Annotated in this window: 107 protein-coding genes, 9 pseudogenes and 2 riboswitches (1 of these 118 running past the window's edge); of the genes and pseudogenes, 29 read left to right on the top strand and 87 right to left on the bottom strand. The window is 42.1% G+C overall.

What is annotated here, in order from left to right; translation table 11 throughout:
* The coding region (locus CVD19_RS25140; RefSeq protein ID WP_219620083.1) for a hypothetical protein at nucleotides 1–197 on the top strand (197 nt) is incomplete at its 5' end.
* Here CVD19_RS25140 and CVD19_RS04770 read toward each other — a convergent pair.
* Nucleotides 190–393: pseudogene (locus tag CVD19_RS04770) on the bottom strand (STAS domain-containing protein); the annotation flags it as partial. The gene CVD19_RS25140 and the pseudogene CVD19_RS04770 overlap by 8 nt on opposite strands.
* 186 nt (nucleotides 394–579) lie before the next feature.
* Here CVD19_RS04770 and CVD19_RS04775 point away from each other — a divergent pair.
* Complete coding sequence (locus CVD19_RS04775) at nucleotides 580–1,434, top strand: manganese catalase family protein (protein ID WP_101580737.1); 855 nt, start codon at nucleotides 580–582, stop codon at nucleotides 1,432–1,434.
* 121 nt (nucleotides 1,435–1,555) lie between these two features.
* On the opposite strand, the gene CVD19_RS04780 is transcribed toward CVD19_RS04775, so the two are convergent.
* The 9 genes from CVD19_RS04780 to CVD19_RS04810 form a co-directional block, all read right to left on the bottom strand.
* On the bottom strand, nucleotides 1,556–1,735 hold the full coding sequence (locus tag CVD19_RS04780) for a hypothetical protein (protein WP_101580738.1): 180 nt from the start codon (nucleotides 1,733–1,735) through the stop codon (nucleotides 1,556–1,558).
* A gap of 158 nt (nucleotides 1,736–1,893) precedes the next feature.
* The gene (locus tag CVD19_RS24570) at nucleotides 1,894–2,040 is read right to left on the bottom strand and encodes a hypothetical protein (protein ID WP_180953520.1); all 147 of its coding nucleotides are present in this window, start codon (nucleotides 2,038–2,040) and stop codon (nucleotides 1,894–1,896) included.
* A gap of 214 nt (nucleotides 2,041–2,254) precedes the next feature.
* Nucleotides 2,255–4,987 (bottom strand): PAS domain S-box protein, encoded by a 2,733-nt coding sequence (locus tag CVD19_RS04785; protein ID WP_101580739.1) that lies wholly within the window; start codon nucleotides 4,985–4,987, stop codon nucleotides 2,255–2,257.
* 259 nt (nucleotides 4,988–5,246) lie between these two features.
* Complete coding sequence (locus CVD19_RS04790) at nucleotides 5,247–5,708, bottom strand: flavodoxin domain-containing protein (RefSeq protein ID WP_101580740.1); 462 nt, start codon at nucleotides 5,706–5,708, stop codon at nucleotides 5,247–5,249.
* Nucleotides 5,709–5,717: 9 nt separating this feature from the next.
* On the bottom strand, nucleotides 5,718–6,764 hold the full coding sequence (locus tag CVD19_RS04795; RefSeq protein ID WP_101580741.1) for a ribonucleotide-diphosphate reductase subunit beta: 1,047 nt from the start codon (nucleotides 6,762–6,764) through the stop codon (nucleotides 5,718–5,720).
* Between the two features lie 37 nt (nucleotides 6,765–6,801).
* Complete coding sequence (locus CVD19_RS04800) at nucleotides 6,802–9,090, bottom strand: ribonucleoside-diphosphate reductase subunit alpha (RefSeq protein ID WP_101580742.1); 2,289 nt, start codon at nucleotides 9,088–9,090, stop codon at nucleotides 6,802–6,804.
* A gap of 133 nt (nucleotides 9,091–9,223) precedes the next feature.
* Nucleotides 9,224–9,421: riboswitch (cobalamin riboswitch) on the bottom strand.
* A 214-nt stretch (nucleotides 9,422–9,635) separates the two neighbouring features.
* Nucleotides 9,636–9,809, bottom strand: coding sequence for a hypothetical protein (locus CVD19_RS24575; RefSeq protein WP_180953521.1), 174 nt, complete (start codon nucleotides 9,807–9,809; stop codon nucleotides 9,636–9,638).
* A gap of 201 nt (nucleotides 9,810–10,010) precedes the next feature.
* Nucleotides 10,011–11,057 (bottom strand): DUF4179 domain-containing protein, encoded by a 1,047-nt coding sequence (locus CVD19_RS04805; protein WP_101580743.1) that lies wholly within the window; start codon nucleotides 11,055–11,057, stop codon nucleotides 10,011–10,013.
* On the bottom strand, nucleotides 11,054–11,623 hold the full coding sequence (locus CVD19_RS04810) for an RNA polymerase sigma factor (RefSeq protein ID WP_101580744.1): 570 nt from the start codon (nucleotides 11,621–11,623) through the stop codon (nucleotides 11,054–11,056). The genes CVD19_RS04805 and CVD19_RS04810 overlap by 4 nt, the downstream gene beginning before the upstream one ends.
* Nucleotides 11,624–11,724: 101 nt before the next feature.
* Between CVD19_RS04810 and CVD19_RS04815 the strand changes: the two genes are divergently transcribed.
* The 3 genes from CVD19_RS04815 (at nucleotide 11,725) to CVD19_RS25145 (ending at nucleotide 12,386) form a co-directional block, all read left to right on the top strand.
* Entirely contained in the window at nucleotides 11,725–11,925 is a 201-nt protein-coding gene (locus CVD19_RS04815) for a hypothetical protein (RefSeq protein WP_101580745.1), read from the top strand.
* A 64-nt stretch (nucleotides 11,926–11,989) separates the two neighbouring features.
* Nucleotides 11,990–12,217: a hypothetical protein gene (locus CVD19_RS04820; protein ID WP_101580746.1), complete on the top strand. Its 228-nt coding sequence runs from the start codon at nucleotides 11,990–11,992 to the stop codon at nucleotides 12,215–12,217.
* Nucleotides 12,207–12,386: a hypothetical protein gene (locus CVD19_RS25145; protein ID WP_101580747.1), complete on the top strand. Its 180-nt coding sequence runs from the start codon at nucleotides 12,207–12,209 to the stop codon at nucleotides 12,384–12,386. The genes CVD19_RS04820 and CVD19_RS25145 overlap by 11 nt, the downstream gene beginning before the upstream one ends.
* Nucleotides 12,387–12,504: 118 nt before the next feature.
* Here CVD19_RS25145 and CVD19_RS04830 read toward each other — a convergent pair whose 3' ends face one another.
* Nucleotides 12,505–13,182, bottom strand: a complete 678-nt coding sequence (locus CVD19_RS04830) for a M50 family metallopeptidase (RefSeq protein WP_101580748.1) — start codon at nucleotides 13,180–13,182, stop codon at nucleotides 12,505–12,507.
* Between the two features lie 475 nt (nucleotides 13,183–13,657).
* Here CVD19_RS04830 and CVD19_RS04840 point away from each other — a divergent pair, with 475 nt between their 5' ends.
* Together CVD19_RS04840 and CVD19_RS04845 are read left to right on the top strand one after the other, a co-directional pair.
* Complete coding sequence (locus CVD19_RS04840; protein WP_180953522.1) at nucleotides 13,658–14,689, top strand: acyltransferase; 1,032 nt, start codon at nucleotides 13,658–13,660, stop codon at nucleotides 14,687–14,689.
* A 279-nt stretch (nucleotides 14,690–14,968) separates the two neighbouring features.
* Nucleotides 14,969–15,148: an H-type small acid-soluble spore protein gene (locus CVD19_RS04845; RefSeq protein ID WP_101580750.1), complete on the top strand. Its 180-nt coding sequence runs from the start codon at nucleotides 14,969–14,971 to the stop codon at nucleotides 15,146–15,148.
* A 143-nt stretch (nucleotides 15,149–15,291) separates the two neighbouring features.
* On the opposite strand, the gene CVD19_RS04850 is transcribed toward CVD19_RS04845, so the two are convergent.
* The 3 genes from CVD19_RS04850 to CVD19_RS04855 form a co-directional block, all read right to left on the bottom strand.
* Entirely contained in the window at nucleotides 15,292–16,059 is a 768-nt protein-coding gene (locus CVD19_RS04850) for an NAD-dependent protein deacylase (RefSeq protein WP_101580751.1), read from the bottom strand.
* Between the two features lie 523 nt (nucleotides 16,060–16,582).
* The gene (locus CVD19_RS24580) at nucleotides 16,583–16,747 is read right to left on the bottom strand and encodes a hypothetical protein (protein WP_180953523.1); all 165 of its coding nucleotides are present in this window, start codon (nucleotides 16,745–16,747) and stop codon (nucleotides 16,583–16,585) included.
* Between the two features lie 12 nt (nucleotides 16,748–16,759).
* Complete coding sequence (locus tag CVD19_RS04855) at nucleotides 16,760–17,983, bottom strand: YHYH domain-containing protein (RefSeq protein WP_101580752.1); 1,224 nt, start codon at nucleotides 17,981–17,983, stop codon at nucleotides 16,760–16,762.
* Between the two features lie 267 nt (nucleotides 17,984–18,250).
* Between CVD19_RS04855 and CVD19_RS04860 the strand changes: the two genes are divergently transcribed.
* The gene (locus tag CVD19_RS04860; protein ID WP_180953524.1) at nucleotides 18,251–19,006 is read left to right on the top strand and encodes an NERD domain-containing protein; all 756 of its coding nucleotides are present in this window, start codon (nucleotides 18,251–18,253) and stop codon (nucleotides 19,004–19,006) included.
* Nucleotides 19,007–19,305: 299 nt separating this feature from the next.
* Here CVD19_RS04860 and CVD19_RS04865 read toward each other — a convergent pair whose 3' ends face one another.
* From CVD19_RS04865 to CVD19_RS04920, 13 genes and pseudogenes are all read right to left on the bottom strand, one after another.
* A complete protein-coding gene (locus CVD19_RS04865) occupies nucleotides 19,306–19,629 on the bottom strand; it encodes an NAD-dependent epimerase/dehydratase family protein (protein ID WP_142383502.1) in 324 nt (107 codons plus the stop codon).
* A gap of 11 nt (nucleotides 19,630–19,640) precedes the next feature.
* Nucleotides 19,641–19,838 carry a hypothetical protein gene (locus CVD19_RS24195; RefSeq protein WP_142383503.1) on the bottom strand — a complete coding sequence of 66 codons (198 nt, stop codon included), beginning with the start codon at nucleotides 19,836–19,838 and terminating at the stop codon, nucleotides 19,641–19,643.
* A gap of 12 nt (nucleotides 19,839–19,850) precedes the next feature.
* The gene (locus tag CVD19_RS04870; RefSeq protein WP_101580755.1) at nucleotides 19,851–20,096 is read right to left on the bottom strand and encodes an NAD-dependent epimerase/dehydratase family protein; all 246 of its coding nucleotides are present in this window, start codon (nucleotides 20,094–20,096) and stop codon (nucleotides 19,851–19,853) included.
* A 271-nt stretch (nucleotides 20,097–20,367) separates the two neighbouring features.
* Entirely contained in the window at nucleotides 20,368–20,994 is a 627-nt protein-coding gene (gene kynB, locus CVD19_RS04875) for an arylformamidase (RefSeq protein WP_101580756.1), read from the bottom strand.
* Nucleotides 20,995–21,121: 127 nt separating this feature from the next.
* Nucleotides 21,122–21,979 (bottom strand): tryptophan 2,3-dioxygenase, encoded by an 858-nt coding sequence (gene kynA, locus CVD19_RS04880; protein ID WP_101580757.1) that lies wholly within the window; start codon nucleotides 21,977–21,979, stop codon nucleotides 21,122–21,124.
* Between the two features lie 30 nt (nucleotides 21,980–22,009).
* Nucleotides 22,010–23,427, bottom strand: a pseudogene (locus CVD19_RS04885) (amino acid permease).
* 70 nt (nucleotides 23,428–23,497) lie between these two features.
* A complete protein-coding gene (kynU, locus tag CVD19_RS04890) occupies nucleotides 23,498–24,784 on the bottom strand; it encodes a kynureninase (RefSeq protein WP_101580758.1) in 1,287 nt (428 codons plus the stop codon).
* A 209-nt stretch (nucleotides 24,785–24,993) separates the two neighbouring features.
* A complete protein-coding gene (locus CVD19_RS04895) occupies nucleotides 24,994–25,854 on the bottom strand; it encodes an AraC family transcriptional regulator (RefSeq protein ID WP_180953526.1) in 861 nt (286 codons plus the stop codon).
* A 155-nt stretch (nucleotides 25,855–26,009) separates the two neighbouring features.
* On the bottom strand, nucleotides 26,010–26,588 hold the full coding sequence (locus CVD19_RS04900; RefSeq protein ID WP_101580760.1) for a YdcF family protein: 579 nt from the start codon (nucleotides 26,586–26,588) through the stop codon (nucleotides 26,010–26,012).
* A 457-nt stretch (nucleotides 26,589–27,045) separates the two neighbouring features.
* The gene (locus tag CVD19_RS04905) at nucleotides 27,046–28,416 is read right to left on the bottom strand and encodes an MATE family efflux transporter (protein ID WP_101580761.1); all 1,371 of its coding nucleotides are present in this window, start codon (nucleotides 28,414–28,416) and stop codon (nucleotides 27,046–27,048) included.
* Between the two features lie 204 nt (nucleotides 28,417–28,620).
* The gene (locus CVD19_RS04910) at nucleotides 28,621–28,863 is read right to left on the bottom strand and encodes a glutaredoxin family protein (protein WP_101580762.1); all 243 of its coding nucleotides are present in this window, start codon (nucleotides 28,861–28,863) and stop codon (nucleotides 28,621–28,623) included.
* A 107-nt stretch (nucleotides 28,864–28,970) separates the two neighbouring features.
* Nucleotides 28,971–29,507: a histidine phosphatase family protein gene (locus tag CVD19_RS04915; protein ID WP_101580763.1), complete on the bottom strand. Its 537-nt coding sequence runs from the start codon at nucleotides 29,505–29,507 to the stop codon at nucleotides 28,971–28,973.
* Nucleotides 29,508–29,754: 247 nt separating this feature from the next.
* Nucleotides 29,755–30,384, bottom strand: coding sequence for a TetR/AcrR family transcriptional regulator (locus CVD19_RS04920; protein ID WP_101580764.1), 630 nt, complete (start codon nucleotides 30,382–30,384; stop codon nucleotides 29,755–29,757).
* A gap of 227 nt (nucleotides 30,385–30,611) precedes the next feature.
* Here CVD19_RS04920 and CVD19_RS24585 point away from each other — a divergent pair, with 227 nt between their 5' ends.
* Together CVD19_RS24585 and CVD19_RS24590 are read left to right on the top strand one after the other, a co-directional pair.
* Nucleotides 30,612–30,761: a hypothetical protein gene (locus tag CVD19_RS24585; protein WP_180953527.1), complete on the top strand. Its 150-nt coding sequence runs from the start codon at nucleotides 30,612–30,614 to the stop codon at nucleotides 30,759–30,761.
* A gap of 112 nt (nucleotides 30,762–30,873) precedes the next feature.
* Complete coding sequence (locus CVD19_RS24590) at nucleotides 30,874–31,032, top strand: hypothetical protein (RefSeq protein ID WP_180953528.1); 159 nt, start codon at nucleotides 30,874–30,876, stop codon at nucleotides 31,030–31,032.
* A 48-nt stretch (nucleotides 31,033–31,080) separates the two neighbouring features.
* Here the strand turns inward: CVD19_RS24590 and CVD19_RS04925 are convergent, their stop codons facing one another.
* From CVD19_RS04925 to CVD19_RS04945, 5 genes are read right to left on the bottom strand one after another with little or no spacing between them, the layout of a single operon-like run.
* Nucleotides 31,081–32,877, bottom strand: coding sequence for an ABC transporter ATP-binding protein (locus tag CVD19_RS04925; RefSeq protein WP_101580863.1), 1,797 nt, complete (start codon nucleotides 32,875–32,877; stop codon nucleotides 31,081–31,083).
* Nucleotides 32,878–32,912: 35 nt separating this feature from the next.
* Nucleotides 32,913–34,148 carry an MDR family MFS transporter gene (locus tag CVD19_RS04930; RefSeq protein ID WP_101580765.1) on the bottom strand — a complete coding sequence of 412 codons (1,236 nt, stop codon included), beginning with the start codon at nucleotides 34,146–34,148 and terminating at the stop codon, nucleotides 32,913–32,915.
* Between the two features lie 36 nt (nucleotides 34,149–34,184).
* Entirely contained in the window at nucleotides 34,185–35,357 is a 1,173-nt protein-coding gene (locus tag CVD19_RS04935; RefSeq protein ID WP_101580766.1) for an ABC transporter permease, read from the bottom strand.
* Nucleotides 35,357–36,028 carry an ABC transporter ATP-binding protein gene (locus CVD19_RS04940; RefSeq protein ID WP_180953538.1) on the bottom strand — a complete coding sequence of 224 codons (672 nt, stop codon included), beginning with the start codon at nucleotides 36,026–36,028 and terminating at the stop codon, nucleotides 35,357–35,359. Before CVD19_RS04940 ends, CVD19_RS04935 begins: the two co-directional genes overlap by 1 nt.
* Before the next feature lie 11 nt (nucleotides 36,029–36,039).
* Nucleotides 36,040–36,921 (bottom strand): efflux RND transporter periplasmic adaptor subunit, encoded by an 882-nt coding sequence (locus CVD19_RS04945; protein WP_180953529.1) that lies wholly within the window; start codon nucleotides 36,919–36,921, stop codon nucleotides 36,040–36,042.
* A gap of 369 nt (nucleotides 36,922–37,290) precedes the next feature.
* On the opposite strand from CVD19_RS04945, the gene CVD19_RS04950 reads away from it, so the two are divergent.
* Nucleotides 37,291–37,473, top strand: coding sequence for a YolD-like family protein (locus tag CVD19_RS04950; RefSeq protein WP_101580769.1), 183 nt, complete (start codon nucleotides 37,291–37,293; stop codon nucleotides 37,471–37,473).
* A 148-nt stretch (nucleotides 37,474–37,621) separates the two neighbouring features.
* Here the strand turns inward: CVD19_RS04950 and CVD19_RS04955 are convergent, their stop codons facing one another.
* The 8 genes and pseudogenes from CVD19_RS04955 to CVD19_RS04995 form a co-directional block, all read right to left on the bottom strand.
* On the bottom strand, nucleotides 37,622–37,867 hold the full coding sequence (locus CVD19_RS04955) for a hypothetical protein (protein ID WP_101580770.1): 246 nt from the start codon (nucleotides 37,865–37,867) through the stop codon (nucleotides 37,622–37,624).
* A 70-nt stretch (nucleotides 37,868–37,937) separates the two neighbouring features.
* Nucleotides 37,938–38,447, bottom strand: coding sequence for a GNAT family N-acetyltransferase (locus tag CVD19_RS04960; RefSeq protein ID WP_101580771.1), 510 nt, complete (start codon nucleotides 38,445–38,447; stop codon nucleotides 37,938–37,940).
* 40 nt (nucleotides 38,448–38,487) lie between these two features.
* Nucleotides 38,488–38,604 (bottom strand): annotated as a pseudogene (locus CVD19_RS25340) (Crp/Fnr family transcriptional regulator); the annotation flags it as partial.
* Nucleotides 38,605–38,791: 187 nt separating this feature from the next.
* Complete coding sequence (locus tag CVD19_RS04970) at nucleotides 38,792–39,730, bottom strand: ZinT/AdcA family metal-binding protein (protein WP_308314854.1); 939 nt, start codon at nucleotides 39,728–39,730, stop codon at nucleotides 38,792–38,794.
* Between the two features lie 678 nt (nucleotides 39,731–40,408).
* Nucleotides 40,409–40,642, bottom strand: a complete 234-nt coding sequence (locus tag CVD19_RS04975; RefSeq protein WP_101580773.1) for a sulfite exporter TauE/SafE family protein — start codon at nucleotides 40,640–40,642, stop codon at nucleotides 40,409–40,411.
* Between the two features lie 829 nt (nucleotides 40,643–41,471).
* A complete protein-coding gene (locus tag CVD19_RS04985; protein WP_101580774.1) occupies nucleotides 41,472–42,122 on the bottom strand; it encodes a response regulator transcription factor in 651 nt (216 codons plus the stop codon).
* A complete protein-coding gene (locus CVD19_RS04990) occupies nucleotides 42,119–43,597 on the bottom strand; it encodes a sensor histidine kinase (protein WP_101580775.1) in 1,479 nt (492 codons plus the stop codon). The genes CVD19_RS04985 and CVD19_RS04990 overlap by 4 nt, the downstream gene beginning before the upstream one ends.
* A 175-nt stretch (nucleotides 43,598–43,772) precedes the next feature.
* Entirely contained in the window at nucleotides 43,773–44,606 is an 834-nt protein-coding gene (locus CVD19_RS04995; protein WP_101580776.1) for an MBL fold metallo-hydrolase, read from the bottom strand.
* Nucleotides 44,607–44,823: 217 nt separating this feature from the next.
* On the opposite strand from CVD19_RS04995, the gene CVD19_RS05000 reads away from it, so the two are divergent.
* Nucleotides 44,824–45,883 (top strand): IS630 family transposase gene (locus CVD19_RS05000; RefSeq protein WP_257985030.1). Its coding sequence is split into 2 segments (ribosomal slippage): nucleotides 44,824–45,330 and nucleotides 45,332–45,883, totalling 1,059 coding nucleotides; the frame shifts between segments, so codons are not numbered across the junction.
* Between the two features lie 407 nt (nucleotides 45,884–46,290).
* Here CVD19_RS05000 and CVD19_RS05005 read toward each other — a convergent pair.
* From CVD19_RS05005 to CVD19_RS05035, 8 genes and pseudogenes are all read right to left on the bottom strand, one after another.
* The gene (locus CVD19_RS05005) at nucleotides 46,291–47,493 is read right to left on the bottom strand and encodes a YhgE/Pip domain-containing protein (RefSeq protein WP_101580777.1); all 1,203 of its coding nucleotides are present in this window, start codon (nucleotides 47,491–47,493) and stop codon (nucleotides 46,291–46,293) included.
* Nucleotides 47,494–47,740: 247 nt separating this feature from the next.
* Nucleotides 47,741–48,088 carry a heavy-metal-associated domain-containing protein gene (locus CVD19_RS05010; RefSeq protein ID WP_308314855.1) on the bottom strand — a complete coding sequence of 116 codons (348 nt, stop codon included), beginning with the start codon at nucleotides 48,086–48,088 and terminating at the stop codon, nucleotides 47,741–47,743.
* A gap of 30 nt (nucleotides 48,089–48,118) precedes the next feature.
* The gene (locus tag CVD19_RS24600; RefSeq protein ID WP_180953530.1) at nucleotides 48,119–48,268 is read right to left on the bottom strand and encodes a hypothetical protein; all 150 of its coding nucleotides are present in this window, start codon (nucleotides 48,266–48,268) and stop codon (nucleotides 48,119–48,121) included.
* Nucleotides 48,269–48,325: 57 nt separating this feature from the next.
* Nucleotides 48,326–48,532, bottom strand: coding sequence for a copper chaperone CopZ (gene copZ, locus CVD19_RS05015; protein WP_101580779.1), 207 nt, complete (start codon nucleotides 48,530–48,532; stop codon nucleotides 48,326–48,328).
* 232 nt (nucleotides 48,533–48,764) lie between these two features.
* The gene (locus CVD19_RS05020) at nucleotides 48,765–50,255 is read right to left on the bottom strand and encodes a PAS domain-containing sensor histidine kinase (protein ID WP_101580780.1); all 1,491 of its coding nucleotides are present in this window, start codon (nucleotides 50,253–50,255) and stop codon (nucleotides 48,765–48,767) included.
* A gap of 211 nt (nucleotides 50,256–50,466) precedes the next feature.
* Nucleotides 50,467–51,555, bottom strand: coding sequence for a serine hydrolase domain-containing protein (locus CVD19_RS05025; protein ID WP_101580781.1), 1,089 nt, complete (start codon nucleotides 51,553–51,555; stop codon nucleotides 50,467–50,469).
* Between the two features lie 1,063 nt (nucleotides 51,556–52,618).
* Nucleotides 52,619–55,030: pseudogene (locus CVD19_RS05030) on the bottom strand (heavy metal translocating P-type ATPase); the annotation flags it as partial.
* 691 nt (nucleotides 55,031–55,721) lie between these two features.
* Nucleotides 55,722–55,991, bottom strand: coding sequence for a hypothetical protein (locus CVD19_RS05035; RefSeq protein WP_101580783.1), 270 nt, complete (start codon nucleotides 55,989–55,991; stop codon nucleotides 55,722–55,724).
* Nucleotides 55,992–56,263: 272 nt separating this feature from the next.
* On the opposite strand from CVD19_RS05035, the gene pxpB reads away from it, so the two are divergent.
* The 5 genes from pxpB (at nucleotide 56,264) to CVD19_RS05060 (ending at nucleotide 60,839) form a co-directional block, all read left to right on the top strand.
* Complete coding sequence (pxpB, locus tag CVD19_RS05040) at nucleotides 56,264–56,974, top strand: 5-oxoprolinase subunit PxpB (protein ID WP_101580784.1); 711 nt, start codon at nucleotides 56,264–56,266, stop codon at nucleotides 56,972–56,974.
* Complete coding sequence (locus CVD19_RS05045; RefSeq protein ID WP_101580785.1) at nucleotides 56,974–57,975, top strand: biotin-dependent carboxyltransferase family protein; 1,002 nt, start codon at nucleotides 56,974–56,976, stop codon at nucleotides 57,973–57,975. The genes pxpB and CVD19_RS05045 overlap by 1 nt, the downstream gene beginning before the upstream one ends.
* 15 nt (nucleotides 57,976–57,990) lie before the next feature.
* Nucleotides 57,991–58,758 carry a LamB/YcsF family protein gene (locus CVD19_RS05050; protein ID WP_101580786.1) on the top strand — a complete coding sequence of 256 codons (768 nt, stop codon included), beginning with the start codon at nucleotides 57,991–57,993 and terminating at the stop codon, nucleotides 58,756–58,758.
* A gap of 79 nt (nucleotides 58,759–58,837) precedes the next feature.
* Complete coding sequence (locus CVD19_RS05055) at nucleotides 58,838–60,028, top strand: NRAMP family divalent metal transporter (protein WP_101580787.1); 1,191 nt, start codon at nucleotides 58,838–58,840, stop codon at nucleotides 60,026–60,028.
* A 19-nt stretch (nucleotides 60,029–60,047) separates the two neighbouring features.
* The gene (locus tag CVD19_RS05060) at nucleotides 60,048–60,839 is read left to right on the top strand and encodes a putative hydro-lyase (protein ID WP_101580788.1); all 792 of its coding nucleotides are present in this window, start codon (nucleotides 60,048–60,050) and stop codon (nucleotides 60,837–60,839) included.
* 205 nt (nucleotides 60,840–61,044) lie between these two features.
* Here the strand turns inward: CVD19_RS05060 and CVD19_RS05065 are convergent, their stop codons facing one another.
* The 3 genes from CVD19_RS05065 to CVD19_RS05075 all read right to left on the bottom strand — a co-directional run bounded on the left by CVD19_RS05065 (nucleotide 61,045) and on the right by CVD19_RS05075 (nucleotide 65,282).
* Nucleotides 61,045–63,405, bottom strand: coding sequence for an FdhF/YdeP family oxidoreductase (locus CVD19_RS05065; protein WP_101580789.1), 2,361 nt, complete (start codon nucleotides 63,403–63,405; stop codon nucleotides 61,045–61,047).
* A 176-nt stretch (nucleotides 63,406–63,581) separates the two neighbouring features.
* Entirely contained in the window at nucleotides 63,582–63,941 is a 360-nt protein-coding gene (locus tag CVD19_RS05070; protein ID WP_101580790.1) for a DUF2294 domain-containing protein, read from the bottom strand.
* A 75-nt stretch (nucleotides 63,942–64,016) separates the two neighbouring features.
* On the bottom strand, nucleotides 64,017–65,282 hold the full coding sequence (locus tag CVD19_RS05075) for an L-lactate MFS transporter (protein ID WP_101580791.1): 1,266 nt from the start codon (nucleotides 65,280–65,282) through the stop codon (nucleotides 64,017–64,019).
* 569 nt (nucleotides 65,283–65,851) lie between these two features.
* Here CVD19_RS05075 and fdhD point away from each other — a divergent pair.
* Nucleotides 65,852–66,640, top strand: coding sequence for a formate dehydrogenase accessory sulfurtransferase FdhD (fdhD, locus tag CVD19_RS05080; RefSeq protein WP_101580792.1), 789 nt, complete (start codon nucleotides 65,852–65,854; stop codon nucleotides 66,638–66,640).
* A 24-nt stretch (nucleotides 66,641–66,664) separates the two neighbouring features.
* Nucleotides 66,665–67,684, top strand: a complete 1,020-nt coding sequence (moaA, locus tag CVD19_RS05085; protein WP_101580793.1) for a GTP 3',8-cyclase MoaA — start codon at nucleotides 66,665–66,667, stop codon at nucleotides 67,682–67,684.
* A gap of 107 nt (nucleotides 67,685–67,791) precedes the next feature.
* Here moaA and CVD19_RS05090 read toward each other — a convergent pair whose 3' ends face one another.
* The gene (locus tag CVD19_RS05090; RefSeq protein WP_101580794.1) at nucleotides 67,792–68,583 is read right to left on the bottom strand and encodes an HAD family hydrolase; all 792 of its coding nucleotides are present in this window, start codon (nucleotides 68,581–68,583) and stop codon (nucleotides 67,792–67,794) included.
* Between the two features lie 370 nt (nucleotides 68,584–68,953).
* Between CVD19_RS05090 and CVD19_RS05100 the strand changes: the two genes are divergently transcribed.
* Nucleotides 68,954–70,330, top strand: coding sequence for a selenium-binding protein SBP56-related protein (locus tag CVD19_RS05100; RefSeq protein ID WP_101580796.1), 1,377 nt, complete (start codon nucleotides 68,954–68,956; stop codon nucleotides 70,328–70,330).
* A gap of 14 nt (nucleotides 70,331–70,344) precedes the next feature.
* On the top strand, nucleotides 70,345–70,980 hold the full coding sequence (locus CVD19_RS05105) for a hypothetical protein (protein ID WP_101580797.1): 636 nt from the start codon (nucleotides 70,345–70,347) through the stop codon (nucleotides 70,978–70,980).
* A gap of 708 nt (nucleotides 70,981–71,688) precedes the next feature.
* On the opposite strand, the gene queE is transcribed toward CVD19_RS05105, so the two are convergent.
* The 11 genes and pseudogenes from queE to CVD19_RS05165 form a co-directional block, all read right to left on the bottom strand.
* A complete protein-coding gene (gene queE / locus CVD19_RS05110; protein WP_101580798.1) occupies nucleotides 71,689–72,420 on the bottom strand; it encodes a 7-carboxy-7-deazaguanine synthase QueE in 732 nt (243 codons plus the stop codon).
* Nucleotides 72,413–72,889, bottom strand: coding sequence for a 6-carboxytetrahydropterin synthase QueD (queD, locus tag CVD19_RS05115; protein WP_142383504.1), 477 nt, complete (start codon nucleotides 72,887–72,889; stop codon nucleotides 72,413–72,415). The genes queE and queD overlap by 8 nt, the downstream gene beginning before the upstream one ends.
* The gene (queC, locus tag CVD19_RS05120; RefSeq protein WP_101580800.1) at nucleotides 72,867–73,553 is read right to left on the bottom strand and encodes a 7-cyano-7-deazaguanine synthase QueC; all 687 of its coding nucleotides are present in this window, start codon (nucleotides 73,551–73,553) and stop codon (nucleotides 72,867–72,869) included. Before queC ends, queD begins: the two co-directional genes overlap by 23 nt.
* A gap of 53 nt (nucleotides 73,554–73,606) precedes the next feature.
* A riboswitch (PreQ1 riboswitch) is annotated at nucleotides 73,607–73,649 on the bottom strand.
* Between the two features lie 111 nt (nucleotides 73,650–73,760).
* Nucleotides 73,761–75,209, bottom strand: coding sequence for a GNAT family N-acetyltransferase (locus CVD19_RS05125; protein ID WP_101580801.1), 1,449 nt, complete (start codon nucleotides 75,207–75,209; stop codon nucleotides 73,761–73,763).
* An 84-nt stretch (nucleotides 75,210–75,293) separates the two neighbouring features.
* Nucleotides 75,294–76,901, bottom strand: coding sequence for an ABC1 kinase family protein (locus CVD19_RS05130; protein ID WP_101580802.1), 1,608 nt, complete (start codon nucleotides 76,899–76,901; stop codon nucleotides 75,294–75,296).
* 29 nt (nucleotides 76,902–76,930) lie between these two features.
* The gene (locus tag CVD19_RS05135; protein ID WP_101580803.1) at nucleotides 76,931–77,527 is read right to left on the bottom strand and encodes a TetR/AcrR family transcriptional regulator; all 597 of its coding nucleotides are present in this window, start codon (nucleotides 77,525–77,527) and stop codon (nucleotides 76,931–76,933) included.
* A 219-nt stretch (nucleotides 77,528–77,746) separates the two neighbouring features.
* Nucleotides 77,747–78,691, bottom strand: coding sequence for an alpha/beta hydrolase (locus tag CVD19_RS05140; RefSeq protein ID WP_101580804.1), 945 nt, complete (start codon nucleotides 78,689–78,691; stop codon nucleotides 77,747–77,749).
* An 81-nt stretch (nucleotides 78,692–78,772) separates the two neighbouring features.
* Entirely contained in the window at nucleotides 78,773–80,407 is a 1,635-nt protein-coding gene (locus tag CVD19_RS05145; protein WP_257985031.1) for a flavin-containing monooxygenase, read from the bottom strand.
* A 1,127-nt stretch (nucleotides 80,408–81,534) separates the two neighbouring features.
* Complete coding sequence (locus tag CVD19_RS05155) at nucleotides 81,535–81,918, bottom strand: VOC family protein (RefSeq protein WP_101580806.1); 384 nt, start codon at nucleotides 81,916–81,918, stop codon at nucleotides 81,535–81,537.
* A gap of 111 nt (nucleotides 81,919–82,029) precedes the next feature.
* On the bottom strand, nucleotides 82,030–82,305 hold the full coding sequence (locus CVD19_RS05160) for an ArsR/SmtB family transcription factor (protein WP_101580807.1): 276 nt from the start codon (nucleotides 82,303–82,305) through the stop codon (nucleotides 82,030–82,032).
* Nucleotides 82,306–82,679: 374 nt separating this feature from the next.
* Nucleotides 82,680–82,830: pseudogene (locus tag CVD19_RS05165) on the bottom strand (ZinT/AdcA family metal-binding protein); the annotation flags it as partial.
* Between the two features lie 189 nt (nucleotides 82,831–83,019).
* Between CVD19_RS05165 and CVD19_RS05170 the strand changes: the two are divergent.
* Nucleotides 83,020–83,472, top strand: a complete 453-nt coding sequence (locus CVD19_RS05170) for a YfmQ family protein (protein WP_101580808.1) — start codon at nucleotides 83,020–83,022, stop codon at nucleotides 83,470–83,472.
* Between the two features lie 111 nt (nucleotides 83,473–83,583).
* Here CVD19_RS05170 and CVD19_RS05175 read toward each other — a convergent pair whose 3' ends face one another.
* Nucleotides 83,584–84,051, bottom strand: a complete 468-nt coding sequence (locus CVD19_RS05175; protein ID WP_101580809.1) for a hypothetical protein — start codon at nucleotides 84,049–84,051, stop codon at nucleotides 83,584–83,586.
* Nucleotides 84,052–84,718: 667 nt separating this feature from the next.
* Here CVD19_RS05175 and CVD19_RS05180 point away from each other — a divergent pair.
* The 3 genes and pseudogenes from CVD19_RS05180 to CVD19_RS05190 all read left to right on the top strand — a co-directional run bounded on the left by CVD19_RS05180 (nucleotide 84,719) and on the right by CVD19_RS05190 (nucleotide 88,586).
* On the top strand, nucleotides 84,719–84,934 hold the full coding sequence (locus tag CVD19_RS05180; RefSeq protein WP_101580810.1) for a hypothetical protein: 216 nt from the start codon (nucleotides 84,719–84,721) through the stop codon (nucleotides 84,932–84,934).
* 296 nt (nucleotides 84,935–85,230) lie between these two features.
* Nucleotides 85,231–87,270: a molybdopterin oxidoreductase family protein gene (locus CVD19_RS05185; RefSeq protein WP_101580811.1), complete on the top strand. Its 2,040-nt coding sequence runs from the start codon at nucleotides 85,231–85,233 to the stop codon at nucleotides 87,268–87,270.
* A gap of 287 nt (nucleotides 87,271–87,557) precedes the next feature.
* Nucleotides 87,558–88,586 (top strand): annotated as a pseudogene (locus CVD19_RS05190) (SDR family oxidoreductase).
* 196 nt (nucleotides 88,587–88,782) lie between these two features.
* Here CVD19_RS05190 and CVD19_RS05200 read toward each other — a convergent pair.
* The gene (locus tag CVD19_RS05200; RefSeq protein WP_101580812.1) at nucleotides 88,783–89,784 is read right to left on the bottom strand and encodes an LLM class flavin-dependent oxidoreductase; all 1,002 of its coding nucleotides are present in this window, start codon (nucleotides 89,782–89,784) and stop codon (nucleotides 88,783–88,785) included.
* A 388-nt stretch (nucleotides 89,785–90,172) separates the two neighbouring features.
* On the opposite strand from CVD19_RS05200, the gene CVD19_RS25350 reads away from it, so the two are divergent.
* Nucleotides 90,173–90,304, top strand: a complete 132-nt coding sequence (locus tag CVD19_RS25350; protein ID WP_257985032.1) for a hypothetical protein — start codon at nucleotides 90,173–90,175, stop codon at nucleotides 90,302–90,304.
* A 365-nt stretch (nucleotides 90,305–90,669) separates the two neighbouring features.
* Here the strand turns inward: CVD19_RS25350 and CVD19_RS05205 are convergent, their stop codons facing one another.
* From CVD19_RS05205 to CVD19_RS05295, 18 genes and pseudogenes are all read right to left on the bottom strand, one after another.
* Nucleotides 90,670–92,214, bottom strand: a complete 1,545-nt coding sequence (locus CVD19_RS05205; RefSeq protein WP_101580813.1) for a class I adenylate-forming enzyme family protein — start codon at nucleotides 92,212–92,214, stop codon at nucleotides 90,670–90,672.
* 6 nt (nucleotides 92,215–92,220) lie between these two features.
* Nucleotides 92,221–93,066 (bottom strand): enoyl-CoA hydratase-related protein, encoded by an 846-nt coding sequence (locus CVD19_RS05210; RefSeq protein WP_257985033.1) that lies wholly within the window; start codon nucleotides 93,064–93,066, stop codon nucleotides 92,221–92,223.
* Between the two features lie 111 nt (nucleotides 93,067–93,177).
* Nucleotides 93,178–93,516, bottom strand: a complete 339-nt coding sequence (locus tag CVD19_RS25355; protein ID WP_257985034.1) for a MerR family transcriptional regulator — start codon at nucleotides 93,514–93,516, stop codon at nucleotides 93,178–93,180.
* A gap of 181 nt (nucleotides 93,517–93,697) precedes the next feature.
* Complete coding sequence (locus CVD19_RS05225) at nucleotides 93,698–93,886, bottom strand: hypothetical protein (RefSeq protein WP_101580814.1); 189 nt, start codon at nucleotides 93,884–93,886, stop codon at nucleotides 93,698–93,700.
* A 231-nt stretch (nucleotides 93,887–94,117) separates the two neighbouring features.
* Nucleotides 94,118–94,985 (bottom strand): annotated as a pseudogene (locus CVD19_RS05230) (proline iminopeptidase-family hydrolase).
* 33 nt (nucleotides 94,986–95,018) lie between these two features.
* On the bottom strand, nucleotides 95,019–96,557 hold the full coding sequence (locus CVD19_RS05235) for a DUF4145 domain-containing protein (protein ID WP_257985035.1): 1,539 nt from the start codon (nucleotides 96,555–96,557) through the stop codon (nucleotides 95,019–95,021).
* A gap of 487 nt (nucleotides 96,558–97,044) precedes the next feature.
* On the bottom strand, nucleotides 97,045–97,437 hold the full coding sequence (locus CVD19_RS05240) for a hypothetical protein (RefSeq protein ID WP_101580815.1): 393 nt from the start codon (nucleotides 97,435–97,437) through the stop codon (nucleotides 97,045–97,047).
* A 473-nt stretch (nucleotides 97,438–97,910) separates the two neighbouring features.
* The gene (locus CVD19_RS05245) at nucleotides 97,911–98,315 is read right to left on the bottom strand and encodes a VOC family protein (protein ID WP_101580816.1); all 405 of its coding nucleotides are present in this window, start codon (nucleotides 98,313–98,315) and stop codon (nucleotides 97,911–97,913) included.
* Nucleotides 98,316–98,585: 270 nt separating this feature from the next.
* Entirely contained in the window at nucleotides 98,586–99,302 is a 717-nt protein-coding gene (locus CVD19_RS05250) for an NAD-dependent deacylase (RefSeq protein WP_101580817.1), read from the bottom strand.
* A gap of 68 nt (nucleotides 99,303–99,370) precedes the next feature.
* A complete protein-coding gene (locus tag CVD19_RS05255) occupies nucleotides 99,371–100,078 on the bottom strand; it encodes a DUF1643 domain-containing protein (protein WP_180953531.1) in 708 nt (235 codons plus the stop codon).
* Nucleotides 100,079–100,295: 217 nt separating this feature from the next.
* Nucleotides 100,296–101,603: an acetamidase/formamidase family protein gene (locus CVD19_RS05260; protein ID WP_101580819.1), complete on the bottom strand. Its 1,308-nt coding sequence runs from the start codon at nucleotides 101,601–101,603 to the stop codon at nucleotides 100,296–100,298.
* Nucleotides 101,604–102,036: 433 nt separating this feature from the next.
* Complete coding sequence (locus CVD19_RS05265; protein WP_101580820.1) at nucleotides 102,037–102,285, bottom strand: hypothetical protein; 249 nt, start codon at nucleotides 102,283–102,285, stop codon at nucleotides 102,037–102,039.
* 382 nt (nucleotides 102,286–102,667) lie between these two features.
* Nucleotides 102,668–103,783, bottom strand: coding sequence for a cysteine desulfurase family protein (locus CVD19_RS05270; protein WP_101580821.1), 1,116 nt, complete (start codon nucleotides 103,781–103,783; stop codon nucleotides 102,668–102,670).
* Between the two features lie 293 nt (nucleotides 103,784–104,076).
* The gene (locus CVD19_RS05275; RefSeq protein WP_101580822.1) at nucleotides 104,077–104,784 is read right to left on the bottom strand and encodes a type 1 glutamine amidotransferase; all 708 of its coding nucleotides are present in this window, start codon (nucleotides 104,782–104,784) and stop codon (nucleotides 104,077–104,079) included.
* Between the two features lie 311 nt (nucleotides 104,785–105,095).
* Nucleotides 105,096–105,296 (bottom strand): hypothetical protein, encoded by a 201-nt coding sequence (locus CVD19_RS05280; protein WP_101580823.1) that lies wholly within the window; start codon nucleotides 105,294–105,296, stop codon nucleotides 105,096–105,098.
* Nucleotides 105,297–105,494: 198 nt separating this feature from the next.
* Entirely contained in the window at nucleotides 105,495–107,024 is a 1,530-nt protein-coding gene (locus CVD19_RS05285; protein ID WP_101580824.1) for a malate:quinone oxidoreductase, read from the bottom strand.
* A gap of 471 nt (nucleotides 107,025–107,495) precedes the next feature.
* Entirely contained in the window at nucleotides 107,496–108,347 is an 852-nt protein-coding gene (locus tag CVD19_RS05290; RefSeq protein ID WP_101580825.1) for a DegV family protein, read from the bottom strand.
* A gap of 184 nt (nucleotides 108,348–108,531) precedes the next feature.
* Nucleotides 108,532–108,774: pseudogene (locus CVD19_RS05295) on the bottom strand (AMP-binding enzyme); the annotation flags it as partial.
* Nucleotides 108,775–109,220: 446 nt separating this feature from the next.
* Between CVD19_RS05295 and yedE the strand changes: the two are divergent.
* Together yedE and CVD19_RS05305 are read left to right on the top strand one after the other, a co-directional pair.
* Entirely contained in the window at nucleotides 109,221–110,450 is a 1,230-nt protein-coding gene (gene yedE / locus CVD19_RS05300) for a selenium metabolism membrane protein YedE/FdhT (RefSeq protein WP_101580827.1), read from the top strand.
* Between the two features lie 69 nt (nucleotides 110,451–110,519).
* Nucleotides 110,520–110,699 carry a sulfurtransferase TusA family protein gene (locus CVD19_RS05305; RefSeq protein ID WP_257985042.1) on the top strand — a complete coding sequence of 60 codons (180 nt, stop codon included), beginning with the start codon at nucleotides 110,520–110,522 and terminating at the stop codon, nucleotides 110,697–110,699.
* A gap of 107 nt (nucleotides 110,700–110,806) precedes the next feature.
* On the opposite strand, the gene mbcS is transcribed toward CVD19_RS05305, so the two are convergent.
* Nucleotides 110,807–112,408 (bottom strand): acyl-CoA synthetase MbcS, encoded by a 1,602-nt coding sequence (mbcS, locus tag CVD19_RS05310; RefSeq protein ID WP_101580828.1) that lies wholly within the window; start codon nucleotides 112,406–112,408, stop codon nucleotides 110,807–110,809.
* Nucleotides 112,409–112,802: 394 nt separating this feature from the next.
* On the opposite strand from mbcS, the gene CVD19_RS05315 reads away from it, so the two are divergent.
* Nucleotides 112,803–113,153 (top strand): hypothetical protein, encoded by a 351-nt coding sequence (locus tag CVD19_RS05315; RefSeq protein WP_101580829.1) that lies wholly within the window; start codon nucleotides 112,803–112,805, stop codon nucleotides 113,151–113,153.
* A 132-nt stretch (nucleotides 113,154–113,285) separates the two neighbouring features.
* Here CVD19_RS05315 and CVD19_RS05320 read toward each other — a convergent pair.
* The 3 genes and pseudogenes from CVD19_RS05320 to CVD19_RS05330 form a co-directional block, all read right to left on the bottom strand.
* A pseudogene (locus CVD19_RS05320) lies at nucleotides 113,286–113,642 on the bottom strand (PTS cellobiose transporter subunit IIC); the annotation flags it as partial.
* Between the two features lie 348 nt (nucleotides 113,643–113,990).
* Nucleotides 113,991–114,704: a FadR/GntR family transcriptional regulator gene (locus CVD19_RS05325; protein ID WP_257985036.1), complete on the bottom strand. Its 714-nt coding sequence runs from the start codon at nucleotides 114,702–114,704 to the stop codon at nucleotides 113,991–113,993.
* Between the two features lie 200 nt (nucleotides 114,705–114,904).
* Nucleotides 114,905–115,343 carry the 3' end of an Ldh family oxidoreductase gene (locus CVD19_RS05330; RefSeq protein WP_101580830.1) on the bottom strand. Its footprint extends 626 nt past the window's final position, so 439 of the gene's 1,065 nt are visible here — the last part of the coding sequence; its start codon lies beyond the right edge, outside the window; the stop codon is at nucleotides 114,905–114,907.

A 115,343-nucleotide genomic window follows, 5' to 3' on the forward strand; every position in this document is an offset into this window, starting at 1 on the left:
TTCGTAGTGAACATGAAACGAATTATCACGATAATGGGTCAATAATAACCCATTTTACCCACCCTCAAAACGTAAAATACGAAAAAAAGATTAGGGAAAGTTCAAACTCATCCCCTAATCTTTTTAATTTCATTGCAGTAAATTTAAAGGCTTATATTTTCAGCAGTCTCGGCAAAACACCGCTTTTTTTCATTTAAAATCATTCAAGGCCTGCCGCAAAATGGCGTAGGCTTTTATCGCATGAAAATCCAGTCCTAAAGCCACCATTGTTTGCGCAATTTCCGGACGTATCCCGGTTATAACGGCGTTCACTCCTAATAACTTGAGCGCCTTAATGACCTGAAAAATCTGTTTTGCAACTATAGTATCAACGATTGGTACTCCTGATAAATCCTGTCTTGATATTTGTTTTTATTTAATGACCGCAAATACTGTCTTTGCCCATAGATCCAACAGCTTAAACAAATTTCCATTTAAAAAACTGCTACATCGATTCGTTATTAATTACCATGAATTAAATTAATTCCTAATTCGAATTCTATCTATGTAAATAAAATCCAACCAATAGGAGTGCGACAAATGTATTTTTATAAAGAAGATTTAATCAACATTATTGTCCCGGATAATCCGGACCCCCAGGCTGCAAAGGTAATGCAGGAAATTCTGGGCGGACGCTTTGGTGAAATGAGGACAATGATGCAATATTTCTTTCAAAGCTCCAACTTCCGTGGTAAAGCAAAGCCTTTCCGGGATTTGCTGCGCGGGATATTCGTCGAAGAAATCGCTCATGTGGAACTTGTCCAAACTACCATCAATATGCTGTTGAATGGGTCTGGAGAGGAACAGGCTGGAAATGCTGGTGCGGACGGGGCACCTCTTGACGAGGCGGTCAAGCATGCGATACCACATCACTTCATTATTGGAGCCCAGGCTTCCCTTCCTGAAGATGCCAATGGTAATCCATGGCTCGGCAACTACGTGTACAGTCATGGAAATTTAATCAGTGACCTACTGGATAATATCGTCCTGGAATCAACAGGTGTCCTCCAGAAAACAAGAATTTATGAAATGAGCAGCAATAAAACCTTCAGGGAAACGCTCGCTTTCCTGATCGTAAGGGATAACGCCCATCAAAATGCCTTTGCAAAGGCCCTTGAAACCCTTGGTGTCGATTGGGGCAAGATCTTCCCAATCCCGAATTACGACATCAATAAATACCCTGAATGCAAGAAATATGTAGATATGGGCTTCCATCATGCTCAATTTAATTTCAGGCTTGATAATACACTTATTGGTGAAATTTTTAAGGGAGAGTCTCCAAGCAGAAGCAGCAATGAATTAGTCCTGACAGACCCTCCTGCCGGATACCCGGTCCCCTATCTTCCCGAGATGCCAAATGAGCACAGCCCTGGCTTAAATGACTTGACAAAATGAACCGTATCAGAAACGCCAAATCACTCACAGTACTGCCGGCTGGGTGGTTTGGCATTTTTGATACCGTTGGTAGATAGATACAAAAAATTTGAAAAGAGCAACCAAAGGGCTGCTCTTTCTGTTAACGCAGGAAGTTTTCACGATTGATTGCCAATAGATCATGGTTCAAACCAACAACATTCAAAAATGAATTAGCATCCATTCCCATCTGGAATCTATCTAATTCTTCATTGCTTAAAGTCAGCTCGCGATGAAAGGTTGTCCCCTCGATAGGTCTCAGTACACCATTCGCATCTGCCATGGCTACTCACCTCCTACTAATAAGGTGCCAAGTAAATTGGATAACATGACAGGGAGAATAAGGCAATGAAAAGGATTGCAACCTTTTGCATTATTATTTAATTTTAATGTGAAAAACTCAAAAAGAGCCCACCAATCCGCGACCCGGGCCTTACCGAATTATTGTCTTCCTCTCGGTACCCTGGCAGGTTTTTGCTGTATTGATACATGCTGTGGTCGTATTGGGAAACTGTTTTGTTCCTGTTCGGGGGGTCCAGTAATGTCCCCCCGCTGGTTCAATTGATCAGTCTCTCTTCGGTTTGACATTCGTTTCACCTCCTCATAATAGGATGGATGAAAATTGAAGAAAATATTATAAAAGCCGAATATCCATCATCAATCCAAATCTCATCACATTTGTTTGTTATTGAATCATTGATCAATGTTAGTTTTCCATGAATCAAATGACCAAAAAATAAGAGTTGCCTTTGCAACTCCAACAAATCTGCATTTATCCAGGTATCTAACACTGTGTGTAAGATTAGCGACACAGGAGGTTTGCATGTCCAGTAGGGTTTGTTTCCATTTCACCCACCCGCTGTGACTTATAGGCAAGGGGAAGAAAAATTGAAAAGGTTGTTCCTGCTCCAAGTTCGCTTTCTATTTCAATTTTGCCGTTATGTTCCTCAATAATCTTAAAACACACCATTAACCCCAATCCTGTGCCCTTCTCTTTGCTTGAGTAAAAAGGTTCACCCAATAATGGGATTTTCTCTTCAGGTATGCCACAGCCCTCATCTTTTATTTCGATTAGAACATGAGAATCGTCATGAATCTTTGTAGAGATCTCAATCTTTCCTCCATCCGGCATTGCCTCAATCGCATTCTTTAAGATATTTATCAGTACTTGTTTTATTTTATGTTCGTCACAGAATATCGCCGGGATGGCATGCTCAACTGACGAAAGAATATCAATTTTATTGTATATGGCCTGGGATTCAAGGATTGATAAAGTCTTGCTTATAATCGTTTCAATATCATGATCATTGAATGCATTAACCTGAGGTTTCGCCAGTGATAAAAATTCTGTGACAATGCCGTCAACACGTTGCAGTTCTGACAGCATTAGGTCTATGTATTCCTTCTTTATCCGGTTCTGGAAAAGCTGGATGAACCCCTTTATTGAAGTAAGCGGATTCCGGATTTCATGGGCGACTGCGGCCGCTAACTGGCCAATGACAGATAACTTGTCCGATCTTCGCAGGAGCTCATAAGTTTTCTTTCTCTCACTAATATCACTCGTGAAAATGGTCAGTCCTATTAACTTTCCCTGATTATCACGCAACGAAGAAAAGGTAGCACTTACTTCGACTGCTTCGCCACATTTTTTTCTAAGAATGTTTTCGGCTCTGATTACGTTTGTCCCTTCTTGAATATGTTCAATAACTTGTTCGAAGTCCGCTTTGATTTCGTCAGGCAAAAATTGTTGGACCTTTTTTCCGATTGCCTCTTCCGGCTCAAATCCAAACATGGTTTTAACAGCTGGATTGATATTCTGTATTGTCCCATCGAAATGCACAATTAATATACAATCTCCACTGTGATGAAACAACGATTCCATCAATTCTTTAGTTTGTCTTAATTCTTCGACAGCTTTTTTGCGGCACGATATATCATCGGCAATTCCGTAGACTCCGACCACTTCACCGTCTACCACAATCGGCACATTCTTGATATCGAGATAGATTTTCTCCCCATTTTTATGTATTGCGACTGTTTCATAAGTCTGTGGTGAACCCTCAACTGCTTGTAAAAAATGGTTCTTCGTAATATCCCGGTAATCCAAGTCCACAACAGGTATAAATGATTGACCTAAGGCTTCTATAGAATAACCCAAGATCTTCTCGAAGGGACCATTAATATCAAGCAGATTGCCCTCTAAATCCATTGTAAAAATGGCATTGGGGCTTTGTTGGAATAAGGATTTATATTTTTGCTGACTTACTTTTAACAAGCGCTCAGCCCTTTTGTTTTCAGTGATATCACGGCCAATGACACATATCCTTTTAGGAAGGTCCTGTTCATGGGTCAGCGGCACCTTCATAAGATCGAGCGCCAGTTCCTTGCCGTCCACCATCGGCAGTATTGATTCAAAACGGACAGGGCTTTCGGTCTGCACGTCTTCAATATGGCTAATTTCAGTATTAATCAAATGATTCCTTGCATTGGGATATAATTCCAGGAAATCTTTTGTGTTTAAACCGGATCTGTATGTATTTTGAAGTGATAATTTATCGATTGCAGCCTGGTTAACCTCAAGCCAGCGGCCCTCTTCATCCTTTAAAATAACGATATCTGGAAGAGCGTCAATAAAAATCCTGAACCTCCTCTCATGTTCTTGTATCATTCGTTCTTCGACTTGGTCACGTTCGACTGCAAGCCCAACCAGGTCTGCGCAGCGTTCAACCATCTTTACTTCATTTTCCGAAGGGCTTGCTGGGAATGGATGATAAACAGCAAAAGAACCGACCACTTCTTCGTCCAGGAAAATCGGGACTGACCAGCAGGAACGTAAACCACATTCCAATGGGAACTCACGAAAATTGGTCCACAATGGGTTGTTGGCAATATCCGGAGTAATGACCGTTTCACCTTTGAACATGGCTGTCCCGCATGATCCCACCTCGGGCCCAATCTCCAGATTCATCGCAAAGTCATAATATGCTTTCGGCAAATTAGGAGCAATGACTGTATCTATTCTACGTTTATCTTTGCCAAGGAAAAGAATGGAACAATATGTTTTTATCCCAAAATATTCTTCCATTTTTACCGATATCTCTTCCAAAATATCAGCGAGTGATTCTCGTTTCACAATCATTTTCAAGACTGTCTTCTTTATTTCCAATAAGGAATGGGTCTGTTTTTGTCTGGTAATGTCCTCAAAGCTGAAGACAACCGATCCTTCATTATGTACTTTCGTATAGCGGGCATTCATTTTAAGCCAAATTGGTTTTTCACGCCTGCCTGCCCGAATTTCAAGAGTGGATAATCCTTGTTTTACCAGTATTTTTCCAAGAGATTCATTAAAAAGGCTAATATCCTCGTGATATATCAAATCTGATATTAGTCCACTCAATATAAATTCTTTTGAGCATCCCAGCACGGTACATGCGAGGTCGTTCGCATACGTGACTTCACTGTTCTTGTTGAAGACTATTATAGGTGTTGGGCTGTCATCGTATTTAAAGGAAAACACGTCACTGCTCGTATTCATCCGAAATCCCCCGATAGTAACATTAATTTGCAAAATATTTGTAAAACTATTATATAATAATTTGCATGAATGTGGGAATGACAATTAAATAGATAAAGAATGCATCCTTCTACCAGATAAAAAAAAGACCGCAAGAAGCGGCCTTAGATAGTTTAATTTAATGAGGTGATTTACTAATCCTTGCGTTCATTGAGTCGGTTGGGGTTTTGAACAGCCACCTGCTAAAATATATGAGGACCATGACATAGCGCATCGCTTCTTATCGTCCTGGTGTTTCATGGAGGGTTACTCTCAGGCGTTTCATGACAGCTGCTACAAACTTGCGGCAGCGTTCGATGTCTGCTGCTTGCGGCAGCAGCTCTATCTTCAAGGTTGCAGCCAAATTTGTATGTACATAAAGCATATCCCTGAAATCGTCAACTGCCCCGCAAAATTCCGGGTAGAAATGGTCGCCCGTCCCGGCAACCCCCGTTACGATATTCTTTACATCCTGCTCCTCGAATGCTTGATAAAGTGGGGCCATTTCATGGGGGATGTTACCATTCCCCCATGTGTATGTGCAAATGATGACCGCATCAAAACATGTCAGGTGCGGTATCGGAAATTGTTCAACATTGAAAACAGGGGCCTCTGCCTTCTCGCCTCGAAATATCTGATGCAGGATATCGGCGAGTTCCTTTGTGTTGCCTGTCACGGATGTATATACTAACGCAATTATCATTTCATCGGCCTATAATTCATCGAAGCCATTGGACTGGGTCACTTTTGAATACGTCCTTGACTTCTGTTCAAAGAAATCCGATTTTGTGTCGTTGATCATTTCATCACTGAAAACATGGATCCATGGCATTGGATTGTCCCTGTCCTTATAGACATTCTGCAATCCAAGCTGCCTGAAGCGTTTGTTTGCCAGGTACTCAAGGTACTCCCCGAATTCTGTAAGGTCAATACCTTCAATGTCCTTTAAAATGACATTCGCCCATTCTTTTTCGAGCTGTATTGCAGCGTCTAAAGTTTTGTAGACATAAGCAACGTTCTCTTCTGTGTTCAGCTCGGGGTTTTCCGTCAAAAGAATCCGAATAAACTGAGCCATAAAATACGCATGCTGCATTTCATCCCTCTGGATATAGCTGATCATCGTACTGGTCTTAAGCATTTTTTGCTGACGCGCCAGATTGTAGAAAAAGGCAAAGCCGGCATAAAAATAAATCCCTTCAAGGTTGATTGAATTCACAGCCAGTTTAAAAAGGTTCAGTGGAGTAGGATTTTCCCTGAAGCTTTCATACGCATCTAAAATGAGCTGATTGCGTTTTCGGACTATCGGGTCGTCTTTGGCTTGAACAAACCGTCTGTTTTGTTCACTTAAAGGCACGAGTGAACTCAATATGTAAGAATATGATTCGTTGTGGACTGCCTCCTGCTGGGAAATGACCGCAAAAATCGCTTTAAAGCTGGAATCAGTGACATAATCCATCACCTGGTACATCGTCGGTGTCTGCAGGCTGTCCAGCGAAGCCAATTGCGTGTTGATCCTCAGGAAGACATCCTGCTCGGCCGGTGTCAGGAAGTCCCATTGTTTGATGTCATCCTGCATATTGATCTCCTGCGCCTTCCAGAAGTTTGAAAGCAGTGTCTGGTACAAATCGTACATCTGTGGGTATGCTATGTCATTCCAATTAAGCAGCCCAGATGATTTGCCGCCAATTATTCCTGTTGATTTATTGGGTGATTCAGGGTTCAACAGCTTGATCTTCGTTATTGGTGCATTGACATTCATGTAATATTGCCTCCTGTGTGTAATTGGTGCCTGAAGTTTAGCTATGGCAGGCCTCGCACTCCTCTATTTCAGCCTGGGACGTGCTCCGGACATAGTATGTTGTTTTAAGGCGCTGCTTCCATGCTTCCATATGGAGCTCAAGCAAATCCTTCGCTTTGATGTCGTGGCGGACGTATAAATTGAAGCTGATTGCCTGGTCTATATGGCGCTGGCGGGCAGCGTTCTGCCTGATGCTCCAGCGCTGGTCCAGTTCATGCCTCGCTCTCCGGTAATACTCATATGTTACATGGGTCAAGTCAGGAGCCGTCACCTTAAATTTAAAGTTCTTCTTTTCTTCAGCATATTCAACCGAATAAATTGGATCGATTCCATCTGTCGAACCGCCGATTTTCGCGGTTGATGAATTAGGGGCGACTGCCATCAGCCAGCCGTTGCGTATGCCATGTTCAGCGATCTCATCTTTCAACTGAAGCCATCGCTCAGAGCGGTAATCCCTGCGCTCGAAATACAGGCCGGTTTCCCACTCGGATCCTTTGAACTGGCTATATACGCCTTTTTCCCGGGCTATTTCCATGGAAGAACTGATTGTAAAATAGGCAATGTCCTCATACAGGCTATCCGCATATTCTACAGCTTCCTCGGACTCCCAATGGATTTTTTCAAGCGCAAGCAAATGGTGCCAGCCGAACGTTCCCAGCCCGACAGCCCTGTATTTCTTGTTTGTCGTTTCTGCCTGGCCGACTGATATAGTATTCAGGTCAATTACATTGTCGAGCATCCTTACCTGGATCCGGATCAGGCGTTCCAGTACCTTCGCCGGCACAGCCTTAGCAAGATTGATGGAAGATAGGTTGCATATAACGAAATCACCCGGCTTGCGTACGATGACGATATTCCCATCTTCGTCACGGTATTCATTGACAATCGTTGTCGCCGACATATTCTGGGCGATTTCCGTACATAAATTGCTGCAGTAAATCGAAGTCCTGCCTCTTCCTGTCAGGTGCTTGTTCGGATTTTGCCGGTTCACTTCATCACGGTAAAACATATAAGGCGTTCCTGTTTCCAATTGTGCAACCATAATGCGGGCCATGATGTCCATTGCCCGGTAAGTTTTCCGCGGCAGAAGCGGATGGCTGACGGCCTCCTCATATTTTTCCGTGAAGTATTTTTTATCTGTTTCATCATAAAAATCTTCCAGCCCCAGTGCGTTTCCGTTCTCATCCTTCCAGCCCATGACCTGTTTAATCTGGTGAGGACAGAATGTATGCCATTCCCCGATGCTTCTCCCGGATTCATCCACTTCCTGCAGTTTTTGCATAAATAAGTCAGGAACAGTGACCCCTGTGAAGATATCATGCGCTTTTCGGCGTTCATCCCCGTTATTCGTTTTTAAATCAAGGAATCCGTTCATGATATCCTTGTGGAACAGGTCAAGGTAAATCGCGATCGCCCCCTGCCTTTGCCCGAGCTGGTCGACACTGACCGCGGTGTCGTTGATCAGTCTGATCCATGGCACAACCCCTGAAGAATTGCCTTTGAACCGTTTTATGTCTGAACCGAGGGCGCGGACCTTGCCGTAATAAATTCCGATGCCCCCGCCACCCTTGCTGAGCCTGGCAATATCCCAGTTATTCAAATAAATGCAGTCAAGAGAGTCATCTACTGTATCGATAAAACACGACGACAGCTGCCCGAAGCTTTTCCCTGCATTCGACAACGTCGGAGTTGCGACGGTCATATACAAATTGCTTAGAGCCCAATATGCTTCCTTTACAAGTTCGAGCCGTGCCGGCCTGTTTTCGTTTTTCATGATCGTCATCGCGATAATCATAAAGCGTTCCTGCGGAAGTTCATAAAGATTGCGGTCGTGGTCCATTGCAAGATACCTGTCTGCAAGCAAAAATAATCCTATATAATTAAATAAATAATCCCGTCCTGCATCGATTTCTTTTCCTAGTTCCCCAATTTCAGCTTTATTATAAGAGCCCAGGAGTTCACCGGAATAGATTCCTTTTTCTGTAAGTCTCTTTATCAAACTATTAAAATCCCCATATTTTAAAGAACTTGAATATCCACGGTTCGCAGCCGCCTTCTCATATAATTCATTCAGGTACAAGTGTGCAGCAACGAAGGTCCAATCGGGCTGGTCCATTGCGATCTGGTTCAACGAATAAAATAAAGCCTGCTGATTTGCTTCCTGTTCTGGACCATTCAGATCCTTGATGCGTTTGATAAGATTTTGCGCGTCCAGGCCGTATTTCTTCGCAGCCTCTTTGATTACTTCAATAACATAGCTTTGTTCTGACTGAACCTCTGTCTTCATGTAAAATCCTCCTTATAAATAAAAAATCCGCTCAAGGTAGCATGAGCGGATGAAACGATAACATCAAATGAAAGCACGGAATGCCTGCTTCCCTCTGGCGCCACCGTTCCATCTTCCCAATCCCCGAAGAAGTGAAACATCTCAAGTTTGGACAGGTCTCCTGACTCATGCATCTACCTACTTTGAGCCCTTCCCGTATAAGTGCCTATTACATAAGCTCGCTTATACAGTGGTTTGCTCATTTCGTCTGCATTTACAGTTGCGGGGGCAGCTCCGGGTTCACACCGGATTCCCAATTAAGCCTGACGGCATCCTGACTCAAGGCGAAACACAATATGTAGTTTATCGCGAAGAAAACAACACGATATGTTGTGCTGTTGAATTAAATTGTAATTCATCCGACTTAGCATTTCAAGCATTTTTATGCATTTTTATACAATTTTCGCGTTACTGCCGGTTCAAACTCGCATGATTACTGCTTTCTCGACCGGAAAAATTTTTGTCGATTTCATGTTGTAAATGATTCGCTCAAAAATATGAGTCTATTAAGATATTTTGTTTTTCTTGTAGAATCTCTCCTTTGCCTGCAAGTATATCTTGTTGATTCTCTCCCGAATCCACAGCTCAGCCTGTACAGTCTCTACAGAGAGCAGCTTGATTTTCAATGCCTTTACCCTCTTTTTCTCTGTCTGGTTCAGAAAATGTTTCCGCCGCATCATGTGTACCTCTCCCTTCTTGTGCTGGTTTCCAAAAAATGCAATAAGTCTTCCTGTACATTCCCTTGTTCTTATTTTAGGCTTTAAACAGGAGGAGAGCATTGTACTCTGGAGGTATTTTCCTTACGACAATAGTCTTACTAAAAAATCCTGCCACTGAGGGCAGGATTCCTTAAATTGTTTATATTGAGTGTTAACTGGTGGTTATTTAACCGGAATTCTGATCTCTGCAGTTTCGTCTTTATTTTTGTCATTAATGACCTTAACATCAAGGAAAGTTGTATCATGGTCAATGGTTTTAAATTCAGTTTCATACACAGGTGTTTCTAATGGATTAGCACTTCTTGTCGTATTTTTCATTTCAAGTTGATTACCTTTATCGTCCTTTACAACTATTGAATATTTTTTTGCCTTCGATCTCGACTGGTCAAAAGTAATTTGTGTTGTTAACGGGGAGATTTGGATTTTCGCTATTTGCAATGTTATATTTTCTGTAGTTACGATTTTGTTCGGCTCGATCAGTTTCGTATCTAATTTTTTAATTGGAATGTGTTTAAAGACCCAATCACCCTTAATTATTTTACCTTCATTATTCTCTTCTCCAAGGGATGTAAAATGGATACTGACATTCAAATCCTTTTCACCAAACTGTTTTACGTAAGGGATGGACTGGACTGCGACAAACGTGTTTGGACCTACTTTTCTACTTTCCCAGTTATATCCCCAGTTTTCCGGTTTCTTTTCATTGAAGGTAAAACTGACGCCAAGGTCTTTACCCACTAGCCTGGTGCCAATACTCTCCAAGTCCTTATCAACTTCAATAGTATAGCTTAATCCTAAACGGATACCATCATACACCGCTTCATTAAGGGTCATCCTGACTCCATTATCCTGAACGGTTTCATTTATTTTCGTAGTCATATTCTCATGTGACGCGTCTGAAAATCCGTAAAAAGGAGAAATTCCTTCATCATAAACCATCTCAAGGAATGGGACTCTTTGCAGCACATTGGCAACCGTAGGGGAAATGAACCCGCTTCCCAATATGCAAGCCGCTGCAATTGCTGCTGCTCCAGGCAAGAACCATTTCCTTTTCGTCCTGCTTATTGGTTTCACCTTACCGGAATCATTCCCCGCTGACAGGTTGCCTTCTTTATATAACTGCGGAATATTATTCGTGAATTCCCTGATAGAATCCGGTACTTCAATCGTATCGATCACTTCTTTAAATCTCGCCTCATTGACTTTCATTTCCAGGATACCTCCAGCACATTATGATTAAAGTTCAGCAACCCAGCCAGTTTTTTTCGTCCACGGGTCATTCGAGTCTTGATGGTATTTTCATTTTCACCAAGCAATTTTGATATCTCTGCAATGGATAAATCGTGATAATAGAATAGGAAAATTGGAATCCGCTGTTCCGGTTTAAGGGCCAGGATGGATTGAAGAATCTGTTCATTTTGTTCCTTCCTTTCCAGATTACCCTGGATGGACACAGAGGCTGGATCAGTAAATACGCTTGAGTCTTCCTCAATAGAAATCATTCTTAATCCAACCAATTTTCTAACGATATCAATCGACCTACTGTAGACAAGTCTATGGAACCATGGTTTAAAATTCCTGATTTCCTTATGTTCCATGATAGCTGTATAAGCGTTTATCAAGGCATTTTGTAATGCATCCTCAGCGTGCTCCTTTGATTTAAGAATTACAAACGCCGTTCTGTAGGCACTGTTCAAGTACGGTTCAACCAATTCACTGAACGCCCCGCCGTCGCCCTCCCTGCACCTATTTATCAGTTCTTTCTCAATAGACATTGCCAGAATGTCACTCCTTTATCTTTTTCTACACCTAAGCCGTAGAAGCGGAAGAAAAAGTTTCACTTTTAAATATTTTTTTTGCAAAACGGTTTTCATTATTGATTACCCTTGTTTATCCGGTAGAAAAAGCAAAAAAACGGCAGACCGCTTGTTTTGAAGCAGCGGTCGATGCCCGTCACCCATCCAGTGATTTAAGTGAAAAAGAATTAAGGACCACAGAAAATAATACCGAGAACGCGGGGGCTTTTCCGATTCCGCAGAAGACACTGCCGGACGGGGAGAAGAATACAATCGGTTGAGTCGAGTAAGCGATGATCATGAGGATCTTGCGCTGGGGGGAGTAAAAAGGAACGGTGGAGTCGTTTGGGTTACAGTGCATTTGCTAACCGTGTAAACAAGGAAGAAATACAAGAACAGCGTAAACACATTCAAAACGAATTCAAGGAAGCGTTTCCGATATCTTTCATTGCTGAGCAAGTGAAATGGGCATTAGTGATGTCACCATTCCACAGTAATGCAGTTTTCATGAAACTTTTTTATTTCTGTAAACGTATTAAAAATAAAGGAGTGATGAAAGTTGATGTTGGATAAAAAATGCCCTGAATGTGGTGGAACTTCTTTTGCTCAAGGGAGTGATTATATTAATCTCCGCCCCTTAAATAGAAAATTAACAGTCGGTTCCGAAAAAATATATACATACTGCACCGCCTGTGGAGAAGTCCTTTCAATCAAAATTGTGAACCCAAATAAGTTGACGTGACCTTTTCTTTCTGAAATCGCACCTGTAAGGGTGCTATTTTTTATAAGTTCCGGTTTTTATAAAAGTTGTTTCCTTAATTGCCATCACTCTTATTTTGGAATTATTAAAATTTTGACTACTAAACCCTAAAAATCTTCTTACGCCATCCAATTAATAAAAATAACACCGCCTGCAAAAGGAAAAACATGCCCCACAGCTGTGCCGGTATAAATAATGACGCTTTAGACAATACGGTGGCATCTCCTGCAGATTGCGGCTGCATAAAACTTAAAACCATGATCTCAAACGAGGAAGTGAACGACTCGACTAATAGTATGCAAGCGATTAAAAGCAACGCGTATTTTACCAGGGTTGGGTGGCCTTTATACAACAAAAGCAAAAAGCCCGCCCCAAACGATCCAAGCCAGAAAAGACCGTAGAAATTACGAACCCAAAATATTAGATTCAAAGCAATGAATGCAAGCAGGATAAAAATCAGTGACTTATATTTTTGTTTGCTAATCAGCCAAATTGAGACAAATGCAATGAACGAAGAAAATGTATATCCGGCAAGCCCTGTGAAAAATGCGCTGATCCAGGAAGTATGTCTCGAATAGGTGACTCCTTCAGTATTCATGAACAGCTGAATCTCATGGACGTTGCCTCCTAAAAGAGCCATAAAAGCATGGCCTGACTCGTGAATAACCGTATTGATCACACCCACATAACTGCCTAAGATAGGAACATAGGTAAGAAAGATCGCTATTCCGATACACAAAATAAATTTTCCACTTACTTTCCCTTTTGATTCATTCAAATGATATTCCCCTTTTCATTTGTATTAGGACAAGCCATCAATTTTCATCTTTTTTTTCCTAAATTAAAACGCATCCGCTGCCAATGATTTTCCCTTCATTCTGGATGTAAGCTTTTATTTCAGTAAATCCTTTTATGTATGGGTATCTCATTTTTCGTATAACTTTTCTTTACCTGCAATATCATTCCCACAAACGGAACAGCTCGGTTTTATGGTAAACAATGGATCGGCCTCCCTCTCTTTACTAAGTACGATTAAATTATACAATGGTTTCATTTCATTCCGTGCTAAAAGCAGTAATATGACTCTAAAGTTTCTCATTTTATAAGCAGCTCAGGAGCATGTGCCCAATCTTTACACTACCTTGAGCTTACTAGCATGCCTTTGTATATAACAAGGAAATTTATATGATATTCCTGTCAATAATATAAGTGATTCATCCCCATGGATGGCAGTGGAGCGAAGGAGTTCATTGATGGAACGAAATTATGCGGTTGACTTTATGAAGTTTTTTGCGATTTTTGCTGTAGTGGTGATTCATACTTTTCCAGCGGACAGAGTGATGGGATTTTTCATTATAGATACACTTTCAAGGTTTGCTGTACCGTTTTTTTTTGTTGCTTCGGGTTTTTTGTTCGGAGTAAAGATAATAAATTATGAAAAATCGTTTACGTACTTTAAAAAATATGTTGTTAAAATTGTCAAAATTTACTTTCTGTGGCTATTTTTCTATACGGTTTATGATGTAATTATCATTCTTTTTATGCAAAAAAATGTGACACAGGAGTTAGCGAAGTATTTTGATGGATTTACGATCTTAAATGTGTTGTATTACGGCGGTGGGCCCACAAGCGGATACCATTTGTGGTTTTTAACAGCCTTGATTTGGGGCATTATTTTTCTGTTTCTTTTCTTTAGATTCAACAAAATAAACATACTGCTGATAATCAGCCTTGTTTTAAACCTGATAGGTCTGTTCGGGCAATCTTACTCGATGTTCTTCAAGATACCGATAAGTACACGAGATGCAATGTTTCTTGGATTGTTTTATATAACTTTAGGGTTTTTCTTTGCAGATCATATAAAATCAACGAAATTGTGGAGAATGGATAGTAAAATCAATTTATTGTTCCTGTGCGCGTTTTCTCTACTTCAAGTGGCCGAGGGATTTTTTTTAGATAAGGCATTATCAGGCAGCCACGGAGAATACTTTATTTCGACTATTTTTCTCACAACGTTTCTGTTTATCTTTGTACTAAATAACAAGCAATTTGGAAAGGATTTGTGGCTGACTAAAATTGGTGCCAAGTCTTTAAGTATTTACGTTATCCATGTTTTTATCATCAATATAGCGAATCTTGCTTTTAACGCAATGGGCATTCATTTATCAAAAAGTTTCTTGTGGCACCTTGTGTATTCATTGTTTGTCTTTATAATATCGTATGGTGTGTATAATCTATTCAAATATTTGCGGAGTAAATTGCGGGGAAGAATAAAAGAAGCCTGAGTGGATACAATTGTATCATGATCGTATCCATGCCAGGGCTTATCGCCTACCAACGTGAGAACACAATACTCTATAATTCCCCGTCGTACCTGCGTTATCCAATCACTTAAATTCATTTTTATCACCCTGGCTAAAATGACCACATAGTATTGTGTGCAAGGTACCTGGTGGATAAATAATCTATTTATTTTATTTTTACTTTTTTCCCCTAGCTTGTGCCTCGTATTGATTCATAAAGAAAGATCCATCGGGGGAAAATAGTGGCAGAGGTGAAGATTAATGGACATTAGTCGCGTAAAACAAATACTTTCATCAGAAGATGAAGTATCCGTGCACTGCCACGGTGTGCCTGTTTGGCTGCAAAGTATCGATGAAAAATCAGGAATGGCTGTTGTACAGCCGCGGGGCAACCACGATCACAGCCGGCTTGTTGCGATTGATAGCTTGGAAGAAACTTGAACCATCAACTATTGAAATAATGCATGGCGCAGTAACTAGAACAAACAAAAAGAGGATGCCGTTAAACGGACAGCCCCCTATGCTGGATTTATAAAAAAACAAATATATTGCCAGTGATGTGACGCTTAGATTAACATGCAAATTTATAATCGCTCATCTATCGCTCTCAACGTTTCACCAATCGATTCTTGAACGACATATGTATTTGGTGAATAATCGTAAGGAGTATCCCCGATGTTAATTATGATAAGAGGAGTGTCCTCGTTGCGATATTGTGGAAATGTTGAGAATGGAGTCACTTTTAAACTGGTCCCCAACACTAAGACACAGTCAGCCTGGTTGATTGTATTAATGATGGTATTAAATCCTTCAACTGTGAACCAGTCACCTGTATCACCGAATAAAACTACATCAGGTTTTATGTAACGGTCTTCTTTATTTTCAGAAGTACAGTTGTCGCATACATAAAATTCTTCCATTTTATTATAGCGTTGGACCATTTCCTCAGTTGAGTACTTTTGCCCGCAATTCATGCAGGATGCGGTCGTCATTGTGCCATGAAATTCAATTACGTTCTCACTGCCCGCCTTTTGATGGAGCGCATCAATATTCTGGGTAATGATCCGGGAGATACGTCCTTCTCTTTCCCATTTCGCAAGGACTTGATGTCCTAGATTCGGCGCCGCATTAGGATGGTAAAGATTCTCCAATGCAAATTCGTAAAAATCTTTAGGCTTCTCATAAAAGTAGTCGATGGAAAGTATGTATTCAGGTGCCATTTGATAAATCCCGGTTTTTGAGCGGAAATCCTTGATGCCTGATTCAGTGCTGATGCCGGCACCAGTTAATACGACTATGTATTTGGAATTTTTGATGATTTCAGTAACTTCATCTATCGTTTTATGTCTCATTATGCATACTCCTAACGAATTTAAAACTGTTAACCCTATGATTAGCAAGATTGTCTCGGGCTGTCATCTTCTGGGAATACTAATATTATTATACACTTCACACCAAAGATCTATATACACTGACGATTTTCTTCTGAAAAACACAACCGCTTGCGAACCCGTTTATTTTTAAAAAACCACTATGGAATCTACTGGATTACAAAATTAAATAGTTGGACAGAAAAAATAAAAAAATAGAATAAATGATCAAATTGGATTCTTGAATATATGGACTATATCGAACAGCGAATGCAAATGCCTTTTATTGATTATCTCTCTTTACGTCCTGAAAAAGCTCTTCCGAAGCTTCAACATTGTACACCGGCTGAAGTTTTTTATCCCCGCGTAGACGTATTCCATTTCTTTAATTAATTACCACATCTGCATTTTTCGTTGTTCCGAAAAAACGAACAAGAGTATATAAAAAAGGTGCCCTGTTAGAAGCACACCCATTTGTCTAATTCTTCTCTTGTTCATTTCCTTTTTAAGCATTAACCTGTCGATTCCCTTTTTTGTGAATCTTATGTTGTTCCTTGTGCATTCGGTATGTTTGCACTTTTATTTTTACTTGTTCTGGCTCTTGCTTTCGGGTGAGAACTTTAACAAAAGCATTTTCTACTTTATGGCAAATTGTCTGATATAATCCCATCATTCTTCCCCCTTAACTGACCATCTTTTTTGCTACATAAAAACGGCGACCCAACCAGGCTAATAGAAGAACTACTCCTCCTGCAGCTGCTTGTTGGTTGGTTTCCGCTTGTTGTTTCTCGTAATCTTTCATGCCCAGTTGAAAATTATGTTTAAAGATCGGCTCAGCTATTTTGTATTTACTTGGTACTTGATATGTTTCTCCTGCAAGACCCATGCTGAAAGCGGCCGCAGCAATCTTTTTAATTTCTTTATTGGACTCGAATCCTTCTTTGTACCAGCCTACCAGCTTTACGTTACCAAGCTTTGGAGCCTCGTATTCTAACATGGTAAAAGCGGCTTCATATCCTTGCTTAACATACATTTCTTTTAGTTCACTTTGCCCTTTCTGATATCCTTCTTCGTATGCCTTAGCGTATTCTTCTTTCACATCTGTTGGTACATTATGTACGTCATTCTTTCCTTCTTCATACCCCTTTTTAGAAAACTCTTCCTTTTGTGCGGCATCCCGTTCACTAACTGCTCTTTTGAATCCTTCTTCATAGGAGGCTTTCACAGAATCGTTTTGTTCATACTCTTTTGGGATTACGATTTGGTCTTGTTTTTGTCCTAGTTGGTACCCGGCTTTGTCAGCTGTTTCTTTTTCAGCTTTTAGCTTTTGGGCTCCTTCTTCCCATCCTTTTTGGAATCCCGTGTTAAATCCTTCTTTATAAGCGTCAGAGCCGGTTGTGTCCACAGAATTGGACTGACCATGATATCCTGCTTCTTTTCCGGCTGCGTACCCTTCCTTTTCACCTTTTGCTTTGTCCTGGCTTGCGGTTTTTGCGGCAATTTGAGCTTGGCTTCCATTTAATTTTGCTGTGTCATACCCGCCGGCTTCACAAGGAATCCCGTCGTCCACTTTATTCCCCCACCCATCCAGCCTTTCCGGGTCATAATCTGCAGTGTAGCCTTTCGCATTCCAGTACGCCACGACCTCGTCGTATGAGGCAAAGTCGGTGCAATCCTTGTCATTTGATTGTGATGGAGTGGACTGTGGCGTTGAACCTGAAGAAGATCCACCCGATGACGTTCCTCCCCCATTATGATAGTGGTAGCCTGTACACAGCCCTTTCGCTTTTGCTGACGGTCCACAATTGTGTCCCCCGCTTGAATCCGTTCTCCCTCCATGCGCATATGCTGACATTCCAACTGATAAAATTAGCAAAAACACCAGCCATGCAACTAGCTTTTTCAATTGGTTCTCCCCCTTGTATTTCTTTAAAATGTCTTTTTATCTGAAAATTATGACTTATACTAATAATTGTTACATGTTTTCCTTTTTATTACAATAAAAAATAGTAAAAACAAGGTTTTACTTTGTTTTTTGCAATGCAATTTGATCCTCCACTAAGAATACATATGAAAATAATGGTGAACATTTCCATTTTTCGCTGTGGAAATATGTTATTATTAAATTGATGGAAATATTTTCATTGGAGGTATTAATACAATGGGCTGGTATTTGTTTCTTGCAGTAATGATTGCTTTGTCTTGGTATGTGAAATTAAACTACCCTACAATTAGAGGTAGATTCGGAGAAAAGCAAGTTTCAAATCTATTAAATAACCTGGATGACACCAAGTACATTCTGCTCAATGATTTATATATACCTAAAGAAAACGGACAAACCACCCAAATCGATCACGTTCTGGTTTCCCATAAAGGTTTATTTGTCATTGAAACAAAAAACTATAAAGGATGGATTACTGGTTCAGAATACAGCCAGTACTGGACTCAGCATAATTACAAGAGACAGGACAAGCTCTATAACCCAATCTGGCAAAACGTAGGCCATATTAAAGCTCTAAAGGAATATCTTGGAGATATTTTAAATGATGTTCCCGTTCATTCCATTATTGTTTTCAGCAAGCAAGCTACTTTGAAGTTTAAAGAACCTTTTAAAAAAGCAACAGTTATTAAAATGGGAGATCTCCTCTCAACAATCGAAGATGAAGGCGGTGCTGGTGAAACTGTTTCAAACTTTAAGCGGCACAAAATAAAACAGCTCCTTTCCGTGCTTTATGTAAAAGATAAGAAGACGCAAAAAGAGCTCAGCAAAAAGCATATCGCTGACATTAAGAACGATATGAAGGTTAAAAACAGTAAAGTGTTAAGCAATATCTGTCCCCGTTGTGGGAGCGCACTTGTTTCGAGAAAAGGAAGAAAAGGAGAATTCAAGGGTTGCAGCAGTTTTCCAAAATGCCGGTTTACTGCATGACACAACTATCATGCAAATGTACCTCATACTTGTTTCTAAATAAAAATCTCCGGCGCCATAATAAGGTACCGGAGATTTTTATTTTAGCTAAGTTGCGATGCAAGTATAACCCTACTTTAACTGTTTTAATTTACGGAGTACTTCATCCTCTTTGGTGTAATCATACTGTCCCCCCTTTTAAACTATTTTTCAACTCCCACTGGATTGTTTTTCTGAGGAAGTTTCATAGAACCTTCTCTATGTATCCCAGTCTTTGCGAATAAGCGGGTCAGTATTTATATTTACCACTTGCGAGTCATCTAGAAATTCTTTGTTAACTTTGAGACCTGGCCATGCCATCCATAGTACACTTTGCCTATATCCTCAATCCATTTCTTATTGGTTGGTGTTTCTGTTTTTCCAATATTATAAATCTTGGAATCACGAAGTGGAGTTTCAACTGCTTTTACGATTCCAGCTGCAATATTCTCAACATACCCTTTTGTCCATTTCCAATTACCATAGCCCTCGTCAAGGATAATCACGGGCCGGTTATCTTTCATCCGTTGAATATATTCCAATGCCCTGTGATGATAATTAAATGTACCATAAACCACAGGAAGCCTTAGTATCGTAGACTGGATGTCTGGATGATTTAATAGTTCTCTTGCTCATAGAGAATCTTTTCGTATTTTCCCCTTGCTTCTACATGTTGAAAGATAAAGAGATTTCCGCGCACCTCAGAAGCTTCAGTAATGATTTCATTCTCAGGGTCACTTTTCTCAGTTCCTACAATCCTTCCAAACGACTTATACACGTACATGCTGCTTAGAGCCACTATACTCTTCGTCAATCTGCTGGCAACTTACAACAGTTCCTTGGCATCGTCGATTGTCATTGGTATCATATCCAGAATAACATCCGGATTTAAATTCATGAATTTATCCTTATAATTGTAAAGATTTTTTCTATCACCATAAATATTTTGTACAGGCTGACCGGTCTTATGATTTCGCCGATGAAATAAGGCGACATTGTGTCCCCTCTCCAAAAGCTGATCGACCACAAATCGGCCTATAAATCTAGTACCGCCTATAACCAATACTTTCATCTGACTCACTCCCTTAAGATATTCACTACCTTACCTGATATGCTGCAAAGTCCATGTCGTGGCTGTTAGTCACTTCGATATATCTTATTAACGATTGTTGTACGTCCGAAGATACGGTCCCCTTATATTTTTTAGTAATTATCTATCTTGTTAACTTCGAGCACTGCTCCAACAAAATAATTTACTGATAGCGATTAGCAGAAAAACGCCCGATACTGGGCGTTTTTGAAAGATGTACTCGTTTTGCAGACCTTATAAAATAGGCTACCTGTCACTCTACCTTACGCACAACTGCACGTACCGGACTTCCATCTGCTTCTACAAGCGGGAGCGGCAGTGCTGCTAGTTCGTAATCTCCAGGTTCTATGTTGTCGAGGACAAGTCCTTCCAGTATATGAATCCCGCATCGTGCCAATTCATGATGGGCAGGCAGTTCCTTGCTTTCCAGAGGATCAACGGAAGGCAAATCAAGTCCGAGAAGCTGAACACCTGCCCTGGCAAGATAATCTGCCAAACCCGGTTCAACAAAAGGTATTGATTCCGGGAAAACGCTTCGGTCCTGCCATGCTCCTGTACGAATGAGAAGCCGTTTGACTCCTTTTAGGTTTAATTCTTCTAATTGATTGACACCCAAACAGGCTGTATTGGGAATATGTATGATCCGTGCCGGACCAATATACAAATTTACGTTCAGATCGATTACCCGTTTGCCATCATCTTCAAAATGAAAAGGCGCATCAATATGCGTGCCAGTATGGACACTCATTGAAATTTGGCCAACATTGACAGATCCGCTGTCCTGCTTGCTCCAGCTCACCTTGTAGTTAAACGGCGCATCCCCCGGCCAGACAGCAATTCTGTCATCCAGCCTCTGTGAAATATCGATCCATGAACTCATTTGTTCTAACCTCCCTTGAGCGTTGTTCTGCGCAGCATAGATTGCCCGGTGCAGTGGAATGTGAATGCTGCCATAGATTAACGGGTTTTAACATTAATAAGAGAAGCATAAGAACCGTCAACATCCTTCAAAGCTTTGTCCTTAAGCTCCACAATTCGGGGAAAAAGCGGTGGTCCAGCACTTTTTTCAAATAGGTCACTCCTGAGGAGCCGCCTGTCCCCTGTTTAAGGCCGATGATGCGTTCGACAGTGCTCATATGGTTAAAGCGCCATAATTGCTGCTGGCTTCCAATGTCCAATAGCTTTTCGGCCAATTCGTACAAATCCCAGTATTGGTCGACATTCCGATATACGGTTAGCCATGCCTGTTCTACACTGCTGTTCGGTTGATATGCCTGTGACCAATCTCTGTCAAGAACTTCTTTGTCAACAGGCAGGCCCCGGACTGCCAGCGCCTTGATTGACACATCATAGATGCTCGGCTCGTGCAGTCCCATCATCAGCAGTCCATGAAGCTCAGGGTCATGCGTGTATACTGATAATGTATGCCCATTTTTTTGGCCCAGCGCGAATTCAATCAGGCGGTTTTGATACGACTGAAAACCGGACGAATGGCCAAGCTTATCCCGGAATTCCATATATTCTGAAGGGGTCAGTGTTGACAGTACGTTCCATGACTGAATCAATTGCTGCTGTATTTTTGATACACGCGAGAGCATCTTAAAGGATGGCTCCAGTTCATCACGGCGAATGCAATCAATAGCCTCAGCCAATTCATGGATGATAAGCTTCATCCATAGCTCACTGGTCTGGTGGATAATGATGAACAACATCTCGTCATGGTGGGCAGATATTCGCTGTTGGCTGGTTAATATTTTATCAAGCTGGAGATAGCTGCCGTAAGACATTTCCTTTTGGAAGTCCGTATGTATGCTCTTCTCCAGACTAGCTGTTTCCTTTGGTTCTTCATTATTGATGTTCCCCATAGGCATACTCCTTTCCTAGGACTGCTTCTATTAATCAATTTTTACTTCTGAAAAAATGGACTCATCATTCGACACGTGATAGACAGCGTTTTTCTTTTTCCATATAAAGTAGGCTATCGAAAGGATCACAAGCCATGGTATTCCGAATTGGAGCAATATCTTGAAATTCGTGAACCAGGTAGAAATGATGAGGCTAAGCAACAGCAGGGCTCCTAATATGGTCAAGTATGGGAATCCGATCATCCTGACAGGCAATTTCCGTCCGCCCGATTTCTCCCATTTTCGCCTGAAAAATAAATGCGACACAAATACCATAAGCCACGTGAATATTGCACCGAACATCGAAACACCCATCATGACCGCATAGGACGATTCTGGGACCATTGCAGTTACCGCGGCAGCTACAAAAATGCCCAGCGTCGATATGGCAAGCGCCCTTACCGGCACCTTTTTCTTGTTTACCTTTCCGAAAAAAGCAGGTGCGTATTTACTGCGAGATAATGTAAACATCATACGGGTGGAGGCGTACAGCTGACTATTCATTGCTGACAAGGCGGCTGTAAGCACAATAAAATTGACGATCCCGGAAGCTCCTGCAATATTCAAGATTTCCATGACTTTAACGAACGGGCTTTTATCGACACCAGCTGATTTCCACGGAGCAATCATCACAGCATGATAGCCATTGTCAAAACGTAAAAAGTGGTCAGGCGGAATACCGTAGCCTTCAGAGCCGTGGGGACTGCGACGTCAGGATCCTTCGCTTCCCCTGCAGTCACAGCGATCATTTCCGTGCCTAAAAAACTAAACAGGGATATGAAAATAGCGACCCACATTCCCCACCAGCCAAATGGCAAAAATCCACCATCATTCACCAGGTTTTGAGTTCCAATCCCAGGCTGCTCGGGCGCTCCGAACAGAATATATGTACCAAGCAGTAAGAATATCACAATTGCGCTTATCTTAATCATCGAAAACCAATACTCGAACGTAGCAAACGTGTTGACATGCGTGGCATTAATATATATCAACACCCCAGCGAATAACAGGATCCATACCATGCCTGGAACATCTGGAAACCAGTACTTCATATATACAGCGATTGCGCTGACCTCCACACCAACTGCAAGGACATTGGCGACCCAGTAAGAATAACGGACAATGAAGCCGGAGTAAGGATTAATATACCTTTCGGCAATTGTCCCAAATGAACCCGAAGTAGGGTGTGCCACTGTCATTTCGGCAAGGCATCCCATCAGCAGCAAAACGATGAAAGCCCCTATTGCATAACTGATCAGCACACTCGGACCTGCCGTTCCAATGGCAAGGCCGCTGCCAAGAAACAGCCCTGTTCCGATTGCGCACCCCATCGCAATCATTGTCAGCTGGTTTGTTTTTAAATCACGATTCAGGCCATTGTCTTGCTCGTGAATAATTGGATTTCCCATATCTCATTCCCCTTTTTCATTATGTGGGATTGCTGAGGAGCCTCCTTGTTCTCCCTCTGCACTCTTTCCCTTATGCCACAACTCCCCGTTCATTTTTAAACTTTTCAAACTGCTTTTCCACCATGATTTGCTTTAGGACTTGAACAGCATTCCACACTTCCTCATATGAAGTATAGAGCGCCACCGGAGCAAGCCGAACGACATTAGGCGAGCGAAAGTCTGGTACGACACCCTTTTCCTTTAATGCTTTGCAAATCCTGGCCGCCTCTGCATGCTCTAGGCTGACGTGTCCGCCTCGCCGCGCCTCGTCCCGGGGATTTCCGATAGAAAAGCCCATTCCTGCCAGTTCATTCTCTATTAAAGCAATTAAATATTGGTTGATTTGCAGTGATTTTTGCCGGATGTTTTCAATGCCTGCGTCAGCAAACATTTCAAGTGAACCAATCAGTGGGGCAAGACTTAACACGTGGGGTGTACCGATTTGATAGGCGCCAGCTGTTTCCGCAGCTGTAAGTGTATGCTCCATGTCAAACTGCTTATCCTTCCGTGAACCGAACCAGCCGGCAAGTCCTGCCCGTGTTCCGAAATGCCTGCGGTTCACATATAAAGCGGCAACACTCCCTGGCCCGCCGTTCAAGTGCTTATAGTTGCACCAATAGGCAAAATCCACTTTCCATTCAGAAAAAGAATGAGGAATTGCACCAATCGAATGGCAGGCGTCAAATCCGATGAGGATGCTGCGCTTATGGGCCTCTTCTGCCAGCCGTTTCATGTCCAAAATTTGTCCGCTTCGATATAGAACCGTCGGCAGGATGACTAACGCGATGTCATCCCTCATCGCCGCGATGATGTCTTCTTCATCTAAAAATCTCCCATCCCGGCTCTTCACACGGACAAGATTAGTGTCAGGATCATAGCCGTGCATGTGCAGCTGGCTTTGCAACGCATAAGTATCGGACGGGAAGTTCAGCTCGTCAGCCAGGATCTTCGTACGTTTTCCCTCCGGTTTGTAGAATGTGGCGGCCAGTTGATGCAGATTGACTGTTGTGGAACCGGTTACGATTACTTCTTCCGGGTCTGCCCCGACCAGTGGTGCCATCATCTCACCTAGCTTTTCAGACAGGCCGAACCACGGGTATTTGCCTTTCATCCAGCCGTCAATGCCAAGTGTTTTCCAATCTTCCAATACTTTAAGTAGCGTCGTTTCTGCCCTTTTCGAAAGAAGCCCTAGTGAATTTCCATCCAGGTAAATTGAACCAGGCTGTACGTAGAATTCATTTCGAAAGTGTGCAAGCTGGTCATTCAGGTCGAGTTGTCGGGCAAATTCCTGCGTTGGCTCAAATGGATATGTCTGCATCATCTTCCTCCTCAGAATTTTCATAAAGCACTGCTAGCCAAATCGTAGCAAAGAGAAAGTCATGCCGTCAAACTTTAATCCGAATATTCCAAAAATTAACGATAAATAAAAAAAAGATGAGGATATGCCGCAGATTGGCTGACCACTTTTTTGCCATTGCAAAAAGAGCGCCCGGTTAAAGGCACTCTTGTTTTCTATCTGGCAAAACTTTATTTCCGCTTGATTGGAATCCATACTTCCGACCTGTAGTCGTCAGTGTACGGATTTCCTGGCGGGTAAAGTTCGAATTCAGGTCCGCCAGCGTGTTCGTATCCAGTAGATGGAAACCACTCGCCGTAAATTCTTTGCCATACATTTTGAATGGCATCCGGCATGGCACCATGTGCTTCAAACACTGCCCACGTTGCTTTCGGAACCGTTTTTTCTTCAAGCCCATCCTTGATGCCTTTTTTTACGTTGATTCCGCCAATAAAGTACGTCATTTCGTCCTGCTTCTGATTAAATTCCATACATACGCCCAGCACGTCTGGAGTCCCTGTAATGTTACAAATTTCCTCAGAGGTTCCATTCTGATTGACTTCTTCCCAAAAAAGAGGAATCACTTTTAAATTCGTACCATCCTTTAACGACACCCTTTTTCCTTTTCCCAATACTGTAAATTCCTCGCGGTCGACAATTCTGTAATTCATTTCCGTCACTCCTTTAATTTGAATTTGAAAGGATATCCGCGGGAACGCCTTTAAATCTCGTCCCTGTCCTCTCACCTGGGATGGCGGAAAACCATGCAGCTTTCGAAATGCCTTAGAAAATGACTCTGGCGTTTCATAGCCATACTTTAAAGCAACATCGATGATTTTCTTGTCCGAATGTGCCAAATCCTGAGCCGCCACTGTCAGTCTCCTGTTTCTGACATAGTCAGCAAGAGTAAAGCCAGTAAGAAGGTGGAACATTCTCTGGAAATGATACTTTGAATAGAAAGATAATCTTGCAAGTTCATCGATATACACTTCTTTATCAAGATGGTCCTCAATGTATTCAAGGCATTTGTTTAATCGCTGCATTGCTTCCATGTTTATCCTCCCATTGACTAAAGTTTAGCATCATATTTTCATAGCATCCGGTCCTTTTGTGCGTTGTGTTGACAGGCGGGATGGAGCAATTAGAACTTCTCGGATCCATAACTGTTTCAACGAGATTAAGACACTCGACGACAGGATAGACTTTGCTACAGGACAGTTTTAATATAATACTTGGTTAACGCAAGGTATTCCCGAATATAAGATTTAAGTACAGCTTGATAAGGCGTTTCAGCTGGCAAGCCTGATATTTCAAGACCTTCATCATTTGCAATCATTTTTGCCCGAAAAATATGAAAATCATTTGTCACCACCAGCCCAGTTTTCGCAGTTTCAGGTATTAGAGCTTTTGAAAACCTTATATTTTCGTATGTATCAGTAGACTTGTCCTCCAGTAAAATGCGTGACCCGTCTATTCCCTGTTTCACTAACTCTCTTTTGATAGATTCCGCCTCTGGAATGTCTTCACCGGAGCCCTTCCCACCAGAGGCAATTGCGATGCAGTTTTCATGGTCCTTCAGAAAATCAGCTGCTTTGTCTATCCTGGATTGAAGCGCCAATGACGGAACTGTGCCTTTCACTCTTGCACCAAGAACAATCACATAATCTACATTTTTTGGAACTTTCATGTGGCTATGCTGGTAAATTTTAAAGTGAAGGAAACCTACATAAACAAGCCCGACCGCTGCCAGTATATGTATTGGTTTAGTTAACATTCTAGTTTTCATGTAATCTCCTTCCAATCCTTCAGTCCTGACACACAGTTCAGGTCCATTAAATCGATCCCCATTTAAAAGTAATAACAATGTAAAAGCACAACTTATCAGGCGGGCTATAACTCAGATATTCTTGTCGCATAGCTTAGTTTGTTTAGCATTTTATTCCAAGTATAACAAAAAAACACCTTATTGAAGCCAGGTGTTAAAAAATGATTTTTGAATTGTAGACTAACGGCCATGATTTAGATTCACCCTAAAGGACAATTTTGCTCGTCTTCCAACGGATTTTGTCCTTTAGAGCCTGCCTCTAGGATAGTTCTTCCATTTCCTCAAGGGATAAGCCATGCTTTCCTATCTAATGATGGACTATATCCTTCACATTCTTATTAAGGACACTTTATCCGTTGCACTCGAGTTTTTTACCAATATACTTGTGAATTTATGCCTTTTACCGGAGAAGTTTAACCTAACTCACTTCTTTCGCCTGCACACTGGAAAATTTCCGCTTCTGTATATAGACAAGCCTTGCCGATAAGGCGATGCCCGCGGCCAGCAATCCGACAGTCAACCCGATCCAGTATCCTGAAGCTCCGAGCCTGGTATAACTGGCCAGAATATAGCCCAGTGGCAAGCAGATGAGCCAATACGCAATCAACGTCATAATAAATGCGACATTGACATCTTTATACCCTCTTAAAGCCGCCTGGGCCGTAGCCTGGATTGCGTCGGAAATTTGGAAGAACAATGCATAAATTAAAAAGTGTGCGGTTAAATTGATGACCGCTGTTTCGTTCGAATAAAACCCTGCAACATCATGTCGGAACAGCACTACGAGCAAACCAGTCACAAGGGCAATCAAGATGGACAGGTAAATTCCCAGCCAGCTGTACGCTTTGGCATCTTTGTACCTGCCGGCCCCAACTTCAAATCCGACCAACACCGTCTGCGCCATGGATATGCTCATTGGTATCATATACAAAAACGCTACAATATTCAGCGCTGATTGGTAAGCTGCAATCGTTGTGATCGGATATTTACTGATCAAAATCATCACGATTGCAAATATGCCCGATTCAAAAAAGATCGAAAGCCCCATCGGCACCCCGATTTTCAAAATTTCCTTAAACATATCTGCTGAAAACTGTTTAAAATACGCTGCAGCTACATACTCCGAATAGGGTTTTTGCTTGATAATGATAAAACCTGTCGCTCCTGCAATCAGCCAATAAGTAAAAGCAGTCGCGTAGCCAGCCCCTGCCCCGCCCAGTTCGGGGAATCCCCATCGGCCAAAGATGAGCACATAGTTTAAAAAGAAGTTCACGGGTAATGAGGCCAGCAGGATGATCATCACGACCCTCGTTTTACCCAAAGCATAGATAAAGGACCGAAGCACATTAAAAATAAACAGCGGGATGATGCCATAGGCGAGGCCAATTAGGTAGCCGCGCGCTGTATGTTCCACACTTGAATTCAAATTCATGATATCCAATATCGGATTCAAAAAGATAAATCCGAGAATAAGGACCACTGTTGCTATCATGAAAGCCAGATAAACACCATGGGAAAGAACCGATGAGACTTCTTTGTGCTTCTTCTGGCCAAACCGCTGGGCAGCAATCGGCGATACAGCGAGAAGAATTCCACTCAAGCCTGTAAAAATCGGGTTCCAGATCGCTGAACCAATACCAACCCCGGCCAGGTCGGAAGGATTGTATTTGCCTGACATGACGGTATTGAAAAATACCATTGAAAACATGCCAAGCTGTGTAATTAAGATTGGGATCAGTAAAACAATGATCTGCTTTGTCTTCTCCCGCAAAGTAAACGTCTCGTACATTAAGTGAACTCCTCTAAAAATAAAAAAATAACAGCAAACAATATTATATTCCTTTTGACAAAAAAATGCGCTAGATTAGCAAATCATCCGCAAAAAACCTGCCGGTGTTTGAGAAGGGTTGGGATTGAACCTATGTCCGCGAAAAATGGACAGAGATTGCCATATGCTACAGTCATCAACTGCGTCCAGATTGATCGCACTCTTTCACGTCGTCCTTGATATTGATTCAATCAGTTCTTTTAATTCATTCGTGAAACCTTTTACTGCCCGATTCCCTGCTACTGTGACAGGAACTCCAAGAAAGCCGAATTTCTCAACTTCCTTCTGAAATTCCGGGTTGGTGGAAACATCCCTGGCCTCGTAAGGAATCCCTTCCTGCGTGAGTACTGTTTTCACCATGGTGCATTCAATGCAGTCTGTTGTAGTGTAAACGATTACTTGTTGCATCCGATTTCGCCTCCTAAACTATGGCCTGCGATTTTTTTATATGTACATATGAGCCAGTTATTATCCGCTGGAACTTCTAAACACTCTTGTGTGTCAGCTAAGAAATCTCATTCTTTTTCAAAAATATAAACCTGGCCATTTGCAGCCCGTCTGAACTTTGGCCCTGTAAATCCCCTTTTCAGCAATTCTTCTCGCATGTACATCATGATCCCACCATGGCCAACGACCAGGACGTCCTCGCCAGATGCAAGAATTTTATCAAGTACTATATGAATCCGGTGTTTTACCTCTGCTTTACTCTCAGGTTGTGATTTATGGTTAAAAAGCCATGCGCCCCTGATAAATAGAAGATGCATGAAAAGAGGGATTCTCATTCTAACACGAAAAAATGGCGAAAGTGCCACTTCCCGCAGCTCCTCCAGAAATTCAATCTGGCCTTTGAAAGCTGTTCTGGCAGTTATCTCCGCCCTCAATAAATCACTTGAAAAACACCGTTTCCAATCAACCCCGCATAGATCTATTTCTTTTTCAAACACTTCCGAAGCGTCATACTCCTCTACCCATTTCATTAATTCATCCGCTGAAACAAGTTTATTCGGGTAGCCTCTTTTCACTTCGAAATGACGGACTAAGCCAACTTTCATCACGCTCATTCCTCCACTAAGAACATAGACAGGTTTTCAGTTCAAATGTTCCTGTCATTATTTACTTTTGTATTCATCTTTATTAAACCGGTTGGAAGAGTTTCCTATTCGTTCCTCGTGCCTTCCGGTTTTTAGAAACGACCTCCATCAAATTTCATGTTCGATTCTTACTTCTGCGATTACTGTTGCCTTTCAGTTATTTATTCATTGTATTAGCGATTCAACCATTCAGTCGTTCTCCGATTATTCAGTTTTTCAGCAAACCAGGCGGAAAAACCAGACGGCATATGATCTTCGCGATTTCGGACAAATCAGCTTTTTTCCCGCTGTCAGCCTCTTTTTCAGGAATTTTCTCAACCAATACCATGACCGCCCATGATACTGAATCCAAATCAAGGTCATTCCATGTAAGGCCTTTTTCCCTGATATGTATCAATCCCCTGTGGATCCTTGAATGGATTTTTCTCCTTGCCTCTGCCAATACCTCCGCGAGTTCGGAATCCCGGGGCAATATTTCCGGCAGCACCCGATGAAGTCCAAGCTTATCAAGCTGACGATAGTGATCGGCCAGAAGAGAAGCCAGAAAATTTTCCGGATCAACATTCAGCCAGTCCGGCTCAGGGGGCATCAGCTTATCCATTTGATCTTCCATAAGTGACATGAAAAGTTGCCTTTTGTCTGAGAAATACCGGTAAAAGGTTCCCGTTGCCACACCTGCATGAGCGGCAATCTCCTTCGCTGTCGTTTGCTCATAACCTTTTTCAATGAACAGTTCACGCCCGCTTTCTAGCAATGCGAGCCTTTTTTGCTGCGCCCGTTCCTGTTGGGGGACTGAGGGGAATATTCCTGCCAGGTTGGCTTCTTCACGGTCTGTCATAGTGTCACCTCCACACGATCATAACATAAAAGAAGAATAAATGTGAACTTGAGTTCATATTATATATTGACAGACCGGGGGCTCATTTTCAATACTTGAACTAAGTTTCATGTTTCATACATTTTATTTTCTGACACCCCTTGGATGATAAATGTAGGAAACATGTACCGCTATTCCTGGCTAAAATTGGAGAATTCCAAAGAAAATAAATAGAGAGGTGCTGAACGATGGAGGCAAAACAAGATAAGAAAATCTCTGTAGATTCAACCATTTCTTTAAAAGGACTTGTAAAAGCCATTTTCAACGATACCATTCATATACAAATTGGCGGAAAGATTATCACCCTGCCAACTTCGGAATTACAACTAGAGAAATAAACCGTTAAATATTCGAAAGGTGCCATTATTGATGGCACCCTTTTGCTTAGTCCCTGAAAGTATGTTTATTCATTCATCTGTTTACATATCCTAAAGATACAGGAGGTGTAACATGGTTAGAATTCATAACCCAAACAAAAACGGTAATAATAAGAAATTAGGTGCTGATGATCAATTGCATGGCGGAATGATGGAAAACGTTGACCAGGTTTCGAATGCGGTTGCGAAAGCTGTCAGGAACGTTGGTGATAAGGACAAAAACAACCAATAAACAAAGCTGTCAATTCTAATGACACTAAAAGAACCTTTTCTCATACTCTTATGAAATCATTAATTGTCGGGAATTTTCCGGCCGTTGGGCACTAGCTTTATGGCTTTTGTTACTTTGTCTTGAATACAATTCTTTATAATAACCATTTAATTCAAGCAAGCTCTGGTGGCTGCCGCTTTCGATGATTTCTCCATTTTTAACTACAAAAATCGTATCTGCATGAAGGATAGTAGACAGCCTGTGGGCGATCATGATGATCGTTTTTTCCCGGTCAAATTGCCTGATGGACTCCTGGACGAGCTTTTCACTTTCATTGTCCAGTGCACTTGTGGCCTCATCCAATATGATGATGGATGGGTCCTTTAAAAAGACACGGGCGAGCGAAATCCTCTGTTTTTGGCCACCGGAAAGCTTCACCCCTCTTTCCCCTATCTCGGTATCATACCCTTGCGGCAAATCTGAAATAAAATCGTGGGCAAAAGCTTTGATCGACGCAGCTGCAATTTCCTTGTCAGAGGCCTCTAGCTTCGCAGTTTTCAAATTGTCTTTAATAGATGAGCTGTATAAAAAGTTGTCCTGTGTAACAATCCCCATTTGCTGCCTAAGGCTGGATAAAGAATAATCCTTTATATTCACTCCATCGATCAATATATCTCCTTTGGTCGCATCATACATTCTCGTCAACAGCTGCAATATGGTGCTTTTACCGCCCCCGCTCTCACCGACGAATGCATAGGTTTTGCCTTTTTCCAATGTAAACGATACATTTTGGATTACCTTTTTGTGCTCGTTGTAAGAAAAAGTAACATTTTGAAACGTAATTGCTTTTGAAAATTCCTCTAATTTAACCGGATCAGCTTTTTCCTTTATGGTGGCAGAGATGCTGAAGAAATCAAAAATCCTTTTTAATGCGACTCGCCCTTCTGTAACCGCCGGGAACGCCTGGACCAATGCGGCAACAGGACTCTTCATTTTATCGACGTATGCAAAAAACGCAATTAAGCTGCCCATTGTCAACTGCCCATCAATCACAAAAAGACTGGCAACAAGTACAACAACAAATGGAGTAATATCACTTAACACATTAACAGACGACAACATGAACGCATTGATCCTGGCATGCCTGTCAGTCAACCCCTCATAATGTTCCAAATGCTTATCAAGTTCTTGTTTATCCCTTACTTCGGAAGAGAATAATTTGGCTATGAATGCACCCTGAATTTTTTCAAAAATAAAGCCGCTTAGGACAGATCGGTAATTCATCATGTTCCGTGTCGATGTTTTGAACCTTTTCGATAAAAGGTGTGCCAACAAAAATTGAAAACCGACCAATAATACAGCAATCGTCGTCAGTTTGATGTTTAACGTAAGCATGATACCAACGACAAAGACCAAAACAATCATTTCGATCCATATATTTGAGAAAGCGGCTGTCATAAAGCCTCTTATTTTTTCAATATCATCAAAAAAACGTGTTCCAATTTCCCCGCTTTTATTATCGGTAAAATACTTTGCATCCAGTGAGTGTACCTTTTTAAACGCATCTTTACGAAGATTTTTAATGATATTGTTGTTTGCCTTGTGCATGAAGTATTGCCTCACGTACTCCATAGGTGCCCTCAAGAAAATAAACACAACGATCATGAGGGCTGCAATCCATGTAAGTTGTTCGATTTTTTCTGCATGTGACAATGCTTTGTTTTGGAGCAAGTCGTCAAAAATATATTTAATGATCAATGGGACGGTGAGTGGGATCAGAAACCGGAATAAGCTTCCGACGAACCCAAGAATATATAAATTCATTTCTTTTTTTACATACGGCAAAAACTGTTTGTATTCGTTCAAAACCATCGCTCCTTCCTATTTTATTCCGTCAATCGTCAAATTCGCATAGATGAAATTTTCCCGTTTACCAGTTGATTTTTGCGCTGATAAAGCTTGCGCCCCCACGCATAGAAAACGACAGCAGCCAGGGAAAACAAGGCCATCACAAGGAACATCGTTTCCCCACCGTATGAAACAAGCAGGATGCCACCGAACCAGGGGCCAATAAAGTTTCCTAATTCACTGAAGCCCTGTGCTCCATAGTACATGCCTCTCATTCCGGATGGGGTGATTTCATCAATTTGGGCATACTCAGAAGGGACTATCAAAATTTCGCCAAAGGTGAACACAATCATGGCGATGATAAAGCCGGTCCAACCGTCTGAAAAGGCAAACCCGATCTCTCCTGCAGCAAACAGCAGGCTCCCAAGGGCGATCCGCTGCAAAAGACCAAACCTTTCCGCCCACCTCGTGATTAAAACCTGAGTAGCAATCACCGTTATGCCATTGATGCTCATCAAGTAACCGAACAGCTTGATTCCTTCTGTAATGTTCTTTTCCAAATATTGCGATAACGTAACAGACATTTCGCCATGGACGGTTGTCAGGAGAACACTTCCTATGATGAACAGAAGGAGCACCTTATCTTTTCTGAAAACGCTCCATGCCTGCGATATGTTTACCTCTTCGTCAGAGGTTTCGTCCACTTCCCTGACTTGATAGTGTTTAATAAGCAAAGCCATCATCAAAAAATAACCGAAATAAGTCATTGCAGTAAACAGGAATGCAGCTTCGTTTCCTGCGACTCCAAATAAGGTTCCTATAATCGGGCCGATGGAAAACCCGATGTTCCCGGCCATATAACGGTTGGAAAACAATCTGAATCTCTTCTCCCTGGCAGTAAGGTCTGCCATCAAAGCCTTGGAAATCGTTGAGAAGAAGGATGAGAACAGGCCGCGAAATATATTTAACACGATTAAGAACACCGGGCTGCTGGCATGTAAGAGTCCTAAAAACACGAACCCTAAAATGATTAAACTCACAAGCAGCAAACGGATTCTTCCAAGAAAATCAGATAGTGTCCCTCCTAAAAATCCTCCAACTGTCGCAGTCAAGGCACCAGCACCAACAATCAAACCGACCGTGACCGGATCTATTTGGGTATTTTTTATCAAATATATGGGCAAAAAAACAACACTCATCGAGTTTGTCAGACTAATTAGGACTGTACCAAACATCATCATATGGACCATCGGATGGTAGGCTTTCAAGTAAGATTTTAACCGGACCATTTTTCTCTCCTTGTCAATGACTCACTTCAAAAAACGTTATACACTCCTCAATGCATCAATCGGATTCAGTTTCGAAGCCTTCCTCGCAGGTGCAATTCCAAAAATAATCCCGATTGCGCCCGAGAATCCCAGTGCCAACATAACTGTTGACGCTGAAAGAGCAAAACTGGTTCCAATCATCGTACACACTCCATATGCAATCAATGCGCCAGCGATAAATCCAATGACACCGCCAAAGAGTGACAGAAAGACTGCTTCTATTAAAAACTGCTGTTGAATTCTTTTTGGTTCGGCACCAAGCGCTTTTCTCAAACCGATTTCAGTTGTTCTTTCCGTAACGGACACAAGCATCATGTTCATAATGCCAATCCCGCCGACGAAAAGAGATATAGACGCAATTCCTCCAAGCATTAGAGAAAACATATCTGTCATCTTGTTGATCGAAGCGAGCATTTCCTCCATATTCATGACGGAAAAACCCTCTTCTTTATCATTGAATGCCTCGTTCAATACAGCTTCAATATCACTTGTTATTTTTTCAGAGTCCTTGGAATCTTCCATATATACATCAACACTAGAAATGTATCCTGTTCCAAGCAAGCTCATGGACGTGGTATAAGGAACTATAACTGCATCGTTTGTTGATGAGCCCGAAAATGCACCTGATTCCTGCAAAGTGCCGATAACGGTATAGGTTACTCCACCTATAATCAGCTTTTTGCCAATTGGATCTACTCCAAAGAATAAATCCTCTGCAATATTCGAACCGATCAGGGAAACCCTATTTTCACTTTCGATATCTAAAATGTTAATGCCTCTTCCTGTCTGGACAAGGTCTCTTGTTTTTGAAAAATACACATCATTTTTCCCCTGAACCAGTACATCTGTTTTTTCAACACCGGAAGCAACAACAGTGGTATTACCAGACAGGGTTGGAGAAACTCCTGCAATATTATCGATTCCTTCAAGCTTTTTGATGTCGCTGTCAATAAGCCCCTGCTTAAGCGGAGTTCCTGTAGCCTGGACTGTTATTTTATCTGCTCCAAAAGTAGCAAACTCACTCGTCATCTCATTCGTTGATGATTTGACGATCGTAATCAAGGCGATGATTGAACCGACACCAATGACAATACCTAAAATGGTTAAAGCAGACCGCATTTTATTGTGGATGACATTCATCCAGGACATCTTTAGATTTTCCTTGAACATCAGGCACTCTCCTCTCTAAGCCGGCCATCCAATATATTGACGATCCTGCTTGCATTTCTGGCAATCTCCTTATCATGGGTAATCATAATGATCGTTTTACCCTCTTGATTGAGATTTTGAAAAAGTTCCATGATCTGTTGACCCGTTTTTCTGTCCAGGGCTCCAGTCGGCTCATCCGCAAGCAAAATAGTTGGCTCTGTTACCATTGCCCTTGCAATTGCCACTCTCTGCTGCTGGCCGCCTGAGAGCTGATTTGGCCGATTTTGTAATTTTTCTCCAAGCCCTACCCGAACGAGCATTTCCTTCGCCCGTTTTTTACGTTCCCTTTCCGGAAGACCGGCGTAAACAAGCGGCAGCTCTACGTTTTGCAGTGCACTCAGACGTGGAAGAAGCTGAAATTGTTGAAACACAAACCCGATTTCCTTGTTTCGTATTGCTGCGAGATCAGCTTCACCTAACTCATCAACCTTTTGGTTAGAAAGGATGTACTCCCCGCTTGATGGGGAATCAAGACATCCAACAATATTCATGAGGGTTGATTTCCCCGAACCGGAAGGACCCAGGATCGCAACAAAATCTCTTTTATTTACGGTAAGATCAATACCATCCAATACAATTTGTTGTTCCTCACCCATTTGATAAGCTTTCGTTATCTGTGTCATTTCAAGGATTTGCGTGCTCATTATTGACTGCCTCCGCCTTGCATATGAGCAGCATGATTGGTTGCCTCAGAGGATGAATCCGGTATCATCACTACATCCCCTAAACTGATTCCACTCTTAATCTCAATCGTTGAACCATCATTGACACCTGTTTTTACATATTTTTTTGCTGGTTTTCCTTTTTCGGAGGCTTTTAGAACATAAGGCTTATTTTTGTTATCGAACTGCACGGCTTTCATTGGAACTGTAGTAACACCTTTAGCGTTATCCTTCAAAACTTGTGCTTCTGCACTCATCCCGATTCTAATCGCCTTGTCGTTGTTAAAGTCAATGAATGCTGTAAAATAGGATATGCCATTTTCGTTTGTGGCTTCTTTAGATATGGCATATACGGTTCCCTGTATTTCTTTTTCGAGAGCGTTAATCGTCACATTTACCTGCTGGTCAACAGCAACGTATTTAAGGTCATATTCGTCAACTTTTACCTTGATGTGTAAATTGCTGTAATCCACGATATCAATCAGCTGAGAGCCTTTCAGTGCATGGGAATTATTTTTTGTGTAAACCTTCGCGACTTCTCCTGCAATTTCTGCGTTTATTTCCTCTCCTTCTGAATTTCTCAACAGAACATCATCTTTTTTTACCAGGTCTCCTTCTTTAACCAGCACTTCTTCGACATGCATTTCCTTCTTGCTTATAATGTTCTGCCTGTTCTTTGCTTCCACTGCGCCAGAAAAGCTGTAATAGGTTGTAATGTCGGCAGTTTCGGCTCTTTCTTCTTCAAAAGCACCTGCTCCCTTTGGCGTGAAGATCAATCCTGCAGCCAAGGATAATATTAATACTCCGGCAATTGACAAAATCACCATCTTCTTTTTACTCTTCTTACTTTGTTTTGAACTCATTTCCTGACCTCCAATTTTTGTTGTAATCACCATTGATACTTTCTGGAATTTAGCACCTCCGACGCTTATTGTTTTGTTTAACTGTGACATTTATCGTTGACTCTATCTCCAACTCACAATCTCATTGTACTTAGTTTCGACTTTAACCAATCCGCACACTTTTGCGAGTATCACCGCACTCTTTTTGGGCAACACCGCAAAATAACGGGGTACCCCCGCATTATTTTCTGTCTTATTTACAAAACGTAAATGGTGCGGTTAATGAACGAAATAATTTTATATGTATCTTTAACAACTTTTTCATCCTTCCTTAAAGTACGTATCATATACTCAGAATGTATTGACAATACTCGTCGAAGGAGGATATATATGCATTTGAAAAAACTGACTTTGAATCGGCTGATCACGATTGATTATTATACTAATGGGAGCTTGCGCACCTTTACGGGTCGCGTTTATCGCCTTAATGTATTCGAACAAATAATTTCTTTAAAAGATGAAAAACATCAGTTATTTACCATACCGTTATCCGGCATCAGACAAATTTATTAATTTTGCCACAATCCATTTCCATTTCAAGCTGCTTTACACGGGACCAAAAGGATCCGTGCTTTTCCTTTTTAAAATTTAATTTTGTTTCCGGCCTTCTTAACTTCCCTCTTTAAAACAAAAAAACTGCCCTCAAGGACAGCCTCAACTTCTACTCTAATTTATTTTTATCTAAAGCCGGTTTATTTAACTTTTTAATAATCTTGAAGTTAACTAACATAATACCCGTGCGTTCCACAGATTGTGACTGAACTATTTGGTATCCGTGCTGTTGAAAGTATGTTTTTGCCGTGATGCTTGCGTCACGTATCCAATATAAAAAAGCAAATACCTTATTTAATTTCATATTGCATTCCTGGTGCATGTGAAGGTCTTGCTGTAAATCCCAGCTTCTCATAAAAAGCTCCCTTGCCAGGAGCACAATTTAATTGAACCCACTTTATGTTTTTATTTTTACACAGCATATTTTATGCTTTTCTATTAAATGCCACCTGAACTATGTGCTGTTCTCCATTATTCTCAAATATCTTATATGTATCCATCCCCATTTTCTGCGCTACCTTTTGTGATGGAACGTTTGTGATTGTGGTGTATGAAAATATCCTGGGGTAATTCAACACCTCAAATGCATAATTCTTACAGGCTATCGCGGCTTCTGTCGCGTATCCTTTATTCCAAAATTCCTTGATAATATGAAAACCAATCTCTGGGACTGTTTCATTATCAATTGTTTGCATCGTGATTCCACAGTCTCCGATGAACTTTTCCCCATCCTTAAGAATCACTGTCCATAAACCATGATTAAATTTTTTATAATTATTGATATTCCATCGTATCCAATTTTCCACCCTCTCCTTATTAAACGGTTCAGGGTAATATTGCATTGATTCCGGGTCAGAAAGAACCTTTGATAATTCGTTTTTATCATCCAATACTAGTTCCCTTAAATACAGCCTGTCTGTTTCAATTATTTTCAAAGATTATCACCTTCCTATTGATATATATGCTCCCCAAAAATCAGGGAGGAGTAATTTCTAGAAAACTGGCTAATTGATGTTGGGGTACACGGTGAACTAGTTGAGGACGCTTCTCTAATATTGCTTTGTACCGTTCTTCCGGAGAAGTACTTATAAATTCACCGAATGGAAGATCACCCTGTCTAAGAAGGAATGCTCCCTTACTCTTCGATTCGTACAGCCTCAGAGATCGCCCGTTGTTCTTCTTCGCTGAGAGAGGTAAATTCAGTCATATACTAACAGTGTGATTCTGAATTGGTAACCTTTCAACATACACTATTGCAATTTAACATTCTACTCCTAATTTAATGCGTCATCATCTCATGGGCAATATCATGCCCATCCATTTCTGACGGGTAGTAGGTCGGCCAGTTGATGACTTCATCCAATAAAGCTTCACGGTCGTCACCCCAATACATGTGATAGTGACTAGCTTCATTCGGATAGATACTATGATCACTGAATTGTATATATTGAGGAAGTCCTTCAGCTTTTTCTTGTAGTTTAAATATGTATCTTACTCCTCTATTTCCCGCATCGTAGGTTAGAATTTCGTACCCATCATAGATATACTCACCAGAAAACTCTTTTCCATTTTTGAAAAACGTTACAGTATCCTCTTTAATCAAGATACGGTCAACATCTGTTTGATACCCTTTATTATAATACTCCTTATATTCTTCAGCTGTCATGTCTCCTTCATGTTCTGCTTTATAAGCAAATACCTCGCTAAGCGTACCATCTTGTAGATATGGATATACAGATTGCCAGTCTCCTTCCCAGTCGGAAAGCGAACGATCCTTCACTTGGCTGTCTTTAAAATAGCCGTCATAAATTTGTTCTGTTTCTTCATCATGTGCATGACTATGATCGTGTTCATGTTCATTTTCATGTGTTTTCTCTTGCGCTTCAGAAGAGTCTGAAACTGATGAGTATGTTGTTGTTTCATCACCATACTCGCCTTCAGATGAATCTGTAGTCTGACACGCTACTAGTAGTGAACTGATAGATAATATGCATAACCCTTTTACAAATGAACTCTTCATTGATAAACACTCCTTTTTATAAATAGTAATTATTATGGCCAGCCAGATGAGGCCTTTAGCCCGTACCACTTCAACCGGCCATTCATCCATCCATTCTAGCAATCTTTTTGGATGAAATGGTTTTCTCATGCGGTAAACAAAGGATGCTACACCGTATTCTTCAGTCTCAGGTATATGTTCTTCTGTAAGTTCTTCAATCCAACTGGCACTTTGGCTTCATATTCTTTTTCTCTCCTTAGACTAATTAAATCATAATGATTACGATTTACGAATAATATAAATCATAATCATTACGATTTGCAACTATTTTCTAAGAAAATGAAAACTACACTACTAAGGAACTAGCCCAGTCTTTATTTGGATGTATTGAACCATGAAGCGCAACACCGGCGCTTCACCACAGATAATGAAAATGGATCAGCGCCAGCCTATACTGTTTTAATGCTGCGAAGAAGATCTTTGAACTATGGTGCCTATGAGGCCATCCGTTAGTCTGACTCCAACGACCACGGTGTACCAGCGACCGTCGCGCCCTTTGTTACGCAAGGAGCTTTCCCCTTTTTTTAAAAACGAATGAGCTGCGTCTTCTTCAGTATTGCCTTTTTCCCTCAACTGCAGAAATTTCTTGAGAGTAATAAGATGTTACGCTATCCACCTTTGACCAACAGATAAAAAAAAAGAACCCCGAACAAAGAGTCCGATGTCATTATCGGCTCTTCGCTAGGGGTCCTCCCTTTCTTTAAATCCAGTTGTTTGTGTACCTCTATTAAAACATGGTTAAATTTGAATATCAGTGCTTTAGTGACATAGTTTCCTACTGCAGCTACTCATAAGGATTCTACCGCATAATAAAACGATTAGGTAATCTAAACTTAATCACCATCTGTCGTTATATTTATCATTATTTTTATGGTAATTTCTATAGAGATAATCTTTATTTTTATCTGAAGTCCATTGACCAATGAATGCGGCTAACGCCATAAATGCTACACCTAATCCAAGACCAGTTTTGAACTGCCCTAAGAAAAAGAATATAAACGAACCAACGAGACTTAATACCATTATTATCACTAACCAAGTTTTTATTTTTTCCTTCCTTTTGTCATTCAAGTCAACACACCCTCCTGTAATATCCAAATTATTCCTATTAATATGGAGCTTCCTTAAATTATATTTCACTAAGAATAGAACCATTTAAAAAACAATCTAACAGAGTTCAATAAAAAGCGCTTTATACTTATTGGATGGTGCATCCTGTTAGTTGAAAAATTGACACTATGATTCAAATATCATTATAGTAAGAGTACTCAAGAATCCATTGTTTATTAAGGATTTCCATAAAGGCTTCTTTTTGTTCATACTGAACCTCCTTCAATTTTTAATATCCCTTTGATTGATTGTTACCACTATAAAATAAAACCTATTCGTTACTAATGGATTCAATTCCTTCTCAATACAGATAAGTATGGGTTTGAAGTTATCGCTCATGTGCTTATGGCTTCTGCCATATGGTCTTTATCGTCTCTTCCTGTAAATGACTGTACGTGCCATACATATTTCTAAAATATTCTTCATTTTCGCATATAATCCTTCTTCAATAATAATCCATGAAAATAGCCAGCTGGATTGCTGGCCACATTTTCATTATAATATTCGTGCTTATAAATAGATTGAATATGGAGTGACTAAAATGACAGAGGAATAAAAGCCTGGAGTGTATGCTTTCATAAACAGGGTTTACAGCACATGCGCCATATTATGAAGCAAGACAAAGATCAGAAAAGACTTTCCATGGAATTCAGGTATTATTTACGCTGTGTCTTAAAAATAAGCATAAGCTTTCTTTTTTTTTAAGATTTACGCTTTTATAACCCTACAATAGGCGGTTGGCATCCTCCATAGAAAAACCTCATCACAGTCCAAGGAACCAGCAGCCCCCTTACCTTAATTCCTCCTCAGGAATCAATCCGAGCTTCTTTGCCTTAGCAATCGTATCGACTCTGGTCCTGACTCCGAATTTTTGATACAAGGCGGTTAGATTGTACTCAAGCGAACGCTGGCTCATCGACAAGGCTCCGGCAATTTCTCTGGTGCTTTTCCCTTTCGATAATTCCAAAAGGATTTCTTCTTCAACAGATGTCAGGATGACTTTTTCATTGGAATTCGAGCCGTCGGTGATGATTCCCGGCCTCCTTAGTTCCCTTACAAGTGAAAGCGGCAGCACGACCTGTTGCCTTAACGCACACCGGATACCTGCCACCAGTTCATCCCGGGACGAGGTTTTTGATAAAAATCCCGAAACGCCCGCTTCAACCAGTAAATTAAAATGGGGCTTAATGTCAAAACCCGTGTAGATCAAAATTACCAAATCAGGATTATACGCCAATGCCTGCTTTGTCAGATCCAGTCCATTCAGATGCGGCATATATAAATCAAATAGCAATACATCGTAATGATGCAGCTTGATTTGATTCAGGGCGTTCAAAGAACTGTTTTCGACTGTAATTTTAAAATCAGGCTCTTGTTCTAAAAGCATTTTCGTTCCTTCGATGATCGATAAATGATCATCTACAATCAGGATGTTAATCATGCCAGACTCCTCTCATCATTTATTGGCAGTTCGAGGGATGCCTTTAATCCGCTGCCCGGTTTCGAAATAAATTCCATTTTCCCGCCCAGGCTTTGCGCCCTGTGGCTCATGCTTGTCAATCCCATGCTATTAAATGATGGATTTAATTTAACCTCATTGAAGCCGATGCCATCATCTGTGTAGACCATCCTGAATGAACCTTCTTCGCATTCGATGTGGAATTTTAAGATGGATGCTTTAGAGTGTTTTTCTGCATTGTTCAGCAGTTCCTGAACAATGCGATAGATTCCGATCGTTTGTTCTTCTGTTAAAGGAGGAATTGGGCTGATGGCATTCGTAAAAAGTATTTTGTAGGTAGAGGTAACCTGTATGTGTTCAAACAAATTCTCCAATGCACGCTCCAGGCCCAACTCTCTTAACATCGGGGGCCTGAGCTCGTTGCATGTTATCCGAATCTGATGGATGGAATCCAGCAGGCCCTGTTCAATCTGTTTGAGCTTGGCTTTGCTTTCCTTTTCTATCTCATATTTGTTTAACAGGGATTCAAGCCTTCGATATAGATCGATTTGATCCTGTAAGACGGTGTCATGCAAATCCCCTGATAAAGTCATGCGCTGCTGCTCCTGGAGATTGAATAACAGCCGCAGCACCCATTGCGGACTTTCCCTGCTTTGGATAGCTGTTTCCAACTGATTCATCAAATTCTCAATCACATTTAAATTCTCAAAGACCATTACAGTATAATAAGCCAGTGTCTCAAGCCAAATCGTTTCCATTTCTTCTTTTATGGAGGATGCATCAATTGAGAGGATGTAAGCATGGCCATTCCGCTCACCAATTTTTATTATCATTTTGTTATCGACTCTTTCCATCCTGCCAACGGAGATTTGAGGCAATTGTTGTGCATTTTTATCAGCTTTTTCTGGATGGATCGTATGAAGTTCAGGATTGGACCCCGGCAACACCGATTCCAGCTCACTGCGAATCCTGGCTTCGAGGTCAGGCAGTTTCATGACTGAAGACAGATCCTGTGAGTAGTTTTTAAGGCTTTTTTGCAGTTCCTCATAACGGTTTTTCTGTCGTTCCAGTTCCATCTCCATTAATTTTCTGTCTGTAATATCCCTGATGGACACAACCTGAAGGTAATCCTTCGTATCCGGAAGAGGAGTTGTTTTACATTCATAGTGCCGAACTTCGCCATTTTTAGTAATCACACGATATTCGCTAGTATTACTTTGCTTGGATGCCAGGAGATTCTCATGCCTTTTGAGCAGGTACTCCCTGTCATCAGGATGAACTACGTCAAACGCATCCCTTTTACCCGCTTCTTCCAGAGTGAAGCCGAAAACCTCCTGCATATTCGGTGTCGCATATATCGTACGACGATGTCGGTCCACAATTGAGAACATATGTGTTTTATGATTCATTATCATGTCAAAAAGCTGATGGTAAGAATACGAGTCTGGTTTTTCCATGATCACACCGCCTGAGCCTTTTCTAAAATACTTAACTCCCTATATGTAAATATTACATGATTCCGGTTATTACAAACCGAAAAAATCTTGCGTGTTAAGTGCATTTTTATTGTGGTTCATATGCTGCGTACCCACTAAATTATCATAGTTTACACGGAAACCAAATTGCATTTTACTAATATGTTATAGATAATCCTACTCCGACTTCTTTTAGCTCTGCTGTTGAGGATAACGCAATCTTAGAATGTAAATCTGTACAATGACAGGCAAACAAATGCTGAGGCTTAATATTTTTAAAGTAATCCACTGTTTTGCTTAACTGCAATTCGTTTGGATTTAATAAATGGAAACCTCCAATTACGGCAAGGATTCGGTCTTCATTACAAACTTTTTTTGCGTACTCGATGGTATTGCAAATACCTGAATGAGAACATGCAACGATGATCACAAGACCATTCTCTCCCTTATAGGCCATAGCAGAATCATCATGCAGAAAATCATCTGATTCACCGGTTCCTGTCACGACTTGACCTATTGGTTTCGACGCCTCAAAAGAGAATTTTCGTTCAATCTCACCTAAAAAAACCAGCTTATCTGTGAGCCAAATTGGCGTCCTGCTTAAGTTTATTTTGAAATGCCTGGAAATCTTCTCTTCAGTATGCATGCTGCCAATTTCCTCACCATTCAGTAGCTTGCTATGAAAAACATCAGGGTGGCCAATGATCATAGGAGATTGGTATTCGATTTTCTCTAACTTTGACTCCGAAAATAAACGGATTAATGAATCGAGACCCCAGGTATGATCATTGTGACCGTGTGATAACACCACATAGTCCAGCATTCTTAAATCTATTCTCATTTTTTCAGCATTCCTGACAAAAACATTTGAATAACCTACGTCAAACAATATCCTTTTGCCACTGTCTTCAACAAAATAAGAAACGGCTGGTTCCCCGATAAAATAACGGTCTATGTATGTATTATTGTCCACTAGCACAGTTAGCTTCATCTTGTTCACTCCCAGTATATCTTTACAGTTACCTAAAAATTTCACAAAGGACGGCGTATCTTTTTTCCTTGATCATTGTTCCAGTCCATTTGGACGTTCTGTTATGTAATAATTTTATACTATATAGATTGAATTAATGTTTTTCTTCCTGATTAGAAGGATTTTTATACATCACCCATTGAATAGAGATAGTATCAAGATTGGATGGTGATGTGTAATGAAACCCATTACTGACGAATTGCAGGAAGTTGAGAATAGATTGAAATCAGAAAAAAGTCGTCGCATATATGAACGCTATCAGGCCATTCGCCTGCATCTCTTAGGCCATACCCATAACCAAATTGCTGCCATTCTTAACCGCACGGACAGGACGATCGGAACCTATATCCGTTCATATCAAAAAAACGGATTGGATGGCCTTTCCATGAAATTTTCAACTGGAAAGCCACCACGGTTAACGGCTGAGGAGCAGGAACAGCTGAAAAAGGTCATTATTGATCATCCTCATGAGGTTGGGTTTCCAGCCAAGTTTAACTGGACGCTGAAACTTATTGGTGAATACATCTTCCGTGAGTTTGGAAAGGAATACTCCATCCGTGGTGTATCGAAATTGATGGAACGAATGGGTTTGAGTTACACCAAGCCTACTTACACTTTGGCTGCAGCTGACGAAAAAAAACAGAAAGAATTTGTCGAAACCACCTTCCCGGAAGTAAAAAAAATACGAGAACGGCGAAATTGATCACATTTTGTTTGAAGATGAAAGCATGATCCGGGATTACCAGGCCCTGCAGTATACATGGTTTGAGAAGGGAAAACAAAGGATCATAAAAACTACCGGCAAACATCGGGGTGTAAAACTGTTGGCTACAGTTGATTACGTTACAGGTGAAATCGTTTGGCAGGAAGAAGATCTCTACACGGCAAAAGAATTCCTTGGCTTTCTTGGAAAAGTGACAACAGCCTACCCGACCGGAAACATCGCAATGATTCTGGACAATGCGCGGATTCATCATGCGAAATTGCTAGAACCTTTCCTCAAAAAAATGGGAGGAAGGTTAAAACTGATATTTTTGCCACCTTACAGCCCCGAGCTTAATATTGTCGAGGGGCTTTGGAAATGGCTGAAATCCGATGTCATAAATAATGTCTTTTACCATACAGTGGAGGAAATTCGTAAAAACGTCCAAGCCTTTATGGAGCATTTGGAACCCATGACAATCATCGATCGGCTATGTGTAAGAATGGAGTCAAATGCAATACAGGAAAATCCTTAATTCATCTTATATAGGTTTTGGAAGAAAAATACTCAATGTTTTCGGGGTACCTCCCTCGCGTTTGTCAGAAAAAACCACCATAGGTGGCTTTTATTGATCTTTATGATATTTTTCAGATGCGTTCTACATTCAAAGACATGGTGTTCCCCTTTTTTTATCCAAGCAGTTCCGAATGCCAAAGGAATTGCTGCTGCTCGTTGGAAATTCATATGCTCCGGATTATTATATACATTCCTCGCTGGAACTTTAACATATTCGGCGAAGGGGCCGTCACATCGCGGATTCCCTATGACTACTTCCGTTTAGCATAGGAAATGCTCGCCTGTAATGCAATAAAACAAGAAGTACGTTTTCCGGATCAAATACTACAGCTTTCATAATTGGTCTCCTTTTCACTGGTTATAGAATTACAGATTGTGTGTCATACGGCTGGCTTGTGTCTGAATCTCATTTGACATCTTGTTTTTCCGGATGAGAGCAGTGTGCAGGAATATCATGGTGATTGACACTAACGAAAAGAATACTAGCACATTGGTGTTATGAGAAATGTTTCCACCGCCAAACAGGATTGAATAATATCCATCCGCCGCATGAGTAGCAGGCAAGTAATCACTAACAGAATAAAAGAAATCTGTTAACATCGCTCGTGGAATCAATACACCGGATGTAGCCAACTGTGTGACAAGGATAATCAGGTTCACAATCATGCCCATTTTTCCCAAGAAGGTAAAGAAAACACCTGAGAAAACAGTGAAAGCAAAGAAGGCTGAAGATTGTAGTAACCACATTTCTATGAAAGTTAATTTTGTTGGAATGTTAAATATGTTCAACATACTGATTATTAATAAGGACATGATCAGGGAAACGACAATATCAATCATTAGTTTACTGGCAGTAGTTCCCCATTTGTTTGATGTAACCTTGTTTTTTGCCATGTGTAAAAGTAGATTCATGACCATTGCCCCGACATATGAGGTGATGATTAACATAAGCGGCAAAAAATCTGACGCAAATGAGGCAGATCCGTTAGTTTTCGTTACCTTGGATGTTACCGGTTGACCGTCCATGGAATGGATAGCAGCCGTTACTTTCGGAACAACTGAATTTACAATTTGAGGAGTCGGCATTGATTCAGATATATTTTTTGAAAGTTGCTCAGCAATTTTATTCTTTTTCTGTTCAGACATTTGTGCGTTCACTTGTTCATTAATTCTCTGTGAAGCGCTTTCCATTGCTTGCTTGGAAATAGAAGAACCCGACTGATTGATATAATATTCAAGAATAGCAGAATTCCCCTTCGCTAACGCCTGGCTGAATGCAGCGGGGATGTAAACAACCATATCCCAATTTCGTTGGTCCATTTCTTCCTTGGCATCTTCAATCGAGCTTAAAGTACCTAACTGGAATGGCAAATTCTTTCTTAATTGGTCAACGATAACATCTGCCTGCTTATCCTCACTAACCACTGCTATTCGTAATTGATTGAGTCTGGAGTCTGCATCCTTAAATACATTCAACCAAACAAGAAAAAAGACAATCGGTATAACGAAAGCCATCACAATCCCCACATACGTTTCAGGTATCTTAAAATACTGTTTCAACGCTTGCATTTCCTGTCATCTCCTTTTAATCGTTAATTTCATTGTAATAGGGTCAGTGTATGTGCAATCCGCATATTTTTGGTGCAATACCGCAGGCTTTTTGGGGAATTCCGCAAGGTTATTGCGAATTTTATTTGTGAAATTTATCCATGCAAAGGAATAAGCACGATTGTAGTCATGCTACATTCAAACAAGTGTAAGAAAGGAGGCTGCCGGAATCCAGCAGCCTCTCAGAAAGATTTGACGTCGCTTCTGTTTACCGCAGTTTTGCCATTTCGGCTACCTTGATTAACAGTTTTGGCAAAGTCCCCTGTTCCTGATTAGTATTTTTTATAAGATGGTCGATTTTTTTGTTTTGACTTTCCTCTTTAATCCGTGCTTTATAACCCAGCTGCCGTACTCGCTGAATCATTTCATCTACTGTCACCAATGAGGGATAATATTCAACTGTTCCAGACGCGAGAGCGAATTCAATATTCACATTGGTAACACCGTCCAGTCTGCTTATCGCTCTTTTTATTATTTTGGCACACAGTACACAAAACATGCCAGTAATGGTTAATTCAGCTTTTTCCGAAACTGCATGATAACCGAATTCCCTGATTCTCTCTTCAAATGATGTTGTGCTTACTACTTATGGATCGTATATTATCGCTTGTTTAAGGTCCAAATCGACAGCGACCTCTGTTACTCCTTCGATTTTCTTTAATCCATCTTCGGCCTGTTTGGCACCATCGGCAAAGTCCAATCCTATGATTGGTAATGTGGCTTCTTTAATGCTCATCGCTTGCTCCTTTCAACTTATTGCTGCCTGAGCGGATTCACAGAAAATCGCTTCAGGTCAGACGACATCATAACCTTGGTTGTCTATTGTGTCCTTAATTTGGTGCAGGTTTGTTTTAGATGGATTATATTCAACCTCCACCTTCTCGTCGCGTAAATACACTTCTACCTTCGATACACCTGAAAGCTGTCCTACACTTCCTTCTATTGCGTTCACACAATGATGACAAGACATCCCTTTTACATTTAGAATTAGCTGTTCCATCCTTATCTCTCCTTTTATATTGTTTTTGCAAGTACATTGTACAAAAGAAACAATGCTTCTTAACCGCAATGTTTTTGGGGAGAGCCCACATCTTTTTGCATTATGCCCCAAAGGAAATTTCGGATAAAAACAATCAAGATATTGAGCGCATCTTCAGTTTTTCCCACAAAAAAACCACCATTTGGTGGCTCAAATTGTATCCTGTTGAAATCGTTGTTTGGAAAAGTTCTATTTATACAAAATCTATTCCATGGATTGGCATATGGATGACTACTCTTACGCCTGTTCCTGGCTGTGAGATAATTTCTATTCTGCCGTCAAGACTTTGTACCCGTTCCCGCATGCTGGATAGTCCCATACTGTTAAAGGAAGGATTCAATTTTTCCGTCTCAAACCCTTTGCCATCATCTATATATTCGAGCATCAAGGTGTCATTGGTCTTTTTCATAAAAAAATGAAGATTCATAGCCTGGGAGTGCTTCGTGGCATTGTTAAGCAATTCCTGTACAATACGGTAGAGGCCGATCGTTTTTTCTTCACCCAAAGAAAGTCCGGTTGTATTGTCTGTACGAAAAGTAATTTTATAGGTTGATGATACCTGGGTATAATCGAATAAATTTTCCAAAGCTCTTTCGAGGCCTATTTCCCTAAGGAGTGGCGGACGCAATTCATTGCATGTCGTTCGAATTTGATGGATCGTATCCAATAATCCCCGGACAACCCCCCCGAGGTCCTCCTTCATCTCTTTATTAAACTCAGACTTTTCAAGGAGTGCTTCCAGTCCTCTATATAAATCTATTTGATCCAATAAAACTGTGTCATGTAAGTCACTGGATAGCTGCAGGCGTTGTTTTTCCGAGAGATTAAACAGCAGCCTCAAAATCCACTGTGGCCGTTCATTCTTGTCCAAAGCGGATTCCAATTGTTTTAATAAATTTTCAATGACATTCAAACTCTCAAACACCATTACCGCATAGTAGACGAAAGTTTCCACCCAAATTAAGTCCATTGATTCACTGACGGAAGATACATTTAGAGAAAGGACATAAGAAAGGTCGTTTCGATCCCCGATCCTGATAAGAATCCGATCCTCCATATATATCAACTTCCCAATAATTAATTGTGGGAAAACGGGCTCCAATTCGCTTAAACTATCCTCTTCAATGTTCTGTTGTTTACGATTGAAAAGGAGTATTTCTGGTTCTGAGCCGGGAAGAACCGTCTTTATCTCGTTAAGCAGCCTCGCTTCCATGTCAGCTATTTTCAATACAGAAGATAAGTCCCTGGAAAAACTTTTTAAACTGTTTTGTAATTCTTCATACCGATTCTTTCTTTTCTTAATTTCAGTTTCCATCGATTTTCGTATCGTAATATCCCGAATGGAAACTACCACAAGACGGTCTGGGTGGTCTGGAACTGGCATGACCCGTGACTCGAAATATTTCAAGTCCCCATTCTTGTGGAACACCCGATATTCATTAGTCAGTGGCTGCTCTGTTATCATCACTTTTCTGTGCGCTTCCATCATGAATTCCCGATCGTCAGGGTGAACCGCATCAAATGCATTTGTGCCAAGTGCTTCATCAGGATTGTATCCTAAAACCAATTCGAATGAAGGTGTAACAAACATTATGTTTTGATTCTTGTCAACAATGAGTAGAATATCCAATGCATGCTGTGTAATCATTTCAAACTCCCAGTTAATAGGGGTTGCCTTCTCCATTTTACTCACCACCTGCAAAAATTTGTGACAGGTTGAACTCCGTTTTATTCCCAAATATGTACCGGTAGTTTGATGATAATTTTATTCTTTTGAATTTACAACATATTTTTAAAACATTTACTACAAGGCTCAGGGAGAATATGAAAAAGGAATTACCGCACTTACAGTAATTCCCCTTTTATTAGACCATTGAATAAAATTGTTCTGTCTATTAAGCCATCGTTTTAGAGACCGTTTTAAGAGTGTTATAGACGAAACCGATGCTTTTCCTCAAATACGCTGTATTATTGAAATTGCCAATGATATACACATCCATTGAAGGATTGTAAAGCATGAAGGATGCAATCGACCCTAAATGTCCCCATACATTATACTTTTCAGTAAATGGAACCATCCGAATCCTCATTAGACCGTAACCATAATCTACGCCCATCCACATTTTCGTCCAATTTTGCATGGCTGAAAATGATTTTTGTGATATCAATTGATTGCCTGCCAATGCCTTCATGAATACGAGTAGGTCCTCAGAGGTGCTTACTGTTTGCCCGGCGGCATACACACTAGAGAAACTGCGGTGGTCTTCCACTCGAATTGGCCGATCTAAGGAATATACATTGGCTACAGGGTGACTGCTTTTTTCTGCTGGCTCTGAAAATTGGGATAAGTACGATTCATTCATGTTGAGCCTCTTAAAAATATACTCATGGAGAACTTCTTGATAAGGCTTTGAGGTAATATTTTCGATTATTAGCCCTAAAAGGTTAAAACCAGTATTCGTATAATGGTAGCCTTTACCTGGTGGAAAACGGGGTCTTAGATATTGTTTAGACCACTCTATTGTTTCTTGTGGGGTCCAAACTCGTGAAGCATCTTCCAGCAGAATCTTTAAAAAATGTTTCCCGCCTTTAGGTTTAAGCTCATAGTAATCAGGCAGCCCTGATGTATTACTCAATAAATGTTCAATACGGATTTCGTGGGAATAGTCTTTCCCTTTATGAATGTGTAAGTCTTTTATTATATCTTCATTTAAATAGTTTGATATTGGATCGCTAAAATTTAGTTTTCCTTCTTCAGCTAACATGGCAATAATAATAGCTGTAAAGGTTTTTCCTATACTTGCAGTATGATACGGTTGATGTGGAATAGCAGGCATTTTATCCGTTTCTCCGAAAGCCATATTCCAGTGAATATTCAATGTATCCGAATGGATCAGCAAGTAAGCATTAAGAAGCTTTTGGTTTGCACTGACGGTTTTTCTCATCTTGTTTTCAATCATTAATTTTGCTTGTTCCCGCTTCATGTATTTTCCTCCGTTTTTTCATGCACAGTTTCAGGTAACGCGTCTGCCTGATCAGGCAGCTATATATTTGGATACCGGGCTGCCCAATGATGGCAGAAAAAATTTATTCCGTTATTTCTATCACAAATGGAAACGCCCTGACTTTTCCGTTTTGTTGAAACTCTGCCCAAATTTTATAGATGCCAGGTTTATCGAATTGTGTTTCAAAAACCGGATCTGTATCATTTTTCGGGTGGACATGGAGAAACTTTTTCGCATTTTCGTCAAGTATGACTACATGGCCCATTGCTCCTAAATATGGAGTCAGATTCGTTTTATCCAAATCAAATGACAACGTTACTGGCTCATTCGCCTTGAAGGAACTAATGTGTAATTCGACATTTTCTCCTTCAACCGTCTTTTCGAAAGCGGTGTCCGGCTCAAGCTCATGACCGTGCGTTTCACCGCCCGGATTTCCTACTACAAATGTTACTGGTTCAACTTCATAAGCAAGATTTGATGGCTTAATGTCGACAAAGGCTTTATAAAATCCTTCAGGAAGCATATTGCCAATTGAAAATTCACCGTTACCGGTTTTTTCCGGGTGCACATGGTAGTATTTCTCCAATTGTTCGTCCACGATGATCAGATGCAGGATCTTTTCGTGGTTTACTTCAAGCTCGTCAACGGGATTGCCGGCCTTATCCTTCAGGAAAATCTTCAGGTTGTTTTTATCATTCTGTACAAACGCATTCACCTCGCTGCCATCCTGGTGTTTAGAATCGCCTCCGTGGGCATGGCTGCCGCCTGCGTCTTCCACATGGCCTTCACTTTCCCCATCATCATGGCCAGCACTCACTTCACCTTCGTGGCTAGCATTTTCTTGATCACTGTTACCATGTCCGCCTTCCTTCACCCCTTTTGCGTCGTGGCTGTCCGCTTGTGCGGCCGTAGGCTTCTCATCAGCAATCCATTTCTCATACGCCTGAAACGCTCCAATAACAATAGCAATATACAGAACGGCTGCAATTGCCCATTTTTTCATACCTGCCTCCCCTTTCTTTCTAAAATCGTTATGAATGTTCAGTTTTACGCGCTGCAAACGAAGGGCATTTAAAACGACTGAAACCGAGCTGAACGCCATAGCCGCCCCTGCCAGCCAAGGTTCAAGATACCCAACGGCTGCAAATGGGATGCCAACTGCATTGTATCCAAATGCCCAAAACAAATTTTGCTTAATATTTTCGATTGTCTTTTTACTCATGAAGATGGCGTCAGCTATACTGTTTAAATCTCCGCGTATAAGAGCAATATCAGCTGCTTCCATCGCAATATCAGTACCGGTGCCAATTGCCATCCCGATGTCAGCTGTCGCCAGTGCCGGCGCATCATTAATGCCATCCCCAACCATGGCCACTACTTTTCCTTGCTGCTTGAACTTTTTCACTTCCTGAGCTTTGCCCTCTGGAAGAACCTCGGCAATGACCTTCTCGATGCCGGCCTGCCGGGCAATTGAGTCGGCAGTCCTTTCGTTATCACCAGTGTTCATGACGACTTCAAGTCCCATATCCTTCAGTCGCTGGATGGCTTGCTTTGATGTTTCTTTTATCGTATCTGCAACGGCAATCATGCCTGCATACACACCATCAACGGCCACTAGCATGGCTGTCTTTCCGCTCTGTTCAAGATCTTCCATCATTTTTGTTATCCCGAGAAAATCTACTTGGTGTTGATTCAATAATTTCCTTGTTCCGACTAGTACTTCTTTTCCGTTTACAGAAGCTTTAATCCCAAAGCCTGGAATGGCTTCAAAATGGCTTACCTCTCCGAGATGGATTCCCTTCTCTTTAATCGCGCCAACAATCGCTTCTGCTAAAGGGTGTTCCGATTGATATTCAGCTGATCCTGCCAGGTACAGAAATTCTTTTTCCCTCATGCCCGGTTCAACGAGGATGTCTGTTAACTCTGGAGCTCCCTTTGTAACCGTCCCAGTTTTATCAAGCAATACCGTTGTGATTTTTTGGGTAGTTTCTAAATGTTCCCCTCCCTTAAAAAGAATTCCAAATTCTGCTGCGCGGCCAGAGCCTGCCATAATCGAGGTTGGCGTCGCCAATCCAAGTCCGCACGGGCAAGCGATGACCAGAACTGCAATCAATTTCTCAAGAGATTCCGCAAATTCACCAGGGCTGATCCATAAATACCAAATCACAAATGTGATGAACGCAATTCCTACAACAACGTGAACAAAGATGGCCGATATTTGATCTGCGAGACGCTGGATCGGAGGCTTCGAACCTTGTGCTTCTTCGACTACCTTGATGATTTGTGCAAGAGCGGTTTCTTTCCCAACTTTGACAGCCCTGATTTTTAAGAAGCCGTTCTTGTTTATCGTTGCACCAATAACACGGTCACCAACTGATTTATCAGAAGGGATGCTTTCCCCTGTCAGCATCGACTCATCTACGGCAGAACGTCCTTCGATAATTTCACCGTCAACGGGTACTTTTTCACCTGGCCTGACTAGCAACAAATCACCCACTACTACTTCTTCATGGGGAATTTCTTGTTCTATGCCATTTCGTATGACAATAGCTGTTTTTGCCTGTAACCCCATCAGCTTCTTGATTGCGTCGGACGATTTCCCCTTTGCTTTTGCTTCAAACAGTTTTCCCATGACGATGAAAGTGATTAATATGGCGCTCGTTTCAAAATAGAGGTCTTCCATGTGTGCCTCTGAGTTGATCGATTTTATAGATAAATACAGACTGTAAAAATATGCGACGGACGTACCCAATGCGACTAGAACATCCATATTGCCGCTTTTGTTACGGATGGCCTTATAAGCACCAACGTAAAATGCCCACCCGATTATAAGTTGCAGTGGCGTCGCAAGTGCCAATTGTACCCATGGATTCATTAGCATATCGGGAAGGTAAATAAAAGAGGTGAACTCAAAATGGGAAACCATAGCCCATAAGAGCGGAAACGACAGGATAACAGAAAAGATCACCCTCCCTTTGTGCCTTTCAATTTCATCAGCCCGGTGGTCAGCATTTTCTCCCTCTTTTTTCGGGATTGCCTTATAACCAATTTTTTCGACCTTTGATTCAATGTCCTTTATGCTTACCTGGGACGAATTATATTCAACAAAAGCAGTTTCAAGCGCCAAATTCACATGAGCATTTCTCACGCCCTCCAGTTTTTTTAACCCTTTCTCTATGCGGGCTGCGCAAGCGGCACAGGTCATGCCAAAAACGTCAAACTCTGCTTTGTCTGTAACGACTCCATAGCCTAAATCATGTATTTTCTTATCTATGTCCTGTACCTTCGTGACTATAGGATCATATCTGACAGTTGCTTTTTCAAGGGCAAGGTTAACGTTAGCAATATCTACTCCGTCCACTTTTTTAAGCCCTTTTTCAATTCGGGAAGCACATGCGGCACATGTCATCCCTGTGATAGCGATTTGAATTTCTTTTAGGGAAGCACTTTCCATTGACCTCACTCCTCACAAGGCATTTTCTTTAGCAGATGATTACCATACCTCAGTACCTATTTAATTTTGAGACCTATTTATGTGATTCAGGTTAAAGGTATGGTAAAGAACATCGCTTATGAAACTATTTTACTGTGCCGGCTATGTTTAAAAGCCGCAATTAATTTGCGTGTTTCCGAATTTATCATGCACTGCTCCGCAATTTTACAGAGAAACTGCCTTCCCCTGCCAAACAAAAAATGTCAAAGTCGAACGATTTTACTGCATAAAAGAATCGGTCTATTGGACATAAACATGGAATAACCTCAGTGTAAAGTCGTTTAGAAGCGCCCTATCTGACAACATCATCGAACTCCATCAGTGTAAAGTTCTTTAGAACGCCTCTATTGGACAAAATTCAATATTCCCCATGTACAAAGTCCTTTACAACCGCTACAAATAAAACGCTGTTCCTGTTATAACCTGTAGGTGAGAAAGCAACAAAGTTAATGGTGCCGAAGCGAGACCAGGGATTGAAAATCCTCAACCATTAAAAAACGTGCCAAGTAAGGCACGTTCGATAGTCTGTCATCCTGCTACTATCCCTGTTCTTTGATTATATACAGAGATACCTTATCGACTATTTTCATTACTCTTTGTATGGAAATTTAATGCTTCAGCCAGAACTTCAAGATCGCCTTTTTTAACCCGGTCAAACATACAATTTTTCAGATGGGCTTCTCCAAGCAATATGGACAAACTGTTTAGAAATGAATGTATCGCGGAAATCCGCAAAAATATAGCACAAGCCACGCAAAGATTTAGCTGTGCCCCGCAAACAAAGAAACAAGATGCTTAAGCGCCCTTTTCGTTTTTTCGCCGTACTAGGCATCCGCAGGCTTGCCTTGTATAACTGCTGTTCTCCCCTTTGTCCGCAGTATCCGGGCTGCTTCCGGTAATACCGCTTAAACCGGAATTCCATATTTGATCCTCAATATTAACCCTGGCATTTGTTTCGTAACCGAAAACATTCTCAAAAACACAATATGAAAACTAATCACAAAATATTTGACTATTCAAAAACGTAACGTATAATAAAGAAAATAAAATTTAGGGAAACTACTCAAAAATGCCAAGGAACTTAGTAGCTCACTACACATGCTTTTAATGTTCAATCCTAATATATAAGAAGGCATCAACTGCGATACGTAATGCACTAGATAGAGAAAGATACGTTTTCAGGGGGTGTAACATTTGGAATACAGCTTACATCCGTTAGGTGATAATGCAGTCATTATCGAACTCGGAGAAGAAATAAATATAAAAACACAGCAAAAAGTTCAATTTATTTGTACTTTTTTGGATAATTATACAGAAAACTGGATAATCGAATACATACCCGCCTTCACGACCCTCACTTTGTTTTACGATCCTGTGAAAGCTTCGGATAATGGGAAAGTGAATATTCCCCCATATGATTATGTTTGTTCAAGAATCCGTTCATTATTAAGCCAGGTTGAAGCTGGCAATGTTGCGGATCCCCGCGTTGTTGAAATACCGGTCTGTTACGGAGGAGAATTGGGGCCGGACCTGCAGTTTGTCGCGGACCATAACAGTCTGACAACAGAAGAAGTCATCCATATTCATTCAACTGGAGATTACATCGTCCATATGATCGGATTCGCCCCGGGCTTCCCTTATATTGGCGGGATGTCGGAAAAAATAGCGGCACCAAGAAGGGAAAGGCCGCGATTGAAAATCCCGCCGCGGACAGTGGGAATCGCCGGAAAGCAGACAGGCGTCTACCCGATTGAAACACCTGGTGGCTGGCAGTTGATCGGCAGGACACCTCTTGAACTGTTCCGACCTGTCGAACAGCCGCCAAGCTTGTTGCGGGCCGGGGACAGAATCAGGTTTAAGCCTATCAGCTATAAAGAATACTTGGAATTGCGGGGTGAAAAGTGATGCTGTCCATCATCAAACCAGGCCTCCTTTCCAGCATTCAGGATTTGGGAAGATTCGGCTATCAAAAATACGGCGTGATCGCGAGTGGCGTCATGGATCCCCTCTCACATCGCATTGCAAATATTTTAGCAGGAAACCAAGAAAACGAACCAACTATGGAAGTCACTTTAATGGGGCCTGCCATGCAATTTGAAAGGGATGCCCTGATCTCAATATGCGGCGGCGACTTGTCCCCTGCTGTCGACGGGGCGCCTGTAAGGCTTTGGCGCTCCATTTACGTTAAAAAAGGAAGTAAACTCAGCTTCGGACCGGCTAAATCCGGCACACGGGCTTACATTGCGGTAGCTGGCGGTTTTGCCGTCCCGGAGGTAATGGAAAGCAAATCGACATATCTGAGGGCGGGGATTGGCGGTTTTCATGGGCGTCCCCTGCAAGCTGGAGACGAGATTGAGTTCAATCCTCCGGGCAGGTTCTCACAGACCATTGTCGAACACCTGGCAACACAAGCCGGTGACCAGACGTTCGCAGAAATGGAATGGTCGGTTGCTTCTGACCTGATTCCCCTGCACCGAAAAGATCCATTTATCCGAGTTATGCGTGGCAGGCAATACGATCTATTTTCGGAAGACAGTAAACACAGGTTTTTCAGTGAACCATTTGAAGTCACACCCCAGTCAGACCGGATGGGCTACCGGTTGAAGGGGCCATTTTTGGCACTTGAGCTTCCCGATGAATTGATTTCCGAAGCCGTTAGCTTCGGGTCCATACAGGTGCCATCCGAAGGAAATCCGATTGTCCTTTTGGCTGACAGGCAAACGACAGGCGGATACCCAAAGATAGGTCAAATTGCAACAGTGGACCTGCCTCTAATAGCACAGGCAAAGCCGGGAGATAAAATTCTATTCAAGGAAATAACCCATGAAGAAGCACAGCTCCTTTTCTTAAAAAGAGAGACAAAAATAAAGCAGCTGGTCAATGGGATTTCACTAAAATTCAGATAGGAGGAACAGCGGAAAATGGTGAAAGTTGACATAAACTGTGACATGGGAGAAAGTTTTGGCACTTATACACTCGGAAGGGACGCGGAAATCCTTGACTATGTGACGTCCGCGAACATTGCCTGCGGATTCCACGCCGGTGACCCGGCAACAATGCGGAAGACAGTGAAATTGGCGCTTGAGAAAAATGTCGGGATAGGCGCTCATCCAGGGCTGCAGGATCTCGTTGGTTTCGGCAGACGGGAAATGCAGATTTCACCCCAGGACGCTTATGACATCGTTGTTTACCAAATTGGTGCCCTCTCCGCTTTCGTCAAAGCTGAAGGCGGAAAAGTCCAGCATGTGAAGCCACATGGTGCCCTGTTCAACATGGCAGCAAAAAGTGCCCCATTGGCCGAATCGATCGCAGAAGCAGTTTATAAGGTTGACCCTCAGCTGGTATTCTTCGGGCTCTCCGGCAGCGAACTTGTCAAGGCGGGCAAGAAGCTCGGCCTGCGCTCGGTAAATGAAGTATTTTCTGACCGGACCTACCAGCAGGATGGCTCGCTTACCCCGCGGAAGCATCCTGACGCGCTCATTAAAGATCATGAAGTTGCTGTCAGCCAGGTGATCAGGATGGTTAAAGATGGCAAGGTCACTTCCCTACAGGGTGAGGACGTCGAGATCAAGGCGGATACAGTATGCATCCATGGGGACGGAGAAAGCGCACTCGACTTTGCAAAATATATCAACAGCGCTCTAAAGGAGTCAGGTATCACAGTTGCTAAAATCAGCAGCTTTATATAATGAAAGATAGCAGAAAAATGCTTCAACTTACCAAAAAAGAAGCTCTGCCAACAATGTATAAACTTCAAGGGGGCTTACTATGGAGAATAAATCACGTGCAAGTTTATTAATGGGTGCCGCATTCTTGATGGCGACATCCGCAATCGGGCCCGGGTTCCTGACCCAGACCACAGTGTTTACGAAGGAACTGCTGGCGAGCTTTGGTTTTGTTATTTTAATATCCATCATCATTGATATCGGTGCCCAGATGAACATCTGGCGAATCATTGCCATCTCAGAAAAACGGGCACAGGATATTGCCAACGATGTACTGCCTGGCTTAGGATATTTCCTTGCCGCCCTTATTGTTGCCGGGGGCCTTGCTTTTAATATCGGCAATATCGCCGGTGCAGGGCTTGGCGTTAACGTATTATTCGGCCTCACAGCAGAAATGGGTGCTTTGTTGAGCGGTATTGTCGCTATCGGAATCTTTCTTGTCCGTGAAGCAGGGAAAGCGATGGACCGATTCGCACAGATCATGGGGTTCGTCATGATTGCCCTGACTGTTTATGTGATGTTTACGGCTGAACCTCCACTAGGAGAAGCTGTTGTTAAGTCCTTTGTTCCTGATGAGATTGATTTTCTTGCCATCGTGACACTTGTCGGCGGAACTGTCGGGGGCTATATCACATTTGCTGGCGGACACCGTTTACTGGATGCCGGGGTGAAAGGCAGACAAGCTCTGCCGGAAGTGACAAAAAGCGCCGTCAGTGCAATTGGGATCGCTTCGATCATGAGGATTTTCCTGTTCCTTGCAGCTCTCGGGATCGTTGCCCAGGGGCTACCCATTGACCCGGACAATCCCCCTGCCTCCGTTTTTAAACTGGCTGCAGGCAATGTCGGCTACAAAATCTTTGGTATAGTCATGTGGGCCGCTGCTGTAACGTCCGTTGTCGGCGCCGCCTATACATCAGTTTCATTCATCCAGACATTGAGCAAAACAGTGGAACGACACAGCAAGTGGTTCACTGTTGGATTTATTGCCATTTCTACATTAGTATTTGTTTTAATAGGAAGGCCAGTAAAAATCCTTGTACTGGTTGGCGCACTTAATGGACTGATCCTGCCGATAGCGCTGGCAGTGATGTTGATTGCAGCCCACCGTACTAAAATTGTCGGCAACTATAAGCATCCTCTCTGGATGACGCTCTTTGGCATCATCATTGTCATCACGATGTCCTATATGGGTGGTTACTCCTTAATCAACGGCATTCCACAGCTGTTTAAATAAAAGTGATGGAGGTTTGATCATGATTACTGCAAAAGTAAAAACACCAAGGGAAGTTCGTGAAATGATCCGCCAAAACTTGTGGCTCAAGCCAACTTCCGGACTGGCAAATGGTTACATCCAGGGTAATTTGGCTGTCCTGCCGCAGGATCTTGCGTTCGAGTTCCTGCTGTTTTGCCAGCGGAACCCAAAGCCTTGCCCGATTATCGATGTAACCATGCCGGGCTCCGGCGTGCCTGAATTGTCTGCACCAGATGCGGATTTAAAGACGGATATCCCCAAATACAGAGTGTATCGCAACGGTGTCTTTACCGAGGAATTGACTGATGTCACCGGGCTTTGGGACGATTCCATGGTAGGATTCCTGATCGGCTGCAGCTTTACTTTCGAAGAAGCCCTTCTGAAAAATGGCATCCCGATCCGCCACATTGAGGAAGGCTGCAACGTGCCTATGTACAAAACAAATATCCCGACCGTAAAAGCTGGAAGGTTTGAAGGACCGACTGTGGTGAGCATGCGGCCAATGACAGAAAAAGACGCGATTCGCGCAGTACAAGTGACAAGCAGGTTCCCATCCGTGCATGGAGCACCAGTCCATATCGGCAACCCTGCCGCAATCGGGATCGAGGACATCAACAGCCCGGACTTCGGTGACAGTGTCAGCATCAAACAAGGTGAAGTTCCTGTTTTCTGGGCGTGCGGCGTGACTCCACAGGCAATTGCCATGCATGTGAAGCCGGAAATCATGATTACCCATGCTCCTGGCCACATGTTTGTCACTGATTTGAAAAATGAACAGTTTAGTATTCTATAATAATAGTAGAAAGGCGTCCCCTCTCATGAGGTGACGCCTTTGAACTGTATAAGCCAATTATAAATCCCTCAAGCCATAGCTGCCCTTACCACGGTTCAATCCTTACAATGGTTACCAATGTAAGAAAGAAACTCAACAAAAAAGCTTGCACACACAATCCATCAGGATCGGTATGCAAGCTTGTAAACTCTAACATACTTTTCTATTATGCCGGCGCATCGAGTTCATCGTCTTCGATGCGTTTTTCAAGATAGTCTACATCCTTTCGGGCATTGAAGCGATCAGCTTTTTCCAGTGTGACCGTGATATTGTAATCAGGAATGCCGGCGAATTTCTCATAGCGGCCTCTTGGCAGCAAGAAGTTTCCTTCAGGGAAGTGAACTTCAACATTTCCGCGTGCGATGTCAACGAACTTTGCTCTTCCCTGGAATACGCCAAAGCCATTGTACAATACAATTCCTTCACCTTCTGCAATGCTCAGCTCAAGGGCATCTTCCTTGCTCATCAATACATCGTATCTGCCTGCCCCATTCAATGGGTCCACTTCATTGTAAACCATGGAATTGAATTGCTTACCGCGGCGGGAAGTTACAATAAACTGGCCTTCCTTTTTACCTAGATCAGGAATGTCAACATTAATCAGATTGCCTTTTCCATCTGGAGTCGGACAGATACCGTCTTCACATAGCCAAGCTCCGCCCCACTGGAATACATCGCCTGCTTTTTTGAGATGCTGGATTCCATCATAATTAGGATTAGCCAGTGCAATTTCGTCACGGATAGCCTGGCCATCCGTGAAATCAACCAAATGGGCTGTTTCTGGCTTAATGCGCTTAGCTAAATCAATATAGATTTTCCATTCAGCACGCGCTTCTTCAATCTTGTTTTTGTTTCCTTCGATTTCCGGGCTGAAGTACACCATCCGCTCTGTGGAAGTCGATGTGCCGCCGCCTTCCTGTTCATAGCGGGTTTTTGCCGGAAGGACGATGACAGCTTCCTTGGCATCCACAAGAGTGGAAGTATTCAGGATGATATCCTGGTGGACACGGATCTCAAGTTCAGACAGTGCTTTTTCAACAAAATCAGGATCTGGCATTGTTTCAAGGAAATTACCGCCAGAAAGGTAATACAATTTGATCTTGCGTTCATGGTCTTCAGGCAGGACGATGTTCTCAAGCGTCACGCCGACAATGTCCCCTTGCCATTCCGGCAATTTGAAGCCCCATAATTTTTCTATACGCTCGATGTTCTCACCGTAGAAGTCGCCTCCAGGCAGAACAAATGGGTCAGCCCCCATCTCGCCGCTACCTTGAACAGAAGAGTGCCCACGGAAAGGCATAAGGCCTGCATGCTTGCGGCCAAGGTGTCCGCGCAGCAACGCAAGGTTGGCTACCTGAGAGATGTTATCTGTTGCAAATGAGTGCATAGTCAAGCCCAGCGCCCAAGCATATACAGCATTTTTGCTGCTTGCAAGCAATTCTGCCAGCTCAATGATGCGCTCTTTTGTCACACCAGAGGATTCGATAATGGCATCCCAGCTTTGTTCCTGGACTTTTGCCTTTAATTCTTCATAGCCGTTTACATGCTCTTTTACGAATTCATGGTTGATCGCTGAACCGTGTGCTTTTTCTTCCATGTCAAACCAGTGTTTCATGATTCCGTGCATGAACGCAATATCTCCGCCGATGTTGACCTGGTAGAAATCGTCCGCTACCTTCGTTCCGAATAATGCTGATTCAGGGTTGGAAGGAATCCAGTACTTATCCATCGCTGGCTCTTTGTAAGGGTTCACCACGATGATTTTTGTACCCTTTTTCTTTGCTTCAAGCATATACTTTGTCGATACTGGTGAGCTGTTTGAAGCTACACTTCCCCAGAACAGCAGGACGTCTGTTCCAATCCAGTCCTGGTAGTTTGATGTGGAAGCTCCTACCCCAACCGAGCGCTTTAATGCTGTTTTTGATGGTGAATGGCAAATGCGGCTCGCATTGTCCACATGGTTTGTGCCAAGGAACCGGGAAACTTTACCTGCAACATAGTAAGATTCATTTGTGATTCCGCGGCTGGTTAAATAAAATGCATATTGTTTCGGGTCAAGCTTTTTCATTTTATCGGCAATCATAACCATTGCTTCATCCCATGTGATCCGGGAAAACTTACGCTCTCCTTTTCTGCGGATCATTGGGTATGGAATACGGCCCAATTTACGAAGCTGAGTACTGTCATATTTTCTTAGTTCATCGATATCCGCATGCAGGATCTCAGGTTTAATGGCACCTACAGTGTTCAGCCGAAGAACATTCAATCTGGTTGTACAAAGGTGTGGACCTGTCAATGTCTGGTCATGAAGGCCGGATACACCCAACGCACAGCCATCACAGACACCCTTTGTTATGATGTTTGTTGCATATCCCAGGTTATCTCTGTTATCCCAGGCGATTTTCATGGTATCTCTGATGTGCTTTGGCTTAATTTTAGTAAGCCCGAATGGAATTGGGCTGACCCAATGCTTTGGTGCCGGCATCGCTATTTTTTTCTGAGGTCCTGGATGTTTTGTTTTTCCCATTTTAAAACACTCCCAATAGATTACTGTTTTTAATATATGATAGGAAAAATAGGAGCAATCTAATTTTCCTGTTATTTACTTGTTCAAAAAGAAAAACCACCGCGAACTCGATGTGCAATAGCTGTCGAATTCATACGGTGGTTAGTCTTTTGCAGGTTCGCTACCAAGTGCCATACCTATTTGTTGAATTTTGCCTGGATGTCTTCGTCAAAAACGAAGATCGACATTCCAAAATCACGGTCTAAATCTATATCGACGAACAGTTCTTTAAAATTGCATCCCAAAAACTCTTCCATCTCAACAGGTGGATGTTTACGATACATATCCTTTACCATTTCGGTTCTGGCTGACCTTAACGCCTGCTTGCCTTCGGTGGCAGAGGCCATAAATTTCTCTACAGGAGAGAGATTCCCCTCCATTTCACAGATGGCCCAATTTTTACAAAAAGTCGTAGTGATTTTGCTCGGTCCCTTCCCCATATGCTTCTTGCGAAAGGAACGGACAATGTTGCTGAATTCTGCTTCGTATTTATTCAAGGTATCCTCCCCCGCCATCTATAGATGCTTAACATGATAGGTTATTGTACCATACGAATAGGTGGCGGAAAAGAATTAACTGGCTGCTTTTGATTGTTGCGCCTCATTTACCTTGCGCAGCTTCTTGATATCAAGTCGGATGAGCAAGGAAACTACAAGTGCCACTACGAATAATCCGGAAAAGAACGTCAGGCTCGTCGCATAGCTTCCAGTCGTGTCCTTCATCCAAGCCGCGAACATCGGGCCAGCCAATCCGGCAGCTGCCCAGGCAGTCAAAATGTATCCGTGGATGGCGCCAAGCTGTTTCGTGCCAAACACGTCACCAATGAATGCCGGGATTGCCGCAAACCCACCGCCATACATTGTATAAACAATCGCCAGCATGGCCTGGAAAAGAAAGGCTTCTTTTGTATGTGGCAGCAACATGAACAGAAGGATTTGTGATGCAAAGAAAATCGTATAGGTGTTGGGACGTCCGATATAATCTGAGATCGATGCCCAAGCAATGCGCCCAAAGCCGTTGAACAGGCCAAGTACACCAACAAGTGCCGCCGCTTCGGCGGTTGAAAGCCCGATGCTTTCCTGTGACAGTGGCTTCGCTGCAGACAGGATCGCGATTCCGCATGTGATGTTAATAAACAGCATCAGCCACAGATAATAGAAACGGGAAGTTTTGATCGCTTCGTTGGCTGTCAATTGGGACAGGTCTTCCTTGATCTTTGTTTTTCCTGCTTTTACTTTCTCTTTTAACCCTTCAGGCGCCCAGTCAGCAGGCGGCCTTTCCAAATATAAAGAAGATAATGTCATGATAATAAAGTAAGCTGCACCCAAAATATAAAACGTATTAGCCGTTCCGACGGATTTAATCAATGTATCCATGATCGGGCTGGCAATGGCTGCTGCAAAACCGAAGCCCATGATCGCAAGCCCTGTTGCCAGGCCGCGACGGTCAGGGAACCACTTGACCAGTGTTGAGACCGGAGCGATATATCCCACCCCTAAACCAATACCACCTAAAACACCATAAGTAATATACAATAATGGCAATGAACCAAGATTTACAGCCAATCCAGAGCCAATAATCCCGGCCCCGAAAAATCCAGCCGCCAGAAGGCCGGCTTTTCTTGGTCCGTGTTTTTCAACAAAATGGCCAAGGAATGCTGCAGACAACCCCAAAAATAAGATTGCCAGACTGAATGTCAACTGTACTTGCTTTGAAGTCCAGCCGAATTCTTCAATCAAAGGATTCGTAAAGTTGCTCCAGGCATACACTGATCCAATGGAAATGTGAAGCCCTACTGCTGAAGCTGCAATCAGCCAGCGGTTTTTTGTCTTTTTCATACGTTTTCCCCCTCGCTCGGTCAGGGTTCTTTTCCGTATAAAACCAGGTGCTATTCGTATGATGAAATTCGTGTTGTATGTAGTACTCAACCAGGAGTACATGCTATGAATGAACAACCAATGTTTTTTGTAAAGAACCCTGCAGAGCCCTTTTCATCTCTCAATTAAAAAACAAGGAATATCTTTATGTAAAAATATCCTGAGGCCCAATTTCAAAAAATGAAACAGGACCATTACAATTAGAAAACCGCCAACTTCCCTGTATCCAAATTCAAAAAAGGACAGGCAGAGAAAAATTGACGGTTAGTATCAAGCAGGTTTCGCTACTATCGGACCAACAGTAAATCGCTTTCAATCAGAGTAACATTTTAACCGACGACAGGATCGCTATCTCGAATCAAAATGTGACAGATTTTTGAACACAAAAAAATATTACCACTTCAAAAAAACATGTGCAATACCTTTTTAACTTGATTTATCAATTTTTCACTATGTTTATGTTGTTTTTCTTGTGTAAAAGATTAGAATATGATTAGATTCTTATATTCTAAAAAAATTGGGTGAAGACAATGTTGGAAAGTATGAGTGAAAAATATACGATAACGAAATTCGAACATGGATCATTCCAGGATGTAGAAGATGTTATTGTGAATGAATTTCCATTGACAATCTATGTCAATGACATGGAGTTTGCAACCATGGTATGTACTCCTACAGACTTTGAGGAGATGGTCGTGGGCTTTTTAGCGTCTGAAGGTGTGATCCGTTTTTACAGCGATATCCATTCGATAAGCATCGACGAAAGCCGGGGCTATGCCTATGTGATGTTGAAAGCAAATACCACCACAAGCCAGGAATATTACTCGAAGCGCTTTATCGGTTCTTGCTGTGGAAAAAGCCGCCAATTCTATTTTAAAAATGATGCGACAACCGCAAAAACATCGACATCAACTACTACCATCACCGCGTCTCAATGTATTAAACTTATGAATGAGATGCAAAATAGTTCCCATGTTTTCCAGGAAACTGGTGGGGTACACAATGCGGCTCTATGTACTCCGGATGAATTGATTGCTGTCCGTACCGATATCGGCCGCCATAATGCTCTGGATAAATTATATGGATATAGTATTTTACACCGTGTCCCTGTCCGTGATAAAATCATTGTTTTCAGCGGACGGATTTCTTCAGAAGTTTTATTGAAGGCTGCCAAGATCGGTGTCGGAATCGTTCTGTCGAAATCAGCCCCTACTGACCTGGCAATCAAACTGGCCAAGGATTTGAACATTACAGCGGTCGGCTTTATTCGGGGAAAATCTTTCAATGTTTACTCATGTCCGGAAAGGATCGTAGATTGATATTTTGGGAGGAGGGAAAGATCGATGAAAACAGAAGAAACCGTATATGATTATTTTAACCGCCCTCTTCGCGATCTCAGAATTTCGGTTACAGACAAATGTAATTTTCGCTGTACGTATTGTATGCCTGCCGAAATATTCGGCCCTGACTATCCCTTCTTAAGAAGAGAGGAACTGCTGTCATTTGAGGAACTTGAAAGGCTCGCAAAAATATTCACCGCGTCATTGGGTGTTAAAAAAATCCGCATCACTGGCGGAGAGCCTTTAATGCGGACGAATTTGGCTGAGCTGATCAGGAAAATGAACAACATCGACGGCGTTGAAGATATTGCGATGACAACGAACGGGTCACTTTTGCCCAAATATGCAAAAGAACTTAAACAGGCTGGATTAAAGCGGGTTTCAATCAGCCTGGACTCTTTGCAGGATGAAATCTTCGGGAAAATCAACGGCCGGGGCGTATCCGTCCAAACGGTTCTCAATGGAATCGATGCAGCAGCTGAAGCAGGCTTACAAGTGAAAATCAATATGGTTGTCAAACGGGGAATGAACGATTTGGAAGTCATTCCGATGGCGAAGTTCTTCCGTGAAAAGGGCCATATCCTGCGTTTCATAGAATTCATGGATGTAGGCAATACAAACGAGTGGAAGCTTGATGATGTGTATCCGAAAAAGCAAATCATTGCGGACATAAATGAGGTAATGCCACTCGAACCAATTGACCCGAACTACACCGGAGAAGTGGCAAGCCGGTACCGGTATGTTGGTTCCGATGATGAAATCGGAGTGATATCATCTGTCTCAGATGCATTCTGCTCCACTTGCAACCGGGCCCGCCTGTCTGCCAGCGGGATGCTCTACACTTGCCTGTTTGCCTCAAAAGGGCATGATATCAGGTCCCCTCTCCGCTCGGAACTGACAGATGAACAATTGACCCAGCTTCTGAAGGACATCTGGAATGGCCGTAAAGACCGATATTCCGTTGAGCGCAGCAAAGCCAGTTCAACGCGAAAGAAAATAGAGATGAGCCATATTGGCGGATAAAATAGTAAAGAGATCCCCTTGATAAAAGTGTTGTATAGCCACTTTTATCAAGGGGGTTTTTCACGTGGATTCGGACTCTATTATTATATTTATATAATAAAAAGCGGCTATTTCTCGTTTAGCTCCTCCAAAATTGGAAGAAGTTCTTCCAGATGTTTAATTTCGTATGTAGGGACAACTTCATTTTTTTCTTTATTGTGACGGTTGATCCAAACCGATTTGATTCCGGCCCGATTGGCACCAAGAATGTCAGTCATCAGGTTATCCCCGACCATGATGACCTCATCTTTGTCCATCGCCATCACTGTTAATGCATGTTCAAAAATCGAAGGGTCTGGCTTTCCCCTTCCGAAATCACCGGATATGACGATTTGGTCAAAATACGGAATAAGTTCTGATGTGATGTCCAGTTTTGTTTTTTGAAGATCTGGCGAGCCGTTTGTCAACAGCAGGAGTTGATATTTCTCTTTTAACACATCCAGTGTAGCAAAGGTTTCCTCGTAAACAAACGGTGCCTTCCTGCGCTCCTTTGGAAAACGTTCCGCCAGTTCAAAACCAAATGCCAGGTCATCAATGCCCATTGCCTTAAGGCCTGCGGTCCAGGCATCTTTTCGATACCCCGGGACGATGTCCTTCATTTTCTTAAAAGCCTCGTGGTCATCCAAAAAATTGCCCCATAGCCCTTCAAACGGGTTGATGCCTATCATTTGTGTGAAAGGGTATGTCTCATAGGAAGCGTACAGTTTTCTGGCTGCTTCCCGGACCGCTTCTTCAAGTTCGCCAGCGTCTACCCCGTAACGTTCTTCAGCGATTTTACAAGTAGTAACAAAGGCTTCCTTCACACTTTTCTGGTCCCAAAGTAGTGTGTCATCTAAATCAAAAAAGACTGCTTTTATCATTTCGTCCCCCATTTTTTCGTTATTTATTTTAACAGTGTACCATTTCTGAAATTGAAAGAATATATAATCTTCGGTGCCATCAGAATAACAGACAGCATTCCAAACTTGAACAACCAAATGACTGTGGGCTTGCCTGGTTTCATCGGCATAACTTTATCAGTGAGGTTTCCTGGATACCTGGGCATAACTTTATCAGTGAGGTTTCCTGGCATCAAGCGCAAAACATTATCCGGCGGCCTTCGCAGTCCTGGTTGTGCCCCGTGTATCCACAAATTTCAACATGTCCAGCTTAAAAATATGACTAAACCCCTTCAATTAAAAATAATATAAAATAACCGTAACTGCCCAACAAGAGAGGATGATTTTTCATATGACAAAATTGTTCGGCACTGACCCCTCCTTCTACCCTTCTCCCAGCTCTGCCATGGAAGCGCCGCCTGAAACGCTGGCTTATGTCGCCTTGCTGAAGCCTGATGGACTTGGTGTAGTTGATTTAAACCCTGCATCACCCGCCTATGGACGAATCGTTTACAGACTGGACCTGCCCGGTGACGATGACGAGCTTCACCATTTTGGCTGGAATGCCTGCAGCTCGGCATTGTGCCCGACTGCTTTCCATCCGCAATTGGAACGAAGATACCTGATCATACCTGGAATCCGTTCTTCCCGAATCTACATTGCAGATACTAAACCTGATCCCCGCAGGCCGAAAATCATCAGAACAATTGAGCCTGCGGAAATCAAAAAACGGACCGGTTACAGCAGGCCCCACACCGTCCATTGCGGACCTGAAGGGATTTTTATTAGTGCATTGGGAGCCGGGGAAGGCAGCGGAGGCCCGGGCGGTATCTTTCTTCTGGACCATTTCAACTTTAATGTATTGGGCGCCTGGGAAATGGACAGAGGACCGCAGCATTTTTCCTATGATTTTTGGTGGCATATTGCCCATGATGTTACAGTGACAAGTGGATGGGCCACACCGGATTTATTTGAGGACGGCCTGAAGCTTGATGCATTATTGCAGCGTAAATACGGGCACAGCGTTCACTTTTTTGACAGCAGGACACGCAGCCACATACAGGAAATCGACTTTGGCGACCAGCACCAGATGGTTCTTGAACTACGTCCCGCCCATGACCCTAGGAGGACATACGGATTTGCGAGTGTGGTCATCGATGTCACAAACCTTGCTAGCTCCATCTGGGTTTGGTTCAGGGATAATGGGAAATGGGCGGCTCGCAAGGTCATTGAAATTCCGGCTGTGCCAGCCGAGGCCGACCAGCTGCCACCTGCATTGAAGGACGTCGGCGCCGTTCCGCCATTGGTGACAGACATGGTGCTGTCTCTCGATGACCGATTCCTCTATGTTTCCTGCTGGGGAACGGGAGCGCTGATTCAATATGATGTAAGCGATCCCTTTAATCCAGTTCATGTCGATACGGTCCAAATCGGGGGAATCATCAATCCAGTTCCCCACCCGTCTGGAAAACAGATCACCGGCGGCCCGCAGATGGTCGAGCTGAGCCGGGATGGCCGGAGGGCGTATTTTACGAACTCGCTGTATAGGGCTTGGGATGACCAATTTTACACTGACGGCATCAAAGGTGCGATGATAAAAGTGAATATCGGTGCGGAAGGCGGAATGGAAATCGATGCGGACTTCCTTGTTGAATTCGGGGATACAAGGGCACACCAAATCAGGCTTGAAGGCGGAGACTGCTCAACTGATACTTTTTGCTATCCGTGACAGGAGGAGACTGAATGATGGAAGCTTTGCTGTCCCATGAAAGCCAGATGTTCGCCGCTTCACTGCTAGGGGCATTCCACGGCCTGAATCCGGCAATGGGCTGGTTGTTCGCAGTGTTTCTAGCTGTCCATCGGAACGACAGGCGGGTGCTTTTTTACAGCATCTTCCCGATCGCACTCGGTCAAATGCTTGGAGACAGTGTCGTAATTCTCCTTCAGAGCGTGGCAAGATTCCAGTTTCCGCTTCACACCGTCCATTTGGCGATTTCCTGGTTTATCGTCCTATATGGGATATACCGCCTGTTCCGTTATTACCGGCATTTCAGATGGTCGGGCGGCCTAAACGTTGGTTACGGACAGCTGGTGCTCTGGTCGTTCCTCGCCTCTTCGACCCATGGTTCCGGACTGCTGTTCGCACCGTTCATCCTGCATGCTTCGAATTACGTTGAGCTTGTGCCCTTATGGGTCGTGCACGAGCTGGCCATGCTGGCATCGATGACCATCATAGCCCTAGTTGTCTATCATTTTGGGATAGCCAAATTCAAGAAGTTTATTGTCAATTTTGAACTCGTCTGGGCGGTTCTCTTGATTACGGTTGGAGTAATTTTGCTGCTGTTGAACGGTGATATGGGCCATGGCCATATGCATTGAATGCAATTGATGAATTTCTTACTGTAAAGTGCCCTTTAGTCATAATGGACAAAAATGACCGAAACCCATTTATGCAGAGTGCATTAGAACCCATCTATTGGACAAAAGGATCGAGACCCATGTATGCAAATTGCATTACAACCACTCTATTTGACAAAATGGCTGAATGCCATCTCTGCAAAGTCGATTAGAACGCTTCTATTCGACTAAAATGAAGGTTTTCTTTGAATATAGGGAGATTAGAGCGCTTCTATTCGACCATAAGGAAAATATCCTTTGCATAAAAGTAGATTAATCCCTTATATTTGACCATAATGAAGATATCCTTTGCATGAAAGTAGATTAGATTCCTTCTATTCGACCACAATGAAGATATCCTTTGCATGAAAGTAGATTAGGTCCCTTCTATTCTCCCATAAGGAAGATATCCTTTGCATGAAAGTAGATTAGGTCCCTTCTATTCTCCCATAAGGAAGATATCCTTTGCATGAAAGTAGATTAGATTCCTTCTATTCGATCAAAATGAAGATTTCCTTACTGTAACGTCCATTAGAACCTATCTATTGGAAAAAAAGAAGAATTCCTTCACGTAAAGTCCGTTAGAACCTCGCAGTATGAAGCAATTGCACTGAAACAAACTCCTAAAAATCAAAAAAGTGCTGGCCTTCACATGGAAGCCAGCACTTTTTTGATTGGAGATCCTGCGCTCTATACGCCCCTTTTGTTTCCCCACACGTAAGTATGAAGCTGAGGCAGCACTTTCACATTTTTCAATTCGGAATCGCCCATTGTTTTGTCTATCAGCCACTCGTATTTAGCGAGAAGGCGAGAAAAAAGTTTTATATTATCTGTGGTGTGGATATCATCGTTCCCAACTTGAAGATAAAAAGGGACTTCAGGATATCTCTTATGAACTTGTTTTGCATACTCATAGTCTTTGTTATCAAATACGACGATCTTTAAGCTGAAATTTTTACGTGCATGTACACTGCCCTGCAACCGGTCGATGATTGAGTCGAGAACTGCAAAATCGGTCACCATTCCTGAACTTGGAGGCTTGGGTGATAAGGTGAGCTCATCAATTTTATAAAACCAGTCCTGCCATTTGCTTCCTTGTGTCTCAAGGCAGGTTTTGATCCCATTCTCTTGCAGCAGGTCAATCAATTCATTTAAGTTTTTTAACAGGGCCGGATTGCCGCCGGAAATGGTGACATACGAGAATCCATCTCCACCAAGGGTTTTCAGCTCATCCCATATGGCTTCAGCTTCCATCTGCCTGATGAGATGTTTGCCTGTTCCATCCCAGGTGAAGGAAGAATCGCACCATACACATGAATAATCGCAGCCGGCTGTCCGGACAAACATCGTCTTCTGGCCAACAACCATCCCCTCACCCTGGATTGTCGGCCCGAAAATTTCCAATACGGGAAACTTACTCACTTTCCATCCACTCCCGTCTCGCTTCAGCATAGCTTGTCGGCGTTTCAAACAGCCGGACAAATTCGACACGTGCCCCAAAATAATGTTCCTGCCTGGCCTCGAGAGCCGCAGCCATTTTTTCATAGATCCACACAACCATGTTTTCCGCGGTCGTATTCATTGGAGGCAGTGTTTCATTCAAGTATTTATGGTCAAGATGAATTTCGATTTCGGTCTTCCAGATCTCTTTAATATCACCAAAATCGATCAATAAGCCCCTGTCATCCACAAATCCGCTTATACCGAAAATCACTTTGTACGTGTGGCCATGTAGATTCTTGCATTTTCCTTCATAAGCATGAAGATGGTGGGCAGAGTCAAACGTGAATTCTTTGCTGACAAGCACCCGTCTGTGATGGTATTTCAGCTGGTCACGGCTGATATCTTCATCTATCTTTTGCAGTTTATCAACGATCCGAAAGCCATACAATGTCAAACCGCTCCTTTCGAATCGCTTCATATTCCTCAAGACCTTTTTGGCGCAGCCTGCAAGCAGGGCATTCTCCGCAGCCATCCGAAATAACGCCGTTGTAGCAGGTAAGGGTTTTTTCGCGGACAAAATTAAATGCGCCGAGATCATCAGCAAGTTCCCATGTTTCTGCTTTGTTCAGCCACATCAAGGGTGTGTGGATGACAAACTGGCTGTCCATCGAAAGGTTCAAAGTGACATTAAGCGACTTGATGAACACATCACGGCAATCCGGGTAGCCACTGAAGTCTGTTTCACATACGCCGGCCACGATATGTTTTGCGCCAATCTGGCTTGCAAGTACGCCTGCGAATGACATAAATAATAAATTCCGGCCAGGTACAAACGTCGATGGAAGTTCTCCATTTTCCCCGTCCTTTACCTCAATGTCATCCCGTGTCAAGGCATTAGGCGCGAGCTGGTTAAGGAGACTCATATCAAGAATATGGTGCCTGATGCTCAACTCCTCCGTAATCTGCCTCGCACATTCAATTTCCGCTTTATGCCTCTGGCCGTAATTGAAGGTAACAGCCTCGACCTTGCCAAACTGCTTCATTGCCCAGAATAAACAGGTCGTACTATCCTGTCCGCCGCTGAATACCACTAATGCTTTATCTTTTTCCATTCTGTCATTCTCCTTTAATACGAAAAACAGTGCTACTAAAGAAAGCAGCACTGTTTTCCCTAGTTTTTTTCAGAGGGTAGCTAGAACCTCTTCCAACAAATTTGGATGTATTAATATCAACTTATTCTACCATAATATTTTTATTCGTGTAATTTTTTTAAAATTCGAAAAAAATGGACAGGATCAACCAGATCCTGCCATCAATCTTTACTCAAATGATAGTTGATAGGCTTTTACAATGATCCCATCGTTTGCCGGCTCGAAGTCAAATTGTGGGACGCGCAGGAAGCCGATCCGTTCATATAAACTCATCGCACTTTCCATAAAATCTCCGGTGTGCAGCCCAATGCCCCGATACCCTTTTGCTTTCGTTCTCCGGATGCATTCATTGATCAAGGCCGTCGCCACCCCGGCGTCACTTTTGGCAGGAAACACTGCTACACTGCCAACAATTTTCCCGTCCAATTCCGCTACAACCAGTTCCACTCCATCATGTGTATCCGCGTCTGATGAAATGGCTTGTTTTAGAGCCTTCCAGTGGTCTTCTGGAATAACTGCCGAATGTTCCATATAAGAGTTGATTCTCAGCTCCCGAATGTAAGCCAGTTCATCCTCGACAGCATCACGTATAATCATTGCCCCACTCACCCGAGACACTGGTTTGTTTCGATGGATCAGGAATTTTTCGTCTTTGCCGCTTAAAGCTTCGCGATGATGTTTAAAATGAAGCCCTGAAAGGTCGGGACCTTTCGGAAATATATTTTTACTTTTATGGTCATCACTCGCTATGTGGTTTGACAGATGGTAATGCACTTTGATCGCATGAAAATCGGTCGTATCACCAAAGCCAGGGGTTTGATATAAATCTCTCAAATAACCCCATAAATTCGGAAAATCAACAATCCGGTTTCGGTTGGCCTTGAATGCAGAATAATAGGCAACATCGAATCGAACCAACGTGGCATAAAGCCGGACGTCTGAATCTGTGATAAAATCTCCAAACAAGAAACGCTTTGTTGCAAGCCGTTCCTCTAATTCATCAAGTCTTGCAAATAGCGTGTCATATGCCTGTTCATAGGCTTCCTGTGACTGGGCAAAGCCGCATTTGTACACACCATTGTTCACATCATGGAAAATTTCCTCATTTAGGGCATCGATTTCCTCTCGTAAATGCTCCGGATACAAATCGGGAGCGCCATCTTTGTGAAACGGAGCCCATACCGTTTCGAAAAAGTTTGTGAGTTTATAATAGTCATTGTTTACTACCTTGTTCTCCATAATGTCTACCATAACCGGTACAGTTGGGCGCCCGCTGTAATCAGGGTCTGTTTTCTTGTAGATTTCACTCATGTATTTAATTCTCAATACCGGGTCGACACCATCCTCATCCAAAGAAAATTCCCAATCCACATGCGGCAGATTCGGACGCATTGGGCTGGCTGTCCCGAGACTGATTACGCCCTCCAAACCGAGGATGCTCCGGACAATGACAGAGCGATGAGCCCATGGGCAGACAGCCGACCATAACAGGCGGTATCGTCCAGCTTCAACAGGAAGATCATCAGGTTTTTCGCCAAATGGCGTTGTAAATCTATTGGTCTGTCGATTAAACGACCCATCTGCTTTGATTTCATTTGCAGCATTTGAAGATGTCATCGGTCCCTCTCCTACTCAATTCTATCTGAATTTTATAATAATTTTACACCAAGAGGGATATGATTTCCAATTATGGGTACTGCGTTATTTATTCAGCTTTAACCAGGATCTCTGCTTCCAGCTGACAACCACGTATCCTGTAAGTGCGGCGGCAATCAGCCCGATGGATCCATTCCAGATAAGACAGTCCTGAACATAGTTGCTGTACATTGCTCCAGTTATTCCTAATAACCCCAAATAAAATGAGTGTTTTTTCTTATTCTCATACATTGTGAAATACAAATCCCTTTGCTGCTGGATGTCTTTATGTTCCATAATCCGTTTGGGAGCATCTAGCAAGTCCGCTATCGAATGGACAATCTGAAATACAGGCTGGCTATTGATCCATTTCATGACCAGTTTCCATTTATTCAGGGGGCTATTGTTTAACCATTCCTTGAATTCATCTTTCGCGATCGCCATCATGTCTGCATTTGGACAAATCGTATTTAGCATACCTTCTATCGTCACGAACGACCGGCCAAGGAAAATAAACCGGGTAGGCACCTGGATTGGCAGAGACCTTACGATGTCATTCATTTCTTTTTGAACAGCAAACAGATCCATCTCTTTTAAATGATCCAAATTAATGGACAATGCATCCTTTAAGTGATGTTCAATGCTTTTTGGGTTCACATCCGGCAGCAGGAATCCTAAATCCTGCAGTATGGATGCTGCGTTGGAATAATCTTTTACGATCAGCGCTTCAACCAGATTCTGAAAATTAGAGGCGTCTTTTTTCGAAATTTCCCCCACCATTCCAAAATCCAGTAGAACCAATGTACCATCCGATTTGACCAGTACATTTCCCGTATGCGGATCAGCATGAAAAAATCCTGGTTCCAGCCATTGAGGAAGAAAAACCCGGAAAAGAAACCTGGACAATTCTTTTCTGTCTACATGATGCTGATCTAAAAATTCAGTGTCGGTAACTCTTGCAGCGGAAATCCATTCCATCACCAAAATCTGTGAGGTGCAGAGTCCAGGGTATGTTTGGGGAATGGCCAATCTTTTAAAAGAGGAGAAACGCTGCCGAAACCGGTTCATTGTATCCATTTCCTTCTTAAAATCCAATTCTCTTTCGATTACAAGCTTCAGCTCTTTGAACAGCATATCGAAGTTGATAAATCCTTTTGGAACTGGTGCAAAATGCTTGGCAAACCAAATGACAATCTCCAGGGCCCTGAAATCTGTGTGGATGATAGACTTGATTGTAGGGCGTTGCACTTTAACCGCTGCCTCAGTGCCATCCAATAACCTGGCCCTGTACACCTCGCCAATAGACGCAGAAGCAATTGGCACTTTTTCGATAGAAAGCAAAGTGTCTTCAATTGGCCCATCCCACTCCTGCTCCAGCACCTGTTTGATGTCGTTCCATGGAGAAGGAGGAACCTGGTCAACAAGATCCTGTATTTGTTTGATAAAACCATTTGGAAGCAGATCCGCACGGATGCTCAGCAATTGGCCGACCTTGATCAATAGTCCCTCCAATTCGAATAAAGTCTCCCGAAAATCCCTGCCAATCATTTCCCATAGCCGGTCCCATTCTCTGTCTGGCTTCTTTCGAATTTTGAACCAATAGGCTTTGCTAAATATAGATAATGCGAGGCTGATTATCTTCCACATTCTGTACCATCTTTTCTCTTTCTTCATGACCATTTCCCCCTTTCACATTTCCTTCATTATTCCGCGAATAAGTACTGTGCCATCATGTCAAGAAGCATGTTCATCATCCTCGGATACTCAGGCCCAACTTCTTTTTTCTGGAAGGATAATAACACCAGACTTTTGAATAGTGCTGCAACAGTCTTTGTATCATAATCTTGAAGATGGCCTTCCATTTTCCATCTATTTAAATACTCTATGATTTCCTGGTCATCCTTTTGGGTATGCTGCATGATTTTTTCCTCTGGCAAGGAACGAAACAAGTAGTTCAGGTCCTCGCTTTGGAATTTCCCCATCAAAGGGGTTTCGTCCATAAAGGCCAACGCATCCTGCATTCTCTTTTTAAAAGTCTCCCGAGCAGACATCCCCGTCACAATTAATTCCCGAAAGAAAAGATCCCTGACTTCCTTCTCGACCGACTCAAAAATTTCAAGGAAAAGCTCCTCCTTGGATGAATAGAAAAGATAAAACGAACCCTTTGATATACCTGCCGCCCTTGTTAAATCCTCAACACTCGTTTTTCTAACACCAAATACGGATAACAAGTCCCTGCCCTGTTCAATTAATGACTGCCTGATTCTTTCCCTTTCCTCGTCCGTAAAAGCTCTTGGCATATTGTTCACTCTTTCTAATCTATTTGACTATATTTTTTATTTAGTCATAGAGTAACAGTAAAACCATTGGAATGTCAATCATTTCCTTTCTAGCCAATATTTTCTCCCAAATGTTTAGGCAGGATAAACAGCATATCTAAGATTGAAGAAAATAAACAATATAATAGCAGTGCAACCACATGGGGTCACACTGCTTCTTCAATGTGTTTTTCATTTTTTTCAGATCGTTTCTACAACGTTAAAAGCATCCTTTAACGCAGCGGCTGCCTGATCAATTGCTTTATTGCCCTGCTCCAGGACACCCGGCATCCAGAAAAATCCGTGGATCATGCTATCATAACGGGTAGCTTCCACAGCAACCCCTGCTTCTTTAAGACGTTCTGCATAGGCTTCACCTTCATCCCGCAGCGGATCGAATCCGGCAGTAATCACCAGTGCCGGGGGCAGCCCGCTTAAATCTTCACCCAAAAGTGGCGATGCGTATGGGTTTTTGCCGTCCTGTTCGTCACGCAGATATTGATCCCAGAACCAGGCCATTGCATTTTTTGTCAGGAAATACCCTTCTGCATTTTCCTCATATGATACCGTACCAAAATTGTGGCTGGTGACTGGATAGATCAGCATTTGATATGCAATTGCCGGGCCGCCTTTGTCCCGGGCCATCAATGCGGTGACTGCCGCAAGGTTTCCGCCCGCGCTGTCACCGCCAACAGCCACACGTGCAGCATCCACTTCAATGGATGAAGCATTGTCCTCTACCCACTTGACTGCGGCATACGCGTCATCGGCCGCTGCAGGGAATTTGTGCTCTGGCGCCAGACGATAATCTACAGATACGACAACACAGCGGGCCCGATTTGCCAAGAGGGTGCAAATCACCTCAACCGTATCCAGGTCGCCAATGACCCAGCCTCCTCCATGATAATAAACCAATGCCGGAAACGGACCTTCCCCAACCGGTGTATAAATCCGGACAGGTATGTCCCCGCCAGGCCCGGGTACCATCCTGTTTTCTATTTTCCCCACTTCTGCAGGCTCCCCTGCCAGAGCTCTAAAATCTGCTACCTGACGGGCTTCTTCAGGCGTGAGTGTTTCAAATGCCGGAGCGCCGGCGGCCTCCATTTGTTCCAACAAAAACTTTACCTGGGGATCAAGATTTGCCATGACATTCCCTCCACTATAGGATTTGTATTTTGGAAGGCTACACCTATGTGGCATAAGGTTTTACCTTCAATGAACCCGTTTTCAATTTAAGGCCTTGGAAGAAGACACAACTGTAAATCCGTCGTAGTTCCTTGCCGCTATATCATCACAAATTTGACGGTATAAACCGACACCTCCGGCAAACGCGAGGAATCCTTTTGGCTTGCCTTCAATATTCGCACCCATATACCATGAATCTGTTTTTGTAAGAAGCGACATATCAGCGATTACCAAGCATTGCTGGCTCCAAGCCTCCTCAGCTGGCTCAGTCGCTTCAATCGCTTCCAGGTGATTTTCACGGAGGAAATTGATGCAGTCGGATATCCAGTCGACATGCTGCTCAATCGAAACGATCATGTTGCTCAACACTGACGGACTCTGTGGTCCGGTAATCATGAACAGATTTGGAAAACCTGCTGTTGCAATCCCAAGATATGTCTTCAAATTGGCTCCGCCAGCCCATTTATCCTTGAGCGTGACGCCGTCTTTCCCGCGAATATCAATTTTGAACAAAGGGCCTGTCATTGCGTCAAAACCTGTCGCAAACACAACTGCATCCAGCTCATATTCCCCTCCGGCCGTGCGCAGGCCGTCCGGGGTAATTTCTTCGATCGGTGCGGATTTTATGTCAACAAGGGCAACATTATCGCGATTAAAGGTTTCAAAATAATTCGAATCGATGATTGGCCGTTTTGTTCCGTAATAGTACGTTGGCATCAACTTTTTTGCCACCTCGGGATCCCTGACTATCCCGCTAATCTTTGAACGGATAAATTCTGCTACTGTTTCATTGGCTTCTGCATTTAGTGCAAGATCGCTATACGTATAAAGCATGGTAAACAGGCCGCCTTGCTCCCAGGCATCCTCGAACACTTTCTGGCGAACTTCCGGTGTATCCTCCAGTGCGGAGCGGTCCTGCGGGAAGCTGGGGACACCATGCATGGATGCACACATATGCTGCTTAATTTCACTGTAGTTTTCTCTTACTTGCTGAATGAACTCAAGATCGTACGTGTGGTTTTTCGCAGGGGCGCTATACTGAGGTGTCCGCTGGAAGACGGTGAGGTGTCCTGCTTCTTCTGCAATCACCGGGATGGCCTGTGCGCCGCTTGAGCCTGTTCCAAGCACTCCGACTTTCTTGCCCGTAAAGTCCACTTTCTCGTGCGGCCATTTTCCTGTATGGAAAATCTCACCTTTAAAGCGTTCTATTCCTTTATAATGCGGTATGTTGGCAGCTGAAAGGCAGCCTATTGCTGTGATAAAGAACTTCGCCGTGACACTCTTGCCATCATGGGTTTGAATTTTCCAATCATGTGATGTTTCATCATAATGGGCAGATGTAATGCGGGTCTTGAACTGAATATCCCTCCGCAAGTCTAGCCTGTCGGTGACATAATTGATGTAATCTAGGATTTCAGGCTGCTCGGCGTAACGGGAAGACCATGTCCAATCATTTAAAAGATCATCCGAAAACGTATAGTTATAGTAAATACTTTCAATGTCACAGCGCGCTCCAGGATATCTGTTCCAATACCAGGTGCCCCCGACATCTTGGGCAGCCTCATAGACACGGACCGTATAACCTGCCTCCCGCAGCCGGTGCAGCATGTACAGGCCTGAAAAACCTGCTCCAGCGATAACAGCATCAAACTCTTCAACCTGTTGACTGTCGAACACTTTTTCATTCCCCCTTGATAAAAATACATTTTGCAACGGAGTAAATATGTAAGCGTTTACAATATAATTCGGCCTTTAAATTAAATCTCCTTCTTCGGTTCTGAATTTATGAAATTAATATTGTGGTTTAAGGGTGTGTTTGTGAAATATTGGTGGGCAACGTAATCCGTTTTACAAATGATTTTATGAAAAAACTCGCTTGAAAAAAATCAGCGAGTTTTTCTCTGTCATGCAAACATTGTCAATAATGCAAGCTATGGCGAAAAAGGAAAAATGAAATCGAACATTAGTAGTAAAGACCAGATTAAAAGTAAGAATGTAATTGTCAAACCAACAAACTTGGTTATTCCCTTAAAGTTCAGCTTTTGTAACCAATAAGATAGAATATAAAATAATATCACAATATATGGAAGGTTATTGCTGCCAGATAAAATTACCTGTATCATCATTCCAATTATTATTAATCCTGCGATTAAGTTAAACAACTGTATGTTTTTGCTCATTTTCCTAATTCCCCACATAAAATCATATTTTAGTGTAATTTTACATTATATGAAGTTAAAGGTAAATACAAAAACGGTAGTATTCCGTAAAAATGCATTTTTCTCTATCAAACTGTCTGGAATTAAATGATACAAAGCCTCCGGGAAATGGCGGAATAATCTTTAAGAAAAGCAAAATTTTAATTTAACAAGCAAATATTCTCCAACTAGCAACTTAGTGTACTTCTGCTGTTGTATGATTGCTCCCATTTTACCAACAAATTAACTTAGCATATCCTTCAATTTGATTTGCTAATAATTCTCTAATCCTAAATGTTTTGCTTCATTAACGAACCTGTCCGCTAGCATATAAGAAAAGGAGGTGCCGTAGCATCTCCCTGTTCTCAACTAACGCAACTATTAGTTTATTAGCTGAAAAAACCTCATAATTTGCACAGGCAGCATCATCTAAACCTTTTTCATAACTTTTTCGATTATTTTTCCAGCAGTTCTTCCAGCCTTTTTTGTTATTTGCTTCTTCACTTGCTTTTTAATTTCCTTCTTTATCATACTCTTTAATCCCATCTTTTTCCCTCTTCCTCTTATGAGTCTGTTGAGCTCGGCTACTTCTATTTCGACATTAAGTTACTTCTGCACTATTTGAATAAGGTTGCCGCATGTATCGTCGAATACAGCTATTGTGACTTCCCCCATTTTTGTCGGCTCCATAGTAAACTTCACGCCGTTTTCCAATAATCGTTTGTACTCTTTATAAATATCTGCAACGCCAAACATTGTTGCTGGGATGCCATCGGCAAAAATCTTCTTCTGATACTCTTTGGCGGCCGGATGGTCATTCGGTTCGAGCAAAAGCTCGGTACCGTCTTGATCATCGGGAGAAACAAGCGTTATCCACCTAAATTCTCCGACGGGAACATCCTCCTTTTTTACAAACCCCAGCTTTTCTGAATAAAACTCCAGTGCCTTGTCTTGATCTTGTACGAATATACTGGTAACAACGATTTTCATATGTTTATTCCTCCTGTGATTTTCAGAGACGTATGGTGCTCTGCTAAAGCAAAAAAACCACACATTCGCGAGAAGTCCTGTTCCGATTTTGTCACTTGTTTTTAAATAAAATTATTCTAGCCATGCTTTCATCAAGTTTTTAAGTGGTTCGTTGTTGAATATAAGTACTCGATATTTTCCCTTTCGTTTTGATTTCACGAGCCCTGCATCATCCAATGCAGAAAGATGTTTAGCTATCGCCTGTCGCGAAATGTTAAGGTCGTGCTTCGTAATTAGACGTACCGTAAGTTCATACAACGTCATCTCGTTGCGTTCGGATAGTTCGTCTAATATCAGCCGCCGAGTAGAGTCGCTTAGTGCTTTAAATACAGCGTCTTTGTCCAACATACATCAAGTATAAGCAACCGTATGGTTGCTTGTCAAACTCACAGTATGCATGAATCTTTCTCCAACATCTTAAGTTCACTTTTATGTTTTTACTAATAATGAACCCCGCACAAATTCATTTCTAATATCGATCTATCTCAAACCTCTTTTCACAATTCGATTATTTATTTCTTCATCTATAGTCTTTGATCACTAACAATTTATCATCTTTAACTTTAAATAACGAACATCCGGTTGTTAACTCAATACACCCTGAGTAGCTGCATGGCTTTTTAGATTCAGGTTTCGTTCTCCTCGCTCCAAAATCTTCCCAAAACCCTGACGATAGCGCCTTCCTTATCGGAAAGATGCTATTCTTTTTCACCTACATTAATTTAATGCGTCATCATTTTATGGGCAATATCATGTCCATCCATTTCTGATGGGTAGTAGGCTGGGCCAATTGATGACTTCATCCAGTAATGCTTCACGGTCGTCACCCCAATACAGGTGATAGTGACTAGCTTCATTCGGATAAATGCAGTGAACTGGTAACTAACATCTTAAACTTTTGCAAATGGAAATTTCTAACTAAAAAACGACAAATAATTGTTGTCATTAAAAGTATGTCTTAACATATGATTAATTTTTAACTATAATAAATTAGTATCTTCGGGGCAGGATCAAGATCCGAACCGGAGGAAGGCTTTGTATGATTTAAGGAGTTGATAAGATATGACATGGACTGTTGTTATTTCGGTTATGATTGGCTTTTTTGTTAAATTTTTCCTGAGTCCTCCGAGTGCGGTTGTAGATTGGTACTTAAGTAAATTTGCACTTCATCCAAAACTTAATTCAAAAGATGTTAGTATAACAATTAACGGAAAGCACTTAGAAGAGGAAGAGAAAATTAAATTTATTGACTATTTTAATGAGGCTGCATTTTTAGAAGAATATTGGATATTTCCAGGCAATGAGGAATTATTTCTACATCCAGATACCAATGTTTCTCCATTTGTCATCGACGTAAAAAGAGGCAAAAAACAAGTAAATTTCTTGGTTTATAGTTACGATGACCACGTTGATGTAGTCAAGCAGTACAAGAACAAAGTAGTTTCTTATAGTCTGAGGTCTAATTACCTACAAAAGTTTACTATATCAACTAATACTAAAAGCAGTGCGGTTTAGATTGCGAAATCCACTGCTTTTTTACCCGTACTCCAAAACAGAACGGCATATTAGTCTACCTGCCCTATTTTCATTTATCACCCATTTGATGTACAATAGCTCACAAATTATTTACGAATTCTTTGCTAATATTTCAAAATATTTATTTGCTTCGTTAAAGGATGAATTTATTTTTATTGCTGCTGGAATTATGTTTATAAAAGCATAAATACCGAATGCAAAAACGATTAACACCAATATAGAGGTCTTAATTTTCATTTTTTTCTTAGCAAGATATGTAATGACGAAAACTAAAATTAAATAAACAGTGTATATGATTAATGTAATTATCTGTATATTTAGTTCCTGAACATTATTCATATATTTTGCTAGATAATCTTTGTTATTTTCATTCTCAAAAATAATAAATGTTTCGTCCTTATAACCAATTTCCCACTTCGATGAAGGATCTTGTATAGTAACTTTATAACGGTAACCAGCAGCTTGTTCCTCAAACACATTCTCTGTGGCTGCTTTTGTACTCGCCGTTATTATTATTAGCATGGAAAGTAATAAAATAGCTAGTATTTTCCCTTTCAAACAATCTCCTCCCAGAATCAATGCAATTACTATCTAATTCCATTTTTAAGCATATGTGAAACCTTAAATAAGCCCTGATGATTTCAATATTCGATGATTCACCCTTAGAAAACACGTGGTTTGTTCAGCTAACCTGTCCTGTTACCTTATTAATAAAAAATAAAGACATAAATTTACTAAGGAAGGAACCCCGTTAAATAAAAAAAGGGCAGTGGGAATCTACCTTGCCCACCACCCTTTCCTTAACCTTTCTGTCCAACAACCAATCCGGAAGAAAAACACCGTCCTCCATCTTTTATAATGATCTCAGCCAGGCCCTGGTGGTTTCGGATTCTTAATATTAAGAAACGGATTAATTTCAAAATTGTTCATTAAAGTTACCCCCTGTTCCAAGGGGACTCACGTTTTTTAGGGCAAATTTATTCGCTATCCCCTTTATACTTCTGCCCTGAATGAATAAACATTTTTTTCATTGGCAGGAGCTGCTTTGTGCAATTTTTACTGTAAATTCTCTTTTTCATTGTTAAAATCCTTCTTTTACTACTCTCGATTGGTTGAATCACACTTTAAGAAAAATTAAACTGCCCGTGAACAATCCTTGTGCATATACTGCCGTATCAACTACTAAGGGTGTATCAGATTGAGAAATATAAGGGAGATCCAACCAATGATTGGCCAGGCGTGGACTGGAAAGCATGTTATTTTGCTTCATTGCAGCAACAATAATAAAACGATCAATCTATATAAAAGCTACCACGCACCGATTGAGCCAGTACGTCCCAATTGTGCAGAGACCTTATCCCAGCTGCTAAGCATCGGTTACAGTATTGTTGCCATAACAGCAATCCCGCCCAATCAAATTCAATATTTTTTGGTGCTTTAATCATTTGACGATTACATTCATGTTTTTATTTAGTAGAAAAGAGGATCATAAGGTTGAAGATAAAATTATCGATTTTATCAAAACTTGTTTGGAAGATTCTTAATACAAAGAGTTAAGGTATGCACAGTATTTTCCATCGGGCATGAGCACTGGGATAATCACCAAAATAATTCCTGAGTTTTGGTCATAAAATTATTATGTTAACTAATTGGATTAATTTGATGGCCTATATTATTGCTCGACTGATTATAATACTTTATTATTTTTATAACTTTCTAAATTTAAGGAGACGACACATGGAATCATTCGTTAACCAGCCAACTGGTATCTTCCCCTCTGTCTGCTCGCTTGACTGCCCTGATCAATGTGGCTTGCTAGTTCATAAACAAGATGGGAAAATCGTGAAAATACAGGGTGATCCGAATCATCCTGTGACAAAGGGAAGTATCTGCAATAAAGTGCGTAACATGACAGAACGGATTTATGACGATAAGCGCCTGAAGTATCCACTGAAACGGACCGGCGCAAAAGGAGAAGGGAAATTTGAGCGAATCAGCTGGGGCGAGGCAATCGATACGATTGCTTCCCACTGGAAAAAACTAGTCAATACATATGGTCCTGAAAGCATCCTCCCCTACAGTTTTTATGGCAACATGGGGAATTTGAGCGCGGAAGGCATGGACCGCCGTTTTTTTAATCGATTGGGAGCCTCCCAGCTCGACCGATCGATTTGTTCCGCAGCCGGATCAGTTGGTTATAAATATACGATGGGCGGCAGCTTTGGCATCGACCCTGAGGACACCATTCATTCCAAATTAATCATTTTCTGGGGTATTAATGCGGTGAGTACGAACATGCATCAAGTGGTACTTGCCCAAAAAGCACGGAAAAATGGGGCGAAAATCGTTGTTATCGATGTGCACAAGAACCAGACAGGCCGGCTGGCAGATTGGTTCATTCCGATTAATCCCGGTTCGGACAGTGCCCTCGCACTTGGAATCATGAATATTTTATTTGCCGAAAATATGGCCGACCTGGACTTCCTAAAACAATACGCAGTCGGCCATGAAGAATTGCGGGAACATGTTGTCCAATATGATCCCGTCACCGTTTCGAGCATAACAGGTGTTCCTGTCGTTGATATATACAAACTGGCACGTATGTACGGCAAGACATCGCCGGCATTCATCCGCATCGGGAACGGCCCCCAGCACCATGATAACGGCGGCATGTGCATCCGGACAATTGCCTGCCTCCCTGCCCTGACCGGACAATGGCTCGTGAAAGGCGGAGGTGCGCTTAAAGGAAACGGAGGTTATCTGAGCCATAATGCAGCCAATTTACAGCGCCCAGATCTTCTGCACAACAAAAACACACGAGTCATCAATATGAACCAGCTTGGTCAGGCGCTTCTTGATGCAGAACCACCAGTGAAGTCATTATTTGTGTATGGCACGAACCCGGCGGTCGTTGCCCCGGAAGGCAATAAAGTAAGAACAGGGCTGGCAAGGGACGACCTGTTTACTGTCGTGCATGAACTTTTTTTAACGGAGACAGCAGCTTACGCCGACCTGGTACTACCTGCAACAAGTTCGTTTGAAAATACGGATTTTTACACTTCATACTGGCACCATTATATCCAGCTGCAGCAGCCAGTAGTTGAGCGTTATGGAGAGGCAAAATCGAATGTGGAAGTGTACCAGTTGCTTTCGAAAGAGATGCGCTTTGAGGACCAGCCCCTGTTCGAGACAGAAAAAGAAATGATTGACCAGGCACTCAACAACCCAGCAAATCCGTACCTGCAAGGGATTGATTATAAAGCCCTGGCTGCCCGGCAGTTTATAAAAGCAGACGTAAAACCGTTGCTCTCCGGGAGACTTTCAACGCCAAGCGGAAAAATCGAACTTTATTCGGAAAAGATGAAACAGGACGGGTATCCCCCGCTCCCAACCTATACTCCGCTTGTTGATGATGGGGACTTCCCGTTTCTGTTTGTTGCAGGACCAAACCATAATTTCCTGAATACTACTTTTTCTAATAACGAAAAGCATATTTCTCTTGAAAAAGAACCACTTTTGCATATGAACAGCAAAGATGCGTCTGCGCTGGGTATTGAGGATGGAGATAAAATACGGATATGGAACAACCGAGGAGAATGTGTGCTAAAAGCCTCCGTCGGGGAAAACGTTCTTACGGGAGCAGTCGTGACACAAGGGCTATGGGCCGACCTCCCCGGCACGAAACAGCTGGTAAATTCGCTTACACCGGATCGCGTGGCAGATATGGGCAATGGTGCGACTTTCTTTTCTGGACGCGTGTGTGTAGAAAAACTGTAGCGACATCGAAGAATCAGAGGATTATCACCCTGGTTCTTTATTTTGTTTCAAGACGTGGTCCAGAATAGGAATTCTATTATCCCATCCATTTTATGTAGTTGATTTAACGCAATTGACATCTATGTTTGTGAATTCTTTTTTCAGAACACGAATATAAATTACGGAACTGGCGCCCATATGATCTTATACCCAATGCCAGTGTAGCCATAAGTGTACGGAAGAAGAGTTTTGCAGCCTGATTTATTGTGTTTGTCTATTTCGAAAAATCACTGGAAAGGTAATGCCCTATGTGCCCTGTTTATCAATACATTGGAAGCAAGCAGAAGTGCCAGGAGGTCAAAATAACCTTTCCCCTGCAACATCAAAATCTGCATCCTGGCCTTGAGTATTTTATGGTGCAATGCCGCTATCGGAAAGTCCATATTACAAAGGGAGCGGAAAGCTTAAGAATAAGATAGCTATTATCACAGGAGGAGACAGCGGAATTGGAAGAGCGGTTGCCTATGCATTTGCCAAGGTTGGCGCGGACGTGGTTATTTCATATCTTTAGGAACATCCCGACGCGATATGGACCAAAAACAGGGTCGAGCAGCTTGGACGGCGCTGTGTCCTAGTATCAGGAGACCTTGAAGATGAATCAATGTCACATCAAGTGGCAAACAGGCAATCCGCCATTTCGGAAAAATAGATATCCTTTTGAATAACCATGCTGTCCAATATGTCCAACCGAGTATTCTCGACCTAACGGCAGAACAACTGGACCGGACATTCCGGACGAATATTCATTCGTTCTTTTTCATCACAAAAGCAGCCCCCCATTTAAAGCGGGGCAGCACGATTATCAACACAACATCTGTCACCGCAAATGAAGGATACAAACATTTAATTGATTATTCCTCAACTAAAGGCGCGCTTGTGACATTTACCCGCTCCCTGTCCCAAATCACTGGTTGATAAAGGAATCCGGGTAAATGGGGTAGCGCCAGAGCCTATCTGGGCACCATTGATTCCTTCCTCCTTCTCTGCCGAAGAAGTAAGTACATTCGGCACGGATGAGCCCAATAAAGCACCAATGTGCGCAGCAAAAGAGCCATCTTTTATCAGGAATAATCGGGTAGGGAATCACAGTCTGATCGCAAAGAAACGTCGCCGTTCTTGATTATCGAACCGTATGGTGAAGCATTAGAGAAACTGGTAAACGCGCCGGCCAGCCGTTTGATATTGCCACCTGCTATGTGTAGTTGGCAACGGATGATTCCAGCTACATGGCGGGACAGGTTTTGCATCCAAATGGCGGCCCGCTGGTAAGTTCATGATGGCATGCAAAAAATAATCCGAGGTAAGAAGCAAATTCTCTGACGCATGTATGGAGTCGCCGTTATATACAACAAAATGGCTGCTTGTTACCAAGGCAGCCATTTTGTTGTTGAGAATTGTTTTAATAAAGAGTACGTTACCGATCTACACCCATTTATTACAGGGTATATCCAACACTATGCGTCAAGATGCGAATCACTTTCCATCAACTACTTCTTTCAATATTTCATACGACCGTTTTTGCTTTTCTGGATCATAAATGTATGATACAGCCATGATTTCGTCTACATTATACGCGTGCTGGAAAGCAGTCAGTTGTTCCCTGACCGAATCCTTGCTCCCCAACAAAGTGACACTGGACATAGATTCCGCCATTTCTTTTTCCTGCGGGCTCCATAGGTCATCCAGGTTTTCAACTGGAGGCTGCAATGGCGTTTGGGAACCACGTACTACATTCAGGAAAAACTGATGGGTTGTCGTTTGCAATAATTCGGCTTCTTCATCGGTTTCTGCGGCAATCAGGTTCAGGCATATCATCATATATGGCTTGTCCAGGTACTCGGATGGCTTGAACCGTTCCCGATAAATCCTAATAGCTGCTTCCATATGCCGTGGTGCAAAGTGTGAAGCAAAAACATACGGCAAACCTAAACTTGCCGCTAAATAAGCGGAATCCGTGGAGGAGCCGAGAATGTAAATCGGAACATTCGTTCCAAGCCCTGGATAGGCTTTCACATAGCTTTGCTTGTCTTCAGGCCCAAAATAAGTGAGCAAAGCATTGACATCCTCAGGGAACGTATAGACAGAGTCCTTTTGGGAGCGCCTTAATGCGTTTGCAGTCAGCATATCTGTGCCAGGTGCCCGGCCGAGCCCAAGTTCAACCCGGTTCGGATAAATCGTAGCCATCGTCCCAAACTGTTCGGCCACCACCAAAGGAGAATGGTTCGGAAGCATAATCCCTCCAGAGCCGACAAGGATGCTATCTGTATGCTCCAATGTATGTTTAATCAAAATGGAAGTAGCTGAGCTCACAAGAGTAGATGTATTATGATGCTCGGCGATCCAATAACGTTTATAGCCCATTTTTTCCGTAGCCTGCGCCAGGTCCACCATCGCATCGATAGCTTGTTTAGAATTCTCTCCCTCGCGTCTCGGTGCGAGGTTTAAGACAGATACAGGTATATTTATATTTGCCATCTTATATTTGTCCTTTCTTGATGAAGATTCATTACTATATTAACAATTGCTTACATTTAAACAAACTTAAATGCTTACGTTGAAGGCAAAACTAAACCGCACGTACATATCCATCGATTTATTTGTAGCCCAGCTTAGCTGATTTCTTTATTATGCGGCTACACTGCTGGTCTATTCTACATAGTCAAGTTCCCTTCAAATGAAAGCTGTATTGATTGCGCGTTATTTTCAATATCAACCACCTGGATTATTCACTGGGGACAGGTCTGATGAGGAAATTACTATATATGTTACACTTAAATTCTTCACACATAGATGTGCGCCTGCATTTGGAGGTTTTATAAGGCTCTACAGAATTGGGTGTAGGCTTAATAGTGGATTTGGAGGAATGAGCAGCCGAAGAGGTAGCTTCATAAAGGCGATGATGGACAAAATCGAGTCATCTGGCCGGGTAAATGTCCATCATAAGAGCAGTGATGGACAAAATCGAGTCGGCTGGCCGGGGAACTGTCCATCATAAGAGCAGTGATGGACAAAATCGAGTCGGCTGGCCGGGTAAGTGTCCATTATAAAAAAATGATGGACAAGATCATTTCTACTGGCCAAAGTAGTGTCGATCATAAGAGCAGTGATTGACAAAATCGATTGGCTGGTAAAGGAAAGTTAGTTAATTGGCATATTGATCGAATTTAGTAATTAGAATAATTCCCCTAAATTCCGTAGCTGATAAGTTTAAACTATATAGTTAAATGAATTTAAAAGGCCCACCCACAAAGGGTGAACCCATTACATTTCGCAAATATTTATTTTCGTACTCATAACTGACCTCGAAGCAAATATAGTTTTACGATTGATTATCAAAAAAATTTTTTTCTGGATCCTAAACTATCTTCTTAACTCTTCCTTCCTCAACATTCTTCGGACAACTTTTCCGACTGCACTCTTTGGCAAGCTGTCTATAAACTCTACATATTTTGGCTTTTTATAGGATGCCAACTGCTCTTTGCAATGGTCGATGATTTCCTGTTCGCTCACTTGATATCCTTCTTTTAACACAACGAAAGCTTTTACGCTTTCTACCCACTTTTCATCTGCAACTCCTACAATGGCTGCTTCCAACACTGCGGGATGTTTATATAAAACTTCCTCCACTTCACGAGGGTAAATATTAAAACCGCCACTTATGATCATGTCTGATTTCCTTTCAACAAGGTAAACATAGCCCTCTTGATCTATGTAGCCCATGTCCCGGGTAAAGATCCACTTTCCTTTTATCGTCTCTTCAGTCAAAGCTTCTTCCTTCCAATAGCCTGACATGGCCTGGCTGGAGGCTACGCAAATTTCGCCAATTTCTCCATCCGGCAGCTCATCTCCCTGTTCATTCACAATTTTTACTTCTGTGGTGATGATAGGTCGACCACAGGACAAGAGCCTGTCATAATAATCCGGATTTTTCAGTGCAAGGATGTGATCCTCTACTGGCAAAATGGTTAATATAAGTGGAGCTTCCGTCTGCCCGTAATATTGAATGAACTTCGGCCCCCAAAGTTCGAGTCCCCTTTTCAATGCTTCCCTGGGCATCGGGGAAGCACCATAAATGAGACTTCGAACAGAATCAAATGAGTATTTTTCAACGTCTGGATGTGATAAAAGCATGACGATCATGGTAGGAACCAAGTTAAGTGTGGTAGGTTTAATTTCTTCGATGGCTTGCAGGAATTCCTGGGGATGGAAGGTTGGCAGGATTGCATTTGCTGCTCCTCTGATCCAATGGGGCAGGACAAGGATGCCGGATGCATGTGTCAATGGAGCAGCGTGCATCATGATGTCTCCTCTTTCAATGGTGAGTGTTGCCAAAATATTCGCAGCCATGGCTGCCCATGACCCTTGTGTATGAATGGCGGCTTTTAGCCTCCCTGTTGTACCTGAGGTGTACTGCAGTGTGGCGTAATCTTCTTCTGATAAAGGAATGACCGGGTCTTCGTCTGTAACCGTTTTCGTTTCTTTATAAATGGGAATTATCCAGTCATAGTTCGGGTCACCATCTACTTGGCAAAATAACGAGACACCCGACAGTCTTTCTCTTAAGCTGGCAACCCGGCCGGAAAACTCCTCAGTGAATAAAATCGCTTTGGAATCCGTTTCTGTTATCATATGAAATTGTTCTTCTTCCGAAAGTCTCGTATTCAAGGGCACACGGACCAGACCTGATTTTAACATGGCAAAATCGATTTCGACGCTATGAATTGAGTTAGCCAACAAAAATGATATACGGTCACCCTTTTCCAAACCCAATTTAAAAAGTGCATTTGCCAGCCGATTGGAATTCCTATGCACTTCGTTAAAAGTAAGTTTCTGATCTTTATAGATAACCGCAGTTTCATTCGAAAAATACTTAGCCCCTCTTTTAATCAGCTCAGCAGCAATCATCCCTTTTTACCCCTTTCGATTCAAAAAATTGTTTAAGCCTTGCCATGTTTCCTCGCTCCTTGTATGTGGCATTCCCAGCTGGCACTCAACACGCAGAGCTTCTTCCAGCGGTAGTCCCCAGCCCCGCACAGCTGCCTGTTTATCCGACCGCAAAGAGCCCTGAGGATAGGACGCCATTTGGAAAGCCAGTTCCTTTGCGCGTGCCAGGAGGTTTTCTGGCTCCACAATCTCCGTCACCAATCCCCAATCCAGCGCTGTTTGAGCATCAATCCTTCTGCCTGTTAGGACGAGGTCCATTCCCCTGCCCCAGCCAACGATTCTTGGAATGCGCTGCGTACCTCCGTCTACCAGAGGTACATTCCATCTTCTTTCAAGGCAGCCGAACTCCGCATCAACAGCAGCAATACGTATGTCACACCAGGCAGCCATTTCAAGCCCTCCGGCAAAACAGTACCCATTCACAGCAGCAATTGTAGGTTTAAAAATATCCGTCATTCTCGTGAATCCTAAATAACCTTTTCCGTCATATGCAAAATCCGCATCATATTGATTTTTTGGGCCCAATGAGTCAATCGCCTTCAGATCGGCGCCTGAACTGAACGAAGAGCCATTCCCAGTCAAAATGGCAACCTTCGCCTCATCGTCATCACGAAAATCAACCCATACATCATAAAGCAATTGAGCCGTTTCACCATCAATGCAGTTATGCTTATCCGGCCTGTTGATCATGATCACTGTTACTCCATCCTGACGTTCCACCAATACCTTTTTATTCATGGTTGTGCTCCTTTTGAGTAAAAACTGATATTTTTTCTCTGCTTCCTCAATCGCTTCCAGCAAATTATCCTCCAATAGCTGAAGCTCCTTCTGCCGCTCCCTCACCGCCTTTAAATGTTCATAGGCAGAGTTTAATCCCTTCTTCGCATTGCCTCACTTCTGTCGGGTCAATGTCATATTGATTAATCAGTTTGGAGGCATCCTGCAATGAGAATCCCAGATGCTTTCCCCTGATAATGATTTTAATTTGGCCCTGTCCCTAATTGAATAAATACGGTGATTCCCGGCACTCCGCCTGGGATGGATCAACCCTAATTCCTCATAATAACGAATGGTTCTCTGGCTTATTCGTAAACCGGTTCTGCATACGATTTCCATATTAAAAACTTTGATGGCTTCCTGGAATTCTTCTGAATCAGTGGTGCCATTTTCTTCACAGCGTTTAATCGAGTCCTGAACGTCAATTGACAGCTTTTTAATATTCCTTGTTGGTCCTGTCCCTATAAATATCTTAAATTTTCTCATTGAAGACCTAGTTTAATAATAAGTCGGTAACCTAATCTTACGGAAAAAGCTACCCCCTACAATAGAGATAGCTTCACTACAAGTCGTCAATTTTGTCCCGTTGTCTCTAACATTTTGAGTGCAGCGTTGTCGAATTTTCTATAGATACCGCAGTCCTGCGAAAAAACAGAAAACAGCCATTTTAATATGATGCTACATTCCTTAATTCCTTCTGCTTCATTTCACTTAGTTTCTCAATTGAATATGATACCTCATCACTTAAAATAGAGAGTATATTCCTGAATTTTCGAAGCTCCTCACTATTTAATTCACCGTCGGCATACCTTTCCATAAGCGATTTCAATTCGTTAAATAGTTGCTGGTTAGTCACATAACTCATCCTTTCAAATGATATCAGCCTCTTGTTTATCTATAATACCAAGGCTTTTTTAAAAGGGTTGTCGAATCATGAAACATACGAATAATTTTGCAAAATGTAATCGAACCCCCGAATGTATCTCCGGGTCATCTCCAAAGAAACAGCAAGCTCGACATTCGCAGCAGCGCACACCGGAAGCGAACCAGACAGTCCCGCTATTCTTCCTGTTCGCCTTTATTGTCCTCAATTGTATGACAATAACCAATCTCTCATTACCTTTAAATAGGCTTCAGGTTCTTCCAAATATGGCAGGTGGGCACTATTCTCGAACACATGGAATTTCGAACCTGGTGTTAGTCTGCAGTAATACGCTGTTGTCTCGGGAGTTGCCTCATCAAAACGGCCGCATGTATAAAGAGTCGGACACGTAATTTCCTTTAACCGGTCCGTACAATCAAAGGTTTTCAGGTTTCCCTTCACGGTGAATTCAGAGGGACCCCACATGATTACATATACCTCTCTACTACGATATGGAGATCCTGCTTTTAACCAATTAGAATCGAGTTCGGTTCTGCATACGAATTCCTTATTGAACACTTTGATGGCTTCCTGGAATTCTTCTGAATCAGTGGTGCCGTTTTCTTCACAGCGTTTAATCGTGTCCTGAACGTCAATTGGAAGCTTTTCAATATTCCTTTTTTGGTCCTGTTCCCACAAAGGCGCACTCAGGCATGGACTTGAAAAAATAACGCTTTTCACTCCCAATGGTTTCGTCAGGCAATATGCGGCGGCACAGTGTGGTTCCCCATGAATGACCCAGAATATGAACTTCATCCAGTTCTAAAGCATGCCTCACTTGAGCAAGCTCCTCGACGAACCGGTCGATTCTCCATAAAGAAGTATCCTCAGGCCTGTCCGACTTTCCGCAGCCGAGCTGATCATATAGGACGACAGGCCGGTCCACACTCAGCGCTTTGAGGCCCTTGAGCATATAGGACGAGGAGCCAGGACCCCCATGAAGAATAATTAAAGGCGTACCGCCAGCATTTTTATTGAAAATTTCGTACCAGACTTTTCCCCCGGTCACCTCTATGTAGCCTTCCTCGTTCATTTTGTTCCCCCCTGGATTTGCTGTACAAAAATACTATTCACCCTTCAAAAGCGGGATATCCACTTCTACCTCCAAACGCTTCAGGATTTTCTCAAGTGTTTCGAGCCCGGATTTTGGATTGATTTTCGTTTCAAGGTAGTAGATTTCCCCGGTTAATTTAGATTCATAGGTATGCAATGAAACAAAAGGCCTGTTATCCCGGTGAACTGGTTCCAGTGCGAGTGCAAATCTTTTTCCTGAATCCGTTGAGCCAAGAACGATCCCCTCTTTCACCAGCTCATGCAGCGGCAAATTATGATCTTCAATCCATCTCAATGCCTCTTTCCAGATGGAAGGTACACTTTCCCCACGAATCTCGTCCTTGATGTTATCTAGTGTGACGTTAACATATAATGATTCCCACTTTTTATAACTCTTTTTGTGTTCCTCGTTTAAAGATTCCACGGCACTTTCATCAGTCTTCTCTTTTGATTTCGCCTTTAATTGTTCGAACAGCTTTTCAACTGTCATGACACCGACATTTTCATATTTCGCCAGGATGACTAGCTCTTTCGGAAGCTGTCCGACCGTTACGATCTGATCTTCGTTTAATTGCTTTAACAAGCCTGGTATCCCAGTGAATTTTTCAGAAATCAGAGGAAGTTTCGACAGTTCTTCGGTTACAACAATATGATCCGCTTTATAAAAGAAGAACAGCTCACCCTGCCGTTTTAATGTCAGGTTTCTTCGCGCTTTTTCCTCAGCGATGAAATTCTTCAGTTCTTCAAAAAAGAGCTCATCGTTTTTTTCGCTGTATCGCTTCACATGCTTATGAAGGCCCTCCAGGTTGTTAGGGAGCTCGCTCATGATCCGTGCTTCCTGTTCGGCGCCAAGTCTGATAAGGAACGTTTCTGATTTCTCAAAGCGCTGTGGCAGCAGAAAAGCATCCCTTAGAAAATATGGAACTTCTAGAGTTCGGCCCTTGTAAGTCAGTGTACGAATCGTCGTAAAACCAGGAATTTCCTGGACCTCTTTTGTGATTTCGGCAGTAGCCGCAACTTCCTGGGTTCTAGAACCAGCTGCAGATTTTTGCCCCGGATTCCGCAGTAACTCCTCAAGTCCTTTAAGCCTTACTTCAAGCTCTGTCATATCAAATACTTTTTCGACCTGCGGTGAAGGATCCTGATATTCCGGCACATCAGCATCTACCGGTCCGTAAACCTCAACATACCATCTAACAATGCTGTACAATGCTTCCCAGGACAATAGTGCCTCCGAAAACCTGAACATCCTCGTATCGTGTGCAGCCTGATTCCCCAATCGTCTCACAAGGTGCAGAGCATCGCGAATCTCGGGAATCAAATAACCATTGTCGTTCAGCAAATCGAGCCGTTCCTTTAAGCTCATCCGAGGATCTTCCGTAATGTTCTCTGAATTCATTACCTGCTGCAGAATATTTTCAACAAAAACCCTTGCGTGGGTAAGCATCGTCCTCGGGCTGGTAAAAATGCTATTTTCCAATTCCTTTGCAACTAATGCGAGTTCTTTCGTAATCGGTTCTAAAAATTGATAGAAATATGTATTTTTGTCCATTGTAATTCCCCCGGTTGTAGTCTCGTTTTAATATTACCATAGCGATCGCATGAAAAAGGGTCGAAAATTGGTATAACTGTACCCTGGCTCTCTTAAATTGGTAGAAAAATTTTACTTAGAAAAATTGATACAGATTGTGGTCTTACTTATGGATTGCTCTGATGCTGTTTAACAATATGGTGGTTAAACCGCAGTTTCGCAAAAGTTATGTGATGCTGGGAGAACGGCATTTGGCGAAGATACTGTCCTCTTTAAATCCTTGAGTATTTCCTCTTATGATTTATACATCCCGAAAGAAAACCGGCAAACTACTCAGGTTGGTTATATATAAATACAGAAAAAGATTCGACAACACATGAAGGTTCACCCGGACAGCATTGTGAACAAAAAGAAAAGCGCCTACCCTTTTTGGATAAACGCTTAAGCTATATATTCAACAAAAGAAGGAGGCCTGTGCATTTTCAAGAAAGGTCTTTTGAAAAGCAAATTAATCTTCGATGTCCTGGTCCTGTTCTTGATCGTTGTCTTGATCCTGCTCCTGATCTGATTCTTGGTCCTGTTCGGCATCAGCCCTGGCGCGCGCTCGTGCTCTGGAATCGGATTCAGATTCGGATTCTATATCAATATTAAGGTCAACTCGGGAATTTCCACTGTCTTTGATTTCAGCTTTGTTTTCATTTCGGTTTCTGTTTTTTAATTCATTGTCATTATCGTTATCATTTTGATTATCGTTATTAACATCTACATTTACATCATTTTCAAAATCCACCTCGGATCTTGAGTCATTTTCAGAGTTAGAATTATTGTTGTTGTTACTGTTATTCGGGTTGTTGTTGGAATTTGAATTATTTCTGTTCCGGTTTCTGCGTTTTCGTGCCATGTTTACCTCTCCTTTCTTCATAATACACAACTTATTCATATTCAGAAAATCCGGTATGTACAAAAGCCCTATGCATTCACACATTTTGATTATTTTCGTTCCCCTTCACAGGGTCTCCTGTTTTAAGTTTTTGGATAAATTGATTAAGCCACTGCTTTTTCATACGATTGAGCCGACTAGATCACCAACTTCAACTTCGTAAAATTGTTTCCCGCTTAAGACTCAATATTGAACCTAGTCAAACTTGTGCAAGTTGGATGATAGTATATTTTTTAATCTCTAAGATAATATCGTCGAATGTAAAATTCTCGATAAATTCGAGTATTGAAAAAAAAAGGAAACCCGACATCCGGATTCCCTGAACTTTATCACCATCAACTAGATACTGCCCGTTCCACTGACATTATGTATAGTTGCCTGATGCCTTGACTGAGCCGGAGAACTAAATCTTTCCAAAAGAATCGAAGATGTTCCTACTCCACTGTAAACATCCACGCTACGCCAAATTTGTCTTTTAAAGAACCATGCAGCTTTGCAAAGAAGGTTGGCTTGAGGTCCATATGAACGGTTCCGCCCTCTTTCAGCACGTTCCATGCATGTTGGGCCTGGTCCTCTGAATCTAACTCGACACTAATACTGACTCTCCCTGAATCCGGGTAATCCCGTTTCCCGTCCGAACTGAAGATAGAACCAGCTTTTGTCAATTTCAATTCAGAGTGGAGAATTAGTTCTTTATCCTCTTCTGCTATAGGAAATTCCGGACTTGAAGGGATATCGCCATACCTTTGAATCGATAGCAGCTCACCATCGAAAGCTTCCCGATAAAATTCAATAGCCTCTGCACATTCTCTGTTAAACATCAAATAGGGTTTGATCATACATCTCAGTCTCCTTCACTAAAGTAGTGTTTCATAATACCATTTAAGCTTGTTTTTCTAACACTTATAGTATAACCGAACATTCGTTCTCCAATCAAACAAAGATAAAAAATTTGTGAGGCGTCCAATTTATATTCGAAAATAAAAACTAAAGTTGAACAACAACAAATGTGTCTCCTGGTTACTAAATAACCAGAGAACTTAGATTTCGCTTCAGTATATGACGGCTTGTTTTGCCCGAGTGTTTGGAATCAGACATAGTATTAGCGTTTAATTCAATTCCCTTAACACTTCGCCAATTTTCCTATTGTGGTTCACCAAGTCTGCAATGTCATCCATTTCGGTTGGCTCCATGTTTATGATGACTAATTTTGCACCCGAATCCTTTGCATCGATGGCAAAATAATTTGCGGGTGACACGCTCAAGGATGAGCCGAGAACAATGAAAAGTTCTGCTTTAGTCGTTGCTTTTGATGCTTTTAGAAGTGCTTCTTCTGACAAAATTTCTCCGAATAGCAAAACTGACGGACGGATGAAACCGCCGCATTCGCATGGCAATTCAGTTTCCATGAATCGGGAAATAGGATAAACAGCCCTGCATCCGGAACAATGGCTGGTCCTAAGGGTGCCGTGCAGCTCATAAACCTCCCTGCTGCCGGAAGCATGGTGAAAGCCGTCAACATTCTGGGTAATGACAGCGTTGACTTTCCCCTTGTTTTCCCATTCCGCGATAATAGCATGACCCGCGTTTGGGCAACATTTTTGAAGCTGTTCAACCCGATAACGGTAAAAGGAAACAAAATCCTCCCGGTTATTTATCATCGCATTTGTACTTGCCAGTTTAAGAGGATCGATATTGTTCCAAAGGCCCGAAGAAGCCGAACGGAAATCCGGAAGCCCGCTTTCAGTGGACATCCCTGCCCCGCTAAAAATGACCGTGTATTGTGACTCATCCAGCCATTGCTTCAGCGTATTGATGGAGGACATAACTAACATCCTTTCTATATATCGTTTTCAGGTGTTGCATTAATGTTTTTCTGAGTAATCGCAGCCTTCTAATTGGTGATCAGTGGCATAGTTTCATCCATCAGTTCCCGGTCATTCCCGCTCCAGCTTTTTACTTGCTCACCCATTTTTTTAAGCCATTCAGTTTTCATGCTGTGCAGGCGGGGGCTCGCATGGTAGTAAAATGGGCCTTTGTTGTGTTTCCAGCCTAAGGGATTAATTTTATTGCCGTGAAAGAATTCAAGGGCAGTTTTTGCTAGCCTGGATACGCAAGTGTCAGTGCCCCATGCTAATATGACCGGTCCTTTATTTTGCTTAACCAGGCTTTTAAGCTCTTGTTTTCTGTCGTTGGAGAATATACTGTGTTGGGGGAAAGCTGCTTCACAGCTTCTGAGCAGGTCTCTGAAATTTTTCATATTGCCTTCGCGTAAATCAGAAAGATTGCAAATCGCCACCTGATTCCAATTTTCCTGATTCATGAGCTTAATGATTTGGTGTTGCGTCTGATCAGTCTTTGCTTTTATAAGAGGAGCGACAGTGTCGACATTTTCAATGGTGGGATTCTGGTAAGAAGGATTCAGCGGCTGGCAGCTTCCCGGGTTGGCCATTACCAGTAACGCGTCATACTGCTCTTTCAAAGGGTAGTTTCTGGTTTTTATGACTGCCAGACGCCTGCATGGATATACTGTTTCGTTTCGGACTGCTTGGTAGAATTCTCCTTCCACCTCAAATTGGTCGTGAACAGTTGGATAAGGCATAGTATCATCCTCCCTTTTCATCTCAAGCCTTGCCGGATGTACCTGGACTTTCAGCGACTTTCAGGATTACACTCCTATTCTATTTATGCTGCCTGCTCCAGATTCAGTGATTCACAAAAAAATAGTGCATGACTCCGTCTTGTTTAAGCACTGAAGTCATGCACCGTTGTTATTGTTCAATTAGTTAAGCAAAAATCTATTAGTGGGGAATATACTTTCAACTCTCAGTAAAATCACGATAATGATCGCGAACAAGTTCAGTCAGACCGATGCTGTCCAGGTATTTCGTTGGACATAAAAATGTTACAGTCACAACGCCTGGATGCCGGCCGATTTCAATGCTGCCTGTAACAGTGGCGCGGTTCATCACTTCAGGAACGGTGATATTTAAAATATCGGCAGCCCTTTGTAAGCCATTTACTGTTGCGTCATTCAAGTTTGCACCTGTGCCTATAAAGGATATCGGCAATGATTCCTCTAATTGGCGGACTCCCCACTGTTTACCGACATTCAACGCTGTTTCTTTTTCCTTTTTCGTAATTGGCCTGGCTAAATAGGGCAGGTCCTCAAAAACTGGAAGCAAAATTGGCCCCTCAAGTGTCAAGCCTTTTATAACTTTGACTTGAAGGTTCACAATCCCTGATACGTCTGTCGTATGCCCTGCAATCTCCCCATCACCTTGCATTGCATGCATATCGCCTATATACACTCCACCACCGGTTACTTTTACGGGACAAATGAGAATTGCCCCTTCCCGGACACGATTGATATCCATATGGCCATCAGTGCGCTGTTCCAATTCTTCCTTTGTGACAGCATAGTCATGAGGGGCTTCAATTAAGAACTGACCAAAATCGCCGGCATTGTGTGAATCAGGCATTGGCCGTGACGGTGTGGTACCAAGCTGGCCAAGAAAGGGGCGTACCCTTGCCACTGTCCCAACCAGGTCATGGGGTGCGAATGTAACGATTGGATTTTGAACAGATTTCTCTGGAGTAGCCATGTATGAACGGCCATCTTTCGCAATTTCTTCAGCTGCTTCCTTAGGCAGCGTAACCCCGACGTTTCGACTGGAATCAAAAGCCATCGTATAGCCGTTCGTAAATACAAAAGGAGTTACGTCTTCACCACAAGATGCACACCGGATAGCCTCAGGTCCTGTTCCGACAATGTTAGTGTCGGGATATAACGTACCGCAATTAGGACATTTCACTGCTACGAAAGGATCACCAAGAAACCGGCCCTCCATAGGTTTGTCATTTCCCGATGAAGTAGCAATCGAGGTTATCTGGATGGATTTAATCCGGATTGCAACCGCATCACCCACCTCGGCTCCTTCAACATACACTGGTTTCGTGACTTCATGCCCACCTCGGATACACGGAGTGATCATCGGGCCCCAGCAGCCTGGAGTCGTATTCGCAATGATATGCCCTCCGTCTTTTACAGGTCCAAGCATCTCCTTTTCCGGGTCCAGAATACCGTCAGTAAATTCATTAACATATACCGTCTGTTCAGCAGCCATACGATTCTCCCCATTTCCTGTTATATTCTTTCGGAAAATTCACACACTATTATTATACAAGCTTTTAAGGATTGTAACTAAATTTTGTATCATTTCTCATTCAAAATAAGTGCTATTTTGTTAATGATTCAAACTGCTTGAGTCTGAAAATTGGAAGCAGACGAGCGAAGGGTATAAAAAAGAGCCACCCTGCCCTCAAAAAAGTTGGAGCCTGGTTGCTCTTTTCCTCTTATATAGTGGTTACTGAATCTACAGTCACTTTTTGCTACTTCATTCTGGAATGATCCGGTTTTTTCACATAAATAGTCAAATAGCTTTCCGCCTAACAACACCGTTAAGCAAGCCCCGATTGCAGTGGATTCATCCCAAGATACAAAATAAAACTCGAATACGCTTATTCATATAAAGAAAACAACGAGGTTCAATAGAGCCATTATATAAAATAGTACTCTCTGTATGCCAATTCATTTTGGCCTCTTACGGTGACGTCAGATACTGCGGCCATGTGGAATGGCCGATTAAATTTCAATTCCGCTTTGTCCTTGGCAAATTGCGCCGTTTCTTCGCTTAGCAGATCTTGTGGATTGTCTGCTCCAAGGACTACCTTAATTTTTGAATCTTCTTTGACGATCTGAATCAATTTAATTTGTGACGCCAATTGTTCTTTACTGGGTTTGTTCATCAGTTCTCACTCCATTTCTCTTTTTCATGGGACTACACCCATTTTAATTTCGCCCTGAGGCTCCATCCCATTTTATAATGACACAATCAATTAATCCGTCGAATCCTGGCACTTGTTTTAACTCGTATTAATACTTGCTTTCGGATTTGAAACTTCCACAACCTCATTTTTTGCAATTTTTCATAAAGCCAACAAAACGTCTTTTGATTTTTCCATTCCCATAAAAGAAACAATATAATCACATTCTGCTTCGGTAAATATTCAATTGCCCCAATTGATGAAGATTTTCAATATGTTAGCCCCTGCCATGTTTGTTTCGGACAATTTTAATATCTTTTTTTGAACAATCAAGCCCATGATATGAAGTTTCACTCCTTCAATTTCATATCACTTCTTTTAACCAATGCAGCACTTGATTAATTTCGTCTATTGTTGTATCTGAACCTAAACTAATTCTGATCGCACCCATCCCCACATGTTCAGGCACTTTCATTTCTTTCAATACTGGTGATAGCTCAATACTTCCCGAGTGACAGGCAGAGCCGGTTGATGCAGCCAGATTTGGGATTGATGATAAAATGTCCTGGCCAACTCTATTCACAAAACTCACATTCAATGTGTTTGGCAGCCGCTTCTCCATGTGCCCATTCAATACAACCTTGTCCCCGTATTCTTTCTTTAGCTGGGTCCAAAAATAGTCCGTTAACTCTTTCACCTGTTGGGTATTCATGCGAATATTGGCAATTTCGCATGCCTTTCCCAATCCCGTAGCAAGCAATACATTTTCTGTACCAGCACGCAAACCATTTTCATGTCCAGCCCCATGTATGAGCGGTTCAAGTTCAGTTCCCCTTTTAACATATAAGGCCCCAATTCCTTTCGGGGCATACAGTTTATGTCCGGCAATCGTCAGCATATCGACCTTTAACTCATTGACATCTATGTGAACCTTGCCGACAGACTGGGAAGCATCTGAATGAAATGCGATTCCATGCCGTTCCGCAATTTCTCCAATTTCTTTTACAGGCTGCATCGTTCCCACTTCATTGTTCGAGTGCATAATGGTAATTAAAATGGTTTCTTTTGTAATAGACTTTTCTACTTCTTCAGGTGACACACTTCCATAACGGTCAACTGAAACATAGGTTACCTTTGCCCCCATTTGTTCGAGGAATTTACAAGGGTTCAATATAGCGGGATGTTCGATTTTACTAGTGATAATATGATTGCCTCTTTGTCGGTTCTTATAAAAGTATCCTTTTAATGCAAGGTTGTTTGCTTCGCTGCCGCCACTGGTAAAAATAATTTCACTTGGTGAACAGGAGATTAGGTCTGCAACCTGTTGTCTCGCTTGCTGCAATAACTCTTTGACAGGCCCTCCAGCCCAATGGAGGGCAGATGGATTCCCGTAAAAGTAAGTGAGCAAGGGCAGCATCGCATCAGCTACTTCGGGCGCCACCGGCGTACTGGCATTGTAATCGAGATAGATTTTTTTCATCAGCTATGTAGTCCTCTCGGATAATAAATTTTAAGAGGGTCAAGGCAACTTATTGGCTCCATTGGCACCCTCTGTATATAAAATTAATGATGACTTTTTGTATTTCACCCCAAATAACGAATTATCTTAGTAGAATGCTAAACCATATGAGGACTTCAATCCATACATTTAAAAATCCTTTCCTAGTTAAAACAAAAAAAGTTTTGTTAAATGTTTCAATTATTTGTTAACATCTGAACCTTAATACGGCTTGTCTATGAATCTACGATAATTCCTTCCTACCCTTGGACCTATCATTCTGGTTTCAAAATCCCGGCCTCAAAATTGTCAAGCACACTAAATAACAGAGACTTGGCCCCGTATAAAAGCCGTTCCTGATTCACCCAAAGCGCTGAGTCCTGTATGAAATCGCCCTTTGGCATTTCACTGCCGTAAATCTGCTCAAGGCGGTTAATAACATCGCCCGTGAACTCCGGATGGAATTGCAATCCGAGAACCCGGTCTGCATATGAAAAGGCCTGGTTTGTGCAGCCCTGGTTTGAGGCCAGACGAACGGCTCCTTTTGGAAGATCATAGGTGTCTCCATGGAATTGGAATGCCGTAAAGGAGTCGGGCACTCCATTAAAGAGCCTGGATTCTCCAACATCTTCTATTTTCTCAATCTGCCACCAGCCAATTTCCTTATGTACATGAGGATATACTTTTCCGCCCAAAGCGTTAGCCAGCATCTGGGCACCGAGGCAAATCCTCAACACCCATTTTCCCTGGTCGACCGCTTCCCGTATAAACTCCTTCTCCTTGATTAACCATGGAAAAGCGTCTTCCTCATAAGCTCCCATCCTGCCTCCCAAGATCACCAGCATATCAAACTGGTCCACCGAAGGAAGAGTTTCATTGGCATACATCTGGGTACGTGACAATGTATGCATTTTTTCGTTAGCCCATTCTTCAATATACCCGGGTGTCGCCAATTCATCGTTTTGAATGTAATGAATCTTCATAGTTTCTCTCCCATCACTATTTATACGGTTATTCTCTATAAGTTGCTACTTCAACTTTACGCCGATAGAAAAAACGTCTATTCCTTCTTGGATCAACACACCCGGTACCAAGCAAAAAGACAACATCCCCCCTGATGTGATGTCTTGTTGCTTTTGTTATTAATAATGATCTGAAAGAACCGCACTTCCTTCTTCTTAATCTTGTTTATTTCCCGCCACATTTTGTAATCCAGTTCATTCTGGTTGCATAAGTAAAGTAACAAAACAAAAAAGCCACTGTTTAGTATAAATACAGCGGCTTCTTACATTATTTAGCTGCTTTTTATTAATTTCATCCCAAAAGTTAAAACCTCATAACTAGTTTTTAGAATAAATCCATAATTTTTTTTATAATCGATTACTATATCTGCATCAAGGTGGCTAATCACCGTTGGGTCTATTAATATGGTAATTTCATTAACTTTGAACACTTCATCATTTTGCATCTGCCCACCCTGGGCAAGTTCGTACACATAGGTCGCACCTCAACCGGTGGTACGGACTTCATTAATCCTAATGGTTGGTTCCGCACCAAGTACATTGAGAAGCTGCTGAGTTGCATCTTTGGTTATATTAACTTTCATTTTTTTCACCTCAATGTTACTTTACCCTACCCAGCTAAATGCAATCGAGAAAATTTTTTTATCATATTCTTTGTTCATTCAAAAAAATCAGCCATAGACCACTTCTTTTTCTCCTCGCTCAAGTGCCTGTTCTTTTGCTCTGCTTAATCCAAGCGTCTTTGCTGTTGAAGCATGAATATCATTGAAAAATTCAGGGTTGTCTACTAGTGACACGCCATAGGAAGGAAGCATTTCGATAATTTTTGGTTCCCACTCTTTCATATGCTGTGGGAAGCATTTTTCCAACAACTCAAGCATGACGTGAACGGCAGTGGAAGCACCAGGGGAAGCGCCGAGCAGCGCAGCTACCGATCCGTCAGCTGCACTTACAACTTCCGTCCCAAACTGAAGTGTTCCTTTGCCTGCCTCGGTGTCTTTGATCACTTGCACCCGTTGGCCCGCAACCACTATTTCCCAATCCTCGTTTTTGGCGTTTGGAATGAACTCGCGCAATTCTTCCATGCGCTTTTCATTCGATAGCATAACCTGCTGGATCAGGTATTTGGTCAATGCCATCTCTTTTGCACCTGCCGCAAGCATCGTAATGAGGTTATTCGGTTTTACTGAATTGATTAAATCCAAATTTGAACCAGTTTTTAAGAACTTTGGCGAGAACCCGGCAAATGGCCCGAACAGCAATGCTTTTTGGTTGTCGATATATCTAGTGTCCAGATGCGGAACAGACATTGGAGGAGCGCCAACTTTCGCTTTCCCGTACAGTTTGGCATGATGCTGCTCCACAACTTCCGGATTGTTGCATACCATAAACAGTCCGCTTACCGGGAATCCGCCAATATGTTTTGACTCAGGAATACCGGTTTTCTGCAGTAAAGGCAGACTTCCGCCACCGCCGCCGATAAAGACGAATTTTGCCGTATGGCGTTCGATGTTGCCGGTAGTCATGTTCCACACTTTTAATTCCCACAAGCCGTCACTCGTACGTTTGATATCTTCCACAGTATGCTTGTATTTGACCTCGACGTTTTGGCTCTCCAAGTGCTCAAACAGCATGCGTGTCAACGCACCAAAGTTGACATCGGTTCCAGAATCGATTTTCGTTGCCGCTATCGGTTCTTTCGATGTGCGGCCTTCCATGATAAGTGGAATCCATTCCTTCAGTTTTTCAGGGTCATCGGTAAATTCCATCCCTTGAAACAGGGGATTGTTTAACAACGTTTCAAAACGTTTTTTCAAAAAGGTTACATTTTGTTCCCCTAGTACCAAACTCATATGCGGTATAGGCATGATAAAGTCCTGCGGATTGCGGATCAGATTGCTCTTTACAAGATAAGACCAAAACTGTCTTGAAAGCTGAAACTGCTCATTAATTTTTATCGCTTTGCTAATATCAATCGACCCGTCAGGTTTTTCGGTTGTATAGTTAAGCTCGCACAGGGCAGCATGGCCGGTCCCCGCATTATTCCATTCGTTAGAACTTTCTTCCGCTGCATTTTCAAGCTTTTCAAATACTTTGATGTCCCATTCAGGTGCTAGCGCTTTCAATAATGACCCCAAAGTCGCGCTCATGACCCCGGCGCCAATTAAGATTACGTCTGTATTGTTCTGCATGCTGTTCATGATAAACTAACGTACCCCCCATATTTTACAAAAGGATCAGACGTTCCTGCTCACAATCTCACAAACAATAAGATGCTACCCCGAACGTTCCTTTTTATGAATTAATTAAAAGTATATAATAATCTATTATAATTATTTTTATATTAAAATATCTACTATTTTGATAATTATAAACTATTTAAAGTTGTTAAAAAAGGGAAAATTACGTTCATAAAGCCCCGGGAATAGAAAAAACCAAAGCCTCAACCCTGCTTCCAGCATGGTTAAAGCTTTGGTTTTCTGTTACGAGTGAATTTACCACATCAAATTTTTCATATGGTCACGGTAATGTTTTTTAGAATCTTGGAAGGTATCAAGCAGCGTTCTAAATGTGAATTCTTCTTTAAAGTCAATTACTAACCTTTTTGATGATTTCTTCAACCGGTTTATCCTTTTTATCATTTATCTTCCTAACATTTTCCAGAACCGTACCTAAATTTCTAATCCAGCAATCCCGAACCCCCCAGGTCCAGAGTGAGTAGAAATCATTGCACCAGCTTGAATCCACTTTACATTTTCAAAACCAGTTTCCTTTGCGATTTCATCCATCCGATGCATGATGCTTTCATCGAGTCCGATTGAATATAGAAAATAAAGTTGTTCTCTTTTTATATCGTAATCATTTAAATAATCTCGCATGAGTTTTTCAGCAACTACGCTCATTTTCCCACGGTATTTTTTAGTAGAAACAAGTTTTCCTTCAATTAATTCAATGCATGGCTTTATTTTTAACAAAGCCCCTCCGAGATAAGCAATATTACTTACGCGTCCACCCGCTCTTAAAAATTCTAAGCTTCCGGGAATGAAAGCCAGTCTTGATTTCGGAACCATTGATTCTATTTTTTCTATTAAGCGTATCGGTTCAATCGTAGGTTCTTTCTCTAACAAGGTAACAGCATACATGACAATTGCAGTTAATCCACCAGTAACATTCAAAGCATCAATTAGAAAAAGATCTTCAAACTCTTCCGCTGCGATCATCGCATTTTGAAAGGAAGAAGATGCCTTAGACGTATAACCAATATGAATAATGATGCAATCAGGATCATTCACCCTTATTTTCTTAAAAAACTCATGATACTCATGGGTATTTGTAGCCGATGTGGAGGGTATTTTTTTTGTACGCTCATAATAGGCATAAATATCCTTTACGGGTAGAGAACCATCTAAATAATCCTCTCTATCCATGATGACGTGCATTGGGACGACTTGAACATCATATTTACGAGCTAAATCTTCTGGTAAATCCGCTCCACTCTCTGTCGTTATAATAATCCTTCTCATTTAATGTTCCCCTTTCGAATTACATGCATTACTGTTCGTCCTTCATTGTTATGACCTACTCTAACTATACATTAAAAGAGCAGGGATAAACCCTGCATATTTGTCGAAATGATATTGAATTGAAATGAACTTAGTAAGAATATCAATCTATGATTGTTGCAGCATGAAACCATGAAAATCGATATTAGCTATGAGCCTTCTCTTTACCAATTTTTTCATTCTCGCGATCCCTTAAAACTACACGTCTGATTTTTCCGGAATCCGTTTTTGGCAAATGTTCTACGAACTCAATGATTCTAGGATATTTATAGGGTGCGGTTATTTGCTTTACAAAATTTTGAAGTTCTTTAATGAGTTCATCGGATTCTTCTACTCCCTTTTGTAAAACAATGAAAGCTTTCACGACATTGCCCCTAATTTCATCGGGTTTTCACTCCAAACCTTAGGCAACGATAGAGGTAGCCATACTACTAGTTAACCATACGGAAGTCACAATAAATAGGAAAACTTTTTTGGGAATTTGACATATATATGACTTTTTATGTGACACTGCATCATTAACAACAATTCCCTCCACATATTTCTAAATTACACACTTCAGGGGCCGCATTTAAATGAATACTTCTCCTCCTGCAACTATATATATTCCAGACATTAGCAGCCCCCTGGTATTCACTATTCCGATTCTTTTCAGTTGAACTTATTGATAAATTGAATTGCTATATAACCCTTTAACCCATATATTAGTGAATGATTAAGCTTTTAGAATGACTGGAAATCCTGATCTATTTTTGTATTAATAAGCACATTTCATGGTGCCGGCAATAAGGGCCGTCTCCATGGTCTTTGCAAACAAGGGGGAGTTAAGGTTTAATGAATGCTTATCATAAAATCTTCAAAGATTATTGGAACCCTTACATAGCGATCAGTATTGCAGGTCTGGTCAGTGCATTGTACTTCGGGATCACAGGTGCGGTTTGGGCGGTAACGGGGGAATTCACCAGATTAGGTGGACATATCCTGCAATGGTTCGGGATTGATGTATCGCAATGGTCGTATTTTCAACTGGTCGGCCTTGAAGGCACTCCTGTCAGCCGGACTGATGGCTGGATTGTCATTGGCATGCTGGTTGGCGCACTGATTACGATCTTGTTGAGCAACAGTTTTAAAATCCGCGTCCCGAAACAAAAGCGGCGTTTAGTCCAGGGATTCATCGGTGGAATAATCGCAGGATTTGGCGCACGCCTTGCCCTGGGATGCAATTTAGCTGCCTTTTTTACGGGTGTGCCCCAGTTCTCGTTCCATTCCTGGATCTTTATGCTGACGACCGCGATCGGAACCTACTTTGGCGTGAAAGTTGTGAATACCAAATGGTGGAGGGGAAAACCGACCTTGATGAAAGGCTCGATGAACCCGGTTGTCACCCAGCATGTCCAAAAAAGGAATATTCAACCGGTGCTAGGTATCATCTTTGCCTTTCTGTATCTCGCACTTGTTCTTTTCTTTTTCGCCTCAGGCAAACCACTCCTCGCGGTTGCCTGTATAGCTGGAGCGCTTTTTGGGATTCTTATTGAACGAGGACAAATTTGTTTCACTTCCGCTTTCCGTGATTTATGGATCAGCGGCCGTGCTGTGATGTCCAAAGCGATCGCTGTGGGGATGATGATCAGTGTTGCGGTCACATTTTTATATATTCAAAACGGCTCTGTCGCCCTTATCAAAATGGCCGCTCCCAGCACGGCTATCGGCGGACTCCTTTTCGGTTTCGGCATTGTACTTGCCGGCGGCTGTGAAACTGGTATGATGTACCGGGCAATGGAAGGCCAATTATTATTCTGGGTGGTAGGCGCAGGCAATATCGTCGGGGCTACAGCTCTCGCCTATGGCTGGGACCATCTCGTCATCTACCATGCCCTTGCGGAAAATTGGCCAAAAGTGAATTTAATAGAACTATGGGGTCCTATGGGAGCCCTGTTTGGAACGTTGGCCATGCTGGCAGCCTGGTTCCTGCTATCAAATTGGTGGGAAAAGCGGTTCCGTTACGGAACGGGAATCAAAAATCAAAAAACGGAACGGATTTCTCACGTTACTAAGGAGGCTTAATCCATGTCACAGGTGATGGACGTCAACTACACTTTAGATATTCGCGGTGAGCCATGACCATACCCTGTCATTTATGCGCTGGATGCGCTAAAAACCATGAAAATCGGGGAAGTCTTACAAGTTATCGCAGACTGTCCGCAATCGTTTCGAAGTGTCCCTGAAGAAGCCGTCAAACATGGCTATCAGCTCCTGACAGAGCCAAAAAAAGTCGGCCAGGATATCTATTTTTATATTAAAGTAGTTAATTAGGCTTGATCTAAACACTAAAAAAGCAGAAACCCCAATTGGTTTCTGCTTCCTCTTTATTATTTTGAACGCGCACTGCCCCTAAAGACGGCAGGAACGTACGCTCGGCTTTAGATATTAGCCTTATCTTTAAGGCTTATTCCATTCTCGCGATCCCTTAAAACAACACGTCTGATTTTTCCGGAATCAGTTTTTGGCAAATGTTCTACGAACTCAATGATTCTAGGATATTTATAGGGTGCGGTTATTTGCTTTACAAAATTTTGAAGTTCTTTAATGAGTTCAGCGGATTCTTCTACTCCCTTTTGTAAAACAATGAAAGCTTTCACGACATTGCCCCTAATGTCATCGGGGCTTGCTACAGCAGCACATTCTAATACAGCCGGATGTTTCATTAAGGCATCCTCGATTTCAAATGGACCGATCGTATAACCGGAACTAATAATGACATCATCGCTTCTGCCATGGAACCAATAAAAGCCTTCTTCATCTTTCCTTGCACGATCTCCGGTGATGAAATAATCGCCCCTATATGAACGATTCGTTTTATCGGGGTCTTTGTAATACATGTTAAAGAGAGCCGGCAATTCTTTATGGATCGCGATATTCCCAATCTCACCTGCTCCAACCTGTACCCCGTCTTCATTCACAATCTCGACCGTTCCGGTTATGATCGGCTTACCCATTGAACCTGGCCGATGTTCATCATTCAGAAGGGTTCCGATTAGAAGCGTACTTTCAGTTTGTCCATAGCCATTTCTTATTTGAATGTTGAATGTATTTTTAAAGACATCGATTACTTCCCTATTGAGTGCTTCCCCGGCAGAAACCGCACTTCGCAAACTCGAAAGCTCGTAAGTATTCAATCCTTCCATTTTCGCGATCATACGGTATTCTGTAGGCGTACAGCACAGCACATTTACTTTTTGCTCCTGCAGTAATTCCAAGTATTTTTCCGGAGAAAATCTACCTTGATAGCAAAATCCGGTTGCACCTGAACCCAAAACGGATAAAAACGGTGTCCATACCCATTTTTGCCAGCCCGGGGCAGCTGTTGCCCATACAATGTCCTCTTCCCTGATATTGAGCCATTCTTTAGCAGCAATGCGGATATGGGCATAACCCCAACTATGAGTATGGGCTACACCTTTTGGATTCCCAGTTGTTCCAGAAGTATAAGCCAGAAAAGCAAGGTCATCACGTGTGGTTACATGACCGGTAAATTCTTCGGAAGCAGAATCCATTATTTCATTAAGGTCTCTCCACCCAGTGTGTACTCCTCCAAAGGCTATCTTATGGTCAAGATGTGGGAGTTCTTCTTCAATTGCCTCAATCTCTTTTGTAAAATCAGTATAAGAAATAACCGCTTTGGCTTCAGAGTGGTTCAGTCGATAAGCGATGTCCTTTGCCCTGAGCAATTCAGACGAAGGAATGATCACCAATCCTGCTTTTAAACAGCCCAAATAGATGATATAAGTATCAATTAATCGCGGAGTTCCCACCAGTACGCGGTCTCCCTTTTGCAAACCTATATGATTTAAGCCATTCGCGAGCTTATTGGACCTTTGTATAAGCTGGTTATATGTAATCTTATCAGTTACTCCCAATTCATTTTGATAGATTAGAGCTAGTTTATCAGAGGCGTGCTTCTCAATTTCTTGAGTTATATTATAGTTTTCGGGTGCAGTATAGTTCTTTTTGTCATGATACATTTTTACATAACCTCACTTCATCAAGTTGTCTAAAGCATTTAATATAATATCCTAATTCTAATACCTGGTACTAATCAATTATATTATAACAACTTATTGATCTTATGTGGTACCAGAAATGAATAAATCTGTGTAAAGCACCTTAAAGCTGTTAAAAAGGGAGAAAAGCTCCAAATGGTTTTCGGCAATCCTCCATTTCGGAACTTTGCCACCGATAAATATTTTCCATCCCCACACATACAAATTCTTACAAACTTCACAACACACTATCTTGTAGAATAGGAAAAGAGAAAAATGAACAGCTCTTTAATGCAACCCAGGACTAACCTCAAAGGACATCCAGAGCTGGTTTTAAAGTATGGGGGGATATTTGTGGCAAATGCATTTAAATTAAATGGGGAAATTGACAAACCATCCAAAATGGTTTACAAAGTGGAGGCTGATAACAACAATTGTCGTCATGGTTATGATCCTCCTGCATGCGGGGATCAGCTATTACCAGGCAAACTATTGTAATGCAAATATCACAATTAATGGCATAAAAGTTGGGGGACTCACGGCTGTTCAAGCACTTCAAAAATTAGAAACAACGGTTTTAAAAAACGAAGTCTATGGCGGAGAACAGCAATTCCTGGATGGAGAAGATACAAAAATGGCATTCCTGGACAATGACCTGCCGGCGGTCAAAAAATTATTAAGCAGACAAAAGAAACCCTTCCTGACGTTGGAAGGGTCTCTGACCTGAAATAGACTTATATTTTGTCCCGTTCGTAAATTACACTAGGTAAATGTGTCTTCCGTGAACTAGGCGTGAACAGATTACAGCAGATGCTTCTGTTCTTTCCTCAATGCGTCCGCGGCCCTCACATAATTCCAACTACGATATAACTTTCTTATCATCAGTATTGAATACTTCTTCTGCAGCCTCTTCTTTCAGGTCAGCATTATCCATAAGCTTCACAAACGGATAGTAAATGACGACCGTTAATACAAGCGTGATCGCCTGGATTACTGCCCCGCTAATTTTACCTCCAGTTGCGAGATAACCACTGATGATCGGAGGCATTGTCCACGGTACAATGATTCCAGCGGGTTTAGCGACTAATCCCATAGCCATACCAGCGTAAGTAACAACTGCAGCAACTATTGGAGCAAGAATGAATGGGATCAGGATTTTAAAATTCAAAACTACTGGCAGCCCAAACAAAACCGGCTCATTGATAATGAAAACAGCAAAGACATGTTAGAGATGTTTTGATAAAGAAGTTGACCGTCGTTGGAATATGTTAAAAGCCAAGCATGAAAGTCCGTATCTATAAAATAAAATCCCAGGTGATGCACACAAATCACTTGGGATTTTTATTTATATGATTTTCATTACCCTTTATGGATTATAGCAAGCCTCTGATTCCCGTTGTACTAGGTTTTTATCCTGTATGGGAAACAGACGCCCTCTCTAGTTCCCGGTGCTCGAGTTTTCCACCCCTGTACGGGAATCAGACTTCACTCTATTCACCTAATAATGAAAAAAGCACAATCCTTCACAGGATGGTGCTCGTTAAGTAAAGAGTGTAGATGCTCTTTACGCTTTTTCGTATTCATCAACCATATTATTGGTCATCGAACGTTGGACGCTTTCTAAATGTTCACTCATACACTTCTTAGCCAGGATGGTGTCTTTCTTTTTAATCGCATTTAAGATATTGGAGTGTTCTTCTACTGATTTAATGGCTCTTCCGGGAATCTGTATAGACCGGATCCGAGACTCCGACAGTAAATCAATTAAATTGTGCATAATACGTATTAGGACCACATTTTGTGTACTATTGGCAAGCGCCAGATGAAACTTATGATCAAGCTCTGATAGTCTTTGGTAGTCTACTTCCCGGCTGATAACATCCTCTGCTTTTTTAACAATCTCCTCTAGTTCATCAAGCTGTTCAGGAGTAGAGTTTTCGATAGCCCATTGCACGGTGTTTTCCTCTAATATTTTTCGAACAGCGAAAAAGTCTTTTACTTGATCGGTTGAGATAAAAAATGATTCCGTCATTTTTAGGATTTGTTGTTCTGGTGAAGCAACAAATACTCCCGTTCCATGCTTAGTGGTAATATACCCATAGGCTTCAAGAATTTTGTACGCCTCTCTGACCGTGTTACGGCTAACTTCGAGCTCTGCCGCAAATTCTCTTTCCCCTGGAATCTTTTCCCCTACTTTATATTTACCTTCATGAATCATTTTTTTAATCGTGTCCGCAACTTGTTCCGAAATACCTTTTCGGTTAATTGAATTCTTCACATAGTTCTCTCCATTCGACTATATAGAAGACATTAGTTTTCTACTAGTGGGATATAAAAAATTCATCTTTCATTTGACCATTTTATAGGATGAGGCTTACCGTTGGGGTAAGTGTATGCGGGAGGCTACAATAATTAATCCCAAATAATAAAGTAAACAAAGATTTTAGTACTATATTACCACATATAATAACATTTTCACTATATTTGCTTCATTACGAATGGTTCAGGAAATTCAATATTCTGCTGCTGCCCCAGTTCAGAAAGTTCATCCTTAACAATCGTGGATAAAGGAATTCCATTTTCCAAATGAAAGGATGATTCCTTTTTTCTTCTTTCTCCCGGATAACGGATTTCATCCAGTCCGGGTACCTTTGGGAGCTTTTTCATTTCTGTTAATAGATTGTTTAAGTAAGCTGTAAAAAGTTCAACACTCATAAATTTTTCAATATCTAGTAAAATGAAAAAGTGTCCTACATTTGCACGCTCTGTATCTTCGTCATAAATATTGTTAACGTGTGGACCAAATGCCGCTCCTGCGAGAATTCCTGTTAGAATTTCTACCCCTAGCGCTAGCGCTGACCCTTTTGCACCTGCTAATGGCAATACTGAACCATTTAAGGCTTGATGAGGGTCCGTT

Origin of the sequence: Bacillus sp. T33-2, assembly GCF_002860205.1 — a bacterium.
In the GTDB taxonomy this organism is placed as follows: domain Bacteria; phylum Bacillota; class Bacilli; order Bacillales; family Cytobacillaceae; genus T33-2.

Coding starts and splice junctions, on each gene's coding strand:
- mbcS (WP_101580828.1), bottom strand. CDS start 112,408: ATGTATCATGACAAAAAGAACTATACTGCACCCGAAAACTATAATATA.
- CVD19_RS05045 (WP_101580785.1), top strand. CDS start 56,974: ATGCTGTCCATCATCAAACCAGGCCTCCTTTCCAGCATTCAGGATTTG.
- CVD19_RS05180 (WP_101580810.1), top strand. CDS start 84,719: ATGATTGGCCAGGCGTGGACTGGAAAGCATGTTATTTTGCTTCATTGC.
- CVD19_RS05185 (WP_101580811.1), top strand. CDS start 85,231: ATGGAATCATTCGTTAACCAGCCAACTGGTATCTTCCCCTCTGTCTGC.
- CVD19_RS05135 (WP_101580803.1), bottom strand. CDS start 77,527: ATGCCAAGAGCTTTTACGGACGAGGAAAGGGAAAGAATCAGGCAGTCA.
- CVD19_RS05265 (WP_101580820.1), bottom strand. CDS start 102,285: ATGAACAAACCCAGTAAAGAACAATTGGCGTCACAAATTAAATTGATT.
- CVD19_RS04950 (WP_101580769.1), top strand. CDS start 37,291: ATGCATTTGAAAAAACTGACTTTGAATCGGCTGATCACGATTGATTAT.
- CVD19_RS05035 (WP_101580783.1), bottom strand. CDS start 55,991: ATGGAATTCCGGTTTAAGCGGTATTACCGGAAGCAGCCCGGATACTGC.
- CVD19_RS05235 (WP_257985035.1), bottom strand. CDS start 96,557: ATGGACAAAAATACATATTTCTATCAATTTTTAGAACCGATTACGAAA.
- CVD19_RS04990 (WP_101580775.1), bottom strand. CDS start 43,597: ATGGAAAAACCAGACTCGTATTCTTACCATCAGCTTTTTGACATGATA.
- CVD19_RS04985 (WP_101580774.1), bottom strand. CDS start 42,122: ATGATTAACATCCTGATTGTAGATGATCATTTATCGATCATCGAAGGA.
- CVD19_RS05090 (WP_101580794.1), bottom strand. CDS start 68,583: ATGATAAAAGCAGTCTTTTTTGATTTAGATGACACACTACTTTGGGAC.
- CVD19_RS04795 (WP_101580741.1), bottom strand. CDS start 6,764: ATGAATGTCAATGCACCAATAACGAAGATCAAGCTGTTGAACCCTGAA.
- CVD19_RS04910 (WP_101580762.1), bottom strand. CDS start 28,863: ATGCAACAAGTAATCGTTTACACTACAACAGACTGCATTGAATGCACC.
- CVD19_RS05205 (WP_101580813.1), bottom strand. CDS start 92,214: ATGATTGCTGCTGAGCTGATTAAAAGAGGGGCTAAGTATTTTTCGAAT.
- CVD19_RS04905 (WP_101580761.1), bottom strand. CDS start 28,416: ATGTACGAGACGTTTACTTTGCGGGAGAAGACAAAGCAGATCATTGTT.
- CVD19_RS05055 (WP_101580787.1), top strand. CDS start 58,838: ATGGAGAATAAATCACGTGCAAGTTTATTAATGGGTGCCGCATTCTTG.
- CVD19_RS05245 (WP_101580816.1), bottom strand. CDS start 98,315: ATGATCAAACCCTATTTGATGTTTAACAGAGAATGTGCAGAGGCTATT.
- CVD19_RS04945 (WP_180953529.1), bottom strand. CDS start 36,921: ATGAGTTCAAAACAAAGTAAGAAGAGTAAAAAGAAGATGGTGATTTTG.
- CVD19_RS05050 (WP_101580786.1), top strand. CDS start 57,991: ATGGTGAAAGTTGACATAAACTGTGACATGGGAGAAAGTTTTGGCACT.
- CVD19_RS04900 (WP_101580760.1), bottom strand. CDS start 26,588: ATGAAAACTAGAATGTTAACTAAACCAATACATATACTGGCAGCGGTC.
- CVD19_RS25355 (WP_257985034.1), bottom strand. CDS start 93,516: ATGAGAAAATTTAAGATATTTATAGGGACAGGACCAACAAGGAATATT.
- CVD19_RS05240 (WP_101580815.1), bottom strand. CDS start 97,437: ATGGCACGAAAACGCAGAAACCGGAACAGAAATAATTCAAATTCCAAC.
- kynA (WP_101580757.1), bottom strand. CDS start 21,979: ATGGGGAACATCAATAATGAAGAACCAAAGGAAACAGCTAGTCTGGAG.
- CVD19_RS04785 (WP_101580739.1), bottom strand. CDS start 4,987: ATGAATACGAGCAGTGACGTGTTTTCCTTTAAATACGATGACAGCCCA.
- CVD19_RS05100 (WP_101580796.1), top strand. CDS start 68,954: ATGACAAAATTGTTCGGCACTGACCCCTCCTTCTACCCTTCTCCCAGC.
- CVD19_RS05285 (WP_101580824.1), bottom strand. CDS start 107,024: ATGAACAGCATGCAGAACAATACAGACGTAATCTTAATTGGCGCCGGG.
- CVD19_RS04780 (WP_101580738.1), bottom strand. CDS start 1,735: ATGGCAGATGCGAATGGTGTACTGAGACCTATCGAGGGGACAACCTTT.
- CVD19_RS05170 (WP_101580808.1), top strand. CDS start 83,020: ATGACATGGACTGTTGTTATTTCGGTTATGATTGGCTTTTTTGTTAAA.
- CVD19_RS24570 (WP_180953520.1), bottom strand. CDS start 2,040: ATGTCAAACCGAAGAGAGACTGATCAATTGAACCAGCGGGGGGACATT.
- CVD19_RS05290 (WP_101580825.1), bottom strand. CDS start 108,347: ATGAGAAGGATTATTATAACGACAGAGAGTGGAGCGGATTTACCAGAA.
- CVD19_RS05065 (WP_101580789.1), bottom strand. CDS start 63,405: ATGGGAAAAACAAAACATCCAGGACCTCAGAAAAAAATAGCGATGCCG.
- CVD19_RS04810 (WP_101580744.1), bottom strand. CDS start 11,623: ATGTCTATTGAGAAAGAACTGATAAATAGGTGCAGGGAGGGCGACGGC.
- CVD19_RS04805 (WP_101580743.1), bottom strand. CDS start 11,057: ATGAAAGTCAATGAGGCGAGATTTAAAGAAGTGATCGATACGATTGAA.
- CVD19_RS05260 (WP_101580819.1), bottom strand. CDS start 101,603: ATGGCTGCTGAACAGACGGTATATGTTAATGAATTTACTGACGGTATT.
- fdhD (WP_101580792.1), top strand. CDS start 65,852: ATGTTGGAAAGTATGAGTGAAAAATATACGATAACGAAATTCGAACAT.
- CVD19_RS24585 (WP_180953527.1), top strand. CDS start 30,612: ATGGAGGCAAAACAAGATAAGAAAATCTCTGTAGATTCAACCATTTCT.
- CVD19_RS04840 (WP_180953522.1), top strand. CDS start 13,658: ATGGAACGAAATTATGCGGTTGACTTTATGAAGTTTTTTGCGATTTTT.
- CVD19_RS05315 (WP_101580829.1), top strand. CDS start 112,803: ATGGGGAAATTGACAAACCATCCAAAATGGTTTACAAAGTGGAGGCTG.
- CVD19_RS05005 (WP_101580777.1), bottom strand. CDS start 47,493: ATGCAAGCGTTGAAACAGTATTTTAAGATACCTGAAACGTATGTGGGG.
- CVD19_RS24600 (WP_180953530.1), bottom strand. CDS start 48,268: ATGAGCATTAAAGAAGCCACATTACCAATCATAGGATTGGACTTTGCC.
- yedE (WP_101580827.1), top strand. CDS start 109,221: ATGAATGCTTATCATAAAATCTTCAAAGATTATTGGAACCCTTACATA.
- CVD19_RS05275 (WP_101580822.1), bottom strand. CDS start 104,784: ATGAAGATTCATTACATTCAAAACGATGAATTGGCGACACCCGGGTAT.
- kynU (WP_101580758.1), bottom strand. CDS start 24,784: ATGCAGACATATCCATTTGAGCCAACGCAGGAATTTGCCCGACAACTC.
- CVD19_RS24580 (WP_180953523.1), bottom strand. CDS start 16,747: ATGGGATTATATCAGACAATTTGCCATAAAGTAGAAAATGCTTTTGTT.
- CVD19_RS05105 (WP_101580797.1), top strand. CDS start 70,345: ATGATGGAAGCTTTGCTGTCCCATGAAAGCCAGATGTTCGCCGCTTCA.
- CVD19_RS05020 (WP_101580780.1), bottom strand. CDS start 50,255: ATGGAGAAGGCAACCCCTATTAACTGGGAGTTTGAAATGATTACACAG.
- CVD19_RS05270 (WP_101580821.1), bottom strand. CDS start 103,783: ATGAAAAAAATCTATCTCGATTACAATGCCAGTACGCCGGTGGCGCCC.
- CVD19_RS04790 (WP_101580740.1), bottom strand. CDS start 5,708: ATGATAATTGCGTTAGTATATACATCCGTGACAGGCAACACAAAGGAA.
- CVD19_RS04895 (WP_180953526.1), bottom strand. CDS start 25,854: ATGGAAGCAATGCAGCGATTAAACAAATGCCTTGAATACATTGAGGAC.
- CVD19_RS04775 (WP_101580737.1), top strand. CDS start 580: ATGTATTTTTATAAAGAAGATTTAATCAACATTATTGTCCCGGATAAT.
- CVD19_RS04920 (WP_101580764.1), bottom strand. CDS start 30,384: ATGACAGACCGTGAAGAAGCCAACCTGGCAGGAATATTCCCCTCAGTC.
- CVD19_RS04845 (WP_101580750.1), top strand. CDS start 14,969: ATGGACATTAGTCGCGTAAAACAAATACTTTCATCAGAAGATGAAGTA.
- CVD19_RS04800 (WP_101580742.1), bottom strand. CDS start 9,090: ATGAAGACAGAGGTTCAGTCAGAACAAAGCTATGTTATTGAAGTAATC.
- CVD19_RS04915 (WP_101580763.1), bottom strand. CDS start 29,507: ATGAAAGTTGGCTTAGTCCGTCATTTCGAAGTGAAAAGAGGCTACCCG.
- CVD19_RS05160 (WP_101580807.1), bottom strand. CDS start 82,305: ATGTTGGACAAAGACGCTGTATTTAAAGCACTAAGCGACTCTACTCGG.
- CVD19_RS05075 (WP_101580791.1), bottom strand. CDS start 65,282: ATGAAAAAGACAAAAAACCGCTGGCTGATTGCAGCTTCAGCAGTAGGG.
- CVD19_RS24590 (WP_180953528.1), top strand. CDS start 30,874: ATGGTTAGAATTCATAACCCAAACAAAAACGGTAATAATAAGAAATTA.
- copZ (WP_101580779.1), bottom strand. CDS start 48,532: ATGGAACAGCTAATTCTAAATGTAAAAGGGATGTCTTGTCATCATTGT.
- CVD19_RS04850 (WP_101580751.1), bottom strand. CDS start 16,059: ATGAGACATAAAACGATAGATGAAGTTACTGAAATCATCAAAAATTCC.
- CVD19_RS25350 (WP_257985032.1), top strand. CDS start 90,173: ATGAGCAGCCGAAGAGGTAGCTTCATAAAGGCGATGATGGACAAAATC.
- CVD19_RS05200 (WP_101580812.1), bottom strand. CDS start 89,784: ATGGCAAATATAAATATACCTGTATCTGTCTTAAACCTCGCACCGAGA.
- CVD19_RS05140 (WP_101580804.1), bottom strand. CDS start 78,691: ATGGCAAATCTTGATCCCCAGGTAAAGTTTTTGTTGGAACAAATGGAG.
- CVD19_RS04935 (WP_101580766.1), bottom strand. CDS start 35,357: ATGTTCAAGGAAAATCTAAAGATGTCCTGGATGAATGTCATCCACAAT.
- CVD19_RS05155 (WP_101580806.1), bottom strand. CDS start 81,918: ATGAAAATCGTTGTTACCAGTATATTCGTACAAGATCAAGACAAGGCA.
- CVD19_RS05125 (WP_101580801.1), bottom strand. CDS start 75,209: ATGACATCTTCAAATGCTGCAAATGAAATCAAAGCAGATGGGTCGTTT.
- CVD19_RS04995 (WP_101580776.1), bottom strand. CDS start 44,606: ATGAAGCTAACTGTGCTAGTGGACAATAATACATACATAGACCGTTAT.
- CVD19_RS05060 (WP_101580788.1), top strand. CDS start 60,048: ATGATTACTGCAAAAGTAAAAACACCAAGGGAAGTTCGTGAAATGATC.
- moaA (WP_101580793.1), top strand. CDS start 66,665: ATGAAAACAGAAGAAACCGTATATGATTATTTTAACCGCCCTCTTCGC.
- CVD19_RS04955 (WP_101580770.1), bottom strand. CDS start 37,867: ATGAGAAGCTGGGATTTACAGCAAGACCTTCACATGCACCAGGAATGC.
- CVD19_RS05025 (WP_101580781.1), bottom strand. CDS start 51,555: ATGAAGCGGGAACAAGCAAAATTAATGATTGAAAACAAGATGAGAAAA.
- queC (WP_101580800.1), bottom strand. CDS start 73,553: ATGGAAAAAGATAAAGCATTAGTGGTATTCAGCGGCGGACAGGATAGT.
- CVD19_RS04870 (WP_101580755.1), bottom strand. CDS start 20,096: ATGAAAGTATTGGTTATAGGCGGTACTAGATTTATAGGCCGATTTGTG.
- kynB (WP_101580756.1), bottom strand. CDS start 20,994: ATGAGTTCATGGATCGATATTTCACAGAGGCTGGATGACAGAATTGCT.
- CVD19_RS25145 (WP_101580747.1), top strand. CDS start 12,207: ATGTTGGATAAAAAATGCCCTGAATGTGGTGGAACTTCTTTTGCTCAA.
- CVD19_RS04930 (WP_101580765.1), bottom strand. CDS start 34,148: ATGGTCCGGTTAAAATCTTACTTGAAAGCCTACCATCCGATGGTCCAT.
- CVD19_RS05130 (WP_101580802.1), bottom strand. CDS start 76,901: ATGAAGAAAGAGAAAAGATGGTACAGAATGTGGAAGATAATCAGCCTC.
- CVD19_RS24575 (WP_180953521.1), bottom strand. CDS start 9,809: ATGATGCGGCGGAAACATTTTCTGAACCAGACAGAGAAAAAGAGGGTA.
- CVD19_RS05255 (WP_180953531.1), bottom strand. CDS start 100,078: ATGCCTTATCCAACTGTTCACGACCAATTTGAGGTGGAAGGAGAATTC.
- CVD19_RS05250 (WP_101580817.1), bottom strand. CDS start 99,302: ATGTCCTCCATCAATACGCTGAAGCAATGGCTGGATGAGTCACAATAC.